General features: G+C 65.1%; 104 protein-coding genes, 1 tRNA gene, 1 other RNA gene and 1 CRISPR repeat array (2 of these 107 cut by a window edge). Of the genes, 60 read left to right on the top strand and 46 right to left on the bottom strand.

What is annotated here, in order from left to right; translation table 11 throughout:
- From folP to OQF70_RS03515, 4 genes are all read left to right on the top strand, one after another.
- Positions 1-772, top strand: the 3' portion of a protein-coding gene (gene folP / locus OQF70_RS03530) for a dihydropteroate synthase (protein ID WP_280535880.1). Its footprint begins 1,796 nt before the window's first position; only the last 772 of its 2,568 coding nucleotides appear in the window; its start codon lies off the left edge, out of view; the stop codon is at positions 770-772.
- Between the two features lie 359 nt (positions 773-1,131).
- Positions 1,132-3,744 (top strand): FAD-dependent oxidoreductase, encoded by a 2,613-nt coding sequence (locus OQF70_RS03525; RefSeq protein WP_280535878.1) that lies wholly within the window; start codon positions 1,132-1,134, stop codon positions 3,742-3,744.
- Between the two features lie 178 nt (positions 3,745-3,922).
- A complete protein-coding gene (locus OQF70_RS03520) occupies positions 3,923-4,684 on the top strand; it encodes an electron transfer flavoprotein subunit beta/FixA family protein (protein WP_280535876.1) in 762 nt (253 codons plus the stop codon).
- The gene (locus OQF70_RS03515) at positions 4,685-5,737 is read left to right on the top strand and encodes an electron transfer flavoprotein subunit alpha/FixB family protein (RefSeq protein WP_280535875.1); all 1,053 of its coding nucleotides are present in this window, start codon (positions 4,685-4,687) and stop codon (positions 5,735-5,737) included.
- Between the two features lie 30 nt (positions 5,738-5,767).
- Here OQF70_RS03515 and OQF70_RS03510 read toward each other — a convergent pair whose 3' ends face one another.
- Complete coding sequence (locus OQF70_RS03510; RefSeq protein WP_280535874.1) at positions 5,768-7,783, bottom strand: BCCT family transporter; 2,016 nt, start codon at positions 7,781-7,783, stop codon at positions 5,768-5,770.
- A 231-nt stretch (positions 7,784-8,014) separates the two neighbouring features.
- On the opposite strand from OQF70_RS03510, the gene OQF70_RS03505 reads away from it, so the two are divergent.
- Positions 8,015-9,274 (top strand): NAD-binding protein, encoded by a 1,260-nt coding sequence (locus OQF70_RS03505; RefSeq protein WP_280535873.1) that lies wholly within the window; start codon positions 8,015-8,017, stop codon positions 9,272-9,274.
- Positions 9,275-9,533: 259 nt separating this feature from the next.
- Positions 9,534-9,974 (top strand): universal stress protein, encoded by a 441-nt coding sequence (locus OQF70_RS03500; RefSeq protein ID WP_280535871.1) that lies wholly within the window; start codon positions 9,534-9,536, stop codon positions 9,972-9,974.
- A 7-nt stretch (positions 9,975-9,981) separates the two neighbouring features.
- On the opposite strand, the gene OQF70_RS03495 is transcribed toward OQF70_RS03500, so the two are convergent.
- Both OQF70_RS03495 and OQF70_RS03490 read right to left on the bottom strand, forming a co-directional pair.
- Entirely contained in the window at positions 9,982-10,170 is a 189-nt protein-coding gene (locus OQF70_RS03495; protein WP_280535868.1) for a hypothetical protein, read from the bottom strand.
- 60 nt (positions 10,171-10,230) lie between these two features.
- Positions 10,231-10,668, bottom strand: a complete 438-nt coding sequence (locus OQF70_RS03490; RefSeq protein WP_280535866.1) for a hypothetical protein — start codon at positions 10,666-10,668, stop codon at positions 10,231-10,233.
- Positions 10,669-10,726: 58 nt separating this feature from the next.
- Here OQF70_RS03490 and OQF70_RS03485 point away from each other — a divergent pair, with 58 nt between their 5' ends.
- Positions 10,727-11,422 (top strand): hypothetical protein, encoded by a 696-nt coding sequence (locus OQF70_RS03485; protein WP_280535864.1) that lies wholly within the window; start codon positions 10,727-10,729, stop codon positions 11,420-11,422.
- A 7-nt stretch (positions 11,423-11,429) separates the two neighbouring features.
- Positions 11,430-11,732 (top strand): hypothetical protein, encoded by a 303-nt coding sequence (locus OQF70_RS03480; RefSeq protein ID WP_280535863.1) that lies wholly within the window; start codon positions 11,430-11,432, stop codon positions 11,730-11,732.
- 91 nt (positions 11,733-11,823) lie between these two features.
- On the opposite strand, the gene OQF70_RS03475 is transcribed toward OQF70_RS03480, so the two are convergent.
- Both OQF70_RS03475 and ilvA read right to left on the bottom strand, forming a co-directional pair.
- Positions 11,824-13,581: a BCCT family transporter gene (locus OQF70_RS03475; protein WP_280535862.1), complete on the bottom strand. Its 1,758-nt coding sequence runs from the start codon at positions 13,579-13,581 to the stop codon at positions 11,824-11,826.
- 244 nt (positions 13,582-13,825) lie between these two features.
- The gene (gene ilvA / locus OQF70_RS03470) at positions 13,826-15,106 is read right to left on the bottom strand and encodes a threonine ammonia-lyase (RefSeq protein WP_280535861.1); all 1,281 of its coding nucleotides are present in this window, start codon (positions 15,104-15,106) and stop codon (positions 13,826-13,828) included.
- A gap of 307 nt (positions 15,107-15,413) precedes the next feature.
- On the opposite strand from ilvA, the gene OQF70_RS03465 reads away from it, so the two are divergent.
- Complete coding sequence (locus OQF70_RS03465) at positions 15,414-16,271, top strand: methylenetetrahydrofolate reductase (RefSeq protein ID WP_280535859.1); 858 nt, start codon at positions 15,414-15,416, stop codon at positions 16,269-16,271.
- 33 nt (positions 16,272-16,304) lie between these two features.
- On the opposite strand, the gene OQF70_RS03460 is transcribed toward OQF70_RS03465, so the two are convergent.
- Positions 16,305-16,499: a hypothetical protein gene (locus OQF70_RS03460; RefSeq protein ID WP_280535858.1), complete on the bottom strand. Its 195-nt coding sequence runs from the start codon at positions 16,497-16,499 to the stop codon at positions 16,305-16,307.
- Positions 16,500-16,868: 369 nt separating this feature from the next.
- On the opposite strand from OQF70_RS03460, the gene OQF70_RS03455 reads away from it, so the two are divergent.
- A complete protein-coding gene (locus OQF70_RS03455) occupies positions 16,869-18,224 on the top strand; it encodes a glycine cleavage T C-terminal barrel domain-containing protein (protein WP_280535857.1) in 1,356 nt (451 codons plus the stop codon).
- 36 nt (positions 18,225-18,260) lie between these two features.
- On the opposite strand, the gene OQF70_RS03450 is transcribed toward OQF70_RS03455, so the two are convergent.
- Complete coding sequence (locus OQF70_RS03450; RefSeq protein WP_280535856.1) at positions 18,261-18,530, bottom strand: hypothetical protein; 270 nt, start codon at positions 18,528-18,530, stop codon at positions 18,261-18,263.
- 261 nt (positions 18,531-18,791) lie between these two features.
- On the opposite strand from OQF70_RS03450, the gene OQF70_RS03445 reads away from it, so the two are divergent.
- From OQF70_RS03445 to OQF70_RS03430, 4 genes are all read left to right on the top strand, one after another.
- A complete protein-coding gene (locus tag OQF70_RS03445; protein WP_280535855.1) occupies positions 18,792-20,006 on the top strand; it encodes a hypothetical protein in 1,215 nt (404 codons plus the stop codon).
- Positions 20,007-20,115: 109 nt separating this feature from the next.
- A complete protein-coding gene (locus tag OQF70_RS03440; protein ID WP_280535854.1) occupies positions 20,116-20,811 on the top strand; it encodes a helix-turn-helix domain-containing protein in 696 nt (231 codons plus the stop codon).
- Between the two features lie 335 nt (positions 20,812-21,146).
- Complete coding sequence (locus OQF70_RS03435) at positions 21,147-21,812, top strand: helix-turn-helix domain-containing protein (protein ID WP_280535852.1); 666 nt, start codon at positions 21,147-21,149, stop codon at positions 21,810-21,812.
- A gap of 46 nt (positions 21,813-21,858) precedes the next feature.
- Entirely contained in the window at positions 21,859-22,998 is a 1,140-nt protein-coding gene (locus OQF70_RS03430) for a CBS domain-containing protein (protein WP_280535851.1), read from the top strand.
- Between the two features lie 31 nt (positions 22,999-23,029).
- Here the strand turns inward: OQF70_RS03430 and radB are convergent, their stop codons facing one another.
- Entirely contained in the window at positions 23,030-23,740 is a 711-nt protein-coding gene (gene radB / locus OQF70_RS03425; RefSeq protein ID WP_280535849.1) for a DNA repair and recombination protein RadB, read from the bottom strand.
- Between the two features lie 94 nt (positions 23,741-23,834).
- On the opposite strand from radB, the gene OQF70_RS03420 reads away from it, so the two are divergent.
- From OQF70_RS03420 to OQF70_RS03405, 4 genes are all read left to right on the top strand, one after another.
- On the top strand, positions 23,835-24,176 hold the full coding sequence (locus OQF70_RS03420) for a nuclear transport factor 2 family protein (RefSeq protein WP_092817352.1): 342 nt from the start codon (positions 23,835-23,837) through the stop codon (positions 24,174-24,176).
- Between the two features lie 89 nt (positions 24,177-24,265).
- The gene (locus OQF70_RS03415) at positions 24,266-25,543 is read left to right on the top strand and encodes a TIGR00341 family protein (RefSeq protein WP_280535892.1); all 1,278 of its coding nucleotides are present in this window, start codon (positions 24,266-24,268) and stop codon (positions 25,541-25,543) included.
- A 162-nt stretch (positions 25,544-25,705) separates the two neighbouring features.
- Positions 25,706-26,461, top strand: coding sequence for an SIMPL domain-containing protein (locus OQF70_RS03410; protein WP_280535847.1), 756 nt, complete (start codon positions 25,706-25,708; stop codon positions 26,459-26,461).
- An 83-nt stretch (positions 26,462-26,544) separates the two neighbouring features.
- On the top strand, positions 26,545-26,973 hold the full coding sequence (locus OQF70_RS03405; protein ID WP_280535846.1) for a MoaD/ThiS family protein: 429 nt from the start codon (positions 26,545-26,547) through the stop codon (positions 26,971-26,973).
- A gap of 52 nt (positions 26,974-27,025) precedes the next feature.
- Here OQF70_RS03405 and OQF70_RS03400 read toward each other — a convergent pair whose 3' ends face one another.
- From OQF70_RS03400 to OQF70_RS03390, 3 genes are all read right to left on the bottom strand, one after another.
- The gene (locus OQF70_RS03400; RefSeq protein ID WP_280535845.1) at positions 27,026-27,994 is read right to left on the bottom strand and encodes an NOG1 family protein; all 969 of its coding nucleotides are present in this window, start codon (positions 27,992-27,994) and stop codon (positions 27,026-27,028) included.
- A gap of 116 nt (positions 27,995-28,110) precedes the next feature.
- Positions 28,111-28,509, bottom strand: an RNA gene (rnpB, locus tag OQF70_RS03395) — RNase P RNA component.
- Positions 28,510-28,623: 114 nt separating this feature from the next.
- Entirely contained in the window at positions 28,624-29,034 is a 411-nt protein-coding gene (locus OQF70_RS03390; protein ID WP_280535844.1) for a hypothetical protein, read from the bottom strand.
- A 152-nt stretch (positions 29,035-29,186) separates the two neighbouring features.
- On the opposite strand from OQF70_RS03390, the gene secF reads away from it, so the two are divergent.
- Positions 29,187-30,107 carry a protein translocase subunit SecF gene (secF, locus tag OQF70_RS03385; RefSeq protein WP_280535843.1) on the top strand — a complete coding sequence of 307 codons (921 nt, stop codon included), beginning with the start codon at positions 29,187-29,189 and terminating at the stop codon, positions 30,105-30,107.
- Positions 30,108-31,754: a preprotein translocase subunit SecD gene (locus OQF70_RS03380; protein WP_280535842.1), complete on the top strand. Its 1,647-nt coding sequence runs from the start codon at positions 30,108-30,110 to the stop codon at positions 31,752-31,754.
- A gap of 32 nt (positions 31,755-31,786) precedes the next feature.
- Here the strand turns inward: OQF70_RS03380 and OQF70_RS03375 are convergent, their stop codons facing one another.
- Together OQF70_RS03375 and OQF70_RS03370 are read right to left on the bottom strand one after the other, a co-directional pair.
- Positions 31,787-32,605 (bottom strand): ribonuclease HII, encoded by an 819-nt coding sequence (locus tag OQF70_RS03375; protein ID WP_280535841.1) that lies wholly within the window; start codon positions 32,603-32,605, stop codon positions 31,787-31,789.
- Positions 32,606-32,611: 6 nt separating this feature from the next.
- Positions 32,612-33,439: an NAD(+)/NADH kinase gene (locus tag OQF70_RS03370; protein WP_280535840.1), complete on the bottom strand. Its 828-nt coding sequence runs from the start codon at positions 33,437-33,439 to the stop codon at positions 32,612-32,614.
- A gap of 182 nt (positions 33,440-33,621) precedes the next feature.
- On the opposite strand from OQF70_RS03370, the gene OQF70_RS03365 reads away from it, so the two are divergent.
- Positions 33,622-34,965 carry a KaiC domain-containing protein gene (locus tag OQF70_RS03365; protein WP_280535839.1) on the top strand — a complete coding sequence of 448 codons (1,344 nt, stop codon included), beginning with the start codon at positions 33,622-33,624 and terminating at the stop codon, positions 34,963-34,965.
- 40 nt (positions 34,966-35,005) lie between these two features.
- Here the strand turns inward: OQF70_RS03365 and OQF70_RS03360 are convergent, their stop codons facing one another.
- Both OQF70_RS03360 and OQF70_RS03355 read right to left on the bottom strand, forming a co-directional pair.
- Positions 35,006-35,425, bottom strand: coding sequence for a universal stress protein (locus OQF70_RS03360; protein WP_280535837.1), 420 nt, complete (start codon positions 35,423-35,425; stop codon positions 35,006-35,008).
- A gap of 81 nt (positions 35,426-35,506) precedes the next feature.
- Positions 35,507-37,423, bottom strand: coding sequence for an ATP-binding protein (locus tag OQF70_RS03355; protein WP_280535836.1), 1,917 nt, complete (start codon positions 37,421-37,423; stop codon positions 35,507-35,509).
- 182 nt (positions 37,424-37,605) lie between these two features.
- Here OQF70_RS03355 and OQF70_RS03350 point away from each other — a divergent pair, with 182 nt between their 5' ends.
- A complete protein-coding gene (locus OQF70_RS03350) occupies positions 37,606-37,971 on the top strand; it encodes a hypothetical protein (protein WP_280535835.1) in 366 nt (121 codons plus the stop codon).
- Positions 37,972-38,010: 39 nt separating this feature from the next.
- Here OQF70_RS03350 and OQF70_RS03345 read toward each other — a convergent pair whose 3' ends face one another.
- Positions 38,011-38,337: a hypothetical protein gene (locus OQF70_RS03345; RefSeq protein WP_280535834.1), complete on the bottom strand. Its 327-nt coding sequence runs from the start codon at positions 38,335-38,337 to the stop codon at positions 38,011-38,013.
- A gap of 126 nt (positions 38,338-38,463) precedes the next feature.
- On the opposite strand from OQF70_RS03345, the gene OQF70_RS03340 reads away from it, so the two are divergent.
- Entirely contained in the window at positions 38,464-39,495 is a 1,032-nt protein-coding gene (locus tag OQF70_RS03340) for a hypothetical protein (protein ID WP_280535833.1), read from the top strand.
- Positions 39,496-39,594: 99 nt separating this feature from the next.
- Positions 39,595-40,443 (top strand): ribose-phosphate diphosphokinase, encoded by an 849-nt coding sequence (gene prs, locus OQF70_RS03335; protein WP_280535832.1) that lies wholly within the window; start codon positions 39,595-39,597, stop codon positions 40,441-40,443.
- 4 nt (positions 40,444-40,447) lie between these two features.
- Here the strand turns inward: prs and OQF70_RS03330 are convergent, their stop codons facing one another.
- The gene (locus OQF70_RS03330; protein ID WP_280535830.1) at positions 40,448-40,708 is read right to left on the bottom strand and encodes a hypothetical protein; all 261 of its coding nucleotides are present in this window, start codon (positions 40,706-40,708) and stop codon (positions 40,448-40,450) included.
- A gap of 167 nt (positions 40,709-40,875) precedes the next feature.
- On the opposite strand from OQF70_RS03330, the gene OQF70_RS03325 reads away from it, so the two are divergent.
- Both OQF70_RS03325 and OQF70_RS03320 read left to right on the top strand, forming a co-directional pair.
- Entirely contained in the window at positions 40,876-41,103 is a 228-nt protein-coding gene (locus OQF70_RS03325) for a hypothetical protein (protein ID WP_280535828.1), read from the top strand.
- A gap of 41 nt (positions 41,104-41,144) precedes the next feature.
- Positions 41,145-41,843 carry a uracil-DNA glycosylase family protein gene (locus tag OQF70_RS03320; protein WP_280535827.1) on the top strand — a complete coding sequence of 233 codons (699 nt, stop codon included), beginning with the start codon at positions 41,145-41,147 and terminating at the stop codon, positions 41,841-41,843.
- 29 nt (positions 41,844-41,872) lie between these two features.
- Here OQF70_RS03320 and mutS read toward each other — a convergent pair whose 3' ends face one another.
- From mutS to OQF70_RS03305, 3 genes are all read right to left on the bottom strand, one after another.
- Positions 41,873-44,704 carry a DNA mismatch repair protein MutS gene (mutS, locus tag OQF70_RS03315; protein WP_280535826.1) on the bottom strand — a complete coding sequence of 944 codons (2,832 nt, stop codon included), beginning with the start codon at positions 44,702-44,704 and terminating at the stop codon, positions 41,873-41,875.
- A 170-nt stretch (positions 44,705-44,874) separates the two neighbouring features.
- Positions 44,875-45,510: a DsbA family protein gene (locus tag OQF70_RS03310; RefSeq protein WP_280535824.1), complete on the bottom strand. Its 636-nt coding sequence runs from the start codon at positions 45,508-45,510 to the stop codon at positions 44,875-44,877.
- Between the two features lie 116 nt (positions 45,511-45,626).
- On the bottom strand, positions 45,627-46,739 hold the full coding sequence (locus tag OQF70_RS03305) for an alanine--glyoxylate aminotransferase family protein (protein WP_280535822.1): 1,113 nt from the start codon (positions 46,737-46,739) through the stop codon (positions 45,627-45,629).
- 131 nt (positions 46,740-46,870) lie between these two features.
- On the opposite strand from OQF70_RS03305, the gene OQF70_RS03300 reads away from it, so the two are divergent.
- From OQF70_RS03300 to OQF70_RS03290, 3 genes are all read left to right on the top strand, one after another.
- Complete coding sequence (locus OQF70_RS03300; RefSeq protein WP_280535821.1) at positions 46,871-48,154, top strand: hypothetical protein; 1,284 nt, start codon at positions 46,871-46,873, stop codon at positions 48,152-48,154.
- Between the two features lie 109 nt (positions 48,155-48,263).
- Positions 48,264-50,099, top strand: a complete 1,836-nt coding sequence (locus OQF70_RS03295) for an ABC transporter substrate-binding protein (RefSeq protein ID WP_280535819.1) — start codon at positions 48,264-48,266, stop codon at positions 50,097-50,099.
- Between the two features lie 2 nt (positions 50,100-50,101).
- Positions 50,102-50,944, top strand: a complete 843-nt coding sequence (locus OQF70_RS03290) for a phosphatase PAP2 family protein (protein WP_280535818.1) — start codon at positions 50,102-50,104, stop codon at positions 50,942-50,944.
- A 39-nt stretch (positions 50,945-50,983) separates the two neighbouring features.
- On the opposite strand, the gene OQF70_RS03285 is transcribed toward OQF70_RS03290, so the two are convergent.
- Positions 50,984-52,561 carry a heme-binding protein gene (locus OQF70_RS03285; protein ID WP_280535817.1) on the bottom strand — a complete coding sequence of 526 codons (1,578 nt, stop codon included), beginning with the start codon at positions 52,559-52,561 and terminating at the stop codon, positions 50,984-50,986.
- A gap of 128 nt (positions 52,562-52,689) precedes the next feature.
- Here OQF70_RS03285 and cmk point away from each other — a divergent pair, with 128 nt between their 5' ends.
- The 3 genes from cmk to OQF70_RS03270 all read left to right on the top strand — a co-directional run bounded on the left by cmk (position 52,690) and on the right by OQF70_RS03270 (position 54,538).
- Positions 52,690-53,268: a (d)CMP kinase gene (gene cmk / locus OQF70_RS03280; protein WP_280535816.1), complete on the top strand. Its 579-nt coding sequence runs from the start codon at positions 52,690-52,692 to the stop codon at positions 53,266-53,268.
- A 34-nt stretch (positions 53,269-53,302) separates the two neighbouring features.
- A complete protein-coding gene (locus OQF70_RS03275) occupies positions 53,303-54,394 on the top strand; it encodes an RNA-guided pseudouridylation complex pseudouridine synthase subunit Cbf5 (protein WP_280535815.1) in 1,092 nt (363 codons plus the stop codon).
- 73 nt (positions 54,395-54,467) lie between these two features.
- Positions 54,468-54,538, top strand: a tRNA-Pro gene (locus tag OQF70_RS03270).
- Positions 54,539-54,923: 385 nt separating this feature from the next.
- On the opposite strand, the gene OQF70_RS03265 is transcribed toward OQF70_RS03270, so the two are convergent.
- Positions 54,924-55,220, bottom strand: a complete 297-nt coding sequence (locus tag OQF70_RS03265) for a hypothetical protein (protein ID WP_280535814.1) — start codon at positions 55,218-55,220, stop codon at positions 54,924-54,926.
- Positions 55,221-55,341: 121 nt separating this feature from the next.
- On the opposite strand from OQF70_RS03265, the gene OQF70_RS03260 reads away from it, so the two are divergent.
- Positions 55,342-59,640 carry an N-6 DNA methylase gene (locus OQF70_RS03260; RefSeq protein ID WP_280535813.1) on the top strand — a complete coding sequence of 1,433 codons (4,299 nt, stop codon included), beginning with the start codon at positions 55,342-55,344 and terminating at the stop codon, positions 59,638-59,640.
- 552 nt (positions 59,641-60,192) lie between these two features.
- Entirely contained in the window at positions 60,193-60,720 is a 528-nt protein-coding gene (locus tag OQF70_RS03255; RefSeq protein WP_280535812.1) for a hypothetical protein, read from the top strand.
- Positions 60,721-60,878: 158 nt separating this feature from the next.
- Here the strand turns inward: OQF70_RS03255 and OQF70_RS03250 are convergent, their stop codons facing one another.
- The 8 genes from OQF70_RS03250 to OQF70_RS03215 all read right to left on the bottom strand — a co-directional run bounded on the left by OQF70_RS03250 (position 60,879) and on the right by OQF70_RS03215 (position 65,109).
- Entirely contained in the window at positions 60,879-61,337 is a 459-nt protein-coding gene (locus OQF70_RS03250) for a hypothetical protein (protein ID WP_280535810.1), read from the bottom strand.
- A gap of 106 nt (positions 61,338-61,443) precedes the next feature.
- Positions 61,444-62,289: a hypothetical protein gene (locus tag OQF70_RS03245; protein WP_280535808.1), complete on the bottom strand. Its 846-nt coding sequence runs from the start codon at positions 62,287-62,289 to the stop codon at positions 61,444-61,446.
- A gap of 261 nt (positions 62,290-62,550) precedes the next feature.
- Entirely contained in the window at positions 62,551-63,267 is a 717-nt protein-coding gene (locus OQF70_RS03240) for a hypothetical protein (protein WP_280535806.1), read from the bottom strand.
- Between the two features lie 30 nt (positions 63,268-63,297).
- Positions 63,298-63,642 (bottom strand): repressor phrH2, encoded by a 345-nt coding sequence (locus tag OQF70_RS03235; protein ID WP_280535805.1) that lies wholly within the window; start codon positions 63,640-63,642, stop codon positions 63,298-63,300.
- 19 nt (positions 63,643-63,661) lie between these two features.
- Positions 63,662-63,865, bottom strand: a complete 204-nt coding sequence (locus tag OQF70_RS03230; protein ID WP_280535804.1) for a hypothetical protein — start codon at positions 63,863-63,865, stop codon at positions 63,662-63,664.
- Between the two features lie 16 nt (positions 63,866-63,881).
- Positions 63,882-64,283 carry a PIN domain-containing protein gene (locus OQF70_RS03225; protein ID WP_280535803.1) on the bottom strand — a complete coding sequence of 134 codons (402 nt, stop codon included), beginning with the start codon at positions 64,281-64,283 and terminating at the stop codon, positions 63,882-63,884.
- Positions 64,284-64,286: 3 nt separating this feature from the next.
- Positions 64,287-64,553 carry an AbrB/MazE/SpoVT family DNA-binding domain-containing protein gene (locus tag OQF70_RS03220; protein ID WP_280535802.1) on the bottom strand — a complete coding sequence of 89 codons (267 nt, stop codon included), beginning with the start codon at positions 64,551-64,553 and terminating at the stop codon, positions 64,287-64,289.
- 349 nt (positions 64,554-64,902) lie between these two features.
- Positions 64,903-65,109, bottom strand: coding sequence for a cold shock domain-containing protein (locus OQF70_RS03215; RefSeq protein WP_280535801.1), 207 nt, complete (start codon positions 65,107-65,109; stop codon positions 64,903-64,905).
- 255 nt (positions 65,110-65,364) lie between these two features.
- Here OQF70_RS03215 and OQF70_RS03210 point away from each other — a divergent pair, with 255 nt between their 5' ends.
- The 3 genes from OQF70_RS03210 (at position 65,365) to ppk1 (ending at position 69,540) form a co-directional block, all read left to right on the top strand.
- Positions 65,365-65,634 (top strand): hypothetical protein, encoded by a 270-nt coding sequence (locus OQF70_RS03210; RefSeq protein WP_092817894.1) that lies wholly within the window; start codon positions 65,365-65,367, stop codon positions 65,632-65,634.
- Positions 65,635-65,911: 277 nt separating this feature from the next.
- Complete coding sequence (locus tag OQF70_RS03205) at positions 65,912-66,526, top strand: GNAT family N-acetyltransferase (RefSeq protein WP_280535800.1); 615 nt, start codon at positions 65,912-65,914, stop codon at positions 66,524-66,526.
- Between the two features lie 458 nt (positions 66,527-66,984).
- Complete coding sequence (gene ppk1 / locus OQF70_RS03200; protein WP_280535799.1) at positions 66,985-69,540, top strand: polyphosphate kinase 1; 2,556 nt, start codon at positions 66,985-66,987, stop codon at positions 69,538-69,540.
- 4 nt (positions 69,541-69,544) lie between these two features.
- Here the strand turns inward: ppk1 and OQF70_RS03195 are convergent, their stop codons facing one another.
- Entirely contained in the window at positions 69,545-70,225 is a 681-nt protein-coding gene (locus OQF70_RS03195; RefSeq protein ID WP_280535798.1) for a metallophosphoesterase family protein, read from the bottom strand.
- Between the two features lie 561 nt (positions 70,226-70,786).
- Between OQF70_RS03195 and OQF70_RS03190 the strand changes: the two genes are divergently transcribed.
- Both OQF70_RS03190 and OQF70_RS03185 read left to right on the top strand, forming a co-directional pair.
- Entirely contained in the window at positions 70,787-73,198 is a 2,412-nt protein-coding gene (locus OQF70_RS03190) for a PAS domain S-box protein (protein ID WP_280535797.1), read from the top strand.
- Positions 73,199-73,258: 60 nt separating this feature from the next.
- Positions 73,259-74,047 (top strand): DUF2391 domain-containing protein, encoded by a 789-nt coding sequence (locus OQF70_RS03185; protein ID WP_280535796.1) that lies wholly within the window; start codon positions 73,259-73,261, stop codon positions 74,045-74,047.
- Positions 74,048-74,056: 9 nt separating this feature from the next.
- Here the strand turns inward: OQF70_RS03185 and ilvD are convergent, their stop codons facing one another.
- The 4 genes from ilvD to OQF70_RS03165 all read right to left on the bottom strand — a co-directional run bounded on the left by ilvD (position 74,057) and on the right by OQF70_RS03165 (position 77,499).
- A complete protein-coding gene (gene ilvD, locus OQF70_RS03180; RefSeq protein WP_280535795.1) occupies positions 74,057-75,859 on the bottom strand; it encodes a dihydroxy-acid dehydratase in 1,803 nt (600 codons plus the stop codon).
- Positions 75,860-75,970: 111 nt separating this feature from the next.
- A complete protein-coding gene (gene purQ / locus OQF70_RS03175; protein WP_280535793.1) occupies positions 75,971-76,648 on the bottom strand; it encodes a phosphoribosylformylglycinamidine synthase I in 678 nt (225 codons plus the stop codon).
- On the bottom strand, positions 76,645-76,896 hold the full coding sequence (purS, locus tag OQF70_RS03170) for a phosphoribosylformylglycinamidine synthase subunit PurS (RefSeq protein WP_092817895.1): 252 nt from the start codon (positions 76,894-76,896) through the stop codon (positions 76,645-76,647). The genes purQ and purS overlap by 4 nt, the downstream gene beginning before the upstream one ends.
- A 228-nt stretch (positions 76,897-77,124) precedes the next feature.
- A complete protein-coding gene (locus OQF70_RS03165; protein WP_092817889.1) occupies positions 77,125-77,499 on the bottom strand; it encodes a 30S ribosomal protein S8e in 375 nt (124 codons plus the stop codon).
- A gap of 204 nt (positions 77,500-77,703) precedes the next feature.
- Between OQF70_RS03165 and OQF70_RS03160 the strand changes: the two genes are divergently transcribed.
- Positions 77,704-78,288 (top strand): DUF2240 family protein, encoded by a 585-nt coding sequence (locus tag OQF70_RS03160; RefSeq protein ID WP_280535792.1) that lies wholly within the window; start codon positions 77,704-77,706, stop codon positions 78,286-78,288.
- Complete coding sequence (locus OQF70_RS03155; RefSeq protein ID WP_280535791.1) at positions 78,288-78,761, top strand: hypothetical protein; 474 nt, start codon at positions 78,288-78,290, stop codon at positions 78,759-78,761. Before OQF70_RS03160 ends, OQF70_RS03155 begins: the two co-directional genes overlap by 1 nt.
- A 70-nt stretch (positions 78,762-78,831) precedes the next feature.
- Here OQF70_RS03155 and OQF70_RS03150 read toward each other — a convergent pair whose 3' ends face one another.
- Complete coding sequence (locus tag OQF70_RS03150; protein ID WP_280535790.1) at positions 78,832-79,542, bottom strand: MogA/MoaB family molybdenum cofactor biosynthesis protein; 711 nt, start codon at positions 79,540-79,542, stop codon at positions 78,832-78,834.
- A 158-nt stretch (positions 79,543-79,700) separates the two neighbouring features.
- Here OQF70_RS03150 and OQF70_RS03145 point away from each other — a divergent pair, with 158 nt between their 5' ends.
- The 9 genes from OQF70_RS03145 to cas2 all read left to right on the top strand — a co-directional run bounded on the left by OQF70_RS03145 (position 79,701) and on the right by cas2 (position 92,114).
- On the top strand, positions 79,701-81,899 hold the full coding sequence (locus OQF70_RS03145) for a PAS domain S-box protein (protein ID WP_280535789.1): 2,199 nt from the start codon (positions 79,701-79,703) through the stop codon (positions 81,897-81,899).
- Between the two features lie 720 nt (positions 81,900-82,619).
- Positions 82,620-83,357 carry a CRISPR-associated endoribonuclease Cas6 gene (gene cas6, locus OQF70_RS03140; protein ID WP_321169487.1) on the top strand — a complete coding sequence of 246 codons (738 nt, stop codon included), beginning with the start codon at positions 82,620-82,622 and terminating at the stop codon, positions 83,355-83,357.
- Between the two features lie 28 nt (positions 83,358-83,385).
- On the top strand, positions 83,386-85,503 hold the full coding sequence (gene cas8b / locus OQF70_RS03135) for a type I-B CRISPR-associated protein Cas8b/Csh1 (protein WP_280535787.1): 2,118 nt from the start codon (positions 83,386-83,388) through the stop codon (positions 85,501-85,503).
- Between the two features lie 18 nt (positions 85,504-85,521).
- Complete coding sequence (gene cas7b / locus OQF70_RS03130) at positions 85,522-86,547, top strand: type I-B CRISPR-associated protein Cas7/Csh2 (protein ID WP_280535786.1); 1,026 nt, start codon at positions 85,522-85,524, stop codon at positions 86,545-86,547.
- A gap of 22 nt (positions 86,548-86,569) precedes the next feature.
- Positions 86,570-87,361, top strand: coding sequence for a type I-B CRISPR-associated protein Cas5b (gene cas5b, locus OQF70_RS03125; protein WP_280535784.1), 792 nt, complete (start codon positions 86,570-86,572; stop codon positions 87,359-87,361).
- Positions 87,362-87,390: 29 nt separating this feature from the next.
- A complete protein-coding gene (locus OQF70_RS03120; RefSeq protein ID WP_280535782.1) occupies positions 87,391-90,213 on the top strand; it encodes a CRISPR-associated endonuclease Cas3'' in 2,823 nt (940 codons plus the stop codon).
- A 97-nt stretch (positions 90,214-90,310) separates the two neighbouring features.
- Positions 90,311-90,856 (top strand): CRISPR-associated protein Cas4, encoded by a 546-nt coding sequence (cas4, locus tag OQF70_RS03115; RefSeq protein ID WP_280535781.1) that lies wholly within the window; start codon positions 90,311-90,313, stop codon positions 90,854-90,856.
- Positions 90,857-90,859: 3 nt separating this feature from the next.
- Positions 90,860-91,852: a type I-B CRISPR-associated endonuclease Cas1b gene (gene cas1b, locus OQF70_RS03110; protein ID WP_280535780.1), complete on the top strand. Its 993-nt coding sequence runs from the start codon at positions 90,860-90,862 to the stop codon at positions 91,850-91,852.
- Position 91,853: 1 nt separating this feature from the next.
- Positions 91,854-92,114 carry a CRISPR-associated endonuclease Cas2 gene (cas2, locus tag OQF70_RS03105; protein WP_280535778.1) on the top strand — a complete coding sequence of 87 codons (261 nt, stop codon included), beginning with the start codon at positions 91,854-91,856 and terminating at the stop codon, positions 92,112-92,114.
- 146 nt (positions 92,115-92,260) lie between these two features.
- A CRISPR array of direct repeats spans positions 92,261-97,399; the repeat unit is 30 nt; unit sequence GTTTCAGACGAACCTTTGTGGGTTTGAAGC.
- A 185-nt stretch (positions 97,400-97,584) separates the two neighbouring features.
- Here cas2 and OQF70_RS03100 read toward each other — a convergent pair.
- Both OQF70_RS03100 and OQF70_RS03095 read right to left on the bottom strand, forming a co-directional pair.
- The gene (locus OQF70_RS03100) at positions 97,585-98,349 is read right to left on the bottom strand and encodes a glucose 1-dehydrogenase (RefSeq protein WP_280535776.1); all 765 of its coding nucleotides are present in this window, start codon (positions 98,347-98,349) and stop codon (positions 97,585-97,587) included.
- A gap of 72 nt (positions 98,350-98,421) precedes the next feature.
- Positions 98,422-99,279 (bottom strand): hypothetical protein, encoded by an 858-nt coding sequence (locus tag OQF70_RS03095; RefSeq protein ID WP_280535774.1) that lies wholly within the window; start codon positions 99,277-99,279, stop codon positions 98,422-98,424.
- Between the two features lie 155 nt (positions 99,280-99,434).
- Between OQF70_RS03095 and OQF70_RS03090 the strand changes: the two genes are divergently transcribed.
- The 5 genes from OQF70_RS03090 (at position 99,435) to OQF70_RS03070 (ending at position 102,606) form a co-directional block, all read left to right on the top strand.
- Positions 99,435-100,475 (top strand): zinc-binding dehydrogenase, encoded by a 1,041-nt coding sequence (locus OQF70_RS03090; RefSeq protein WP_280535772.1) that lies wholly within the window; start codon positions 99,435-99,437, stop codon positions 100,473-100,475.
- Entirely contained in the window at positions 100,465-100,902 is a 438-nt protein-coding gene (locus OQF70_RS03085; RefSeq protein WP_280535771.1) for a hypothetical protein, read from the top strand. The genes OQF70_RS03090 and OQF70_RS03085 overlap by 11 nt, the downstream gene beginning before the upstream one ends.
- An 82-nt stretch (positions 100,903-100,984) precedes the next feature.
- A complete protein-coding gene (locus tag OQF70_RS03080) occupies positions 100,985-101,434 on the top strand; it encodes a CopG family ribbon-helix-helix protein (protein WP_280535770.1) in 450 nt (149 codons plus the stop codon).
- Positions 101,435-101,510: 76 nt separating this feature from the next.
- Positions 101,511-102,002: a TRAM domain-containing protein gene (locus OQF70_RS03075; RefSeq protein WP_280535769.1), complete on the top strand. Its 492-nt coding sequence runs from the start codon at positions 101,511-101,513 to the stop codon at positions 102,000-102,002.
- A gap of 79 nt (positions 102,003-102,081) precedes the next feature.
- The gene (locus OQF70_RS03070; protein WP_280535768.1) at positions 102,082-102,606 is read left to right on the top strand and encodes a Tfx family DNA-binding protein; all 525 of its coding nucleotides are present in this window, start codon (positions 102,082-102,084) and stop codon (positions 102,604-102,606) included.
- Between the two features lie 23 nt (positions 102,607-102,629).
- On the opposite strand, the gene OQF70_RS03065 is transcribed toward OQF70_RS03070, so the two are convergent.
- Complete coding sequence (locus OQF70_RS03065; protein WP_280535767.1) at positions 102,630-103,934, bottom strand: 5'-deoxyadenosine deaminase; 1,305 nt, start codon at positions 103,932-103,934, stop codon at positions 102,630-102,632.
- A 94-nt stretch (positions 103,935-104,028) separates the two neighbouring features.
- Here OQF70_RS03065 and OQF70_RS03060 point away from each other — a divergent pair, with 94 nt between their 5' ends.
- Entirely contained in the window at positions 104,029-104,589 is a 561-nt protein-coding gene (locus tag OQF70_RS03060) for a peptidylprolyl isomerase (RefSeq protein WP_280535766.1), read from the top strand.
- Positions 104,590-104,640: 51 nt separating this feature from the next.
- On the opposite strand, the gene OQF70_RS03055 is transcribed toward OQF70_RS03060, so the two are convergent.
- The gene (locus OQF70_RS03055; protein ID WP_280535764.1) at positions 104,641-105,090 is read right to left on the bottom strand and encodes a universal stress protein; all 450 of its coding nucleotides are present in this window, start codon (positions 105,088-105,090) and stop codon (positions 104,641-104,643) included.
- 164 nt (positions 105,091-105,254) lie between these two features.
- Here OQF70_RS03055 and OQF70_RS03050 point away from each other — a divergent pair, with 164 nt between their 5' ends.
- Complete coding sequence (locus OQF70_RS03050) at positions 105,255-105,599, top strand: DUF5802 family protein (protein ID WP_280535763.1); 345 nt, start codon at positions 105,255-105,257, stop codon at positions 105,597-105,599.
- A 1-nt stretch (position 105,600) separates the two neighbouring features.
- Here OQF70_RS03050 and OQF70_RS03045 read toward each other — a convergent pair whose 3' ends face one another.
- Positions 105,601-106,413, bottom strand: coding sequence for a DICT sensory domain-containing protein (locus tag OQF70_RS03045; RefSeq protein ID WP_280535762.1), 813 nt, complete (start codon positions 106,411-106,413; stop codon positions 105,601-105,603).
- A gap of 440 nt (positions 106,414-106,853) precedes the next feature.
- Between OQF70_RS03045 and OQF70_RS03040 the strand changes: the two genes are divergently transcribed.
- Together OQF70_RS03040 and OQF70_RS03035 are read left to right on the top strand one after the other, a co-directional pair.
- A complete protein-coding gene (locus tag OQF70_RS03040; RefSeq protein WP_280535761.1) occupies positions 106,854-108,785 on the top strand; it encodes an aldehyde ferredoxin oxidoreductase family protein in 1,932 nt (643 codons plus the stop codon).
- Positions 108,786-108,991: 206 nt separating this feature from the next.
- Positions 108,992-109,354, top strand: a complete 363-nt coding sequence (locus OQF70_RS03035) for a hypothetical protein (RefSeq protein ID WP_280535760.1) — start codon at positions 108,992-108,994, stop codon at positions 109,352-109,354.
- 82 nt (positions 109,355-109,436) lie between these two features.
- Here OQF70_RS03035 and OQF70_RS03030 read toward each other — a convergent pair whose 3' ends face one another.
- From OQF70_RS03030 to OQF70_RS03010, 5 genes are all read right to left on the bottom strand, one after another.
- Entirely contained in the window at positions 109,437-110,297 is an 861-nt protein-coding gene (locus OQF70_RS03030) for a mechanosensitive ion channel family protein (protein ID WP_280535759.1), read from the bottom strand.
- Between the two features lie 108 nt (positions 110,298-110,405).
- The gene (cofG, locus tag OQF70_RS03025; RefSeq protein ID WP_280535891.1) at positions 110,406-111,650 is read right to left on the bottom strand and encodes a 7,8-didemethyl-8-hydroxy-5-deazariboflavin synthase subunit CofG; all 1,245 of its coding nucleotides are present in this window, start codon (positions 111,648-111,650) and stop codon (positions 110,406-110,408) included.
- 102 nt (positions 111,651-111,752) lie between these two features.
- Entirely contained in the window at positions 111,753-112,421 is a 669-nt protein-coding gene (gene cofC / locus OQF70_RS03020; RefSeq protein ID WP_280535757.1) for a 2-phospho-L-lactate guanylyltransferase, read from the bottom strand.
- A gap of 23 nt (positions 112,422-112,444) precedes the next feature.
- Entirely contained in the window at positions 112,445-113,623 is a 1,179-nt protein-coding gene (locus OQF70_RS03015) for a tubulin/FtsZ family protein (protein WP_280535756.1), read from the bottom strand.
- Positions 113,624-113,952: 329 nt separating this feature from the next.
- Positions 113,953-114,858 (bottom strand): complex I NDUFA9 subunit family protein, encoded by a 906-nt coding sequence (locus OQF70_RS03010; protein ID WP_280535755.1) that lies wholly within the window; start codon positions 114,856-114,858, stop codon positions 113,953-113,955.
- A gap of 146 nt (positions 114,859-115,004) precedes the next feature.
- Between OQF70_RS03010 and tmk the strand changes: the two genes are divergently transcribed.
- Positions 115,005-115,343 carry the 5' portion of a dTMP kinase gene (gene tmk / locus OQF70_RS03005; RefSeq protein ID WP_280535754.1) on the top strand. Its footprint extends 279 nt past the window's final position, so only the first 339 of its 618 coding nucleotides appear in the window; the start codon lies at positions 115,005-115,007; its stop codon lies beyond the right edge, outside the window.

Raw genomic sequence — 115,343 nt, 5'->3', positions numbered from 1 at the left:
CGGCGAGTATCGGCGCGTTCCCGCGGCGGTCGAACGCGGCCGCGAACTGGTCGCGGCCGGGGCGGACGTCCTCGACGTCGGCGGTGAGTCCACGCGTCCCGGCGCAGACCCCGTTTCCGCGGCGATCGAGCGCGACCGCGTCGTCCCGGTGATCGAGCGCCTCGCCGATCTCGACGTCGCGGTGTCGGTCGACACCCGGAAACCGTCGGTCGCCCGCGCGGCCCTCGAAGCGGGCGCGGACGTGGTGAACGACGTCACCGGGTTGGCCGACGCCCGGATGCGGGCGGTCGTCGCCGAGGCCGGCTGTCCGGTCGTCGTGATGCACAGCCTCTCGGCGCCGGTCGATCCCGCGGAGCGATATCCCTACGACGACGTCGTCGACGAGGTGTTCGACGACCTCCGCGAACGCCTCCTGCTCGCCGAACGGGCGGGAATCGACCGCGGGAACGTGATCGTCGATCCCGGCCTCGGGTTCGGGAAGCGCCCGAGCGAGAGCTTCCAACTGCTCGACCGGATCGGGGAGTTCCGGGCGCTGAATACCTCCGTGCTCGTCGGCCACTCCCACAAGTCGATGTTCGACGGAGTGGGGTCGAGAGCCGGCTCGGAGACGGCCGGTGACGGGGATGCTCCCGACCGTCTCGCGGCGACGGTGTCGGCGACGGCCCTGGCCGCCGAACGGGGTGCCGACCTGGTGCGGGTCCACGACGTCGCCGAGAACGTCGCGGCGGTCGGGGCTGCCGTGGCCACCGCGGCATCGATCGACGGCTCGTGATCGGCGATCGGATCGCCGACACGCGGCACGTCCGACGTGACGCGTCCGAAGTGATGCGACACGTCCGACGTGACGGGATACATCCGACATGGAAAGACGAGACGGATGAACCGGAAACACGAAATATACGAAAAGTGATGGATTGTGTGGTCGATGCCGGCGATCGCGGGACCGATCCCGAAGGAGGCGGTCTTTTAATGTCGTCCGGGGATCGATCCTCGAACGAGTATGACATCGACAGCCAATGACATAGACCTCGACGCGGGATCGATCCGTCGATCGACGACCCATCGATACCGGTCGACCCATCGATATCGGTCGACGACCCACCGATCGACGATCCGGACGGGTGAGCGTCGATGAGCGAGAGCGACCTGCCCGGGAGCGCGGAGACGGTCATCCTCGGCGCCGGGATCGTCGGGAACAGCCTGTCGTATCATCTCGCCAGGTACGGTCGGGAGGACATCGTCCTCATCGACAAGGGGCCGCTGCCGGACCCCGGCGGATCGACGGGCCACGCGTCGAACTTCCTGATGCCCGTCGAGCACTCCAAGGAGATGACCCACCTCACTCGACGAAGCATCGAGCAGTACAAGGACTTCGACACGTTCACCAACAGCGGCGGGATCGAGGTCGCTCGCACCGACGAGCGCGTCGAGGAGCTGAAACGCCGCGTCCAGTCGGCGAAGTCCTGGGGCGAGCCGGGGGAGCTGCTCACGCCCGAGGAGATCGAGGATATGGTGCCGTACGTCAACACCGATCTCATCAAGGCCGGCTTCTACAGCCCCGGTGCGGGGACGTGTGATCCGCTTCGGGCCGGCGAGGTGATGCGGGCACGGGCCGACGCGATCGCGGCCGGCGAAGTCGACCCGGCCGACGCCGGCGACCTCGATCCTGACGAGGACGTGGTCCCCGCCGCGGAACGCAGCGGCGACGGCGGGCTCCATCTCTCGCCGAACACCGAGGTCCTCGACCTCCACGTCGAGGGCGGGGAGATCACGGCGGTCGAGACCGACCGCGGGACGATCGAGGCCGACGAGGTCGTCATCGCCGCCGGGCTCTGGAGCCCGAAGCTCGCGAAGATGGCCGGCGTCGAGATCCCGCTGACGCCCGCGGTCCACCAGATGGTGAGCGTCGGACCGATCTCCTTCTTCGAGGATTATGAGGGGGAGATCTCCTTCCCGGTCGTCCGCGACATGGACACCCAGATGTACGAGCGCCAGCACGGCAACGACCTCGAGGTCGGCTCCTACCAGCACCGGCCGATCCTCTGGGACGTCGAGGACGTGCCGTCGATCGAGGAGTCGCCGCTGTCGCCGACCCAGCCCCCGCTCACCGACGACGCCTTCGAGCAGTCGATGGCGGACGCGCTCGAGATCGTTCCCGAGCTGCTCGACGACCCCGAGGCCGGTGTGCGCCACGAGATCGACGGCCTGCTCTCACAGACCCCCGACGGGGCGCCGCTGCTCGGGGAGTTACAGGACGTCGACGGGCTCTGGTCCGCGGCGGCGATCTGGATCAAGGAGGCACCGGCGATCGGCGAGGCGATGGCCCAGCGGATGACCCGCGGCTGGACCGACATCGACATCCACGGGTCCGACGTCAACCGGTTCTACGAGTACGGCACCTCTCGCGAGTTCGTGAAGAACCGGGCACACGAGGGGTTCCAGAAGATCTACGGGATCGTCCACCCGTCCGAGCAGTGGCAGTCCTCTCGCCCGCTCCGGACGAGCCCCTTCCACGACCGCCAGGAGGACCTCGACGCCAACTTCTTCGAGGCGGCCGGCTGGGAGCGCCCCCAGTGGTTCGAGTCGAACCGGGACCTGCTGACCCGATACAACGAGGAACTCTCGGGACTCACCCGTCCCAACGAGTGGGACTCGCGGTGGTGGTCGCCGATCATCCTCGCCGAGCACCTGCACATGCGCGACAAGGTGGCGATGGTCGGGGACATGGGCTTCACCATCTTCGACCTCGTGGGCCCCGGCGCGACCGAGTTCGCCGAGCGGATGGCGGTCGGCCGGATGGACGTCGACGTCGGGCAGTCGGTGTACACGCCGGTCCTCGCGGAGAACGGCGGCTTCGTCTCCGACCTGTCGATCGTCCGGGTCGGGGAGAACCGCTACCGCGTCATCACCGGCGGCGGAATGGGTGGAGCCGACAAGGCCTGGTTCCGGGACCACCTGCCCGAGGACGGATCGGTCCAGCTCGTCGATCAAACCTCCTCGCTGTGTACCCTCGGCGTCTGGGGACCGGACGCCCGGAACCTGGTCGATTCGGTGGCCGAGGAGGACATGTCCCACGAGGCGTTCCCGCCCTACACCGCCCGGGAGATCACGATCGGCGAGGTCGACGCGTGGGCGCTGCGCATCTCCTACGTCGGCGAGCGCGGCTGGGAGATCTACGCCCCCAGCGAGCAGGGCGGCCGGCTCTGGGACACCCTCTGGGAGGCCGGCCAGGAGTACGACGTCCGCCCGGTCGGGATGGGCGTCTACGGGACCACCGGCCGGATGGAGAAGGGCTACCGCCTCTACGGCCACGAGCTGGAACTCGAGTACACCCCCGCCGAGGCCGGGCTGACCTTCCACGGCGTCAAGGACGCCGACTTCATCGGCAAGGAGGCGTACGCGAAGGCGATCGAGGAGGAGAACGCGGCGACGCTGTGTACCCTCTCGGTCGACGATCACCTCTCCGAGGAGGGCGAGCGCCGGTTCATGCTCGGCAACGAGCCCGTGCTCGACCCCGACGGCGAGGTGATCGTCGACGAGGAGGGGCGCGAATCGTACGTCACGAGCGCCGGGACCGCTCCGAGCCTCGGGAAGCACCTACTGATGGCGTACCTCCCGCCGGAGTACGCCGAGGAGGGACAGCAGCTGTCCGTCGAGTACTTCGGGGAGCAGTATCCGGTCACCGTCGAGGTCGCCGGCAGCCGGCCGCTGTTCGACCCCGACAACGAGCGTATCCGGAGCTAGCGAAGCTGCGGGATCGGGTCAGTCCGGCCGGACGCAGTCATCCCGGCCGGACACAGTCATCCCGGCCGGACACAGTACCCTGGCCGGACGCGGTCACCCCGGCCGAACCCCGCCTCGATCGACCGCTCCGCCGACCATCCACGGCTACCACACACGACCACCATCACACCCACCACGCATGAACACACTCGCCTGCGTCAAGCGCGTGCCGGACACCGGCGCGAAGATCGTACTGACCGACGACCAGCGGGGGATCGACACGAGCACCCTCGGGTTCACGATGAGCCCGCACGAGGAGTGCGCCCTCGAGGAGGCAGTCCGGATCGCGGAGGACCGCGACGGGACCGCGACCGCCCTGACCCTCGGCCCCGAGGCGGCCGATGAACAGCTCCGGACGGCCCTCGCGATGGGGGCCGACGAGGCCACCCTGCTCGAGACCGGCGACGGGGAGTGGGGTCCCGTCGACACCGCGACCGCGATCGCGGACTACGTCGCCGACGCGGAGACCGACTTCGACCTCCTGCTGGTCGGCAACGAGTCGGCCGACGCCGCGAACTACCAGGTCGGCACCCACCTGGCCAGCCGGCTCGACCGCCCGTTCGTGGCCGGGATCAAGTCGCTGGACGTCGAGGACGGCACCGCGATCGCCAAGCGCGAGGTGGCGGGCGGCGAGGAGGTTTACGAGGTCGACCTCCCGGCGGTGATCGCCGTCAAGGAGGGGCTCAACGAGCCGCGGTACCCCTCGATGCGCTCGAAGATGCGGGCCCGCAAGCAGGAGGTCGCGTCGGCGACTCCCGAGCCCGCCGGCGCCGACTGCCTCGAGATGGTCCGGCTGGAATCGCCCGACGACGACGAGGGCGCCGCGGAGATACTCGGCGAGAGTGCGGACGCGGCCGACGACGTGCTCGAGGTGCTGCGGGACGACGTGGAGGTGCTGTAGATGGTCCTCGCGATCGTCGAGGCCGACGGCGGCGCCCCCGCCGAGTCCTCGCTGGAGGCGGTCACGCTCGCGCGGGACGTTGCGGAGCGGACCGACGAACCGCTCGAGGCGGTCGTCTTCGACGTGGCCGGCCCGGGCGAAGACGACGCCGGCGGAGGAGTCGGCGACGCCCTCGCCGACGATCTCGGCGAATACGGCGTGACCGACGTCCACGTCGTCTCCCACGACCGGCTCGACGCCTACGCGCCCGAAGCGTACGCCGCGGGGGTTGAGGCGGTCGTCGCGGACCGCGATCCGGACGCGGTCGTGGCGCCCGGCAGCGACCGCGGCCAGGAGGTTCTCTCCCGGGTCGCCGCAGGCGGCGGGCAGTCGATGGCGGCCAACTGTCTGGCCGTCGAGTCCGTCGACGCGGACGCCGACGTCGGCAGCGACGCGGTCGAACTCCCGGACGCGGACGGCAGCTACGCGCTCACCCGCCAGCGATGGGGTGGCACGCTCATCGAGGAGGCGCTCCTCGGCGGCGATCCGAAGCTGCTCACCGCGGCCGAACACGAGGTCGGCTTCGAGCCGGCTGCCGACCCCGCCGACCCGTCCGTCCACGCGGTCACGCCCGACCTCGCGGACGCGCACTTCCGCGTGCAGGTGGACCGCTACGAGGAGTCCGACGAGGAGGGCGTCCCGCTGGGCGAGGCCCGGGTCGTCGTGAGCGGCGGCCGCGGCGTCGGGGGGCCCGACGGCTACGACGAACTCGAGGAGCTCGCCGACCTCCTCGGCGGGGCGGTCGGCGCCTCGCGCGCCGCCGTCAACGAGGGGTGGCGCCCGCACGACGACCAGGTCGGCCAGACCGGCGCGAAGATCTCGCCCACCCTCTACATCGCCTGCGGGATCAGCGGCGCGGTGCAGCACATGGTCGGCTGCAAGGGGGCCGACACCATCCTCGCGATCAACACCGACCCCGAGGCCGCGATCATCCAGAAGGCCGAATACGCCGTTATCGCCGACCTCCACGAGGTCGTGCCGGCGCTCAACGAGGCGATCCGCGACGCGCAGTGACCGGCGTGGTCGAGTTCCCCGTCCCGATCGTCATCCGCGGTCGGACCGATCGCGTTCCGCGTCCACACCCTCGTCCTCCACGCCGTCGGTTTCACCATCGGTTCCATCAGTTCCATCAGCGCTTGCGGGCTCCGATCGATCGCGTCCGGAGGGGCCGGGCGGATCCATATCGTGTAGGTCCGGACGTTCGGGGACGAGCTCGATCTCCCGGCGCTCGAGCGCGTGGCGAAGCTCGCCGATCGCCGACCGGTGGCCGCGCTCGTCGCGGCGGAAGGTCGCCGCCAGACCGCCCATCGCGGCGATCGCGAGGACCGCGACGGGAGCGCCCGCCAGCACCGCAACGTCCTGCAGCGCCTGGGCGTTGCCGAGCAGGAGGACCGCGGCGGCGACGACGCCCTGGATGACCCCCCACAGGACGATGCTCCCGGTCGTGGGCGCGTGCCCCCGCTTCGTCGCAAGCACCGAGACGACGAGCGTGGAGACGGCCGCCGAGGTCGCGATGAAGACGACGATCAGCGCCAGGAACGCCAACAGCAGCAGCCGACTCATCGGGAGCGCGGCGAGGACCGGGAACCCGGCGACCGCCTCGGAGCCGCCGTAGGCGTCGACGGCGTTGAGGACGTTCGCGCGCCCGGCGTGCTGGAGCGCGAGGGTGGTGCCGCCCATCACGAGGAACCAGGTCATCGAGGCGAGCGCGGTCGCGCCGACCGCGGTGACGGTGACCGTTCGGACCGTCCGTCCCCGCGAGACGGCCGCGAGGAAGAGGCCGGCGAAGGGGGCCCACGAGAACCACCACGCCCAGTTCCAGACCGTCCAGTCGACGACCCAGCCGCCGTCCCGGAACAGGCTCAGTGGGACGAACTCGACGACGTAGATCCCGAGCGCCCGGCCGCCCCGTTCGAGCACGAACGACCGGGGCCCCACCGCCAGGAGCACGAGAACGAACGCGGCAAAGAGGGCGATCGTTACTCCCGAGAGCCGACGGATCCCGCGGTGCACGCCGGTCGCGGCCGCGATCACGGCGGTCGCGGTCAGCCCGACGACCAGCGCGATCGGCCCGAACGCGCCCGTGATGACGTCCCACTGGTACTCGATCCCGACCAGGAACTGTCGGCCGACGAACGCGATCGACGTGCCGACGCCGCCGACGGTGGCGAAGACGGCGAGGACGTCGACGGCGCGGGCCCACCACGAGTCGAGCCGGTCGATCCCCACGAACGGCGCGAGAACCGTCGAGACGCGCAGCGGCGCGCCCCGGTCGTGGACGAAGTACGCGATCGGGAGCCCGACCACGAGGTAGGTGCTCCAGGCCGAAACGCCCCAGTGGAACAGCGCGTACGCGAGCGCGCCGTCGATGGCCGCGGCCGACAGCGGCGCCGCGTCGAAGTACGGCGGCGGCGTCCGGTAGTGGAACAGCGACTCGGCGGGGCCCCAGAAGACGATCCCGGCCGCGATCCCCGCGGCGAAAAACAGCGCGAAGTACGTCGGATAGGTGTAGGAGGGCTCGGCGTCGGCGCCCCCGAGCCGAACGCTCCCCCAGGGTCCGACGACGAGAGCCGCACAGAACAGGACGGACAGAAGGACCGTCGCGAGAAAGAGCCACGCCAGGTCCGTGAACACGAACCCGGTCACGGCCTCGACCGCCGCGCCGGTCGCGTTCGGGGCCCCGATCCAGGCCAGAAAGAAGGCGAGCGTCCCGATGATCGGGACCCAAAAGACGATCCGGTCCTGTCGCTCGACGAACGGGAGGAAGACCGGGCGGAACCGGCCGTGGCGGATGTACAGAAGCCGACGCACGGTGGGGTCCTGCGCGCCGGCGGCGTCCGCTTCCGGACCGTCGGCCGCCCGTGCCGGCAGCAGCGCGAGCCAGGAGAGACCGGTTCCGAAGAAGACCAACGCGACGACGACCCAGCCCCGCCCGGACACCACCGATCCGACGACCCACGGAAAGAAGAACCCGGAGACGACGACGATCCCCGAGAGCACGAAGACGGGGACCAGCATCGCGCGAAGGGCACGCTCGACGGGTGTGTCCCTCGTTGACATAGTACGATGTACGCGCCCCGCGGTAAAGGCGTATCGTCGATCCCGGGCGTATCGGTGGCTGGAAGCGTATCGCCGATTCCGAGCACATCGTCGGACCCGGTCAGCGGGGGCGGCGTCCGTGACGGGACCGGCGCCGACGTCGGGAACGGCGACGATCTGGACGCCGAACGAGCGGACGCGATTGTCAAATAGTGGCATACCCTTTTATTCCGAACGCCCGTATCGGCGTTCGTGTCGGGTGACCAACGCGATCGGCGGCCCGAGCCCGCGGTCGACGAGCTGTTCGAGCATCCCGAGCGAGTCCGGCTGGTCGAGTGGGCGGCCGCCTCGGGCCCGAAGACGTCGGTCGTGCTGTCGGCAGCGGTCGCGGTCCTCGCCTTCATCACCGGGCTGTCGGACCTGAGCGCGACGACGGTCACGCTGGCGGGGCCGCTCGGCGGCCTTTTCCCCGGTGCGACCGGGCTCGTCCGGCTCTACGGCGTCTTCTTCGCCTTCCTGATCGGGGCCGTGACCGTGGGGCTCCGGCGGCGCCTCCGGCTCGCGTGGTACGGTGCGGTCCTCGCGCTCCCGCTCGCGGCGCTGTTGCCGCTGTTGACGGCCGACCCGACCGACGTCCCGCTGTTCGCGGCGGCCACGATCGCGGTCAGTCACGTGCTCGTGAACCGCGAGGAGTTCGACCGTGCGCTCGACCTCACCGCGTTCCAGACCGCGGCGCTGGTGGCGTTCCTGGCCGTCCAGGTCTACGGCACCGTCGGGACCTACGCGCTGCGCGAGGAGTTCATGGGCGTCGAGTCGACCACCGACGCCGTCTACTACATCGTCGTCACCGGAACCACCGTCGGCTACGGCGACGCGACGCCGACGACCCAGCTCACCAAGCTGTTCACGCTGTCGGTCATCGTGCTCGGGACCGGCTCGTTCACCGTCGCGACGGGATCGCTGCTCATCCCGGCGATCGAATCGCGGATATCGAGCGCATTCGGAAACATGAACGCATCCGAACTCTCGTTGCTCGAGGACCACGTGTTGGTCCTCGGCCACGGCGACGTCACTGAACCGCTCCTGGAGGAACTTCACGGCACGACCGACCTCGTGGTGGTGACGGCCGACACGGAGACGGCCGCCGGGCTCCGCGAGGACGGGATCAACGTGGTGACCGCGGACCCGACCGACGCCGAGGCGCTTCGCGGCGCCCGGATCGCCGATGCCGCCGGCGTCGTCGTCGCCACGGAGGACGACGCCAGCGACGTGTTGGCCGTCCTCGCGGCCCGACAGGCGAATCCCGACGTCCGGATCGTCGCGGCGGCGACCGACCGCCGACACGTCGACAAGCTCGAAAGCGTGGGGGCCGACCGCGTCATCACGCCGACCGTCATCGGCGGTCGACTGCTCGGACGGACCGTGATCGACGGGGACGTCGACCCGGTTTCGGACCTCCTCGCCGACGCAACCGGGGCGGAGGCCACAAGGGACCCCGCCGACGAGACGTGATGTCGCCGACGAAGCCTGGCGCCGCCGGATATCCGCTGCCTCCATCCACAACGTATCGAGAATGTGTTATTTTTTGCTTCGAAACGGCTCGTCCGTGCCGCCCCCGGGTGATGGGATGACCCTGCAGTCCCCCCATTCCGATCGATTCGGCGGCGTATTGGCTTTCGCCGGCGTTCGACACCGGTCGAGGATCCGACCATCGCCGCGTCCCCCCAAAGTTATTTTTACGTGATATGTGTATCGGTAACGAGGGACGCTTATGTACGACACCATCCTGATCCCCTACGACGGGAGCGACGAAGCACGGCGCGGCGCCGAGCATGGACTCGACCTCGCGGCCGCCCTCGGGGCGTCGGTCCACGCGCTGTACGTGATCGATCTACCGGGCGCGCCGCGGACGATCTACATCCGCGACGACGAGGAGCAGATCCGCGAGGAACACCACGACTACGGCGAGAAGGTGACCGAGGAGCTGTGTGAGATGGCCGGAGAGCGGGGCGTCGAGTGCACCACCGCCATCCGGTCGGGGGCGCCGGCGGAGGAGATCATCGAGTACGCCGAGGAGAGCGGGATGGACGTCATCGTTCTCGGGAGCGCGTATCAGGGCAAGTTCCGTGCGATACTCGGCGGCATCTCGGACAAGGTCGTCCGCACCTCCCCGGTTCCGGTGATAACCGATCGGATGTCCGTCGACGACTGACCGGGAGTCAGTCCGCTGCCCGTCGATCGGCGACTCGGCTCTCCCGGAGATAGATGACGAGGCTCGCGGCCAGAAAGCTCATTCCCGCGGCAGTCAGGCGGTCGGTCGACATCGCGATCAGCGCGACCGCGAACAGGCCGACCGCCGCCGCCGCCAGCGCGGTCGCGACCGGGTCGCGTGTCGTGAGGGGATCCATTGTCGCTCGTTCCACCAACGGGGCGTGGCCCCGAATACGTTTCCCCGCGGATCACCAGTGTTAGTAGGAGTGTCTGAACTCCCAGTGGTACCGACAGGCGTCGCAGGTCGCCCACTCGGGGAACCCGAACCGCTCCGGATGTCGCGTGCCGTGTCGCATCTCGGTGCGACAGACCGGACACTCGAAGGCGATCAGCTCGAGGTCGTCGAACTCGTCGCCGTCGAACGTCGCGCGACACCGCGGACAGTCGATGGCCTCGTGGGCGCGTCGCTGGTAGATCTCGCTGTCGCACTGCGGACACACGAGCGTCGCCGGCGGTCGGTTGCGCCATCCCACGGACCCGTCGATGGTCGTGGTCGCCGTATCGACGCTCGAGAGCCGGAACTTGTTCGGTCCCTCGCCGCGGCGCAGCGGCGCGACCAGTCGCTCCCCGACCCACTTTAGACCGGCGAGGAGGGCGTGTAACGCGCCCGTCACGTGGTACCGTTTGTCATACATAGACATAAATCGCTCGTCCAGCCGACAGCTTTTCGGCCCCGACTCCCCACCACGAGGTATGTGTTCACCCCACGCAGCAGTATCCCACGCGGCGCGAGCGGTCGGCGTCCTGATCGCGCTCGCGGCTGTGCCGGGCGTCGCCGCCGCACGGCCGGTCACGCCGGCGGGGATCGATCCCTCGGCGGTCGCTCTGGCGGGGATCGCTCCGACGGGGATCGCTCCGGCGACGATCGCTCCGGCGTTCGTCGACCCCTCGTCGCCGGTCGTCAGGGCTGCCGTGTCGTTCCTCCTGGTTGTGGCGTTCGGTGGGGGGATCATCGTTCGTCGCCGCGGCCTCCTCGATCGGGCGATCGCGGACACGATGGCCCGACCGGCAGCCGCGGTTCCGTACGGGCTGGCGGCGTACGGGCTCGCCGCGTTCGCGGGACTGTACGCCAACGACCTGTTGACGCGGCTCGGACTCGCCGGCCCACCGATGGGGTACCTCGCCGCCGCCGTCCTCGTCGTCGGACTCTCGTTTTTGGGCGGTCTCGGCTTCCTGGTCGTCGGGACGATCGTGACCGACCTGTTCGGCGGTCGGCGCGCCCGCAGCGGACTGCTGGTCGGCGCGACGCTCAGCGCGGTCGGCTGGCTGGTCCTCCCGACCGTGGGCGCCGTGCTCGTCTGGGTCGCGGTCGCGGCCGTCGGCGTCGGCGGTCGAACCCGAACCTGGGTCCACAGCTCGCGGACGGTCCCCGCCGACGTCGAGGGGTGAAGTCGGCGTGATCCTCGAGTGGGCCGGACAGGCGGCCGCGATCGCCGGCACGCTGCTTTTGGTCCTGTTCCTCGTGGCGCTCGGCGGGATCGCGTACAAACACCTGCGCGGCGACGGGATCGAGTGGCCCGACGACCGTGTCGGCAAGCGGGATGTCGGCGAGGGGGATGTCGGCGAGGGGGATGTTGGCGTCGACGACGAGCCTGATGGGAAGGACGGCGCCGACGACGAGCCTGATGGGAAGGACGGCGCCGACGACGAGCCGACGCTGCGACGGGGAAGCGAGGACGACGAGTGGACATACTACTGACGCATCGGGAGCGGGGAACGGCGGGAAAAAACGAATCGGTTCGTGAGCGGGACCACACCGGCTTTCCGGACTGCTCGTGGCGGGAACCGCCTCAGTCACCCCCCACGGCCTCGTCGTCGTCGGCCGAGACGTCGGTCACCATCTGGTCGCCGGTCGTGACGACGTCCACGTCCTCGTCGTCGGTGAGTTCCTCGATCGTCTCGGCGAACTCCTCGGACTCGAGGATCTCGTACTCGTTGCTGAGTCCGAGATAGACGGTGTAACACATCAGACAGAGGATGAACGCGAACGGCAGGCCGGTCGTGATCGCCGCCGTCTGCAGCGCGCTCAGGCCGCCGCCCCACAACAGGATCGCGGCGACGACACCCTCGGTGACCGCCCAGAAGACGCGCTGAACTCGCGGCACGTCGTGTTTGCCGCCGGAGGTCAGGTGGTCGATGACGAGCGACCCGGAGTCCGAGGACGTCACGAAGAACGTCACCACGAGCAGCGTCGCGAGGATTCCGGTCACGGCGCCAAGCGGGAACTGCTCCAGCATCGCGAACATCGCGACCGTCTGGCCGAGCTCGTTGTACGTCGCCATCGCCGCACCGCTCCCCTCGAGGGTGTTGAACAGCGCGCTTCCGCCGAAGGTCGACAGCCAGAGGGTCGAGAACAACGCCGGCAGGAACAGCACGCCGAGGACGAACTCCCGGACGGTCCGACCCCGCGAAATGCGCGCGATGAACATCCCGACGAACGGCGACCACGCGATCCACCAGCCCCAGTAGAAGACGGTCCAGGCGGTGACCGTCGAGCCGCCCTCGCCGAGCGTCCCTGTAAAGAAGCTGAGCGCCAGGATGTTGCCGAAGTAGGCGCCGAGCCCCTCGACCCACGTTCCGAAGATGTAGACCGTGGGACCGACGATCAGCAGGAACCCGAGCAGGACGAGCATCAGGTAGAGGTTGATCGTGCTCAGCCGCTTGACGCCGCCCTCGAGCCCGGCAGCGACCGACAGCGTCGCGATCCCGGTGATGACCGCGATGAGCGCGATCTGAGGGAACGTTCCCGTCGGGATGGCGAACAGGCCGAGCATGTCGCCGCCGACGTAGGACATCCCCGTGTTGACCTGTGCCACGCCGAGCCCGAGCGACGTCGCCAGGCCGAACAGCGTCGCGAACACCGTCACGAGGTCGATGACGTGGCCGGGCCAGCCGTAGATCCGCTCGCCGAGCAGCGGCCAGAAGATCGACCGGAACGTCAGCGGGAGCCCGCGGTTGAACGAGAAGAACGCCAACCCGAGGCCGACGAGGCCGTAGATCGCCCAGGGATGGAAGCCCCAGTGGAAGAACGTCTGGGCCATCGCGGCCGAGGCGGCGGCCCCGGTTTCGGCCTCGGCGCCGAAGAAGCCGGGCACCGTCTGGAGGTAATACAGCGGCTCGGAGACGCTGAAGAACATCAGTCCGATCCCCATCCCGGCGCTGAACAGCATCGCCATCCAGGCGAAGTCGCTGAACTCCTTTTCGGCCTCGACGCCGCCGATCTTGATGTTTCCGTACTTACTGAACGCGAAGAACAGCAGCACGACGATGAAGATGTTCACCGCGAGCAGATAGAACCAACCGAAGTTCTCCCCGATGAAGTTGAACAGCCACGTGTATGCGGCCGAAGCCTGATCGCCGAGCCCGATCGTCAATACGATGAACGCGGCGATGATCAACAGCGCGACCGGGAACACGACCGGGTGGATGTCGAACCCGAACTTCTGGATGTTGGTGTCGCCCGGTTCCCGGTCGGAGTCGGGATGGAACAGCTCGACCTGCAGCCCGTCGGACATCTCGCCGACGGCCTCCTCCTCGCCGTCGCTCATACGGTCACCCCCTGACGAGCGGGTCGACGGGCGGTCGATGCACGATACCTCGCTCCGCTCGGTGGCGCCTCCGCCGGAGCCTCCGTGTTGATAGGTACCATATGACAGCGCCTCGATGAATATACGGACAGTATCCTTAATAAACGTTCATCCGCAATTATGGCGGTCTTTAAATGCACACCGCCGAACGGCTCGGCTGCTGCCGTCGTTTCACTCGCGCCGGGACCGAAAAACGACGGCGGGCTCACTCGCGTTCGGCGTCCGTGGCGAGCACGGTGACATCGGGATGGTTGATGACGTCGACCGGGTAGCCGCTGTCGGCGATCGCGTCGACGATCCGGCGGGCGTGTTGGGCGCCGCTCGTTTCCACCTGGAAGATGAGGTAGGCCTCGCCGACGTCGAGGTCCTCGAGGGCACGGTCGTGTCGCACCGTCTGGATGTTCGCGTCGTGGTCGGCGATCAGGCTGGATATCTCGGCCATCTTGCCGGGTCGATCCTCGATGTGGACCCGCACCCGGAGGATCTGCCGGCGTCGCGTCAGCGCGTGGACCAGGACGGTCCGCAGCATCGTCATGTCGAGGTTCCCGCCGCAAAGCAGCGGCATCACCGTCTCGCCGGCGACGTCGAGGTCGTCGCTCCGGATCGCCGCGACCGAGGCCGCGCCGGCGCCCTCGACCACCTGCTTGGCTCGCTCCATCAACAGCAGGATCGCGTCCGCGATCTCGCCGTTCGTCACCGTGACGATCTCGTCGACGTGGCGCTCGATGATCGACAGCGTCAGCTCCGAGATGCCACCCGTCGCGATCCCGTCGGCGATCGTGTCGACGGACTCGAGGGTCTGGGGGATCCCCTTCTCGAGGCTGTCGGGGACCGTGGCGGCGCCCGTGGCCTGCACGCCGACGACGCGCGTCTCGGGGCTCAACGCCGCGACGGCGGTGGCGATCCCCGAGATCAGCCCGCCGCCGCCGATCGGGACGACGATCGTGTCGGCGTCGGGGACGTTCTCGCACATCTCGACGCCGAGGGTCCCCTGGCCGGCAACGATCTCCGGGTCGTCGAACGCGTGGACGAACTCGGCGTCGGTCTCGGCCACGAGCTCCTGGGCGTACCGCATCGCTTCCTGGAAGTCCTGTCCGACCAGTTCGACGCTCGCGCCGTACCCACGGGTTGCGTCCACCTTCGTCTGCGGTGCCGTCGTCGGCATCACGATCGTGGCATCCACGCCGAGGGTCGTGGCCGCGAGCGCAACGCCCTGCGCGTGGTTGCCCGCGCTCGCGGCCACGACGTGGTCCGGATCCCCCGTCTCGAGGCTCGCGCGGATCTTGTTGTACGCGCCGCGCGTCTTGAACGATCCCGTCCACTGGAGATGCTCGAGCTTCAGCATCACCCGATCCGCACCGGTCATCCCCTCCAACGCGGTGCTGCGCTCCACGGGCGTGGGCTTGACGACCGTCGGGTCGTCGATCCGCTCGGCTGCCGCCTCGACGTCCGCGAACGTGACCGTCTCGGTCCCGCCGTCGGTCACGAACGATCACCGACCGAGCTCCATCGTGGGACGTTCGACCGACCGGTACATTGAGTCGTGTGAACAGTGAACATTGTCCGTCCGAAAAACGGGGTTCCGACCGTCATCAAGATGGCGCCGATCGTCGCAATCGGTGTCGTGGCGAGCGAATCGGGGGCGTCCCGTCCACATCACGTCAGATACCCGTGAGGTGTTGCCGCCGAGTCGGCCGACTCCACGGCCGGGAAAGACCTAATGACGGTGTCGACCCTTGTCGTACCCAGTCGGTTCGATGCGCCGTGCCGGGAACCGGCCCCGAGGATCCACAATGTCACTCGAGACACCTTCGACGACGAACGACGGGGCGGCGACGCTGCTCACCGATCCCCGATTCGAGTTGATGCCGTTCGACAGCTTCGGCGAACAGATGGCCCACCTCCCCGACGGGGCAGCGATCGCGGTCACGACGTCGCCGACGCTCGGGATCGACGCCACCGTCGAGTGGACCGAAACCGCAAGCGAGGCGGGCTATGAGGTCATCCCGCACGTCGCAGCCCGGTACGTCCGGGACCGGGACCACCTGGATGCGATCGCCGGGCGGCTCCGGGAGGCCGGCGTCACCGACGTTTTCGTCCCCGGCGGCGACCGGGAGGAGCCCGCGGGCGAGTTCGAGTCCGCCCACGACCTGCTCGTGGCGCTCGAGAACCTCGAGTACGAGTTCGAGGAGGTCGGCATCACCGGCTATCCGGAGGGCCACGACTTCCTGAGCGAGGAGACCCTCGCCGAGGCGATGGACCGGAAAGCGCCGTACGCCAGCTACCTCGTCACGCAGTTGTGTTACGACCCCGAGACGATCCTCGAGTGGATCGACACGATCCGGGACCGCGGCGTCGACCTCCCCGTCGAGGTCGGCATCCCCGGCGTGATGAACTACCAGCGACTGCTCGGCATCTCCAAGAAGGTCGGCGTCGGCGATTCGGTTCGGTTCCTCCGGAAGACCAGCGGCGTCCTCGGATTCATTAAGGAACTCGTCGGCTCGCGCGGCCAGTACGCCCCCGACGAGCTGATCGACGGGCTCGCGCCACACGCCGCCGATCCGCACTACGGCATCCGCGGCGTCCACATCTATACGTTCAATCAGGTACCGGACACCGAATCCTGGCGGCTCGGCCGGCTCGAGGAGTAAGATCTCGATCCGCGTGAGGCGTCTCCGAATTTCCTACCGACGGCGGTAGACCACGCGGAGGCCGCCGCGGCGGCGGAACAGCCGCGTCAGGAACCGCTCGACGCGACCCGGTTCGGTCGACAGTCGAGGGGTTGCGGGCAGGTACTGCTCGAACGGAACGGACTCGTCGGTTCGCGATGCATCGCCGTCGGACGCGGGATCGGCCCCGGTCGTGGACTCGTTCGACATACGTGCCGTTGGTACCCGACCCGTGAAAGTATTCCGAAATCGACCGTATTGGATGGTATACTGCCGCATAGCGTCGATAGGGAGGTGATCGGATCGCCCCCGGTGACGGTGCAGTCCGCGGCGATCACGGCGGCGGTTGAACCGCGTTGGATCCGAAACCACAAACAATATTGGATTTGATATATAGTGGTTCCCGAATCCACACCTGTGCGATCGATTCGAATCGTGTCGATAGGCCGATTCAGCCATATTCGTACGTGATAGCCCCTCTATACCGAGATCATCTAATCGAATCCGGTTCCGGACACGTTGGGATCTCGAAAGTGACGCCTTTCTTTTATAGTGGTTGGGTGAGGATACCAAGTACCGATGTCACAAGACGACCATCCGAACCATCCGAGCGTCGACCAGTCCGACCGTGTCCTTCCCAGGAACCTCCGACAGACGGGTGATCCGGGCATCGAGATGCTCGTGTCCACGCGCGTCCGCAAGTCGCCCTTCTTCCACAAGTCGTTCAACGAGGAGGGCGCCTGGCGATGTACGGTCTACAACCGGATCTATCACCCCCGCGGACTCGTCGATCCCGAGGACGGCGGCGCGATGGCCGAGTACGAGGCGCTGACGAACAGCGTCACCCTCTGGGACGTCGCCGTCGAGCGTCAGATCCGGGTCAAAGGGCCCGACGCCGAGGCACTGACCGACTACCTCATCACGCGCGACGCCACCGACATCGAATCGATGCACGGCCGGTACGTCATCCTCTGTAACGAGGACGGCGGGATCCTCAACGACCCCGTCCTGCTGCGGGTCGCCGAGGACGAGTTCTGGTTCTCCATCTCCGACTCCACGCTGATGCAGTGGATCCAGGGCGTCAACGTGGGGATGGACTTCGACGTCGAGGTCGACGAGATCGACGTCGCGCCGATGCAGATTCAGGGACCGCTCTCGGAGGACGTGCTGGTCGAGGTGGTCGGCGAGGAGGTCTCGGAGATCCCCTACTACGGCCTGATGGAGGCGGAGATCAACGGCGCGGACGTGCTGGTGAGCCAGACCGGCTTCTCCGGCGAGAAGGGCTTCGAGATCTACGTCAAGGACGCGACCAAACACGCCGAGCGCGTCTGGGACCCGGTTCTCGACACCGTCAAGGACCACGGCGGGATGCAGATCGCGCCGGGCCACCATCGACGGATCGCGGCCGGCATCCTCTCGTGGGGCCAGGACATGGACCACGAGACCTCGCCGTTCCAGGTCAACCTCGGCTACCACGTCCCCGACGACAAGGAGGGCGAGTACATCGGCAAGGAGGCGCTGGAGCGACAGAAGGCGCAGATCGAGGACGGCGACTATCCGTTCAACCACAAGCTCGTCGGGCTGAAGCTGGCCGGCGAGCCGATCCGCGATTACGCGTCCGACTTCTGGCTGATCTCCGATCCCGAGACGGGCGAGGAGTGCGGCTACGTCACCTCGCCGTGGTGGAGTCCGGACCTCGAGACCAACATCGCGCTCGGGTTCGTCCCGGCCGAGAAGCTCGAGGCGCCGCTCGACGACCGCGTCTACGACGCCGACCTCGACACCGAGTTCCGCGTCCACCTCCCCGACGAGTACGCCGAGGAGCCCGGCGAGCCGGTGTTTGCGACCGTCGCGAAGGTGCCCTTCAAGGAGTCCGTCAACCCGAGCGCCCGCGAGCAAGCCAAGCTGAGCGCCAAACAGGAGGCCGAGGAGTAGGACCCCCCTCAGTGCGGGCTCAGTCCCAGTGCGGGCTCAGCCCCGTCGGCGGCCACGCTCGCGGTGGACCGGCCGGAGATCGGTGACGTCCTTGTCGTACCCGAGCCAGACGCTCAACGCGGACGCCACGAACACGAGATACACCGGGAAGCAGGCAACCAAGAGGAAGCCGACGAGGAGCAGCGAGGCCTCGCCCGCCGCGTAGAGGCCGGCCATCGCGACCACGCCGAGGAGGGCGGCCGCGATGAGTCCCAACCGGAACGCGTGGGCGGCGTCCGGACCCGGCGTGGTCTTCACCCGTTCCATTGCGTTACGGTCCGTAACGCGGGAATAAAACGGTATCACTTCGCCGGCTCCGCTGCTGCGTGTCACCGAGTGACGGTCTCTCTCGGGCCGCCACGCCCCACCCCCCGCGACGTCGTCAGTTCACACTCCCACGGAACCGCCAATCCACGCTCTCGCGACGTCGCCGTCCCACCACACACGCCGCCGCGGCGGATCCGCCCGACGGCGACCGTCTTAAAAACCTTCATAATTCATCGTGTGTCTTCATGCGGTCGTGGATCGATGGATCGATGTACCATGGGCATCGGTAACCGACTCCAGGATCTGGGCCGGTTCCTCGACGAGTGTGAGCGTCGCGGCGAGGCCGTCGACGACGTCGACGTGGCGGCGATCACCGGCGTCGAGGCGGACCGGCTCACGGCGGACCTCGAAGTGACGCTGTCGATCGATCCGACCGCGGACCGGACCGCCCTTCGGGACCCGCGGGTCGGCCCCGACGGAACCGTGCGGTTCGCGCTCGCGTCGACGACCGGTCTGATGCCCGCGGCCGACCACGACGTCGCGGCGCGTCCGACCGGCGCCGACCTCGACGTGGACGGGACGGTCACGGTGACGTTCGCGGCGACGGTCCCGGCGGACGAGGCGAGGGCCGACGGAACCGGCCCGGACGTGGAAGCGGACGCTGACGCCGAGATCGACGGCGACGCTGACGCGGAACCGTCGGCGTCGACGTCGACCGACGGCGATCATCCGACGCCAAGCGATGCCCGAACGGAACCGGATAGTCGCGAGACGACGACCGCGTTCACCTCCGACCGCGACGTGCCGCCGTTTAAGGATCCCGACCTGCTGGCGGAGGTTTACGAGGCCTGTGAGACGTTCGCCGAGATGGCCGCTGCCCTGGAGATGGACGTCACCGGCGAGACGGTTCGTCGGTACATGATCGACTACGACATCCACGAGCCGAACACCTACCGGACCGGCAATACGACGGACGACGCCGACGACCGACAGGAGGACCCGGAATCGTCGACCGATCCGTCGACGGCGACCGACCGCCCCGCGTCGAAACCTGACGGACCCGCATCGACACCTGACGGACCCGTATCGACACCTGACGGACCCGCATCGAAACCCGAGAGCGAGGGACCCGCGTCAAAGCCTGACCGGCCCGCGTCGGAGACCGAGTCCCGCGACACCGGTCACCCGGCTCCATCTCCCGACGGTGCCGACGTCGACCAGCCCGTCGTCCTCTCGGACGGGATCGGTCTCCCGGAGGACGTGGCCGTCGACGCGCTCATCGAGACGGTGATGCGGTCGAACACGATCTACGAGGTCAAACGTGACGTCGACGTCGACCGGGAGGACGCCCTCGAGCTGCTCAAGGAGCTGAACCTCCTGGAGTTCGTCGTCGGCCAGCTCGCGACCGAGGGGGAACGCGAGACGACCCGCGAGGACATCATCGCGTGCCTGCGTGAATCCCCGGCCGCACGGTGACTCGCCGTTGGCTGGTCTCTGCTCCTCCGGTCGCAGGACCCGATCGGCATCGGTACTGCCGGTGGTATTTTGCCGGACGAGTGCGTCCCTCCGATCGGACACTCCGTCGATGACCACCTTTGCCGAGGTACGGTTCGCCCACGAGGACGGCGCGCTCGCGGACACCTTCGCGTCAACCCCGGAGTTGGACGTTCGCATCCTTCCGGAAACGAGCACGGACCCCGAACGCGAGATCTACGTGCTCAAGTGTGACGCCGTGGCTCCCGACGTGGTCGCCGAGGCCCTCGAGCGTGACCGCACGGTCGAGACGGTGCACCCGATGCCGGAGTTCGACCGACGAAACCTCTGGGGAGTCACCTTCGCGGAGACCGCGGTCCTGCTCGGGCCACAGGTCACGCGCCACGGCGGGTTCGTGATCGACGCCCGAAGCGCAGCGTCGGGACTCGAGGCCGCGCCTCGGGGATGGCACGAGCAGTGGCTGCTCCCCGACCGGGAGGCCCTTCACGACGTCTGGGAGCACGCCCGCGAGGCGGGCTTCACCTTCGAGGTCGTCGACGTCCGGCAGCTTCCGAGCGCCGACGCGGAGTATCCGGTCCGTGATGCGCTCACGGAGAAGCAGCGGGAGGCGCTCGTCGTCGCGTACGAACTCGGCTACTTCGCGGACCCTCGCGAGGCCTCCCTGGCGGAGGTCGCCGCGGAACTCGGCTACTCCGCCTCGGCGGTCGGCGGCCGCCTCAAACGTGGGATCCGCGCACTGATCGAGCGGACGCTCCTCGTCGATCGTTCGGATCGACCGCACCGGTGACTCGAAAGTTCCGAACCGGATCGTCCCTCGAGTTCTCCCCGTGCGGTTCCGGCTCGTGTTCGGGCCGTTCCGGGCAAACGTTTTATGTCGGATCGACGAAGGGGACGCATCCGACGATCCGTGATCACTGATACCACCGCGGTGAGTGGCCGACGCAGATGCGACCGACGTCCCGCAATCGTCCGACGTCCCGCAGCCGTCCGACGTCCCGCAACCGTCCGGCAACCGCCCGCCGCTCGACGCCCAGCGATCGCCCGACGACCCCCCGGTGACTGCCACGCAACGGTCGCCCGTGGTCGGCTGACGGGCCCGACACAGTCACACCGACACACACGATGATCGTCTCGACCAGCGTCTACGTGGCCCATTCCGATCTCGCGCTCGCGCCCACGATCCGAGCGCTCCCGGGCGCGGAGATCGGCGTCGTCTCCGACACCGGAACGGACCCGGTCAACGACGGGCACTTCTTTTGGGTCGAAGCCGCCGACTTCGAGGCGTTCGAGGAGGCGTTGGCGGCGGATCACACCGTCGCGTCCTTCACGCCGGTCACCGAGGCTGACCCGCGTCGCACCTATCGGATCGAGTACACCGACGCCGCGACGCTGATCACGCCGCCGGTCTCGGCGGCCGGCGGGCTCGTCCTCGAGTCGCGGAGCCACCGCGACGGCTGGAAGCTGCGCCTGGAGCTGCAGGATCACGAGACGATGGAGGAGCTGAGCGCCTTCGCCGAACGGAACGGGATCCGTTTCACCGTTCTCGAGCTCCGGCAGACCGAGGACGCGGCCGAGGAATCCGGGTTCGGGCTGACCGAACCACAGATCGAGGCGCTGGTCAACGCCTACCGCAACGGCTACTACGACGACCCCCGTGAGATCACCCTCGAGGGGCTCTCGGAGCTGCTCGAGATCTCCCGAACGGCCGTCAGCGGTCGGATCCGTCGCGGGTCGGCCCGGCTGATCGAGGACGTCCTCATCGACGAGGAGTCGATCGACGAAGAGTGACTCCCGTACTTTCAATACCCGTCCGGCTCTAGGTTCGGCTTGGACCATGAATATTGCTGATATCGCGGTGCCGGAATACGTCGAGGTCGACGTCGACGAGCGTCTCGCCAAGGTCCGATCCCTGTTCGATCGGGAGAATCCGAAAGGAATCATCGTTACCGAGGACGGCGATTACGCCGGCGTCGTCGGTGAAAAACAGCTGATCCGCTCGCGGATGGGGGACGACACGAAGGTCTCGGCGGTGATGAAACCCGCTCCCGAGATCGCGCTCCGCGAGGACATCCGGGAGGCCGCCCGGCTGCTCATCGAGGGGAACGTCAAGATCGCACCCGTCTACGACGGTGAGAAGCTGGACGGGATCATCACCGAGGACGCGATCCTCGAGGCCGTCATCGACAGCTTCGACGCCAACACCGTCGAGCAGGTGTACACCGCCGACGTCGTCACGATCGGCGAGAAGGAACACGTCGGGCAGGCGATCAACCGGCTCCGTAAACACGGCATCTCGCGGCTGCCGGTGCTCAACGAGAACGGGAGCCTCACCGGCGTCGTGACCACCAACGACATCGTCGACTTCGTCGTCCGCGACCAGGACCGACAAGGGAGCGGCGACCGGGCGGGTGACATCGACCGGATGCTCGATCTCCCCGTCTACGACCTGATGTCGAGCCCGGCGCTCACCGCCCGCACCGACGAGACCACCAAGGCCGCCCTGGAGCGAATGTTCGACAACAATGTCGCCGGACTCGTCGTCACGCCGGACGACGAGGATACCGTCACCGGGATCATCACCAAAACCGACATCCTTCGGTCGCTCACCTTCACCGAGGAGGAGTCGATGGACGTCCAGATCACCAACATCGAGCTCCTCGATACGATCTCCCGTGACCACGTCATCGAGTCGATCCAGGACGTGACGAACAAATACGGGAAGATGCAGGTGTTCCACGCGCACGTCCGCCTGCAGGAACACAAGGAGAAGCTCCGCGGCACGCCGCTCATCCAGTGTCAGATCCGGCTCCGGACGAGCAAGGGACAGGTCATCGGGACCGGTGAGGGCTACGGCGCCGAACACGGCTTCCACGTCGCCCTCGACAAGCTCGAACGGAACGTCCTCGAACTCAAGGGCGTCAACGCCGACGAGAAGTACCGCGGGCAGCTGCTCCGCAAGATCGGGGAACTGTAAGCGGACCATCCCCGGACGAGGATCGCCCGGCTCAGAACGGGTCGACCCCGTCCGAGGAACCAGCGGGTTCGATCCCGCCCCCGGTGAGTTGGAACGTCGCGTGGCTGCCGGTTTCCGTCGATCGATGCTTCTCCAGGGTCGCCCGCCGATTGCCGCCGCGGAAGCGGTCGACGCGAACGACCGCGCCGGTCCAGTGTTCGAGGGTGTGACCGCCCAGCGGCCGAGCACGGTCGCTCTCGGGATCGGTGAACACCTGGTTGGTGACGACGACCGCCAGGTCGTGGCGCCGGGCCAGCGAGAGGAGGTGGGTGACCTGATCGGCGACCTTCCGGAGCGACTCCCCGCCCTCGGTGTCGGTGGTTCGCTCCAGCCGGTAGAAGCCGGTCGCGGAGTCGAGAACGATGAGGTCGACCTCCGGGGCGAACTCGGCGGCGTCCCGAACCGCCTCCTGCTGGTCGTCGAAGTCGTACGCTTCGGTGATGATCAGTCGGGAGGCAACCGACTCGACGTCGTCGTCGGTTCTCGCCTCGGCAATCTGTCGAAACCGGTCGATAGAGAGCCCCTCGGTGTCGATATAGAGAACGCTTCCACCCTCGGCGGCCACCTCGACGGCGGCCGACAGCGCGAGGTTCGTCTTGCCCGCCGCGGGCGGCCCGTAGACCTGGGTGACCACGCCGCGTTCGAACCCGCCGCCGAGCAGATCGTCGAGCGGGTCACAGCCGAGTGAAACGGGATCGCTCACCCATAACCGTAGATGGGGCGTCGAGAAAAGCGACGTGGATCGAATCCCCGCATCGACCCGTGACGTTTTGGCTCGTGAACCCGACCACGTCCGTATGGACGGCCGCGACGCACGGCGACGGGCACGGCGGTACTACGAGGCGATCGACGAGGCTCGCTATGAGGACCTTCGGACGCTTCTGGACGCCGAGTTCGTTCACGACCGACCCGACCGAACGCTCCGGGGACGCGACCGGTTCGTCGAGTTCATGCGCGAGGACCGTCCCAGAACCGATACCTCACACGCGATCGACGACGTCTACGCTAACGGCGACGACGTCGCCGTCCACGGCCGGCTACTGGCGGCGTCGGGCGAGCCGCTTTTCGCCTTCGTGGACGTCTTCGAGACCGCCGAGAACGGACGCGGTTTCGCGTCGCTGCGGACGTACACGCGGTGACGACCGCCCCGCGGCGCCCGTGACGGTTGCGACCCCCGAGTTTTTAACCGATCACGACACCATCGGGGAGTGTGCGACTCGTACAGGTCATGATCCCGGCCGGTAAGCGCGCGGCGATCCTCGACGCGCTCGACGAGGAGGGGATCGACTACGTGGTGACCGACGAGACGAGCGGGCGAAAGTACACGGGCGTCGTCTCGTTCCCGCTTCCAACCGCGGCCGTCGAACCGGTACTCGACCGGCTCCGGGAGGCCGGGATCGACGAGGAGACCTACACCGTCATCGTCGACGCCGAGACGGTCATCTCCCGGCGCTTCGAGCAGCTCGAGGAGCGGTACGCCGAGGAATCGGACCACAGCGAGGACCGGATCGCCAAGGAGGAGCTGCAGACGAAGGCGACGGGTCTCGTCTCGGGCATCCGGACGTACGTCCTGATGACGGTCATCTCGGCGGTCATCGCCACCGCGGGACTGCTGCTCGACTCGCCGGCGACGGTCGTGGGATCGATGGTGATCGCGCCCCTCATCGGCCCGGCGATGTCGGCCGCCGTCGGAACCGTCGTCGACGACGACGAGCTGTTCGGACGCGGCGTCCGGCTCCAGATACTCGGCGTCCTCCTCGCGGTCGGGTCCGCCGCGGTCTTCGCCGCGGGGCTCCGCACGCTCAACCTGGTTCCGCCCGGCCTCGACCCGCTCGCGCTCGCGGAGGTCTCCGAGCGGCTCGCTCCGAACGTGCTCGTCCTCGCGGTGGCACTCGGAGCCGGGATCGCCGGGGTTCTCTCGCTGATGACCGGCGTCTCATCCGCGCTCGTGGGCGTGATGATCGCCGTTGCGTTGATCCCGCCGGCCGCAGCGGTCGGGATCGGGATCGCCTTCGGGATTCCCCGGCTCGCGCTGGGGGCGGGCGTGCTCGTACTCGTCAACGTGCTCTCGATCAATCTCGCGGCACTCGTCGTCCTGTGGTATGAAGGCTATCGACCGGACTCGTGGTTCCGCGAGGCGGAGGCGAAATCGGCGCTTCTCAAGCGGGCGACGGCGCTTCTGGCGGCCATCGCGATCCTGTCGATCTTCCTCGGCGGCGTTACCTACGACACCTACGTCGCGACCACGACCGAACAGGACGTTCGGGAGGCGGTCGAGTCGGAGCTGGAGCTGGCGGAGGCGCAGCTGGACCTGATCGACCTCGAGATGCATCGAACCGGCAGCATACCACCGTTACGGACCGAACGCGTGGTGATCACGGTCGGGTCCGAGCCGGGAACCACCGTCTCCGGGCTCGCCGCACGTCTCGATGACCGCATCGAACCGGTCGTCGACGGACAGATCGCCGTCGAGGTACGCGTACTGACGGTCGATCGCTCCGGGTGACCGCCGATCGCTCCGGGTGACCGCCGATCCGACCGGTCGACCACCGGCCGTCGATCGCTTCGACCGAGGCCATCGCCGCCGACTCCGGTCGAGCGCCGTGCTGGGACAAAGCGTTCTTTGTGTCATCGCTGGCTTAAGGCCCGTTCCCGACACAGTGACGGTATGGACAGACGACTGATCGGTGCGCTGGCGCTGGCCGCGACCCTCCTCCTGGCGGGCTGTGCGGGCGTCGCCGGCGACGCCACGCCGACGGATGACGGCGAACCGGATCGAACGATCGAGGTGACTGCGGACGGCGAGGCGACCGCCGAGCCCGACCGGGCGACGATCACCGTGGCCGTTGAGGCGCGGGGTAACTCCTCGTCGGCCGTCCGCGAGGAGATCGCCGCCGACGAGGAATCACTTCGGTCGGCCCTCCAAGACTGGGGGATCGAGGACGACCAGATCCGGACGACACGCTACGACATTCGGGAGCGTCGTCCGCGCTCCGAGCCGGAGCGTGAGGACGTGGAACCGGAGTACGTCGGCGTTCACCGGTACGAGATCGAGGTCCACGACGTGGAGGCGGTCGGCGAGGTCATCGACGTCGCGGTCGATTCCGGCGCCGACAGCGTCAACCGCGTGCAGTTCGGGCTGAGCGACGAGCGCGAGGAGGACCTGCGAACCACGGCCTTCGAGAACGCCGTCGAGAACGCGGACGGGCGTGCCCGGATGCTCGCGAACAACACCGGACTCGAGGTCGTCGACGTCTACACCATCTCGACGATGGACGACCGCGTCTCGCCGTACCGCGCCGAGCCGACGGCGGTCGCCGAGGACGCCGCGGGCAACGGCGGGTCCGCGACGTCCATCGAGACGGGCGAGGTGAGCGTCGACGTACAGGTCCACGTCGTCTTCGAGGCCGAGACGACCGAGTGAGCCGTGCTCGTTCCGCCCCATCCGACCGAATGGCGAACGTATTCGGCATAACGGGAAGGGGCGTCGAGCGCGAACGGAACGATATGCAGACGACGACCGAGGCCACCGAGGCTGACGCCGCGGCGGCGACGCCGTCGAACCGGGAGGGTGAGACGACCGTTACGGTCCGGTGTACCGGCCACGTTCGAACTGCGCTCGGCCGGTCGGAGTTCGAATACCGGTTCGAGGGTGACACCCTCCGGGAGTTCCTCGACGCCCTGTTCGAGGAGTATCCGGAGCTCCAGGAGCTGCTCATCGCCGAATCGGAGTCGGAGTCGACCGCGCACGGCTGGGCACCCACACCCGAGGAACTGCCCGGCACGTGGCGGAAGAATCCCGTCGGCGAACAGACGGTCGCGTACGCCCGCGTGCTCGTGAACGGACGGTTCAACGAGAACCAGCAGGGGTTCGACACGACGCTTACGGACGGCGACCGCGTCGCGCTCGTTTACCCGTTCATCTTCTGCTGTTGAGTGCCGAACACACGATCGGGGTACGCTGATCCCGGATGATCCGGGCCGATCATCACTCCCGCGACGGGAGGTCCGGTTCGTACCCGACGGCTTCGACCGCCATATCGAGGACGCCCTCGACGTTCTCGTCCTCGGTGACGCTCATATAGGCGTCCGCATCCACGTCGGTCGACCGGTCCTGCTTGTTGCAGACGGTGAGCAGGGGGACGTCCGCGCCGAACAGCGAGTCGACTTCCTCCAGGAGCGCCAGCTGGACCTCGAGCGGGTAGCCGCAGTCGCCGGAGGCATCGACGACGAAGAGGACACAGTCGGCGAGGTGCTCGAGGGCGGAGACGGCCTGGCGCTCGATGTCGTTGCGTTCCTCGAGGGGGCGATCGAGTAGCCCCGGCGTGTCGATTATCTGATACCTAATGTGGTCGCGGTCGAAGTGACCGATCTGCACGCCGCGGGTCGTGAAGGGGTATTCCGCGATCTCGTTGGAGGCACGGGTAACCCGGTTGACGAACGAGGACTTGCCGACGTTCGGGTAGCCCGCGACGACGATCGCGGGTTCGTCGGTCCGGATGTCGGGGAGCGTCTTCAGATCGTCGCGGGCGTCGCCGATCAGACGGAGGTCGTCGGCGACCTCCTCGGTGATGTCGGCCATCCGGGCGAACGCCTGCTTGCGGTGTTTCCGAGCGGTATCGACGTCGCTACGGCGCAGCTTCGTCGTGTACTCGTCGCGGATCGACTCGATCTGCCGGCTCGCCCACATCACCTCAGAGAGCGACTGCCGGAGTTCGTCGACGTCGACGATCGCGTCCGCGAGCTCGTGGTAGAACGGATCGACGTCGTACTCGAAATCGGGCCAGGAGGTGACCACGTTCGAGAGGTTATCGGAGAGCACGTTGCCGGCGGTTCGAAGCATCGACTCCTGGGCCTCGTGGCCGGATTTGGCCCGCCCTGCGCGTGCGGCCCGCGAGAACGCCTTGTCGATGAGTTCCTCCGCGCGCGGCGTCGTCTGGAGGTCCTCGAATATCATACGTGCGATTGCGCGTGAACGCGTATAAGGGCGTTCGTTCGGGCGGAACGGGCGTACGGTCCGGAGATCGACCGCGAGACGGACCGGAGCGACGCCGTCGCTCGGCGGGGATGACGGACTGAGGGGAGTAAGCCCCCTTCTGTTCGGCTCGACATTCGGCTGAGCGTCCACGCCGTGGCCGGACTACCTATCGGCGTGGACTTGCACCGGCGAGGATTCGCCGTTCCATCCGTTCCTGCCCGTCGACGACGCAACGCGCCGCAGCTCTCGCGGCGAGGCCGTTCGAGCGTTCCGCGGCGCGGGGCGTCGCGTGCCCCTCGGCGGGTTGGCTCCCTTCCCTTGCGGGTCGGTTCGCACGCCTCATCGGTCGGGGCAGGGGGTCTCGTTTCTGTTCCAGCGCCAGCCGTCTCCGACTCCGGGCTTGCGCCCGGTCGCCCGTCCGGCCGGTGGGGGGACTTTCCTCATGCGTTGGGCGGTGGAACCGCCCGCGGCACGGGGGTCGAGCTCCCTCTGTCCAAACGGCGATAGACGATCGCTGGGGATAAGGATTCCGTCGCTGCAGCCGAATCGGCCGCGTCGCGCCCTGGTCGTCGCATCCAACTCGTCACGACCGTGTCGCCGCGACCGCGTCACCGCGTCGGTCCGGCCTCGCTTTGAACCGCCCAGCCCCCCTCGACATCGCCCTCGCGGTCGACGTATTCGATCGTCGTGTCGTCGTCGACGATGGCCGACTCGACGGTCTTCGGTTCTCCATCCGTGGGTCCGTCGTCAGCTCCGCCGTCGCCGACCTCGATACGTTCCACGCGAAACGGGACGTCGAGATTGCTCCCGCAGCAACCGACGTCGACGAACTCCTCGGTCACCTCGCCGACGGCGACGTCGCCGAGCGTCCGTCGGAAGTAGCCCCGATACCGGTCGGTATCGATCTGCGAGCGGACCCAATCACTCACGCCCGCCGGCATCGAGAGGACGACCCGCGTCGCGGTCGGCCGCGTCGATGTGGTGGTTGAGGTCCGGTCGGTCGGATCGGGCTGTGACATACCTACCCATACGCGACGGCGGGAGTAACGCCTTTCGGCGCCCGCGATGGCGCCGATCGAATCGATCGACGACGCGTCTGCTCCCGGGTCGACCGACGCCGTGGCTGGCGATAAGAAAGCTTATTCGGCGCGCAGCCGGACCCCGGAGACATATGGTAGCGATCGAGGTACCGGAGGTCGAGTATACGGACTACACCAACCGCCAGCTGATCGCGATTCCGCTTGCGATCCTGGCGGTGGCGCTTGTGATCCTCGGCGGGTGGTACCTCGCGACGGGTGCCCCGGCGGATCTGGGCGTCGAGTTCACGGGCGGCGCTGAGCTGCGGTTGTCGGCGTCAGAAACGTCGGATCTCGAGATGGGAACCCCCGAGGCACGCGCGGCGCTCGAGGATCCGAACACCTTCTCGATCGAGCCCTCCTCGATCCAGTACGCGCCGGGCGATGAGACCTACATCGTGACGTTCCGGCCGGAAGACCTTCCTGAGGGTGCCGGAAGCGGTGACTTCGGCGACATCGCGGGCGAGGCCGAGGCGGCCGGCTTCGCGGTCACCGGCGAGGACATCGTCTCCGCGAGCTTCGGCAGCGGCGTACAGACGCAGGCGCTCGGCGGGGTCGTGATCGCGTTCCTCGGAATGAGCGTGCTCGTCTTCGCGATGTTCCGCACGTTCGTGCCGTCGATCGCGGTCGTCATCTCGGCGTTCTCGGATATCGTCATCCCCGTCGCCGTGATGAACCTCCTCGGAATCGAGATGACGCTCGGGACGGTCGCGGCGCTGCTGATGATCATCGGGTACTCGGTCGACTCGGACATCCTGTTGAACAACTCCGTGTTGCGCCGGACCGGCGGCTTCTACGAGTCCGTCCAGCGCGCGATGCGCACCGGCGTGACGATGACGATCACGTCCATCGCCGCGATGATCGTGATGACGATCGTCGCGTGGGTCTTCGGGATCGACCTGCTTCGAGACATCGGCGTCATCCTCGCGGTCGGACTGTGTGCCGACCTGATGAACACGTACCTGCTCAACGTCTCGCTGCTTCGCTGGTACTCCTTCGAGGGGGTGAGCCGGTAGATGATCGACGCGATCAAACGCAACTGGCGCGTCGGGCTCCTCGTGGTCGCCGTGCTGGGCGCCACGATCGTCCTCTTCACCCCGATGTTCGCACCCGACCCCGGGGCGGAGGGGATCGGAAACGGGACGGATACCGGCAGTGCAGACGGGATCACGAACCTCCAGTTCGGCCTCGATCTCGACGGCGGAACCCGCATCCGTGCGCCGTTGGTCGGGTATACGGCCACCGATGTCGGCTTCCAGGGGGATGATCCAGCGACCGTCGCGAGCAACGTGGCCGGCGAGCTACCGAACACGACGAGCACGAGCGTCAACGCCGAGTTGCGCGATCCGGCCGAGGGCGGCACCGGCGCCGTCGAGGTGACCGATGCCAACGTCTCCGAGACGGAGTTCACGGCGGCGATCGAGGCCGCCGGCTACGCCTATGACGGCGTCCGGCCGGGCGTCACCGAGGAGACCCTCGAGGCGACCATCGAGGTCATCGAGGGGAAGATCAACGAGGCCGGGCTCTCGGGCGGGAGCGTCCGCGAGATCGTCGACGCGAACGGGCGCTCGTTCGTCCTGATCGAGGTCCCGGGCGAGGACCGCAATGACGTCGAGGAGCTGATCGCCGAACGCGGCACCGTCCGGATCGACATCTTCATCCCGAACGACGGGAACGGAACCCGCAACCGCGCCGTAGTCACTCAGGATGACTTCGAGAACGTCGGGACCGCGAGCCGGTCCGATGGCGGCGGCTCGTACGTTCCGGTCTCGATCGTCGATACCGCACCGGCGGGGGAACCCACGCCGGCCCAGCAGCTTCAGCAAGCGATCAGTCAGGCGAACCAACAGGCGGGGAACCCGGGAACTGACGGCTGGAAGTGCGCCGCGAATCCGGCCGATCGAGGAAAGTGCATCGACGACTACACGCAGTCGGAGGAACCGCGGCTGCTACTCGTCGTCAACGACCGGGTCGTCAACGACTTCGGGATGGACGGCGGCCTCCTCCAGTCGATGGTCCAGGGAACGTGGGCGAACGACCCCGGGTTCCGGCTGACGACCGGTGCCGGCGAGGATTCCTTCCAGCGCGCCCAGCAGATCTCGATCAATCTGCGTGCCGGCGCGCTCCCGGCCGAACTGGGCGACGGCTCCTCCTCGTACATCTCCCCGACCCAGGGTGAGCAGTTCAAGACCTACTCGCTCATCACCGGGATCCTCTCCGTGTTCGCGGTGGCCGGAATGGTCTTCCTCCGATATCGCGAACCGAAGGTCGCGTTGCCGATGGTCGTCACCGCGCTGACGGAGGTCTACACCCTCCTCGGGTTCGCCGCGCTCCTCGGATACCCGCTCGATCTCGCGGTCATCGCCGGATTCATCGCGGTGGTCGGGACCGGCGTCGACGACCTCGTGATCATCGCCGACGAGGTGATGAGCGAGGGCGACGTCAGCTCGAAGACGGTCTTCGACTCCCGGTTCCGCCGGGCGTTCTGGGTGATCGGCGCCGCGGCGGCGACGACGATCATCGCGATGTCGCCGCTGATGGTGTTGAGTCTCGGTGACCTCTCCGGGTTCGCCATCTTCACGATCCTCGGGGTCCTCATCGGCGTCCTCGTCACGCGACCGGCCTACGGGGACATCCTCCGGATGCTGCTGACCGACCGCTGACGGACGAGCGTCGGCAGTCCCGGCTTCGAGTTTTAAAACTCCCCAAGCCCCGACTGCTCGTGGCGCGCGAGCAGCCGTTCACACGTCCGCCAGGATCGGCGCGCACAGTCGGGAACGTCGCCGGTGTCGTCCACGTACGCCTCGAGAAACGCCGTCGTCGTGGGGTCGCTCGGGTAGCCGCTGCCGACGCCGTCGTAGTCGGGATGTCGCTTGTCGATCGCCGCCATCCGGCGATCGCGTTCGACCTTGGCCACGATCGATGCCGCACCCACGAGCGGCGAGTCGGCATCAGCTCCGTGTCTGGCGGTGATGGAGACGTTCGGTGAGGTGTCACAGCCGGTTTCCCGGGGCAGCGCCGCCTCCACGGCCTCCCGAACCCGCCGGCCGAACCGCTCTTCGGAGACGTCTCCCGCGTCGACGAGCAGGCTGATCGACCGATCGGACGTCGTCGAGGAGGCGCCGGGGGTAGTCGATGGGTCGTCGGGAGCGGTCCCGGTGGCTTCAGAATCGGTCGCGGGGGGTTCAGAATCCGTCACGGGAGCTTCGGAATCGGCCGGTGATCCACTCGCCGCGAGCAGGTCCACCACCGCACGGGCCTGTGCCGCGACGGTGAGGGCGTTCATATCGGTCTCGGGATCGTCGATCTCCGTGGGCTCGACGGCGGCGACGCCGACGTCGATGGCCGGATGCGCCCGCAGCCGTTCATCGAGGGCGTCGCGACGCGCCGGGGCGATGCGCTTCGAGTCGTCGATGCCGTCGGGGAGGGCCGCCGGGGCCGCCCGGACGGCGGCGGCGATCATCGGCCCCAGAACCGGCCCCTTGCCCGCCTCGTCGACGCCGATCCGTGTCATCCGAACTCACTCCAGTTTGCCGAGCGCCTCGAAGAAGTCCGAGCGCGGGCCGGCGATCCGCATCGGAACCGAGGCTTTGGAGACGGTTACCGTGACCGGCGGGTCGAACGTGGTCGGCCGTCGGCCGTCGCTGATGACGGCCACGGAGCCGGTCCGGGAGTCCGTCACCGTGACAGCCAGATCGACGTCGGGATCGAGCGCGAGCGGCGCCATCCCCGCCTCCGCGCACATCTCGGTGAGAACGATCGCGTTCACGCCGGGGTGGACGATCGGCCCGCCCTCGGAGAGGTTGTACGCGGTCGATCCGGTCTGGGTCGCCACGATCACGCCGTCGGCGTGGGTCTCCGAATACGGCGATCCATCGATACTGACCGTGTAGTCGAGACCACCCCCGTGGCCACGGCGGTCTCCCTGTATCGTCACCTCGTTTGCCGCCGGGGTCGACCGCCAGTCGTCGACGGCTGCCACGAGCCGCGGGACCTCGCGGACGTTCATGGTCCCCTCACGGAACGCGGCGACCTCCGAAAGGACCGCATCCTCCGCGTTCGCGGGTGCGACCGCGTTGAGAAACCCGACCTCTCCGAGATTGACGCCGAGGATCGGCGTTCCGTCGGCGTTGCGCGCGGCGAACAGGAACGTCCCGTCGCCGCCGATCGCCACGACGATATCACAGGTGTCGAACGTCGAAACGGGCGTTCCCGACGCCGAAAGCGCGTCAGCGGTCAGTTCGTCGATCCGGACGGTCACCCCGCGGTCGGCGAGCGCGTCCGCAAGCGAATCGACGAGCGCTGCCGCGCGAGGGTTCTCCTTTTGTGCGACGATCCCGACGTCCATACCGCCGAGTTCGGCGCCGCAATCAAAAACCACACGTAAAGTTTCAAGCCGTGACCCGCCCATCGATCGGATATGGGACGTCGTCGGGGGAAAACACGGGCACACGAGCACCGAAACGATCGGTTTCGGCGATCGCACCGACGATCGGACATCGTCGATGCCGATCGGTCCGGGGGTGCCCGATGACCGAAGACGACGGGAGCGGTGAACGCGATCGGTCGGACGAGGAGGGGACACCCGACGACGAGACGGTCGACGACGAGGCGGAGGAGGAAGACTGGTTCGAACGGGCACGCCGGGAACTCTCGGAGGCGAACGCGGCCGGAGGCGGAGCCGATACCACCGGTTCGGGTCGTGCCGGCGGGGAGGAACCAACCGACGGAGCCGACCCAGCAGGAGGAGCCGACCCAGCAGGAGGAGCCGACCCAGCAGGAGGAGCCGACCCAGCAGGAGGGACCGACCCCGAGCCGGCATCAGCCAGCGGCTCGTCGTCCGAGGCGGATCCGGACTCGCCGCGACCCCGTGATACGTCCACCGTCGGCGACCGTGATGACAACGGCGGATTCGGAGATGGTGACGACGGCGAGTTCGGAGATGGTGACGACGGCGAGTTCGGAGATGTCGACGACGGCGATGAGTCGGGCGACGTCGGTTTCCCCACGGAAACCGAACCGGAAACGACTCCCGACTTCGACGCCGGTCCCGGAGGCGGACCCGGCGGCGGGTCCGACGGCGAGTTCGGCTTCGCGTCGTTCGGCGACGACGGCGACGCGGGACCCCCTCCGACGTCGGGCGGTACTGACTTCGAGGACGCCGAACTCGAATCCGATATCGAACGGATGGACCTGGGGATCGAGGGACTCGACAAGATGATCCTCGGCGGGGTCCCGCGACGGTCGCTCATCACGACGATCGGGTCAGCCGGAACCGGAAAGACGACCTTCGGGCTGCAATTCATCCACAAAGCGCTCACGAACGGCAATCGCGGAGTCTATATCACCCTCGAGGAGAGCCGGGAGGCGATCCTCTCGACGGCCGAGGAGAAGGGATACGGCTTCCGTGAGTACGAATCCGATGGAATGCTCTCGGTCGTCTCCATCGACCCGATCGAGATGGCCAACTCACTGGCCTCGATCGGCAACGAACTCGGCCGGCTCATCCGCGAGTTCGACGCCGAGCGGCTGGTGTTGGACTCGGTGTCGCTGCTCGAGATGATGTACGACCACCCGGCCAAGCGCCGGTCGGAGATCTTCGATTTTACCAGGTCACTCAAACAGGCCGGCGTGACGACGATGCTCATCTCGGAGGCCAGCGAGTCGAACTCCTACGCCTCCAGGCACGGGATCGTCGAGTACCTCACCGACGCCGTCTTCATCCTTCAGTACGTCCGTCCGTCCGATTTCCGCGAAACCCGGCTGGCGATCGAGATCCAGAAGATCCGCAACGCGAACCACTCGCGGGAGACGAAACCCTACGAGATCACGAGCGAGGGGATCTCGGTCTACCAGCAGGCGAACATCTTCTGAACGCGGACCGTCATCTGAACGCGGACCGCCGCCCCGTGAATCACCGAACCACGGTGACCGGCACGGACGCCTTCCGGACCACTCCCTCGGCGACGCTGCCGAGAAGGACGCGGGAGACGCCGGTGCGACCGTGGCTGCCGATGACGATCGCGTCGACGTCCTCGGCCTCGGCGACGTCCCGGATCGTGTTCCCCGGACGGCCCACCTCGGTGAGCATCTCGACGTCGCGGTCGACGGTCGCGGCGGCGTTCGAAAGCACCGTCTCCGAGCGCGTCGTCGCGTTCTCGTACCACTGCTCGACCGCGCCGGGAACGCCCAGCTCCGAGCCGGCCGACGACCGGGCGGGATTGATCACGTGAAGCAGCACCAATTCCGCCTCGGGCCACTCCTCGGCGGCGAACTGGAGCGCGTCGTTCGAGCAGTCGGAACCGTCGACGGGGACGAGTATCCGTTTCACCATAGGATAGGTTCACGCCCCCCTAGCAAAAGCGTCGTGGCCGTCACGGGATCGACGGGCCGACCAAAAGTCACCGAACCGTGCTCAGGATCCGTGACGGGTGAGACATCGCGGGAGCCCGCTGAGCTCGACCGGCTCGGAGTTATCGGGCGAGTAGACGACCATCTGTCCGGTCTCCATATACGGCACCTTTCCGGCGAGTTCGGTCGGGATGTTGACGCTCGCGATGGCGTCCTCGTCGCCGAGGTTCAACACGATCTTGGTGTTGATCTGCTTGAAGACGGACTCGGCGATGTCCTGCGGATCCTGGGTGATGAGGAACAGCCCGAGCCGCTCCTTGCGGCCCTGTTTGGCCGCCTCGGTGAACTTCCCGATGACCTTCCGCGCCTGGACGGTGTCGGCATCCGCGAGGAAGTTGTGCGCCTCGTCCATCCCGATCGTCAGCGGCGTCTCCTTGATCCGGTCGCTCGTCGGGTCGTTCGAGAGCTTGTCGTCGATCAGATACGACGAGACGGCGAGGACGAACATCTCCTTTTGCCGCGAGGTCGGCAGGTGATACGTCGGGATCACGGTGAGCCCGCCCGGGCGAACGAGGGTGTGATCGAGTTCGGTGATCGGGCGGGCGTCGCCGTCGAAGACGCCGCCCGGAACGCCACGAACGCGCCGTTTGACCGCGTCGAAGGTCGCCTCGTGAACGCGGCCAGACTCGTGGAGCTCCTCCTTGAGCGCCGGGTCGTCGAGGGAGGTGACGAACTGGTCGTAGGTCCCATCGTCGCCGTAATCCCGGAAGAACCGCTTGAGGAGCGTTACCAGCCCCGCGTACTGGTTGTCGTTGAGACTCGATCCCGCCACGAGCCACGGGCGATCGCGGACCAGCGAGAAGGGGATCGTGAACGCGACGCGCTCGGCGCGATGTCCCTCGCCCGGGTACGTCGCGGTCGGCGTGGTCGGCACCAGCGCGACGGTGTCATCGTGGCCGCCGTGGGCGATCCCCTCCCGTTCGAGCCGGCGCGCGTACGCGTCGTCGATCTCCGGGTTGTCGTCGTGCATCTGGGCGTACTCGTCCTGCGGGTCGAACTGGACCACCGCCATCCGGGCAGCCCGTCCGTCGTCCATCTCGTAGGTTCGGTCGGCATCGAGGTACTGCCGGAGGACGTTCTTCGAGGCGTGGGTCTTGCCGGATCCGGTCCCGCCGGCCACGAGGGTGTGCCGGAAGACGAGCGGGTCGCCGTTCTCGTCGTCGTCGTTCAGCCGGTAGTCGACGGTCGGTGGGCTGGCCGCGGTCGTGACGGTCTCGCCGCCGACCGAGAGGTGGCCGAGGAAGACGCCGTCCGCGGGGATCTTCAACCCGGTCTTGATCTCCGCGGCGTCGGCCGCTTCCTCGACGACCGCTCCCGGCTTCGGAACGCGGTCGGTCATCCGCCGCTTGCTGCCGTCACCGCCGTCTCCGTCGCCGTCTCCGTCGCCGTCGTCGTAGACGACCGACATCGGCTCCAGTTCGGCCACGAACTTGTAGTCGCGCTCGGAGAACTCGTCGCGGCGCATCTGCCGACGGGCGTGGATCTCGGTGGCGTCGTCGGATCGGAACTCCTGGGCGTATTCGAGGCCGGTGATACGACAGAAGAGACGCTCACCGTCCGGGTACGGGACGATCAGGTACTTCCCGAGCCGGACCGACTCGCGGTTGCCGGTCGTCACGAACGCGCGCAGCGTCGTCTCCTCGGCGTCCTCGGCGACGCGAAGCCCCTGTGAGACCGAGATCACGCCGAGGCCGTCGTCCTCGCCGGCCGCCTCGACGGCGTATCGTTCGAAGGCGCCGGAGCTGGACGGCGACTCCGTCTCGACCGAGTCCGCCTGCTCCGCGACACCGTCGGACGCGACACCATCGGTCGTGGCGTCGCTGGCCGCGGGATCGCCGGCCGTGGTACCGTCGGCCGTGGGATCATCGGCCGCGGCGTCGTCGTCATCGGCGGAGAACTCGGTGAAGTCCTCGAGGGTCATACCTACCACACGCCGGGGCAGGGGCAAATCGCTTTCCCCCGAGACGTCGTGGATCGTCAGTCGGATGGGGTCAGTCGGATTGATTCGATCGGGGCCGATTCGGGAAGACCCGGTCGGTTCCGATTCGGTGCCGATGGGATCGGATCCAGACGGCTAACCGTGTCGGGACCGTAGCCGATCGTATGTTGCTCGTGACCGGACGCGGCGGCGGGACGGCGTTGACCGGAACCGTCTTCGAGCGGGGCGAGAAGCCACCGAGCTACGCGGGCGCGCCAGAGGAGGACGCGCCGTACGTCTGGATCTGTGACGCCTTCTACGAGGTCGACAGCGGCGGGGCCGCCCTAACCGTCGACGGCGAGGAGATCCGGGTCGCCTTCGAGGAGCCGGCCCCGCGCGGGTTCGAGTCCCGCGATCGGGCGATCGCGGCGGCCGAGGAGCACGTCCGAACGCAGTTCGCTCGGATCGGGATCGATCCCGACGACGTCGAGGTCGAGATCGAGGAGACGGATCCGGGTGCGGACGCGGGTGTCGGGCGGAACGCGGTCTGAGTCGGGTTCGGTGGGTGTCTCGGTAGGGACTGAGCCGCCTCAGTCCGCTCGGTCCGTGCTCGAGGCGATGGGACGATCAGCCGACGCCCGAAGCAGGAGGTAGATCACGATCACCAACAGGAACACGTCGATCCCCAGGAACACGGTCAACGGGGTCCCGAACCCCCACTGCCAGGACCACTCGCTGCCGCGATCCCGGGCGTCGACGTAGAGCCATCGCCCGACCGTGACGTACAGGATCGCGAGGCCAAGGAGGGCGAAAACGCCGGCGGGCGTGGTGAACTCGACCGGGACGAGGTCGGACATCGCTTGGGCAGGCATCGACCGGGAAGGAACCGCTCGAAGCGGATCCGAAGGGAGGACCATCGACGGGAGTTCCCGCCGAAAGCCCATAAACGCGGGGGAGAGGATGTCGACCCGGCGGTCCGTGACCGGGTCGCGACCGCCGGCGTTCGCGAACCTTTTCCCCGATGCGGGCCGCAGTGGCACCCAATGCCCGCCGAGGACGACATCTCGATCGAGGAGAAACGGGTGTACGCCGGGTCAGCCGGTCGGACCGACGTGTACCTCGCCAGCGCCGACGGACTCGTCCGGGTCGCCGTCTCGGGAGACAAGATCGGGGAGTTCGGAATGGTCGCGGACGTCGCGGCTCGGGACGTCGCGATCCACGAGCGACCGGACGCTCCGGCCCTCCTCGCCGTTGCGACCCCAGAGGACCTCCTGGTGGGCGTGGTTGGAGAGCTGGATGACGGCCGCGACGGCCTCGAGGCGGCCGACATCGGTCCGACCGCCGCGGTCGGGCTCGCGAACGCGACGCGAGGTCGAGGAGTCGGTGACGGATCCGATGACGGCACCGGTGGCGTCCCCCGTGACGACGCCGACGGAACCTCCGGGTCCGGCGGGAGCGACCGGTTCCTCGCGGCGACGGCCGACGGGGCCGTCGTCGACGTCCGGTTCGGTCGACCGGACGGAGAGGCGACGCGAAAGACGATCGAGACGACCACCATCGGGTCCGTCGAGGAGCCGCACGCGGTCGATTCCGGGCTGGTCGCGGCCGACGACGGCGTCCACCGGGCGGCGAGCAGCGGCGGGGCGATGGGGGGATCCGGCGGCTCGGACGGACGATCCGGTCTCGAACACGTCGGACTGCGTCACGTCCGTGACGTGGCCGGCACCGGAGTGCCGCTTGCGGCGGCCGATGATGGACTCTACTGGCTCGCGAACGGCTGGATGTCGGCGATCGAGGCGGCAACGGGACACGTGGCCGCCGACGGGGACGGCCACGCCCTCGCTGCCACCGGTGAGGGACTCTTCGCGCACGCGGGCACCGACTGGAGCCGGGAGGCCTGGGAGCACCGATCGCTTCCGGCAGCGGGGAACGTGACGGCGCTCGCGTACGGGCCGGGGATCGCGCTCGCGGCGACGGACGCCGGCGCGCTGTGCGTCGACGCCGGGGACGGCTGGCGCCACCAGATCCTCGGCGTTCGCGAGGTCGGCGGGATCGCGACGCACGCGGTGGCGTGAGGGATCACCGGGACCGGTGGCGGCCCGAGCCGGTACCGGCTGGAATCGGCAGCGACCCGAACGAAAACGGGTTTAACCCGCTTCGAGAAACGGGCGGATATGATCGTCCCGACTTCCGGCACGCAGACGCTGGCCGCCGCCCTCGCCGAGGAGACCGGATCACCGCTTGCGACGCCGACGTTCGAGCGCTTTGCGGACGGCGAACGGCTCGCGGCCATCCCCGAGTTCACGGGTGAAACCGCGACGGTCGTCGCCTCGACGGTCGCCGACGGCGACTGGATCGAACTCCTCCAACTGCAGGACGCCGTCCGGGAGGCCGGCGCGAGCGAGGTGACGACGGTGATCCCGTATCTGGGCTACGCGCGACAGGACCAGTCGTTCAAGCCGGGGCAGCCGGTCTCGGCGCGGGCGATGGCGCGGGCGGTCTCGACCGGAACCGACCGGGTCGTCCTCGTCAACCCCCACGAGACGGCGGTTCGGGAGTTCTTCTCTGTCCCCGTCGCGATCGTCGACGCCGCCGCCACGTTGGCGGAGCCGCTCCCGGACCTGCGTGACCCGCTCTTCCTCTCGCCGGACGCTGGCGCGATCGGGATCGCCGAGACGGTTCGGGACGCCTACGGCTCGGGAGCGACCGACTACTTCGAGAAACACCGCGACCGCGAGGACGGCTCCGTCGAGATCACCCCGTCCGACGCGTCGGTCGCCGACCGGGACGTGGTCGTCGTCGACGACATCATCGCGACGGGGTCGACAATGAGCAAATCGGTCGCAGTCCTCCAGGAGCGCGGCGCCGACCGCGTGGTCGCCGCCTGCGTGCACCCGGTGTTGGCGAGCAACGCCGTGAGCAAACTCCGCGCGGCCGGCGTCGAGCGGATCCTCGGGACCGACACGGTCGAGCGCGCCTGCAGCGACGTCTCGGTCGCGCCGGCGATCGCGGCGCGTTTATAACTGGTTAGGCGGCGTCGCCGTTCGACGATCCGTCGCCAAACAGGCGTGGGCGAAGGGTTTCATAGCCGAGCAGGTAGACGCCGATGTACAGCGCGACGAGCCCCATCCCAAGGAACCAGGCGCCAAGTTTGAGCTCGCCGCCGGTGACGGCCGTGAGGCCGAGGTCCTCCAGGTAGATGCCGGTCGAGGAGACCAGGCCGGTGCCAAGCGTCAGCCCGAGGAGTTCGACGGCTTCGATGAGCTCGGGCGCGGCGAGTTTCGACATACCGTCGCGTCGGCGCCCGAGCGACGTGAACCTTTTGAGTCGAACGTGACGTTGTGTCGGCCGCGATCCGAACCGTCTTCCCCAGGGACGGACCCGCCACAAGTCCGGACCCACCGTCGAGTCCGGAACCAAAACGCGTATAGCACCGTCGATCGGATATGGTCGGTATGGCCGGGCGATACGGCGAGATGGATTACGGATCGTTGACGAAAGGCGGCGTCGCCGTCGGCGCGATGCTGTTCGCGATCGGCGCGGTCGCGGAGCTGACCGTCGGTGCCGGCGGCGGGATCTCCCCGACGCTCGATGCCGCGTTCCTCACGATGGAGTTCTTCGGCCCCCTCGTTGCCCTCCTGTCGGTGCTCGTGTTCGGGATCGCGATGCCGCTGACCGAGTGAGGTGACGGGCGAACCGAATGGACGAGACTGCGACGGACTGAATGGACGAGACTGTGACCGACGAGTCGAACGAGGATCCGGACTTCCCCACGCGGAGACACGTCCTCGAACCGGATTGCTCCCGCTGTGACCGCCTTCCCGCGGACCGAACGTGCATCAGCTGGGGAACCGGACCCCTCGACGCCGCCGTGATGGTGATCGGCGAGGCGCCTGCCGCCGGGGATCCGGACGCGGAGCGGTGGCGCGGCGGGAACCTGACCGGGAAGGCTTACACGGCGAGTCACTCCGGGCGACGCATCCGGCGGCTGTTCGAATCGATCGGCTACGGCGGTCGGACCTACTACACGAACGCGGTGAAATGCTTCCCGCGGGACCGGGAGGCCGACGAGCCGACACACCGGGAGCCGACCGCGGCGGAGCTGTCGACCTGTCGACGCCATCTCCGAGCCGAACTCGAGCGCGTCGAACCGGACGTCGTCTGTCCGACCGGCAAACACGCGACGACGTCCGTCCTCGCGATCGGGACCGACGGCGCCGGCGGCTCTGAGGATGACGACGGCGCCGGGACGGAGCTTGACGGCTTCCTCGACGCGGTCCTGGAACCGATCGACGCGGGGATCGGGTCGCCGGTCGTGCCGCTGCTCCACCCCGCCTACCAGGACGTCTGGCGGGCGCGTCTCGGCTACGAGGCCGCCGAGTATCGGACGGCGATCGCCGAGACGCTCGCGACGGTGAGGTAGACGATCGGCTCCACCTCATCGTCGACCGACTACTTCTCGTCGTCGACCCGCTGCTGCCACTCCTGAACCCGCGTCGCGAGCTCCAGCGGCGGCGTCTCGGTGACGTCGACGTCGGTGAGCTCCGCGATCACGGCTTCGATATCGGGATCGAGAGCGTGGTCGGAACCACGATCGGCCGTGCGATCGTGGTCACCACGGCCGTCGCTTGCGACCGGGCGGTCAGCGTCGCTGGACGCATCGGTGTCCGGGGCACCACTCCCGGCGTCGGGCTCGTCCGCGAACGATCCGGCCGAGAGGTCGAAGACCGCCTGGGTCGTGCCGCCCCCCGATCCGCCGCTCGCCCCGCCCTCGCCGCCACGCGCCTCGATCGCCTTCTCCTCGCGGAGGCGGTCGAGGACCTCTCCGGCCCGGTCAACGACCGGATCCGGAACGCCGGCGATATCGGCGACGTGGACGCCGTAGGACCGGTCGGTCGGTCCCTCGCGAACGGTCCACAGGAAGGTGACGTCGCCGGCGTCCGCGTCGGCGTCGGTTCCGCCGTCGTCGACCGCGACGTGGACGTTCTCGACGCGCGGAAGGTGGTCGGCCAGCGTGGTGAGCTCGTGGTAATGGGTCGCAAACAGCGTCCGGGCGCGCACCCGGTTGTGGAGGTACTCGGTGGCCGCCCAGGCGATCGAGATCCCGTCGTAGGTCGCCGTTCCGCGGCCGACCTCATCGAGGATGACCAGCGACTCCTCGGTGGCCGAATGGAGGATGTTCGACAGCTCCTGCATCTCGACCATAAACGTCGACCGGCCCTGGGCCAGCTCGTCGAGCGCGCCGACGCGCGTGTAGATCCCGTCCACGAGGCCGATCCGGGCGGACCGGGCCGGGACGAAGCTTCCGATCTGCGCGAGCAGCGTGATGAGCGCGGCCTGGCGCATATACGTCGACTTGCCGCTCATGTTGGGCCCGGTGACGATCAGGAAGCCGCGGTCCTCGTCGAGCCGGAGATCGTTGGGGACGAAGTCGGTCGTTCGCTCGACGACGGGGTGACGGCCCGCCTCGATGTCGAGCGTGCCGGGCTCGGCGATCGTCGGCCGCGTCCAGTCGTTCGCCGCGGCGTGCTCCGCCAGCGAGCAGAGGACGTCGATCTCGGCCAGCGTTCGGCCGACCGACTGCAACAGCCCGGACCGGGCGGCAACACGCTCGCGCAGCTCGCCGAACAGCTCGGCCTCGCGCTCCTCGCGCGCCTCCTCGATCCGGAGTATCTCCCGCTCGCGCTCGCGCAGCTCCTCGGTGACGAACCGCTTGGAGTTCTTGAGCGTCTTGATCTCCCGGTAGGCGTCGGGGACGCCGTCGGCTGCGGACTTGCCGACCTGGATGTAGTAGCCGTCAGTCTTGTTGCGGTCCACGGTGACGTGCGAGAGGTCGTGCCGACGCTTCTCGCGGTCGGCCAGGCCGTCGAGCCACTCGTTCGCCGCCTCGTGGCGCTCGATCAGCTCGTCGACCTCGGCGTCGTACCCCCGCGCGATGACGCCCTGGCCCGCCGAACTCGGGGGGTCGTCCGCGAGCGCGTCGGCGAGCTCCGATCGAAGCTCGCTCGCGGCCTCGCGGTCGAGGGTTTCGAGTACGGTCGCGAACGGCGAGTCCGCGAGCGGCGTTCCGTCGACCGCCTCCGCGAGGCGCGGCAGGACCGCGAGCGTATCGCGGACCGACAGCAGCTGTCGCGGACCCGCGCTGCCCGAGGTGGCCCGGGCGGCCAGCCGTTCGAGGTCGTAAGCCCCCTCGAGGACGTCCCGAAGTTCGTCGCGGGCGAGCGCGGCGCCGGCAAGCGCCTCGACGGCGTCGTGGCGGCGCCGGAGCTCGGCTGCGTCCCGGTGCGGGCGCGTGATCCACTCGCGGAGCAGCCGACCGCCGGCGCTCGTGACGGTGTGGTCGACCGTCTCGAACAGCGAGCCGTCCGACGTGCCGCGGATCGTCTCGGTCAGCTCGAGGTTGCGCTGGGTCGTCGCGTCGAGCGCGACCCGGTCGGCGTCGCCGTCGGTCCGCAGTCGAGTGATCGACGCCAGGACGCCGGCGCCCGTGTCCGCGACGTATGCGAGCGCGGCGCCGGCGGCGCGGATCGGGAGGTCGGACTCCAGGCCGACGCCCTCGAGGGCGCCCTCGCCGAACTGGTCGCGGACCGTCCGTCGCGCCCGACCCGGGGCGAACGCCTCGCTCGTGTGGAGCGAGAGCGTGGTCTCGACCGCCTCGCGGATCCCCTCGAGCAGCGCGTCGTCCTCACGCACCGCGGGTCCGGGAACGATCTCCGCCGGGTCGTGTCGGTACAGCTCCGCCCGAAGCTCGGCGGCGTCGGCCGCGGTCGTCACCCGGAACCGCCCGGTCGTCACGTCGACGAACGCGAGCCCGAAGGGGCCGTCCGGGTCGTCCCGGTCGCCTCGCCCGTCGCCTGCGTCTGCTGCTTTCCCGTCGCCTCGTCCGCCGGTCCGCCCATCCGTCGACGGACCGTCCCCACGAACGATCGTCGCGAGGTACTGTGCCTCGGCGTCGGTCGTCTCGAGGAAGGTCCCCGGCGTAACGATCCGGGTGATCTCGCGGGCGTGGCCGTCGTCCGTCTCGTACTGGTCGGCGACGGCGACGCGGTAGCCCCGATCGACGAGCGCGCGGACGTAGGGCGTCAGGTCGTCGATCGGGACGCCCGCCATCGGGTAGGAGGACCCGTGGGAGGACTTCTGGGAGACCTTGAGGTCGAGCTCCTCGCCGACGGTTTCGGCGTCCTCGGCGAAGAACTCGTAGAAGTCGCCACACTGCATCGTCAGGAGGTCGGCATCCGTCTCGGCTTTCAACGCGAGGAACTCCTCGACGATCCCGGTAGCCATATACCCTCCCTCCGGCGGTCGAAAGGTAAAACGCTGCGGTCGTCGCGGTCGGTGCGGTCAGTGCAGTCAGTCGGTCATCCGCGACGACGCCGGCGACGCCGGCGACGATGGCCGCCGACGCGGAGAGCCGACGGCCGACGACGACGCTCCGAGGGCCGACGACCGGCGGCCTACGCGGACGCGTCGGCGCCCTCGATGAGGCGTTCGAGGTGCTCCGGCGGGACCGCGCCGCGGGCGGCGTGATCGCCGTAGATCCAGGTCGGCACGCCGGAGACACCGAACTCGCGGGCGTCGTCGAAGGCGGCACGGAGCCGGTCGTCCCACTCCCCGTCATCGGTCGCAGCTGATCGGACGGCGTCGGCATCGAGCCCAACGTCGTCGGCGACGTCGGCGATCACGTCGAGATCGCCGATGTCCCGGCCGTCGCGCCAGAGCGCGTCGAAGAGCGCCTCGTCGAACTCCCGCCACGTCTCGGGCGCGGTCTCGCGGACGTACAGGGAGGCCTGTTGGGTCGGCCAGGAGTCGACGTCCCGACGGAGCGTCTGGGCCATCTCGGCGCCGTACCGCTCCTGCAGCTTGCGGACGTTCGCCTCGGCCTGCTCGTAGTAGTCGTCGTCCTTGCCGTCCTCGACGTCGGTCCGGATCTCCCCGTCAGGGGTGCGTTTGTGGCCCCGGAGGTCGAACGGGCGCCATTCGAGCTCGACGGACGACCCGCGGTCGTCCTCGTAGCGCTCGAGGGCGACGCGGCCGAGGTAGCAGAACGGGCAGACGTAGTCGGAGTACACGACGAGCGGTCGGTCAGTCATACTCACGATTGGGTGCCGGCGGGCAAAAGGGCGGCGTCACGGGGGTCGAGGAACGTCGGCAACGTGTCGCGGGGGCGGGAGACCGCACCGACGTGTCGAAAGGAACGTGCCCGTCGCTACAGTCCGGCGACGTCCTCGATCGCGTCGGTGAGTGTCTCGATGCTCTCGACGGTGTGTTCGCCCATATGGCCGATCCGGAACGTCCGCTCGCCCAGCGTCGAGCCGTAGCCGTTCGAGAAGACCATGTCGTACTCCGCGGAGACGGTCTCTATCGTCTCGGCGACGTCGATGTCACGGGTGTTCTCGATGCAGCTCACGGTCTGGGACTCGTAGCCCTCCTCGGGGAACATATCGAAGTGGTCCCGGGCCCACTCACGGGTGTACTCCGCCATCTCGCGGTGTCGCTGATCACGCTCGTGATGGCCCTCATCGAGCATGTGCTTCATCTGTGTGCGGTACGCGAGTATGACCGGAATCGCGGGCGTGGAGTGGGTCTGCCCCTTGCGGTCGTAGTAGTCGAGCGAGCGCTGGAAGCCGCCGTACCACGAGGCCGACTCGGCGGCGATCTCCCGCTCGTAGGCGTCGTCGCTGACGACACAGACCGCCAGCCCGGGCGGCATCGCGAACGCCTTCTGGACCGAGGTGAAGAGCACGTCGATGCCGTGGTCGTCGATGTCGACGAAGTCGCCGCCGAGCGCCGAGACGGCGTCGACGACGAACAGCGTGTCCGGATAGTCGGCGAGGACGTCGCCGATCTCCTCGATGGGGTTGCGAACGCCGGTCGAGCTCTCGTTCATCACGCAGGTGACGGCGTCGTAGTCGGTGTCCGACTTCTCGAGGGTCGCGCGCACGTCCTCGGGCTTGACGGCCTGCCCCCACTCGTACTCGAGGGTGTCGACGTCCTTGCCGAGTCGCTCGGCGACGTTGGCCTGGCGCTCGCTGAAGCTGCCACAGGTCGTCACGAGGACGTCCTCGTCGACGAGGTTGAGGATCGCGCTCTCCATAAACTCGGTCCCCGAGGCTGTGAGCACGATGACGTCGTTGTCGGTCCCGAGGAACGTCTTCGTGTCCTCGACGATCGTCGTATACAGGTCGGTCATCCGGTCCATCCGGTGGCCGAACATCGGCTCGGCCATCGCCTCGATGACGTCCTCGCGCACCTCGGTGGGGCCCGGGATGTACAGCGTCTTGTCCGCGTAGTCGCCGGTGTACTCGCGTTTCTCGGTCATTGGCAGGGCTGGTACCGGTCCGTTGCCGGCAAGGTGGGATGGGTGTTTCGATACCGTCACCAGCAACCCATCGACGGCAGGCACCGGATGAGCGGCCGACCGCTTTTGGTCCCCGGCGACGAGACGGGAGTATGCAGCGGTCGACAGTCGGGATCGCCGTCCTGCTCGTCGCGGTCGCGATCGGGCTCGCCGTCTCCGGTGTGGTCCCCGAGCCGGGCGTCGAACCCGACCAGGGGGCCGAGCCGGAGCCCCCATCGGTGCCGGAGGGCTCGCTCATCCCCGTCGACGGGGACTACGCGATGTGGCCCTACACGAGCCGTGAGCGATCGGCCGAGGGGCGGACGCTGGCGATCAACGTGGTCTTCCGGGACGATCCGGCGACGGTGACCGAGGCGCTCCGGGACGGGCCCGGAACCGATTGGGAGGAGCCGCCGGACGCCGACGTCGAGGACGCCGACGTCGGCGAGGCACTCGAGAACGCAAGCGACGCGAACGCGACCACGGACGCCGTCGCGGACGCCGGCCAGGAGGTCATCGAGGACGCCGTCACCACGGACTGGCAGCGGGCACACGGCTCGACGCGCTACACCTACTTCGAACACGAAGGGGGGCACGGAACGTGGGTCACGGAAACCGCCCAACTACATACGGGGACGTACCTCGGGACGCGAACCCACATCCGCGTCTACGGGTCCCCCGATGGCGCCTATACCACCCTCCAGGCCCACGGCGAGTACTACGACTGGTTCCGACTCCGTCACACGGTGACCCACGTCTCCGAGTCGCCACGGACGATCGAGGACGACTTCATCGAGTCGGGAGCCGAGGTCACCCGCGAATACCGGGGGATCGAGGGCGGACGGAGCGACGGTTGGGTGACGGTGATCGACCTCGGAGCGGTCCTCCCGTTCATCGCGGTGCTCCTCCGGCGGCAGACGCGACGATCGCTCCGGCGAGCCGGAACGCAACTCCGCGCTGCGGTCGTTCGGCACCGACACGTGGGTACCCTGATCGTCGGACTCACAGCGATCGTGCTCGGGGTTCGGGCGGCAGGGATCGCCTTTGAGGCGGCGTATCCGGGCGTTTCGCCGAAGATCGCCGCTGCCCCGTTGTATCTAACGCTCGTGGTCGGGCTCCCGGCGATCGTCTGGATGCTCGCCGATCGGTGTGATGCCGATGCGGCGGTCGCCGGGACCGCGATCGGTCTGGGTGGCGGGTTCCTTCTGGACGTCGCGTTCCTGGGCGTGGCCGTTCCACCGTCCCTGATCGCACACCGAACCGCCGTCGTCGCGGCGGCGGGACTGATCGCGTTCGGACGGGCAGATACGGTGGCGGGCCGACGACGTTCGATCGTCGTGCTGGGCCTGATCTCGTGGGTGCTCGTGCTCGCGTTACCCCTGGCGGACGTCATCTAGCGGCGGACGTCATCGAGCGTACGGGGGATCCATCCGGCGACGAACCCGAACGATGCACGACGCTGACCGCAGGACTGTTATACGATCCGCGTCGAACTGCGATGAACGAATGGGATCCACCCCCACGATGACGCGCCGACGGGCACTGGCCAGCGTTGCCGCCAGCGTCAGCGCCGGCGCTAGCGTCGGCGTTTCGGGGTGTCTCGGCCGGGCCAAAAACGTCGCGGGGCGGACACAGCCGAGTCGGGTACAGCTTCGGATAACGACCCGACCGACGGACAGCGATCCCCACGCGATCCGGATCGCGCGCCATCTCGCCGACCACCTCGAGGCGGTTGGGATAGCGCCGCGGATACGGACGGTCGACGACGCCGGCCTCTATCGGGAGGTGCTGATCAACCACGACTTCGACGTCTACGTCGGACAGTTCCCCCACGTCGAGCCGATCGATCCCGACGCCCTCCATCCCCTGTTGCACTCCTCGTTCACGGCGGAGCCGGGGTGGCAGAACCCCTTCGGACTCACCGATCCGAACCTGGACACGCTCCTCGAGCGACAGCGGGAGACGGACGGCGAGGATCGCCGAGACGCGGTCGACGACCTCCAGCGTGAACTCGCCCGCCAACATCCGTTCACCGTCGTCGCGTTTCCCGACGCGCTGACGGCCGTCGGCGGGGATCGGTTCGTCGGCTGGGACCGTGCGCGGACGGTCACGCCGGGCGGGATCCTGCTGCTTTCGGCCGCCGAGGGCGGCGAGAACGGTGAAATCGAGAGGAACGGAGACGGGACCGACGACCCCGATGAGACGGTGCTCCGACTCGTGAGCACGGACGCGCGGATCACGACCAACCTGAACCCGATCGCCCCGGAATACCGTCGCCACGGAACGTTCACCGGGCTCGTGTATGACCCGCTGATCCGGCGGATCGACGGAACCGACCACCGCTGGATGGCTCGATCGGTCGACCGAACCGGCGACCGGACGATCCGCGTCACGCTCCGGGAGGGCCGCTGGCACGACGGCCAGGATCTCACGGCCGCCGACGTCGCGTTCACCTACGAGTTCCTCGATGATACGTCGCTTGGGACGGCCGAGACGCCGATCCCGTCGTCCCGGTTTCGCGGCCGATCGACGCTGGTCGAGTCCGTCTCCGTGGTCGATTCGGAGACGGCCGATATCCGGTTCTCGACCGGCGTCGACTCGCTTCAGCGGCGGGCGCTGACGGTCCCGATCCTGCCCGAACACGTCTGGGAGTCCCGAACCGACGTGGTCGAGATCCCCGGCGGGATCGAGATCGACGGGATGACCACCGCGGCACAGGTGTGGGAGACCTCCGAGCCGATCGGCAGCGGACCGCTTCGGGTCCGGAGCGCCGAGGCGGACGAACGGATCGTCTTCGAACGGAACCCGGACCACCCGATCGGAACCACCCCGGAGGCGTTCCCGGAGCGGCTCCGCGGAAAGCCGGCCTTCGACGCGTTGGAGCTCCGGGTCGTTCCTTCGGACGTCGCCGCCGTCACCCAGGTCGGCGACGGGCTCGCCGACGCGACCACGTCGACCCTCGGACCGGACGCGGTTCCCCGGATCGGACGCAACGCGAACGCGCGACTCGTCGGACAACGCTCGGGGGCGTTCTACCACGTCGGATACAACACCCGAAGCGAGCCGCTGTCCAACCCGTATTTCCGTCGAACGGTCGGTCGGCTCATCGACGCCGCCGCGCTCGTCGAGTCGGCGTTCAACGGCTATGCGCGTCCCGCCGCCTCCCCGCTGGCGCTCTCGCCGTCCTGGTTGCTGGCGGAGCATCGCTGGGCGGACGGCGACCCGGTGACGCCGTTCGTCGGGTCCGACGGCGATCTCGACGTCGAGGCCGCGATGGAGGCGTTCTCGGAGATCGGCTACCACTACGACGATGACGGTGCCCTCCTCGTCCGTGACCCATGACGATGAGCGTTCTCCTCTCCGTCCTGACGTATCTGGCGGCGATCGTCGCGTCGACGTGTCTGATCGTGGGGATGGCGATCCTGGACCGGCGGCGGATATACCGGATCGGCACGAACGCCGGCCCGTATCTGTGGTCCGCACGACGACAGTTGGCCGGGCTGGTGGCCGTGCTACTCGTGAGTTCGGTCGGCCGGAGCGGGCTCCAGGCAGTCTCCGAGGTCTACGGATGGCGCGCGACAGGGACGATATTCGCCCTCGAAGACGGGTTCGTCGCGTGGGTGCAGGGAACGCTTATGTCGCCGTACGCGACCCTCTACTTCTCGTGGATCTACATCTACGCGTACGCCTTCCTGCTGGTGTTTCCCGTCCTCATCTACCTCGGCCGCTCAACGTCGACGACGTTCAAACGGCTGATCGTGGCCTACACGCTCAACTACGGGATCGGCCTGATCGTCTACACGATCGTGTTCGCACACGGGCCGCGAAACGTCGACCTCGTTTCCGGATTGTTGTTCACGTTCAACCCGGATTTCCAGGAGCTCGCCGCTCGAGTCAACGAGAACGCGAACGTCTTCCCGTCGTTGCACACCTCCCTGTCGATGACCGTCGCCGCGTTCGCCTATCGGACCCGCGAGGCGTTCCCCGCCTGGACGGTCCTTTCGGGCTGGCTCGCAGTCTCGGTGTGGATCGCGACGATGTATCTGGGCATCCACTGGTTGATCGACGTTCTCGGCGGGATCGTGCTGGCGCTGGGGTGTGTGGCGGCGTCGGTTCGGATCGTGGATCCGGACGATCGGGACGGCGCGGACGATGCCGAGGGGTCGGCGGAGCGGACCGATCCGTGACCGCCACGATGACGACGATCGCTCGGTCGACGACCCGTCTCAGGCGAGGAAGACGTGTCGCGGCCGGTCCGCGAGAACTTCCCGACCCCACTTGACGGTCTCCGAGAACTCCTCGGAGCGGAAGAACGCCATCGCGTCCTCCTTCGCGCGCCACTGGCTGGCGATGAACATGTCGTTCTCGTCCTCGACGTTGGCCAGCAGGTCGGTCTCGAGGTGGCCGTCCATCCCGTCGAGCAGGTCGGCGACGTCGTCGAAGGTGTCGACGAAGTCCGCCCGATGGTCGGGGACGACGGTGTAGAACATCCCCATCGTCCCGAAGCCGGACTCCTCGCCCGCACGGGCGACGATTCCCGGCAGCTCCGAGAGGAATCCGGCCGCGGTTTCGGCGGCCGAGGCGGTGTCCCAGATGGAGACGACCGCGGCGCGGTCGGTCGCGCGTCCCTCGTAGACCGCCGTCTTCACGTGCGTGTCGTAGTGGTCGAAGTTGCCGCGGAGCCCGTCGACCTCCTCGAAGAGGCCGTCGAGGTCGGCCTCACTGTAGAGGACCGTGGCGTAGACGTCCTCACCGTGGGGCTGGCCGGCATAGATGTCGAGGTCCTCGAGTTCACCACGGATCGAGTCCGCATCGGGCTCGTCTCCGCCGGCGTCCGCGTCCGCGTCCTCGGTGCCGGCGTCGCCGTCGTGGTGATGGCCATTCCCACCGTCACCGCCGTGATGGTGGCCGTCGGCGTCGCCGTGGTGATGGCCGTCTCCGCCGTCTCCGCCGTCTCCGTCGCCGTGGTGATGGCCCTCATCGCCGCCGTGGGGGTGTCCACCCGCTCCGCCGCCGTACTCGCTCGTCGGGACCTTCGCGCCGTCGAGGTACGCGCCGAGGTCGGCCGGCGGGAACCGGCGGCCGACGAGGAAGTCGCCGAACTCGCCGTACCGCGAGGAGGCGGGGTCAAAGCGCATCTCGTAGACGATGTCCTTGAGGTCCGTTGGGTCGGCCCCGAAGAGGGTAACGCCCCACTCGTGGTCGTCGAAGCCGACCGAGGAGGCGATCACCTGCTTGATGCGGCCGGCGTACTCCCGGCCCACCTCGCCGTGGCCCGCCATCAGATCGGCGCGCTCCTCGAAGGAGAGGTCGTACCAGTTGTACTCCTCGCCGCGGCGCTTGCTCATCGGGTAGAAGGAGACGTACTCGTCGTCGGGGATGTCGGGTTTGAGCTTCCCCTCGATGTAGCGGCGCAGCCCCTCGTCGATCTCCTCCTCGTTCCCCTCGAAGTAGTCGTCGGAGACGTATCCCGAGACCTCGGTGACCGTGACGTAGGAGGTCTCCCGCTCGGTGAACGCGGCGAAGGCGGTGTCCTCGAACCGGCGCTCGATCGCCGAGAGGTCGTCGAGTTCGGGGCGGAAATGGAGGAACAGCAGGTCGCCCTTGTGCCCGAGGATCGAGAAGACCGCGGAATCGCCCGCCTCGGCGTCGGCGAGCGACTCGCGGGCCGACAGGAAGCGCCGGCCCTCCTCGATCGCCCGCTCGCGTTCGTGTTCGGGTGCCGCCCGCCAGGCGTCCCAGTCGATCGACCGGACGTCGTGGAGGGCGAACCATCCTTCGTCGGTTTGTGGCGCCTCGACCATACCCGAGATTCGTGCGCCGGGACTTAGGGGTTTGCGAGTCGTCGCCGTCGCTGGACACACCGCGATCGATCCGACACGTCCGCCGCGGAAACGACAACCGTTTGTAAGCCGCTCGAGTGAGTGTGGATATGTTACTGACCGTCTCCGGCCCGCCGGGAAGCGGGAAGAGTACCACGGCCGTCGGACTCGCGGAGGCGCTCGACCTCGAGCACGTCAGCGGCGGCGACATCTTCCGCGAAATGGCCGCCGAGAACGACATGACGCCGGTCGAGTTCAACGAACACGCCGAGACCGACGACCGGATCGACCGCGACCTCGACCGCCGCCTCCGGGAGATCGCGACGACGCAGGACGACGTGGTTCTCGAGTCCCGGCTGGCCGGGTGGCTGGCCGGCGACCACGCCGACGTTCGGATCTGGCTCGACGCCCCCCTCGACGTCCGCGCGGCCCGGATCGCCGACCGCGAGGGCAAGGCCGTCGATCGGGCCCGCGAGGAGACGCGCCGGCGCGAGGAGAGCGAGGCGAAACGCTACCGGGAGTACTACGACATCGACATCGACGATCTCTCCATCTACGACATCGTCTACAACACGTCCCGCTGGGGGCCCGACGCCGTCCTCGAGTCGATCGTCACGACCGTGGAGGCCCACGAGCCCGCGCTCGACGAGGGCAAACACCCCGTCGAGGGCGTCCGGTACGACTTTTAAGCGACGGGACGGAACGAACACGGGAACGCATCGAATGGTCGACGACACCGACGCCGACGAACGCAGCACACACGACGCCCACGGTCACGAGCACGACGACGCACGCGACCCTGACGAGCACGACGCACACGGGACTGGGTCGGATCCTGGATCCCCGGCCGACCGCCTCCGGCCGGCTCCCGAGGACCGGTCGCCGGCCGAGCTGTTGCGGTTCGGCGTGGTCAACCTGGACAAGCCGGCCGGCCCCTCCTCCCACCAGGTGTCCGCCTGGGTACGGGACGGGATCAACGACGCCCTCGCCGACCTCGACCCGGACGGCCCCGAGATCGACGGGGTCGCCCACTCGGGGACGCTCGACCCGAAGGTGACGGGCTGTCTCCCGACGCTCACCGGGACGGCGACGCGTGCGGCCCAGGTGTTCCTCGAGGGGCACAAGGAGTACGTCGCCGAGCTGGAGCTGCACGCGTCCGCGCCGTCGGATCTGGAAGCCGTCGTCGCCGAGTTCGAGGGCGAGATCTACCAGAAACCCCCGCGAAAGAGCGCCGTGACCCGGCGACTCCGGACGCGAACGATCCACGAGGTGGACGTCCTCGAGGTCGCGGACCGGCGCGCGCTGCTCCGGATCCGGTGTGAGTCGGGAACCTACGTGCGCAAGCTGTGTCACGACCTCGGGCTCGCGCTGGGCACGGGCGCCCATATGGGCGCGCTGCGTCGGTCCGCGACCGACCCCTTCGACGACGCCGACCTCCACACGCTGCAGGACCTGTGGGACGCGCTGGCGTGGGCTCGGGAGGGCGACGCAGCGTTCCTCCGGGAGGTCGTCCGCCCCGCCGAGGACGCCCTCGATCACCTGCCGACGGTCACGATCGCCCCCTCGGCGGCCGCAACCGTCGCCACCGGCGCGACCATCTACGCGCCCGGCGTGATCGACGTCGACGTCGGCTCCGGTCCGGCCGCGGACATCGCCGCCGAGATCGTCACCACGGGCACCGTCCCCGACGACGCCGACGCGCCGCTGGTCGCCTGCTCCCTGCCGAACGGGAGCGTGGTCTGTCTGGGCCGGCTCGTCGGCGATCCCGACGCCGAGACGGGGACCGTCGTCGCCCTCGAGCGCGTGTTGGTCTGACGGTCGGCGCAGGTGGTCGGGCGATGAAACGAAGCCCTTAATTAACGGACACCCCTCGATTCGAATACGCCCTGGGACCGTGGGGTAGTGGTATCCTATGCCGATGGGGTCGGTATGACCCGAGTTCGATTCTCGGCGGTCCCATAAAATTTGTTACAGGTCCTCCACAACGGACAGGAGAACCCTCTCAAACCGCCGAAAACGCCGATCAGCGATCCAAAAATACGGCGGCAAACCATCAGAAGGAAATAACGACAGGTACCCCGCCGAATCGAGTGTCAAAGCGCGGATACAACGCCCCGGATCGAGGGGGTGTCGCAGCGTGAGACACCGTCCGCGTTGCGGTGCTCGGCTCAAGACGGGGACGCGGACCCACGGTGCGATCGCACATCGGATCTGCCCCCAGTGGTCACAGATCGACGGGTGGGTCACAGGGCGTCGAGTGGCTCCACGGGGACGGACCGGTACGTTTCGGCCGGTCCTCATCCGATCGGCTGGCGGCGGCTCGGACGTTCGGGGTCGGGGCGTCTCACCGACGCTGGTTCCCGGAGCCGTGACCGACGCCCTCGAGGGTGACCTTGACGCCGCCGCCGGCCAGCGTCGCGATGACGTTGTAGGCCACGCCCGTGATCGCCACCGAAACCGCGACGGAGAGGGCGCTGATGACGACGATCAGGACCGCCCCGAGCAGCCCGAAGCCGCTGTCAAGCAGGACGCTGAGCAGCCCGAGCGGGACGCCGAACAGCGCGCCGTAGAGCGCGCCGAGAACGGCGCCGATCCTGAGCAACGATCCGATATCGATCGACGTGAGTTCGTGTGTCGCCATACGTCCCCTGCCCGCCCGACCCGGGCTATACCTTCGGGCCGCACCGCGATCGCCGAACCGCCACCGGCGATCGCGGCTCCGTCATCTATTTAGTCGTACTGACGTGTGACTGTTACATCAGATGAGCCAAACGACGCTCGGAAGCGGTCCCTACCGGAACTCCAACCTCTTCTCGGGCTACTATCTCGACGAGCGCGTCGCCGATCTCGACGCGTGGGACTGCGACGCGGACGCCGAGGCGGCCTTCGAGCAGATACGTAACCTCTGGGAGAAGGAGGGATCGCTGCTGCCATCGTACAACGAGGACGAGCTGATCGACACGTGGATCGCCGAGATCGTGGACGTTCTCGGCTACGGCACGAGTTCGGAGGTGACCCTCCCGGACGGCGGCGGATACGTCGATCGCCTGCTCTTCGAGAACGACGACGTGCGCCGCGAGGGCGCGAAGCGAGCGCTCGACGGTGATATGGAGGGCCTGTTCTCACGGGCGTCGGCGATCCTCGAAGCCAAGCAGTGGGACGCCGACTTCGAGGCACGGTTCGCCGAGCAGCGCTCGTACCGCGACGCCTCTCACCAGATCAAGTACTACCTCGAGCGGACGCCGAGCGATCTCACGTGGGGCGTGCTCACCGACGGGAAGAAGTGGCGGCTCTACGGGACCAAAGACTACGAGACGCAGACCTACTACGAGGTCGACCTGCCGGAGATCCTCGAAAGCGGGAATCTGGAGGCGTTCAAGTACTTCTACGTCTTCTTCCGGCCGGAGGCGTTCGTCGAGACGGCCGGCAGTTCGTTCCTCGATGACGTGTGGACCGAATCGGAGACGGCTGCACAGGAGCTCGGAGAGGACCTTCAGGACAACGTGTTCCGGGCGCTTCGCGTGCTCGGGAAGGGCTTCGTCGAGTCGAACGACCTCGACATCGATCCGGACGACGAGGACGCACGCGGCGAGTTGAAGGAGCAGTCGTTGGTTCTCCTCTACCGGCTGATGTTCGTGCTCTACGCCGAATCACGCGGGTTGATCGATCCCGACGATCCGGCTGCCAGCGACGAGTATCAGGAGTACTTCAGTCTCGAAGCGAAGCGGGAGGATATTCTCGACGCGGTCGAGGGGATGGACGTCGAATCGGGCGCGGCGTTCGAGGAGGAGTTCAGCAGCTACTCGTCGTCGATCTGGGGGCGGCTCTCGGAACTCTTCGAGCTGATCGACGAGGGTGAGGAGGACCTGGACATCCCGCCGTACAACGGGGGACTGTTCGACCACGGGGACCACGCGTTCCTCGCCGACCACGAGGTGACGGACCCGTACATCGCGGAGGTGATCTTCTGGCTGTCGACCACCGAGAACGACGACGGCGAGCACGTCCCGGCGGACTACGCCGATCTCGACACGCGGCACCTCGGGTCGATCTACGAGGGCCTGCTCGAGCATGAGTTCCGGATCGCGGGTCCCGAGGGCGTCGCCGCGGTCGCTGAGGACGGCGGACAGGTGTGGAAGCCCGGCGACGAAGTCTCGGTCGCTGACGCGGTCGAGACGGTCGAGGAGGGCGGGCTCTACGTGGTCAACGACGAGGGCGAGCGCAAGGCCACGGGCGCGTACTACACGCCCGACTACGTGGTGACGTACATCGTCGAGGAGACGATCGATCCCCTGATCGAGGAGATCGACGAGGACCTCCGGGCGGACGGGCTCGAGCCGAGCGACCGGGAGTACTTCCGGGAGTTCTACCAGGCGGTCACGGACCTCACCGTGCTGGACCCGGCGATGGGCTCGGGGCACTTCCTGACGAAGGCGACCGGCTACCTCACCGAGCAGGTGATGGCGGTCGTTCGCGAACAGGAGATCCAGTCGTACGACGAGCAGGCGATCCGCCGGGAGATCTCCAAGGAGGTGATCTACGGCGTCGACCTGAACGGGATGGCGGTCGAACTCGCGAAGCTGTCGATGTGGCTGGAGACGCTGGCGGCCGACCAGCCGCTCGCGTTCCTCGATCACCACCTCAAGACCGGCAACTCCCTCGTCGGCAGCGACATCACGGAGGTCCTCTCCGACGACGCCGGCGACGACGGCGGGCAGATCACGCTCACGCAGGCGTTCGCCCGGGTGCGCCAGGACACGCTCGAGCACGTGATGGAGCTGATGGCGGACCTGCTCGCGTTCGACAACGACTCCCTGGAGAGCGTGAAGTCGATGGAGGAGCTGTACGCCGAGATCCGCGACGATCCGCTGTATCAGCGCCTGTTCGAACTAGCGAACGTCCACACCGCCGCGGAGTTCGGCGTCGACGTCCCCGACGACGCCTACGAGCGAATGGCGGGCGCGATCGAGGACGCCGACGACTGGAGCGAGATCGAGGGGAAGGACTGGTTCAAGGCGGCGCAGGCGACTGCCGAGGAACAGGACTTCTTCCACTGGGAACTCGAGTTCCCGGCGGTGTTCTTCGACTCAGACGGCGAGAAACTGGCGGGGGCCGGGTTCGATGCGGTCGTGGGGAATCCGCCGTACATTCGTATACAGTCACTACGGAATCATACTCCACAGCAAGCTTCGTACTTTACCACGGTATACGAATCTGCGACCGGGAATTTTGACATCTACGCAAACTTCACCGAAAAAGGACAGCAACTTCTCTCAAAACGTGGGATCTTAGGATATATTGAGCCACACAAGTTCTTCCAGAGTGACTTCGGGACCGGTCTGAGAAGATATCTATCAGAAAAGAAGTCCATCTACAAAATACTCTCATTCAGGCACGAGCAGGTTTTCGAAGGAGCCTCGGTCTACACCTGTTTGCTCTTCCTCAGTCAGGAAAGTCGAAACGAGTTCGACTATGGGGAGATCTCTCCCGAGAAACTCACGAACGAGTCTGATCCATCGTATCGATCGATCGAGGCAGATTATGACTCGGAGCCGTGGATCTTCCGTGATGCCAAGACAGAACAGATTTTAGAGAAGATCAATGATGCTGGACCGACTCTAGAGACAGTTACCGATCGAATATATCAAGGATTAGTTACTAGCGGAGATTCAATCTATCTCTTGGAGAAGATTGAAGACATAGAAGGAGAGTATGTCACAGTTCGCAGTCAAGAAGACGGAAGAGAGTGGAAGTTGGAATCGGAGTTGCTGAAGCCGCTTCTAAAGGGCCAAGACGTTCATCGATACGATCCCCTCGTACCAGAGTACCTCGTTATATTCCCGTATCTACTTCACGAGGATGGAAATGAGGTACACGCCGAATTCGTTGAAGAAGAGCAACTCGAAAGTTCCTATCCGAACCTCTACGAATATCTCACGGAACACGAAGAGAAGATTAGGGCTAGAGAAGGTGGTAAAATGGATCGAGAGGGTTGGTACGACTATGTCTATCCGAAGAATCTAACCGAATTTGAAGAGGACAAGATCGTCACCCCCGAGATCAGTTATGGAACCAACTTCACGTACGACTCAGAAGGGCTGTATCACAAAACGAAGGTGTACGGGGTCAAGACGGACGAAGATCAGGTCGGAGAAAAATATCTCCTCTCCATTATCAATACAGAAGTCCTCTGGTACTTCCTCAAGAACACTGGATATGCGCTTCGAGGTGGATATTTCACGTTTAAAACGGACTATCTCAATCCATTCTCGATCCCACTCCCGCCAGATTCTTCCACCCAAGAATTCGATCAAAATAAATTCGAACAGAAGTACACGACTTACCTTTCAGCAGGATCAATATCTGACACCTTTAACCTCGCTAACCTCCGAGATTACGCCGGAGAAATCCTACCACGGTTAGCAGATCAGATGATTGAGCTACACGGAGAGCATCAATCGCTGAATCTCTTTCTTGAGGATCATCTTGGAGTGTATGAGAGTGATCTCCCACTCGCAGAGATCGGTTTTAGCCAACCCCCAGAAAGTGCCGCAGAATCTGTGCTCCGCAGAACTACTGAGCAACACCCTAACCTCCGCGTCGGCACCGTCACCGTCGATCGCGAATCCCCGAACACGGTCCTCATCAAGGCCACCGCCCGCTACAAGCCCGACGACGAGGACGCCCACGAGACCGATCGCTGGGGCTACACCGAGACGGATCTCCTCCCCGCCTTCCGGATCACGGACCTCACGGAGACCGAGGCCGACCTGATCGAGCACTTCGTCCCGGTCGCCGTCGAGGAGGCGGGCGGCTTCGCCAACTTCCGTGAGACCGCCACGAAGACGAACTCGCTCGTCGATCGGCTGAAGGCGATCGAGTTGCCCGACGTCGCCGACGTCGCCGACGACCTCGAGAACTACCTCCGGACCGTCAAGCGCGCCGAGGAGTTGGACGAGAAGATCGAAAAGACCGACGCGCTGATCGACGAGATCGTCTACGAGTTGTACGGACTGACCGACGAGGAGATCGCGATCGTCGAGGAGGCTGTGGGAGAGTAATCAAGTTCGTGACCGCGCTTGTCGGCATATTCATACGATTCGAGATCGTGATGAAGCGCATCTCCGTGTTGTCGATCCCGGCGCTGCCGTCGATTCCGCTGCCGTTCGGTTTCGCGGTCGCGTGGTGAGTCGACTCGAGAAGAACGAATAGTCGGCGCGTCCCGCGAGGTCTCCACAGGTTGAATTGCTCAGTACAGGCGGCCTATGGATCGACCAGTACAGTAGTCTAGTTCGTTATTTGTGTAAATATAATGTTCCGTCGTCTCCAAAGCAGATATGGCTTAAATCATCGGCGGGGTACGTTTTTCCAGCGTAATCGTCGTCTTTCTCTTCATACTGATCGTTACATTTCGGGCATATAGCCATAGCGTATCTTGCCAACAAGGAGGCATAAAGTTACTCCAGATTCAGAAGTACCCATACGCACGCTCGTTCTAGCGGGGGGTTCGACGACAGAGGTATGAAAACACCACCCTGCGAACTGTTGTAGGACTCCCTCAACACGCTCCGAACCAACCGATCTATTATACCGCCACCGGGAGACGGGGGCGTATGTCCGACATTCGGTACTACTGCTATCCCCGAACACAGGCTCCTCCGGAATTCGCCGACGACATCGCGAGCACGTTTCGGGACAACGAGGACGAGATCGCCACGCGCCAGCTCGATGACGGGCTGAAAAGTGACGACGTGCTCGACGTGCTCCGCAGCGATCTGGAGGCGATCGGGTTCAACGTCGAGGAGGGAAAGAAGAAGGACGAGAAGATCCACCGGCCGGTACTGTACGGCGAGAACGGCAAGCCACAACTCAAGTATGAGGTCGACGGCTATCATCCGGAGCAGCGGTACGGGTTGGAGGTCGAAGCCGGACGGGCGTGGATGGGGAACTCGATCTATCGAGACCTGATCCAGGCGTCGGTGATGGTTCAGGTCGATACGTTGGTCCTCGCCGTGCCGAACGTGTACAAGTACTCAGGCGGCGAAAATGCAGCCTTCGACAACACGCGGGACGTCGTCGAAACGATCTACACGACCGACCGATTCGAACTGCCGTTCGATATGATTCTGATCGGGTATTAATAGATATGGATTGATTGGGACGATGTGCAGGCATCATCCTCCTTACCAGAACTAACGTATTCAATTCCAAGCCATCCTAACTGACTGAGAATCTTCAAATCCAATAAATAAATTGCTGTGGGTTAGATCTTGTGGAATCTCTATACTCGGATGAAATATCACTTCTCACCTTCTTCTATCGGTTCTCCATCGATGCTCTCCCTTTTCTTCCCGTCTGGACCAATGATTTCAACATCATCTCCAATATCATCATCAATCTCACCTACTGCCGTTTGTTGTGCCTTTTTGTGCCCAAGAGTTATTATTTTTGACACAATTGATAATGATGCAAAAACAGTATAGAACAGTAAGAAGCTAAATATTGCATAAGCAAAATTTCCAAAACTGTATGACTGTATAATTGAACCAATTACGGAGGTTGTAATTGAAAGTGCTACAGTATATTCGAACGAGAATAGAATTGATTCATAATTTCTATCTTCAATTAGTTCTACTAGAAGATCATCATCAGAAATAGAGACTAGTATAATTACTGCAGTAAGAATCACTGTAGTTAAGGTCTGAGCTGTCCCTGTTCCAGATTCGATAAACGTAGCTTTTCCCCGTTGTGTGAACAAACAGATGCTAATTAAAACAAATATAATAGAAACTACTAGAGAAGCAATAAAGTCCCAAGATGTAATTAAGCGGTAGAGACCATACCGCTGAAGTCGTGTTCGTGTACTACTCTCCATCTCGTGTTAGATGTGGTCTTACGTAATTAATGAGTTCCGCTGACATTGCTCTTATCCCCCCAATAGACTCTGGCCGCTCCTGACGGCTTCTCACTGGCTCTCCGTCTGAGGTTCGAATACGTACAGTCCCATCCTCATCATATTTGAGTCGGTATTCACCATAGTCTGTTTGGCTCATAGCCAATGCTTGAGCGATAAATTCCTCATCGAAATTAAGACCCTGTGCACTTTCAGCATCTATATTGAATTTATCTGCAAGCATTTGTTGAATACTTTCATCGAGATCCTCCCATTCATCTTCATTCTCTGGATTGGATGGTTCAAGTTCAAAATTTGCTTCACGAACTGTTGTTTCATCAAGAATATATTCAATCGATTGAGTATTATATACGTATCTGGAATTAAACTGCGCAGAATTATCTGTTGAGCCAGCAAATCCTTCCGCAAAGCGTTTTCGGAATTGTTGATGCCCAACACGATTCTTTGTATTATATACTAGAAGGTTTAGATCAAAATGAAGCATAAATACAGAGTAATCTGCATCAATATTCGGCTCGTCACTTTCTACAAAATCGCCTTCGTCTGCATCATATGTTACTGGATCATCTGTGTATACTTTTCCAAACTTTCCATAAACACGGTCCACTTCCTCTTCGTAGTCTCCAAAGTGCCACCTACTGTCATCAGTCTCAGTTACTGGTTCAGTCGTGTCTATATAATCAATAATTGCTTCTCGAATGAGATCTTCGTGGGAAGCAGTACGATCTAAATCCGTTATGTCGGTGAGTACTCCAGTAATATCCCACTCAGCAAAGTGGAAGGTTGTATCTGACATACATATTTGAATAAACCATTTGCTTTTATATTTATGGAATTGTACTTATTCAGAGTGTTGAGGTTCCTGTCAGGATACATTAAACGAGTTCGATGATTCGCCCAAGAAACGCAAACACCATCAAGGCGACCACGATGGCAATGAGGCCATTAATGAGTATTTGCATAAAGAAATCCACATCAAATCCGAACAAGGCGAGACCTATCGCCAATACAAGAAAGAAGCCAACAATAGTCTCAAGAATTTCATCAAACTCCCAATTCATTCTATCCCCTTATAATCTCGAGTAGTCGTATCTGTCCTCGCGGTGCGTATGTCCTTTGCTAGGAGAACTAAGTACACATAAGTTATGGTGAGGAACCACCCAACGTAGAGAAAAATGGCGTCCCTTCCTGGTCTGAGTTGAAGACCCGTCTCTCCCGAAGTGAATACAAATAAAAAGAATACGACATTCTCATACATATACCAGGAAAATGAGGTACTATCTCGATAGTTAGCAGCTATTAAGTCATATTCACTAACCTCAAATATCGGAAGGAGAACTAATCCAAGTGCGAATAGAATTGGACCGGATGCAATTCCAAAATCAGAAACCGTGAAGCGCGTGATGTAGATTCCAGATAACAAAATCAGGACGTTAGCCGTATGAATAACTGAAAAACTTCCTAAACGAGGATAGAACAATTTGACAGGAACACCCAGATCCGGTTTTGAGGGGGTAGTGATCTTCTCTCTATTCCAAGGTGAGATACGGTCGAACAGAGTTAGCAAAACTCCTAGAATAAATCGGAGAATCCCAGCAATAGGCAAAGCAAACGCATCGAGAATTAGTGGATGATGTTTCCGTTCGACGGCCTGCTCAAGATCAACCGTCCGTGCTAACTGACTCAACTCCACGACGACCAACAGTACTATCGGAGCAAGAAGACCATAATTTTCGGAAATACCGGACTGCGACAGAACGGATCCCTCAAGCATCGAGATCTTGGTTCGGGTTTCTTAGCGTGTTCATTTTCGGGGCTGAACGCTCGACATAGATGAAGTTGATGTCCACCTCCGGGGCCTCATCGCGTAGGGCGGTCGTGGTCCAGGTAGCGGTCGATCGAGACTCGGGTCGACGTCGCCGGAGAGGTACTGCTCGCCCCACGTCGTGATGCGCCAGTAGGACTCAACACGCTCGGGGACGATCGTCCGGGAGTACCGGTCGACGAGGTCGGCATTCGCGAGGACGCCGAGCCGCGATCGCACTCGATCGCGACTCACGGAGCCAGTGACGTCGAAGGCGATCTCCCACGCGGTGGCGTCACCGTCGGCGGCGAGCCGCTCAAGGATGTGCTCGTCGAGCTGGGCCATCCAGGGACCGTGGACCGCATTACGTCTGGCTCCCGTTCGTCCCGTTCGCGGTCGCGGTCGCGTTCTCACCCGCCTCGATCGCGTCGTCGACGTCGTCGAGATAGCGCCACTCCTGCGTGTCGACGACCTCGAGAGCAAGCTCCGGGCCGTCGAGCGCGCCGAGGAGTTGGACGTGGAGATCGCGATCGTCGAGGAAGCTGTCGGAGAGAAGCGATCGGAACACCTTGCGTCTCTACGGGTCATTCTGAAAATGCGGATTCCAAGGGCGTGCGGTCGAGACCGACGGTGTCGTAGTCCTGCTCGGTCGAAAGAACGCGCTCCTCGCCGGTCGTAACGAGCCCGGCGTGAAGCGCGTCGAACGGAGTGAGCTCGTACTCATCGAGGAACGCTGCGGCGGCCAGCACCGCGTCCTCGTGTTCCGTCGGCACGATCGGAACCAGTTCGAGCAAGTTCGTGATCGCCCGCGGCGCATCGATCTCGTACTCGGCAGTCTCACGGTCGTAGAACAACACCAGAACCTCGGCATACGCGAGTATCGACGTATGAACGTCATCGCGCTCGTCAAGGGCGCGGATCGCAGCCTCCTGAAGCCAGTCGTCATCCTTCACCAGCGCCGTGAGAAAGTCGGTTTCGACGTACACGGGTCACTCCTCGTCGTCCTGCGACCGGGCGTCCGCCTCCGCTCGAACCTCCCGAGAGATCGCCTCACGCGCGTCCGTTTTCAGATCGTCGGCGTCCGTTCCTCCAAAGGCATCACCAACGGCGGCTCGGAGTCCCTCGAGCGGGTCGTCGTCGACGGGGAAGAGCGCGACGTGACTCGGGAGTTCGACGATGCGATACCGCTCACCGAACCGCTCCCGGACGTCCTTCGGGAGGTAAATCCGCCCCCGGTCATCCGCCGACTTCGACATAGTATACTACTCTCATACAGGAAAAACCAAAAATCTTCCCGTGAATATGGTATACGTCCCGCCCATTTTCCCGTCACTATCCGTACCGACGTCTTTTCGTCGACTACATCGCCGACACACCTACTTCGTCGCGTCGTGGATCGGTCTAACGCCGTATCAAACACCGACAAACACAGGACGGACCGACGACGATGGCTCCGAGGAGGTCGGGTTTCGGACCGCGATCGCCTGGACTAGAGAGTGACGGGAACGATACGGATATCGAACGAGGCGCAGTCGCTAGGAGCGTAAATAGCCTGCAAAAACGAAAAGCCGTCCATCGTGAGACACGACGGCCGGAAGCAGATCGTTAGTTGCGGACGAGGTTCGTCGCGCGGGGTCCCTTGGGGGATGATTCGATGTCGAACTCGACTTCCTGACCCTCTTCGAGGTCGGGACCGCCAACGTCCTCCATGTGGAAGAAAACGTCCTCGTCGTCGTCGACGTCGTCTGCGTCAGTCGAAATGAAACCGTAGCCGCCAGTGTCGTTGAAGAAGTCAACCTTACCGTTTGCCATTGCAACCAAACGTACACCCCGTTGCCGGATAAGGGTTGCGAGGGTCGCGGTACCACGGCCCGCCATTTATAAACTGCCCGCCGATCGACGGCACGGTCGGCGGGTCACATCCGGGATCGGGCGTTCACGGTCGGGGAGCGGGAGTCGATCGCGGGCAAGCAATCGAGAGTGAGCAGCGGTCGATCGGCGATCGACCAGGACCGATCGCGGAGGCAGATATTTATGAGGGGGCCACCAGGTCTACCGTGCATCGCCATGAAACCGTGCCACAACTGCCAGACGGTCATCGACGAGTATCTCCTGGACAAACAGCTCGAACCCCTGCGCGATCTCACGGTGGACGAGTTCAACGTCTGTGCGGACTGTGTGACCATCGTCGACGCGGCCTGCGTGAAGTGTGGCGGCGCGGTCTACGTTCCCCGAAGCGAATCCGACACCCCCGACTACTGCCCCGCGTGCCGATCCGACCTCATCGCTCGCACCGGACACGACCCCGGCTGGATGCGCGGCCCCGTCTCCACGTAACGGGGACTGCGACCGGATCCGTATTTCTCGACGTCCCACCGGACATCGTCCAACGACACCGACGGGATTCCCGGTTGTGGATCGCGAAATCGATCGTCGATCCTGCCGGATCGCTCCCGCGACGATCGTGATCACGGCTGCCGAACCGTCGATCACGGGGCGTGCCCCACGCTCGTCGATCACATCCCCTGATCCACGATTAAACTCCCTTTATTGTATATATACGTACGAATAAATCCTTTTACGTGGCGAGTTCGTCGATCGAATCGGACTAACAATGTCGAGATCTGAACCATATACCGCGTTCGACACGCCGATCGGTCACATCAGTACCGAGTCACCCGTACGATTCACCGATCGACGCGACCGGCTGATACGGCTCCGGACCATCGAGGGTACTCCGCCCGACGTCGACGCGCTCGTCGGGATGTACGCCGACTTTGGGGCCACGGACCGCGCCCAGGGCATCCCGCCGATCGGCACCGACCGGATCCGCGAGTGGCTCACCGGCCTGACGGGCATCCACGTCGTCGCCGAACACGGGGGCGATCCGGTCGGGCACGCCGTTCTCGTGCCGATCGACGGCGGGACGGGCGAGGATGAAGACGGTGAGACGAATGACGCCGACGCTGACGCGGGCACGGGCGCGGACGCGGTCGAGCTCGCGATCTTCGTCCATCCGGACTACCAGGGCGCGCGGATCGGGACCGAGACGCTCGGCGTCCTGCTCGATCACGGTGCCGACTCGGACGCCGACGAGGTCCAACTACACGTCGAACGCTCGAACGACGCGGCGGTGGCGCTCTACCGAAAATACGGCTTCACCGCCGTGGATACCCGAGCGATCGAGTTCCGGATGCGACGTTCGCTCAAGACGGCGCCGACCGGCTGACGGGCCACGACTCGGAGCGGCTCATTCCATCGATCAGGTGTCCAGGCCGATATCGCCGATATGGTGGCTCGATATCGACCGGGTCAGGAGGGTCCGGTGTGTGACTCACGGTCCCCCGACGGTGCCTCCGGATCGCGTACTGAGCAGTATATATCTAACAATATATCTATTAAGCGGGTTATTTGTGCTGGTCGACATATCTCACCCATATGCCACGGAAAATCGGCCACAGGTATCCGATCCGTGGCTCCGAACGACCGATCGGCAGCCGGACCACTATCGGTTCGGTCCGGGATAATTGTCCGATCGAGTATCTGTATTTCACCACGACCGGCCGTGGAACGGCCGACGGTCGGGACGACTCGGCGACTGGCTCCGGGACGGGCTCGACGCGTACGGTCACTCCACACCCACCGACCGGGCCCGGCACCGGTCACAGCAATGAGTTATTCACACATATGCAAAACAGTACGCAGCATTCGGACGGCGAGTCAACGGCGGAAATCGATCTCACGGATCCTGACTACTATCTCAATCGGGAGCTCTCCGAACTCGCGTTCCAGGAGCGCGTGCTTCGGGAGGGGATGGACGAGCGGAATCCACCACTGGAGCGGCTTCGGTTTCTCGCGTTCTTCACGAAGAACACCGACGAGTTCTTTATGAAACGGGTCGGTGGACTCAAACAACAGATCGACGCGAACGTCCGGACCACGACGCCGGACGGGCGAACGCCCACCCAACAGTGGGAGGAGGTCCTCGAGACCGCCCGCCCGCTGTTTCACGAACAGTCCGAGTACTGGTACACGACGTTGAAACCGACGCTCGCCGATGCGGGCATCGCGATCCGCGATCACGAGACGCTCCCGACGGACGACCGAGAGGCCCTTCGGGACTACTTCGAGGAGTCCATCCTGCCGACGCTGACGCCGCTCGTGTTCGATCCGGCGCATCCGTTTCCGTTCATCTCGAACCGCTCGCTGTCACTTGCCGTGCTGTCCGCGAGCGACGCCGACGAGCCGCGGTTCACCCGTATCAAGATCCCGTCGAACCAACCCCGACTGGTCGAGGTCCCGAGTGAAACACACCACTACGTCCTCATCGAGGACCTCATCGAGGCCAACCTCGACCTCCTCCTGCCGGGGCTCGACGTCCGTGACGTCTCGAAGTTCAAAGTCACGCGGAACGCCGAAGTGCGGCGCAACGAGGAGGTCGCCGAGGACCTCATCGAGATGGTCGAGGAGGTGATCGAACAGCGCCGCTTTGCGACGGTCGTCCGGCTAGAGGTCGACGCCGACATGCCCGAGGAATCGCTCGCGATCCTCACGGACCAGCTGGACGTCGACGATCGAGAGGTGTTCCATCGACAGGGGCCGATCGACTTCTCGGACTTCTTCGCGCTCACGGACCGCGATCGACCGGACCTCAAACTCCCGGACTGGACGCCACGACCCCACCCGCGATTGGAACCGACGACCACGGACCCAGAACCCACGGACACACAGGCCACGGACCCACAACCCACGGCCTCGGACATCTTCCGCGAGATCCGCAAGGGTGACGTTCTCGTCCACCATCCCTACCACTCCTTCGAGGGAACGGTACAACGGTTCCTCGATGCAGCGGCAAACGATCCGGACGTGCTTGCGGTGAAGGCGGCGATCTATCGAACCGCGAGCGATTCGAAGGTCATCCAGAGCCTGATCGACGCGGCGGAGAACGGCAAACAGGTGGCCGTGATGGTCGAGCTCAAGGCCCGGTTCGACGAAAAGAACAACCTCGAGTGGGTCCGACAGCTCGAGGAGGAAGGCATCCACGTCGCCTACGGGACCGTCGGGTTGAAAACGCACACCAAGACCGCGCTCGTGGTGCGGCGGGAGGACGACGGCGTCAAGCTCTACTCCCACGTGGGGACGGGCAATTACCACTCCGGAACCGCGAAGGGCTATTCCGATCTTGGCCTGTTGACCGCCGATCGCGACGTCGGCCTCGATCTCACGAAGGTGTTCAACTTCTTCACCGGTCCGACGCTGGACGACCGGTTCCGGAAGCTCCTCATCGCGCCCGTGACGATGCGCGAACGGTTCACCGAGATGGTGAGACGCGAGGCGGAACACGCACGATCCGGTCGTCGGGCGCGTATCGTGGTGAAGGTGAACGGACTCGAGGACCCGTCGATGGTCGAGGAACTTTACCGGGCCTCGAGGGCCGGCGTCGAGATCGACCTGCTGGTCAGGGACATCTGTCGACTCCGACCCGGCATCGAGGGGGTAAGCGAGAACGTCACCGTCCACTCCATCGTGGGTCGGTTCCTCGAACACGCCCGGATCTTCTACTTCGAGAACGGAGGGACGCCGGAGTGGTATCTCGGGTCGGCCGACTGGATGACGCGAAACCTCGACCATCGGGTCGAAGCCGTCACGCCGGTCGAGAACGAACGGCTTCGGCGGCAGCTCCGGTTCATACTGGAGGCGTCACTGCGTGATAACCGCCGTCGGTGGGTGATGCAAAGCGACGGGAGCTACGAACAGAACACCCCCGAGGAGGGGGAGCCGGTCCGAGACATCCAGGAGCTGTTGATGGAGGCGACCGACGCGGCCCTCGATCGTGACTCCGGGATGGGACTCCGGATCGAGACGGATGCGATCCACGAGGAACTCCTCGTGACCGAAGTTTCGGAGGCCGCCCGCCCCACAAGGGGTGTAGATCACGAGGCGGACGTGGATCCCGTAACCAACGCAGCACCCGAGGCGGACGCGATGGCGACGGAGACCGACGGGGCGGGCCCCGGTGACGTCGAGATCGATCGGACGGCGTCCAACGGCTCCGGAGGCGATGGGACGGAGCCAGCGGAGATCTCCGTGTTCGAGGCGTATTCGGACCGATGGTATCATCCGGATAGCGAGACGTACGAGTGGGCGGTCAGAACGATCGACGGAAACCGTCGATATTTTAAGACGCGTTCGGGCGCACGCGAACGCCTCCAGTCAGAGTACGAGACGATCCGGCAGGAGTAGCGGATCAGATCGGGGAAACGACCTTCGAATCCGCCCGGGACTGGTGTGTCACTGCCGGATCGGTCGTGAGGAAGTCGTCCTGACGGTATCGGTATGCGGTGAGCGCTCCTCCATAGACACATCCGGTGTCGAGGCCGATGGCGAACTCCCGATCGACCGGGGATTCGTGAACGGTGTGGCCGAAGAATACGCGGTGGGGTCCGTCGTAGTCGTCGTACCAGAACGGCCCATCGTACCCGTCACCGTTCGGCGCCCGCATCGTTAGGAGTTCGTCGACGGTGTGGCTTTCGAGCGGGCGGGTCGGGTCGACGCCGCCGTGAACCACGAGCGCATCGTCGAACGAAATCACGACAGGAAGCGATTCGAGGTACGCGAGATCCCCCTCTCGGAGCCACTGTGGGTCCGTGTCGCCGCGCACGATCTTCTGTTCGTTGTTTCCCCGGACGCTGATGAAACGCGGATCGTCGCGAACGACGTCGATGACGCCCGGACTGTCCGGTCCCTTTCGAACGAGGTCGCCGACGAATATCCCGAGGTCGTCCTCGTCCATCGCACACGCCGCGATGAGTCGTTCGAGGGTGTCCCGGCTGCCGTGGACGTCCCCGATGATGTAGACCTCGTCGTGCGCCGATACGTCGATCCTGTCGTGGTGGGCTTCGACCGCCTCGCTGAACTGAGGTGTCATATGTGGTGGCTTCGATCGGGCCGGTCGCAGGCCGATCGTCGCGTCGATCGACGTCGAATGCGGCTTAAGCAGTTTATAATAGCCGACAACACCACTATATATGATTTCCGAGATGGTGTATCCATCCAGATCATTAAACAATTATAACGTACTTGTACAGAAGTATTTAGTATATCAATACGTTCAAACACTCTATGCGGAAAAACCGTGAACACGTATCGATCGAATCGCACACCGAGTACACGATCGCGCGGTCGACCTGCTGGCGCTGCGGCGCCTCGATCCCGGCCCAGAGCGAACGCGGAACGCTCTGTCCGGACTGTACTCGACGGCACGTCGGGTGAGGGGTGTTGGAGACCGTCCACAGGCAGACCGGCTCCTCGCTGACCAGTTTCCCGCAACCGGCTCCCCACAGACCGGCACCACGGATCCACGGCCGCCTCACGTCCCCGACCGGAGGACCGATCGACGCCTCTGACGCCGATCAAGCGATCGCCGTCTCGGTTCCGAGACGGTCGGACGCCAACTTATACGTGGATCGCCGCCGTACGTCGAGAAGTTATGTCGGAGCACACGGACGGATACCCGACGGCCGATCCGCCTGCGGAGATCCGGGTCCTCCACGTCGATGACGACGCCGACGTCGCCGAGTTGACGGCGCTCGCGGTGGAACGCGAGGACGACGCGTTCACGGTCATCACCGAGACGGACACGACCGCGGGGCTCGAACACGTCCGTGAGGGGACGATCGACTGTGTCGTCTCCGATTACGATATGCCGGGGGAGACAGGACTGCGATTCCTCGAACGCGTCCGGGCGATCGACTCGGACGTTCCCTTCATCCTCTTTACCGGCAAGGGATCCGAGGAGATCGCGAGCGAGGCGATCTCGGCGGGCGTGACCGACTACATCCAGAAGGAAACCGGGATCGACCAGTACACCGTGCTCGCGAACCGCATCGAGAACGTCGTCGATCAGCATCGCTCCCGGCAGGCGCTTGCGGAGAGCCAACGTCGCCTCTCGCGGTTCATCGATCAGTCGCCGCTCGGGACGATCGTCTACGACGAGACGTTCACGATCCGTCGGGTCAACGAGACTGCCGAGTCGATAACCGGCTACGACGAGCCAGACCTGGTCGGCGGCACGTGGATGCCGATCGTTCCTCCGGAACTTCAGCGACACGTCGCCGAGGTCGAACGCCAGTTGCTCGCGGACAAGGGCGGCTACCACAGCGTGAACGAGATCGTCACCGCCGACGGCGAGCGCCGGCTCTGCTCGTGGCACAACCGCGTGGTCACCGGCGCCGACGGGAGCGTGATCACGATCGTCTCACAGTTCGAGGACGTCACCGACCAACGGCACCAGCGGCGCGAACTCGAGGAGACCAACGCCGTCCTCTCGACGCTGTTCGACACGCTGCCGGTCGGCGTCCTGGCCGAGACGACCGATCGCGAAGTCCTGGCGGCCAACGAACGGATCTTCGACCTGTTCGGGATGCCCGGATCGCCGTCGTCCGCGACCGGCGCCGACTGCGTAGAGCTTGCGGAGTCGGTCAGCGACCGCTTCGCCGATCCGGCCGAATTCCTCGCGGGGATCGACCGGCGGATCGCCGACGGCGAGCCGGTCACCGAGGAGCCGATCGAGCTGGCCGACGGGCGAACCGTCGCCCGGAGTTACCGCCCGATCGACCTGCCGGACGGGAGCGGCCACCTCTGGACGTACCGCGACGTGACCGAGCGCGAGCGCCACGAACGCCGCCTCGCCGCGCTCAACGAGACGACCCAGCGACTGATGGGCGCCCGCACCCGTGAGGCGGTCGCCGAGATCGGCGTCGCCGCCGCCAGGGACGTGATCGGGCTCGAGGGATGTGCGATCCACCTCGTCGACGCCGACGGAAGCGAGCTGCCCCCGGTCGCCGCCACCGACGCGATCCGCGATCTCGTCGGCGAACCGCCGACGTTCACCGCGGGCGAGGCCATCGCCTGGCGAGCCTACGAGTCGGGGGAGCCGCTGTCGATCCCGGACGTCCGCGATGACCCGGACGTCTACGACCCGGACACCGACCTGCGCAGCGAGGTGTACCTCCCGCTCGCCGAGCACGGCGTCCTCGTGGCCGGCTCCGAGACGGTCGACGACTTCACGGAACAGGACGTCGTGCTCGGGGAGATCCTCGCCGGGAACGTCGCGACAGCCCTCGAGCAGGTCGATCGGACCGAGACGCTTCGGGCGCGCGAACGGGAGCTCGTCGAGAAGAACGAGCGCCTGGAGGAGTTCACGAGCATCGCCTCCCACGACCTCCGGAACCCGCTCAACGTCGCGCAGGGGCGCGTGGAGCTCGCCGCCGACGAGTGCGACAGCGACCACCTCGAGGACGTCCAGCGAGCGCTCGACCGGATGGAGGCGCTGATCGCTGACCTCCTGACGCTCGCCCGGGAGGACGCCGCCGACGTCGACATCAAGACGGTCGACGTGGCAACCGTCGCCCGGGCGTGCTGGCGGACGGTGACGACTGCCGACGCCACGCTCGTCGTCGACGTCGACCGACCGATCCGGGCCGACGAGGGACTCCTCCGTCAGGTGTTCGAGAACCTCCTCACCAACGCGGTCGAACACGGTTCGACCAGCCCCGGCTCGAACGCTCGCGAGGACGCCGACGAGCACAGCTCGACCAGCCCTCGCTCGAACGCTCGCGAGGACGCCGACGAACACGGCGGCACCGACGTGACGATCACCGTCGGGGAGCTCCCGGACGAGACGGGGCTGTACGTGGCCGACGACGGCCCGGGGATCCCCCCGGAGGAGCGCGACCGCGTCTTCGAGTACGGCTACTCGGGGGCTGACGACGGGACCGGATTCGGACTCGCCATCGTCGAGAAGTACGCCGCTGCCCACGGCTGGGACGTCGACGTGACCGAAAGCGACGCCGGCGGTGCCCGGTTCGAGATCACGGGCGTCGAGTTCGGCGAGAAGTGACGACGTCCACGAGGGCTGACGGCGGGTGGGTTTTTGCGGATGCCCGTCGAGAGGACGGATATGGCCGCCGATGGCGAGGACGTCGATCCGGATCCGGATTCGGATTCGGATTTGGGAGCGACCGAGGACGAGCAACCGATCCGATCGAACGGGGACGGATCTGACGGGTCGACCACCGAGTCGGTCGACGCCGCCGACCGACGCGACGAGCGGGGCGGAGACCCCAGAAACGGCGGCGACTCCGAGGAGAACCCCGACATCGAGGACCTGCTCGACCGGCTCGACGAACTCTCGGAGACGGTCGACGAGCCCCACGAGCGCCACCGGGTCCAGGAGACGATCTCGCTGGTCCAGCGGATGCCGGGCAGCACCGCTTTCACCGAACACATTTATAAATACACCTCGCGAGACATGGCCGAGGCGCTCGTCGGAAGCGTCATCTTCGCGCTCCCGTTCCTCGTCGAGGACGGGATCTTCCTGATCGCGGAGTGGTTCACGACGGTTCGAATCGGGCCGATCCCGGTCGTCTTCCTCGCGCACGTCCTGTTCGTCCTGGGACTGACCGGCGGGCTGCTGTATTACGCCGACATCCGCGAGGTGCGCGTCACGCGACCGCTGTTCGGGATCATTCCCCGGCGCTATCTCGGCGTCCTGCTCGTCTCCTTTGTGGGCGCGTTCGGAATGCTGGCCCTGTGGGGCCGGCTCGCGATCGACGACCCGACCCGCTTCGAGGCGCTCGCCCGAGTGTGCGTGGTCTGGGCGCCCGCCGCGCTGGGGGCAGCGCTCGGCGACATCCTGCCGGGCGAGAGCAAGGGCGAGGACATCAACGATCTGTTCGACGACGATTGACGCCCGGATTCACTCCCGCCGGTCGGGCGTGAGGCTGGGGTTCGTCACCGCGCCGAGGGACGCGGAGGCGAAATCGCGGTGGTACTTCGCGAGGACGCCGCCGGTGTAGGGCGGCTCCGGCGGTTCCCACTCCCCGCGGCGGCTGGCCAGTTCGTCGTCCGAGAGGTCGACGGAGAGCTCGCGTTCGGGAATGTCGACGGTGATCTCGTCGCCGTCCTCGATCAGGCCGATCGGGCCGCCCTCGGCAGCCTCCGGGGCGACGTGGCCGATCATCGGGCCGCGGGTGCCACCGGAGAACCGGCCGTCGGTGAGCAGCGCGACGTCGTCCTCGTGACCCGCGCCGACGACGGCGGCGGTGACGCCGAGCATCTCGCGCATTCCGGGCCCGCCGCGGGGCCCCTCGTTGCGGATGATGATGACGTCGCCGGAGTCGATCGCGCCGGATTGGACGTACTCCATGGCGTCCTCCTCGTTCTCGAAGACCCGCGCGGGACCCTGGTGGTAGAACTCGTCCTGGCCGGTGGCCTTCAGAACCGCGCCCTCCGGCGCGAGGTTCCCCGTCAGGATCTTGATGGCGCCCTCGGGCTGTTTGGGCTCGTCGACCGTGTAGAGGAAGTCGGCGTCGATCGCCTCCTCGTCGGGGAGGTCGAGCCGCTCGAGTTCCTCGGCGATCGTTCGCCCCGTGACGGTGAGCTGGTCGCCGTGGAACAGTCCGGCCTCGAGCAGCCGGCGGATCACGACCGGGACGCCGCCGATCTCGTGAAGGTCGTTCATCACGCTCTGGCCGCCGGGCTGCATGTCCGCGATCTTCGGGGTGCGGCGGGAGATCTCGTCGAAGTCCTCGATGTCGAGGTCGACGCCGGCCTCGGCGGCCAGCGCGAGCAGGTGAAGCACGCCGTTCGTCGAGCCCCCGATCGCCGTCTGGAGCGCGATCGCGTTCTCGAAGGACTTCCGGGTCAGGATGTCGGAGGGCCGGCGGTCGTTCTCGATGCAGTCGAGCGCCAGATCGCCGGCGCGCTCGGCAACCTCGTAGCGTTCGTCGACCTCGGCGGGCGCCGAGGCCGACCCCAGCGGCGCCATCCCGAGCGCCTCGGAGATCGAGGCCATCGTGTTGGCCGTGTACATCCCGCCACAGGAGCCGGCGCCCGGACAGGCGTTGCGCTCGAGGTCGTTGAGCTCGTCGGCGTCCATATCGCCCTGCGCGTACGCGCCGACGCCCTCGAACACCTGGACGATCGTGACGTCACGGCCATCGTGCTGACCGGGCATGATCGAGCCGCCGTACAGGAACACGGAGGGGAGATCGGTCCGGATGGCCGCCATCATCATCCCGGGGAGGTTCTTGTCACAGCCTGCGACGGTCACGAGGCCGTCCATCCGCTCGCCGAAGGAGACGAGCTCGACGGAGTCGGCGATGACCTCCCGAGAGATGAGCGAGGCCTTCATCCCCTCGGTCCCCATCGAAATGGCGTCGGAGATGGTGATCGTGCCGAACTCGATGGGCATCCCGTCGGCCGCGTCGATCCCGTCGACCGCCGCGTCCGCGACGTCGTCGAGGTGAACGTTACACGGGGTGATGTCCGCCGCGGGGTTGGCGACTCCCACGAGCGGCGAGGAGAGGTCCTCGTCGTCGAAGCCCATCGCGCGAAACATCGACCGGTGCGGGGCCTTGTCGGCCCCCTCGGTCACGTCCCGGCTGCGGAGGTCCTCGTCCTTCCGGCCCGCGAACCGGTCGGCGTCCTCACGGCGGTGCTGATCCTCGGCAGCGGCGTCATCGGCGGCGGGCGTGGCGCCCCCCTGCTGGTCGCTCATACAGTGAGGTAGCGGTCGGGTCGTTTAAACAGTTAACGTCGAACGGGTTCCCGTCCGGTGTGGCGGGTGGCGGTCGCGATGGCCACCGACGCCCCTCGAGGAACGCCCGATCTAGGCGAAGGCCCGCAGAATGCCCTGTCCGTCCGTGCTCGCGGCGACGTCGGGCAGCGTGGCGCGTTCGGGGTGGGGCATCAACACGGCGGTCGTCTCGCGCTCGCCGAGGATGCCGGCGACGTTTCCGGTCGAGCCGTTGGGGTTGGCCGCGTCGGTGACGTCGCCGTCGGCGTCACAGTACCGGAAGAGGATCCGGCCGTCCGCCTCGAGGGTCTCGTAGGCGTCCGCGTCGATCTCGAAGCGGCCCTCGCCGTGAGCGATCGGCACCCGGATCACGTCGCCCACGTCGTAGGCGGCAGTCCAGGGCGTGTCCGCGCGCTCGACACGGAGGTGAACGGGCTCACACTGGAAGCGCGCGCTCTCGTTGGTGGTGAACGCGCCGGCGACGAGCGACGCCTCGGCGCCGATCTGGGCGCCGTTGCAGACGCCGAGGACGGGCGTTCCGTCGGCTGCGGCCGCGCGAACCTCCGCCATCACGGGCGCGCGGGCGGCCATCGCGCCGGCGCGGAGATAGTCGCCGTAGGAGAACCCGCCCGGAATGACGATCCCGTCGGTCTCGGCGGGGAGGCCGTCCGCGTGCCAGCGGCGCTCGGCGTCGATCCCGAGATGTTCGAGCGCCCGGACGGCGTCCCGGTCGCAGTTCGAGCCGCCGAACTGCAGGACGGTGACGGTCATCGCTGGTCGACCGTGACCTCGTAGTCGTGAATGGTCGGGTTCGCCAGCAGACGCTCGGCCATCTCGCCGGCCCGCTCGGCGGCGTCGTCGGCGTCATCGGCCTCGAGGTCGATCTCGAACCGGTCCGCCGACCGGAGGTCCTCGAGGTCGAAGCCGAGCCGTTCGAGCGCCCGCTTCGTCGTCTCGGCCTCGGGGTCGAGCACGCCCCGCTTGAGCCGGACGGTGACGGTCGCAGTGTAGGCGGTCATCACCGGATACTGCGAAGTCGTGTGCAAAAACGGTTTTGGAACGACAACCATATCCACGTTCGTGGATAGACCGGACCGGCGGATCGCGACGGAGCCGGCGCGTCGGCCCGCCCGGGTCGATCGCCTCGTCGGGTCGGTCGCCTCGTCGGATCGATTGCCCAGTCGGATCGGCGGCGCAACGGCTCGTGGGGCGATCGTCGGGAACGTGGCAGCGCGAGAACGGTCGCGTTACTCGTCGACGGCGACCGCGTTGACGAGGCCGGTCTGGCCCGGTCGGGAGGTGACGCGGGCGCGGCCCTCGCTCGTCTCGATGATGGCACCCTTGGTGAGGATGTTTCGGCGCACGTAGTTCACGTTCGAGGGGTTCTCGACGACGTTCTCGATCTCGGCCGACACCGTCTCGCCGTCGACGGAGACCTGCGCGACGTTCGTCGAGAGGGCGCGAACCTTCTCCTCGGTGCCGCGCGCGTCGATGTACTGGAAGCGGGGCTCGCCGACGGTCGTCTCGGCGGCCTCGCGGCCGAGCTGGTGGCGCTTCTTGTCGTGTGAGGGTCGCAGTCGACCGCCCGTTCGCTTCCGCGTGGAGCGTCCCTGGTCCTTCATACGCCCAGGAACGCCGAGCGAATACTTGAACCGTTCGACTCGGGGGCGTCGTCGCTGACGGCCGTTTGAAGCGCCGGTCAGCGAACGCGGCGGCCATCAAGCCCGGCCGTCGTCGAACGCGGCGGTCGGCAACTCCGGCGCCCACAGGCGCCGGGAGCGTCCCGGTTCGGTAGCTTTACCGGCGTGGCTCGCCCCCGGCCGTGTATGAGTCTTCGGACCGCCGTCGCGGCGCCGTTCCGCCAGCAGGGACGGGACCGACTCGGCGAGGGCGAGTTCGTCGTCGCCCTCTCGCTGGATCGCGACTGGTTCTCGCCCGACCAGGCGAAACGCCTCGTCGACGTCGCCACCGGGCGTGGGCTGCTCGACCGGGAGGACGACGATCTGGTCCCCGCTTTCGATCCGGACGCCGTGAACGTGCCGGAGGGATTCACTCCCGACGAGTCGATCCTCCGGGAACAGTCGACCTTCGAGCGCGCCCTCGAGGCGGTCGTCGACGCCGGCGTTGACAAGCGGACTGCCGTCGCCGCGATCAACGAGCGCCAACGCGGCCTCGAGATCACGATCGAGGCCGCGGCGGTGCTGTACGCCAACGAACAGGGGGTCGACGTCGGTCCGCTCGCGGGCGCGGTCCGGGAGGACCTGCTGGCCGGTGAGGGCGTCGACGCCGATGCGGACGTCAGCGAGGCGGACGATGCCGATGCCACCGAGGCCGACGGCGCCGATGCGAACGACGAGGAGGCCGACGAGAGCCCCCACGACGAGGACACGACCGCGGAGGAGGTCGCCTGATGGTCGACGACCGCCTACAGGACAGCGTCCGGATCGCCCAGCTGCTGGCCTCCGAGATCAGCGGCGACGCGGGGCGACTGCGCGACCTCCAGGTCACCGACGCCGACCCCGACGTCGAGCCGACCCTCGACGGCGCGCTCGCCTACCGGATCGTCCGCGTGCGCGAGGCGGACGCGGCGGACGCGGCGGACGGTCCGGAGAGGCGCGAGCCCGCCCTGGACGCCGACGAAGAGTCGGTGACGGCGGACGCGATCGACGACGCCACGACGATCGCCGAGGCGTTCGTCCAGCCCGATCGCGTCCGCCTCGAGTTCCGTGTCGGCGTCGATGCGGTCGCCGAGGCCGCCGAGGCCGCCGACCTGCGCGCCCGCCCGAAGGCGGTCCGGCCGCCCCGGACGATCGTCTTCCTCGAGGACGGCGCGGCGGTCAAGCGGGTGCTGCCCGCCCTCGACGCCGCCAGCGAGTCGGACTGACGGCGCTGACGCGGGCGCAGGGAGCGGCGATCGCGGAATCGGCGTCCCGTCACGATCGGTGTTCCTCGAGTCAGTTCCCGTTCGCCTCAGCGTCCTCCTCGGTGTCTCCGTCCTCGGCGTCCCCTTTCCCCTCGTTCACCTCTCCCTCGTCGGCGTCCCGCCGCGCGAGCCCCGCCAGATGGCCGACCTCCGGGAGGATCACGTCCTCGAGGCCGAGGACGACGGCGTCGGTCGATCCCGGCAGGCAGAACACCGGGACGCCGTCGGCGATCCCGGCGGTCGCCCGCGAACCGATCGTCTTCGTGCCGACCTCGGCGAACGAGAGCCGCCGGAACGTCTCCCCGAAGCCCGGCAGCGCCTTCTCGAAGAGCGGGCGGACCGCCTCGGGCGTGACGTCGTCCGGGGTGACGCCGGTCCCGCCGGTCGTGATGACGGCGTCGACGTCGCCGCGTCCGACGAGCCGGTTGACCGTCCCCTGTACCCGGTCGAAGTCGTCCGGGATCAGCTCCCGAACCGACACCTCGTGGCCCGCCTCCTCGAGCATCGCCACGAGGCGATCGCCGGTCGCGTCCTCGTCCATCGACCGCGAGCTCGTGACCGTGACGACGGCGACGTCCAGTTCGGCCAGATCGTGTTGATGATGGTCGTGGGAGTGGTCGTGATCGTGGGAATGGTCGTGATCGTGGGAATGGTCGTGATCGTGGGAGTGGTCGCGATCGTGAGAGTGGTCGTCGGAGTGGTCAGCGGCGTCGGCGTGATCGGCGTGTGAGTGGTCGGTCATGGACGCCGATTGGATGGGCAGACGGAAAACGTGCCGTGTCGAGGCGCTGCACGGTGGCTCGGTGACGGGAAGGAACCTGGGAGACGCCGCCCGGATCGACTCCCCACGCCCCGAATAATGCAAGACTTCTTAAATGATTGATATCAATGTCCTGCAAAATGGAATTGACGCAGAAGCAATATCAGGAGCTCGTTCGGAACCTCGCCGACGGCGTCCTGATCGTGACGGAGCCGGGAGATATCCTGTACGAAAGCCCGTCCATACGGCGTCTCACCGGGTATGAACCTGGAGACGACGTCGGTGAACGGCTCTTCGAACACGTCCATCCCGACGATCACGAGGACGTCCGTGCGGCGTTCACCGACCTGTTCGAGTCAGCGGACGACGGGATCGTCACCGCCGACTTTCGCTTCCGCCACGCGGACGGGTCGTGGATATGGCTCGAGGCGCGGGGACGCACCCAGCGGGCGACGACGATCGGCGGATACATCGTCCGCGTGAGCGACGTCACCGAGGCCAAGGCGCGCGAGGACCGCCTCGAACGGACCACGGCTCGCTTCGAGACGCTCTTCGAGAACTCCCCCGACATGATCGACATCCACACCACCGACGGGACCATCGTCGACGTGAACCGACAGTTCTGCGAGGCGTTCGACCAGCCGAAGGACGAACTCGTCGGGCAGAAGGTCTGGGAGATCGACCGGGAGATCAATCCGGAGGAGCTGCGGGAGATTTGGAGCCGAATGGACGTCGGCGACCGGACCGAGATCGAAACGACGTTCGAGACCGCGGACGGCACGCGGTTCCCCGTCGAGGTGCATCTGACTCGCCTGCCCGTGAACGACGGCGACCGGTTCATGGTCATCTCGCGGGACATCACCGAGCGGAAGCAGCGATTGCGGGAGATCCGGACGCTCAAGAACCGGCTCGAGCTCGCGGTCGAAGGGGCGACCCTCGGCGTCTGGGACTGGGACATGCGGACCGACGCGGTCGAGTTCAACGACCAGTGGGCCGAGATGCTCGGCTACGATCTCGACGACCTCGAACCGCACGTCGAGACGTGGGAGTCGCGCGTGCACCCCGACGACATCGACGACGTCAGGGACGCGCTCGCGGCACATCTGCGGGGGAACACGGACCACTACGAAACCACGCATCGAATGCGGACCGCCGACGGCGAGTGGAAGTGGATCCGGGACCTCGGCCGGGTCGTCGACCGGGACGCGGACGGGGAGCCGGTCCGTGCGGTCGGGATCCACCTCGACATCGACGACTCCAAGCGCTACCAACGGGAGCTGGAGCGGAAGACCGAGGAACTCAAGCGAAAGACCGAGGAGCTGGAGGATCTGACGACCCGGCTCGAGGAGCAGTATCGGACGCTGTTCGAGGAGGCGCCGGTGATGGCGGTCGTCACGCGAGCAGAGAACGGCCGGCCGATCATCGAGGACTGTAACAACCAGTTCGCGGACACGCTCGGGGTCGAGCCGGACGCGCTCGTCGGCACCGACCTCGCGGAGTGCTACACGACCGACTCCGAGCGGGCGCTGATCGACGACGGCGGCTACGAGGACGCCCTGAACGGTGCGTTCACCAACGAATCCCGCGATCTGGTGGCCGCCGACGGGGACGTGATCGAGACCCGGTTGCGGGCGGTCCCGCGAAAAGACGCCGACGGCGAGGTCACCGGCACGCTGGCGATGTACATCGACGTGACCGAGCGCGAAACCGTCAAGCGGGCCAACGAGCGCCTCGAGGAGTTCGCGAGCATCGTCTCACACGACCTGCGAAATCCGCTGAACGTCGCGACCGGGCACCTCGAGCTGGCACGCGAGGAGTGCGAGAGCCCGCACCTGGACGCGGTCGAGCGAGCCCACGGCCGGATGGAGACACTCATCGAGGACCTGCTCACGCTGGCCCGGCAGGGTGAGGCCGTCGCGGAGACCGACGCGGTCGATCTCGCGGCCGTGGTCGAGGCGTGTTGGCAGACCGTCGCGACGAGCGACGCCGAGCTGGTCATCGCCGACGACCGAACCGTGATGGCCGACGAGAAGCGACTCAAACAGCTGTTCGAGAACCTCATCCGAAACGCCGTCGAGCACGGCGGCGAGACCGTGACCGTGACGATCGGCGGCCTCGAGGACGGGTTCTCCGTCGAGGACGACGGTCCGGGGATTCCCGACGACGACGCCGCGGCCGTGTTCGAAGCCGGGTATTCGACGAACGCCGAGGGAACCGGCTTCGGCTTGAGCATCGTGCAGCGGATCGCCGAGGCCCACGGGTGGGACGTCACCGTGACCAACGGAGCCGACGGCGGCGCGCGGTTCGAGTTCACCGGCGTCGAGTTCGCGGCCGAATAGCATATGACTGCGATAGAGGACCGTGCGTCGTGTGCGTGGTCGTTGCGCGCAAACAATCATCCTACCACTGCTTCCTTGAGGAAATTCTTTCAGTTCTTCTGTACTGTAGATAGATATTTAAATATAGATTCCTAACGAATAGGATGCATTATGAGAAGCAGACGGAAACGAACCCGGAAAGATGCTAAGCAAGTTTCAGAGACGCTTCAGAATACTGAGGTCGAGTGGGTAACGCTGGAACAAGTACGAACTTTAGTTAACGCAGAGGGCCGTCCTATTTCAACAGATATCCGGGATGCTCTCGGAGTCTTGGCTGATGAAAATCGAATTAAGATACTGTGTGAGGCTGAACTAATTGAGAGTATTCCGGAGAAAAACATCCGATTCCGCTACGAGGATTAGTTTCGATGCAACTAACCACGTCTGTATCTCATAATGGTGTGCATTCCATCATACTTTCGTTCCAGTCGTCCCCTGATAGAGGGTTTGAAGCAGAAGGACTGAGATGGGGTGCATCGACAGTTCTCAGACGAACCCCATTGGGGGTTTCTTTCGTTTACCGTTGCACAAACACTTATACAATGAGAGACAATGATCACTAACTGATATGCTCTCCCAAGTAACACCTCAATGGGCCAGTATATGCGACTGCTGATCCGGCTCGAAGCCCAAGCAAGCACAGTCTATAATCACGCGGCACATCACCAGCTCCGAGGCCGAATTTGGCGCACCCTCGAGGGGACGAAGTTCACCGATCTCCACGATGCGAACCGCCCGATCGGGCTATGTTTCTCGAACATATTTCCGTGGGGAGATATCTCCGAAGGAGAACAGCGGAACGTGCTCGTCTCAGCGACGGATCCAGATCTGCTACGGGCTGTTTCCGCAGGACTCGCACAGGATCCGGAATTCAACGTCGGGGAGATGTCGTTCGAAGTGACCGACGTCACGCCGGTCTCCCCCGACGTTGGCGAGCCGGGGACACGGGGGACGATCGAGAGTGGGACAGGCCTCCTCGTCCGTATCCCACCCTGGAGGCTCGATGACTACGGTATCGAACCTGACGGTGACGGCGCCGTGTTCTGGCGGCCGGAGCACTCGATGGATCCACTTCAGACACAGATCCAACAAAATCTCGATAAGAAACACGACCTCTTCTGTCCGGATGAACTTCCAGGTCCGACTGACCGGGAAGGAAACCTGTTCAGCGAATACGAGCTAATAAAGACCTTCGCACTGCCGCTGGAAGTGACGCAAGGCGAGGAACGAACGGTCGTACTTTCGAAATGGCGATTCGAGTACGAGGTTCGCGATGACGATCATCGACGTCACCTAAATCTGGCGCTGGATGCCGGGCTCGGAGAGAGAAACGCTCTGGGACTGGGCTTCATCAATATTGAACAGGACTCGAAAGTCGGCCCCCGGGAAGCGCTGCAAGCCCAGGAAGGGGTACAATAATGTCGCAGCAGCAGGTGGTGACCCGACCGTGAGCAGCCCCACAAGGTCCGACTTCCAGGAGGCCATCGACCAATACTGGCACGATCGTCCACCGGCGAGCTTCGAGGATGTAATGGCACTGTATGGGGTGCTAGCCGTCGCCGAAAGCGGCGGAGAACTCTATACAACCTCGAGCAAGCTTGATCCGTTCGTCGACGAGGGGCGTCTCATCACCGTTGACGTCGACTTAACCGGCGATGCGCCAGCGATTGAGGGGTTTGAGCGCCAGCCTCTCCGTGAATCGGATATTCCGAACCTGGCGTACTCACACAAATCCTCCGGACGTGGGGCAAAATATAGTCTCACACAGATCGGGTCGAAAAACGGTAACGATGCCAACGGTGTCGCGAGTACGATCCTCGGCCGTGTCCGCTCCTGGACGGGACAGGATCGAGTGCAAAGCGTAACTGGTGACGATGGCCATCCGGATGGCTGGATCATCGACGCGCTCGCGGATCTCTTCGAGAAGGATTCGGATAGCCTCGAGTCCCTCGAGGAGGATATCGTTTCGCGGCTTCCAGCCGACGAGTCCATCCCGACGGTCCTGACGATCCGGTTCCGCGTCGATACCACCGAAATCGAGGGGCCGGATGACCGCGGTGCGGACTGGATCTATCCTGCAGATATCGACGTTCTCAATGCAGCGATGCGCCGGTATGCGACCGGCAACGCTGCCGATAAGAACATCGACTCCGGTGCATCGGAGGGTGATGCTGTCGGTGTTGTCACCGGCGAGGAAGCACACGTCGTCGGGACACCGGAGAGTCCCCTCGGGATCTTTTCGGTCAAGCACCCGGACGCCCAACCGGCCCTCCGTAAACAGGAGTCCTGGCGCAACTACCCGGTTAGCGAGGACGTTGCGATGCTGTTCTCGAAGGGTCAAGATCTGATCGATGCCTGCGTCCATCGCAACGGCGGCATAGAGACGTACGCACTGCCCTATTTCGCTGGGGAACTCACCGCCGAGAAAGCGCAGTTGCTCTACCGAGCGATCGATGCCCTTCGTAATTCCGATGACGACGAGACGGGGACACCACCGATGGCTCGCGTCACATATCGGTTCCAAGATAGCGACGACGAGACGATACGTGAACTTGCAGAGACCGAGCTCCGGTTCTATATGGTCACGATGCCGATCAGCGACGATAAGAACGTCATCGCTGAGGAACCGGCCGCCGATACGTATTGGTTGACCACGCTGGCCGATGCACTGGTCGACACCAGACAGGGTCCGACCCTCGATCCGGAGCGTGGCGGCTTTACTCCGCATCAGGGATGGCCGCTACTGGATCTCCCAACGAAGCGAGACCCCGGACGGAAGGTTGCGTATGGGTTGATCGCCGGCCACGAATTCACGAATAGTACCTTCGCGTACCGCGACGAGGAGGGCGATGATTTCCGGCGGATCGTCGATCATCGAATCATCGCTGGCACCCCGATCGAGGCGTCGGTACTCTTCGGAGAGTACCTCGATCGATATGATGATGCCAGCGAAGACGGCGATCCCCCGCCTGCGCCACTGATCGCACAGCAGCTTGTCCAGCTGGAGGCCCTTTCACGGGCTGGCCTCCTGAACGGCCTTGACGTTCCCATCGAACCAGACCAACAGATGACTTCACTAACGGAGAGAAACATCGATATGACGGAGGTATCGGAGATTCGAACACAACGGCTCGATTCTTTTCTGGAACGGCCGCTCTTCGACGCAACGACTCGACGCGCAGCGGCCGTTGCAGGCGTGCTTGTCGGCCAAGTGAGCTGGCATCAAGAAAACGAGCGGGGAGTCGGCCGTCCGCTGGATTCAAAGACGGCGGGTGATGAACTCACGAAAAACGGGCTCGAAAATGCCCTCACGTCCGCTCTGGAAAAGGCCAAAGTTTATGCACACGATTCGGAGTACGAGCGCGACCTCCTCTTCCCGGAGACGGTTGACGAACTCATTGAGACGACCGAAGAGATGCCGTCGAAATGGGACATCGATAAGCGCGAACTCCGGTTCTGTTACGTACTTGGTCACGCCCACGGACGGCGATCTATGCCAGTCGCGTTCGACCTGAGAGAAGACAGTAGTCAGGCCGAGATGGCCGAAGAACAGTCTGCTGACTAACATCCATATCCAAAAACAATGACGACACCCAACCGCTCGGAAATCCTCTTCGTGTACGACGCACAGGACTGCAATCCCAACGGCAACCCCATCGGCGACAACCGTCCTCGTCGTGACCCGGATACGGGACAAGGAATCGTCACTGATGTTCGTCTCAAGCGGTATATCCGGGATCAACTCCTCGATGACGGCTTCGACATCTACGTGAAGAAGCTCAACGGAGAATCCCGAACCAGAACGACGCTCGTTAAAGACGTGTTAGACGATGTCAATGACGCCGACGATATCGAAGACGTCTCCGACCTCGGGAAGAGGTTCCTCGATGCTGCGACCGACGTCCGCTATTTCGGAGCAACCCTCAGCTTCGAATCAAGCGACGATGAAGAAGACGAGGCGTTCCGACAGGCCCTCAGCGACTCGTTCCCGAACAACTTCCAAGGACCGGTTCAGTTCCTCCCCTCGAAGTCGCTGAATGAAGTCGAGGAAAACGAGGAATACGACTCACTGACGAGCGTCATCTCGACTGGTGAGGAGAACCGCCAAGGCGGCTTTGACCTCGATGATAAGCGCATCAAATACGGCATCTTCCCGTTCTGGGGACTTGTGGACAACAACAACGCTGCGGCGACGAATCTCTCGAAAGACGACGTTCAGCGACTGGATACGTTGTGCTGGCGGGCCCTGAAGAATCAGACGACATCGCGGTCGAAGCTCGGCCAGGAACCGCGACTCTACGTGCGTGTGGAATACTCGGAGAAGGATTTCCATATCGGCGGCCTGCAGAACCTGCTCGATCTCGCCGAAGAAAGCGAACAGCCGCTCCGCTCCGTGTCCGACGTCACCGTCGACGCGTCCGAGCTCCTTGAGACGCTTTCGGACGTCTCCGATCGTATTGAAACCGTTCACGTTCTTGGCGACAGACGTCTCACGGTCGATACTGGGTCCGATCTCGTCTCCGCCGATGACTTCGGCGACGTGCTCTCGGAAGCCGGCTATGACGTCCACGAGATCGACGTCATCGAAGAGCGTGACCTCGCAAACTAGTGTCTCCGAACATCACAGCAAAATGACCCCACACATCGACGACGATGGCGTCCCGGACCGCTGTCTGTCCTTTACCATTCGGTCCACGTGGGGACATTTCAAGCGGGTTGGACGCAGCGTTACGAAGCAGACATACCGGATCCCGCCACGAACAACGGTTTCGGGGCTGCTTGCAGCGATCGTCGGCTCGAACCGAGATTCCTACTACGACGTCTTTCAGAGCGATAACTCCGCGATCTCTATCACGCCACTCGCGGACCTCAGAACGGTTAACGTTCCGACAACAGGGCTCGGAACTGATCCAGGGCAAGACGTCACACAAACGCGTGGTCATTGGCGGTCGTATCAGATCACCTACCAGGATACAACGAAAGACCGACAACTCCACGCCTACGAGGTGCTCGCGGACCCGGTATACAGGATCGACGTTGCCGTTGAGGACGCATCCTTCTACGAATCCTTACGGGACCATCTCGACAACGGGACGGCGGTTTACCCACCGAGCCTCGGGAAATCCGAATATCTCGCGACTATCGAGGACGTCACGACCGATGCCAGCCCGACTCATACGTCGAACGCCGACGGCATCGATTCGATCGTCCCGGTATCGCTATCGGAGACGGTCCCACAACCTGGCGTGTCCTACGGTGTGGAACGGTCACCAGCCGTTATGGAGGCCGAACGCGGTGGTCGGCGGACGACACGGTTCGATGATTATGTGTTCACCAAACGAAGCGGCGAACGGGTAAAAATCGCTGACAAAGCTGATGTAACTCCCGTTCAGGTGGAAGATCGAACCGTCGTGTTCCGATAGTCGCCGCTCGACCACATCCGCTTTGAACAATGAAACAGCCACTCATTTCCCATCCGATCGATGACCCAGATGTTCGGGACGGATACGATGCTGAGAGTCTGACGCCCGCTGGCGATCTCCGACTGACGGCGCATAACGCGGTCGTTGGTGATCGGGCCGCTCGCCTGTTTGGGCCGAGCGACGAACGAGCGGACTATCTCAGAGCCACCGCGACGCTTCACGATATCGGCAAAGCAACTCCACAGTTTCAAGCGTACGTCCGAGGAGAATACGACGGTCCATCCGAGGAGAAGGCCCACGCCAGATTTGGGGCACTCGCAACCTGGTACGTACTGGGGGAGCTGGACGCACCACCCCGTGACCGACTCGCGGGAACACTAGCGATAGCACGTCATCACCAAGCACTACCGAAAGCAGCGAGTTATACTGCAGAAACGCTTGCAGGTGCTTTCGAATCGGGGTCGAACGTACTGTCTTCACAACTCGAAGCGATCGATTCCGCCTGGCCAGCAGCAGTCACAGGCCTGTTCGAGGAGGCTGGTTCCGAGTGCTCGTGGGGAGAGTTCTACGAGTGGGCTCGATCCGGTTCTGCAGCGGATGAACTACGATCGCACAGTGCCGAAGAACTATTCGGTGGCATCGAGCCCGAGTCGAAGAAGCTCCCCGCGAAGCTCTACGACCGACTCCTCCACTACTGGGCCGCCACTACGCTTGCCGATAAGAGCCACGCGATCCCGATTGATGGGTCGGCCGTCTTTGACCTTGATACGCTCAAAAAGGACGTTATCGAGGAATACATTGCCGACCTCCGAGATGAACCACCGACGAACGAACTCACGGCTCGACTCAACGATGATCGCGAACGAGCCCGCCGACAATCGATACGTGGGGTACACCACTGGCTGAACGGTGATGACTCCGCCGTCGCGACCCTTTCGCTACCGACCGGCCTCGGCAAAACGTTCACCGGCCTGTCGGCGGCATTCGAAGCGCGTGACATACTCGATGAGACGGACCAACGATCGGAACCACGACCGATCGTCTACGCGTTGCCGTATACGAGCATCATCGAACAGACTCGGGCGATCTTCGAGGACGAAGATCTCTGGGGCGCCGACCCTACGAAGTCGGCGCTTACTGTCCATCATTACTTGAGTGAGACGGTCGTTCACTATGGTTCCGGAACCGATGACGTCGACGACACGGATGCGAACGAGCACGCCGCGCTTCTCGGGGAGGCCTGGCGTGATGGCACGGTTCTCACGACCTTCGTGCAACTCTTCGAAAGCCTCGCCGGACCCACCAATCGCCAAGGTCTGAAGCTCTCCGCGCTGGATGGCGGGATAGTAATTCTTGATGAGCCCCAGGCGCTGCCGAAAGGCTGGTGGGACGGCGTCCAGCGTCTGCTGGACCTGCTCACGGACGAATATAACGCCCGGGTCATCGCGATGACGGCGACGCAGCCGACGCTGCTTCGGGATCGAGAGACGGTATCGCTGCTTAGCGCCGGTGCAGACCATACGTCCGACTCCTGTGTTCGCTGTGAGGCTAATCCGACGTATCCGATCCAGCTTCCTCCAGCCCCGGAAGAGCAGTACTTCGAGGAAGCGGAACGTGTTCGCTACACGATAGACACGACGGCGCGGTCGCTTGATCCGTCGCCGGAAGCCCCTGAAAAGCACTATGTGAGCCACAAGACTGCCGCGGATCGTATTTACAATAGCCTCGGTCAACAGGGTTCCTGTCTGGCTATCTGTAACACCATCCAGAGCTCCCGGACACTGACGGAGGCGATCCAGGACCGGGAGAAAGTAGTTCACCTGGGGGACTCGATCAGAACGGTTCTGGAACGACGGGATATTGATGCGACGACCTGCCGATCGGTTCGCTCAGTCGCGGCCGCCGTACTGGAAGATGTCGGGTTTGAGAACCCGATCGACCGCCAGGAATTCGATCCAACGGCGTCCCCAATGGATGACGGAGGAAAACAGATCTACCTCCTGACGCTTAACTCGCGATATCGGCCGTTTGATCGACAGGTTCTGATCCAACTGGTGACGTGGCTCGCGACGAGTGAGGTACCCGTGATCCTCGTTTCAACACAGGCGATCGAGGCGGGCGTTGACCTCAGTTTTGAAAACGTGTTTCGAGACGTTGCCCCGCCGGATAGTATCGTGCAGGCGGCGGGCCGTTGCAACCGCTCATACGAGTGGGGAAAGAACGGTGGACGGGTTACCGTCTGGACGCTTGCTCGCACTGACGAGGATACTCCTCAGAACCCAACGAGCCCACCGCTGGCTCACTATGTGTATGAACGCCACGGTGAGGAACTTCGGCTTCCGGCCCATCTGGAACTCATTGGAGACGTCCTCAATAACGTCCCGAATCCCTCGGATGCACGCGATGTCGACGTCTCGAAAGAAGCGGTGGATGAGTACTTCAACCGTCTGAGCGAGGAACAACTCTCGAGCGGACGAATCCGGGAATATATTGAGACGGCGGACGCGCCGAATCTCGCGAAACGGTCACTTATTGACGGACGGGAAACCTTCGACGTCCTGGTCGGACTGACCGCTTCCGAGCGCCGGCGGCTGAACGAGATCCGAGACCTGTTTTCGGAGCGTCCCCGCCGAGCATACGAACTGCTTGAGAACTGTTCCGACATCCGGATCTCCGTCCCGGCGACCGTCATTGACGATGCCGCAGGTATCACGCGTATTGACGGAAAAGAGGAGTCCGCGGATGGCGTACAGGTGTTCTGGTATACCGGAAGCGGCGGTCTCTCATATGACTTTGCTGACGGTGGCCTTCGGGAATCGGAGGGCGTCTCAGGGCGCTTCACGAGTTTCTGACAAACCACCGTTCTACCCCAGTTTTATATAGCTCTTCTTGATTCAGGTATACAGATGTCATCTAAATGTCTTGATACCGGGCAGGGAGGCTAATACGATGTCCATCAGTGTAGACGAATACGTTGCGGCGGAACGTGACCCTGCGCGTAATCCCCAGACGCGTATTACGGGACTTATGGTCCAATACTATCACGTCTGCCGGCGTGAACTCTGGTTTATGTCGCGGGATATCGACATCGATAGGGAAACAACCAATATTCAACGCGGAACTCACGTCGACGAAACCAGCTATCAAGGTTCGCGAAAGTCCTTCCAGATAGACGGTCGGATCCAGCTTGACGTGCTTGATTCCGGAGACATAATGGAGGTGAAGGTCTCCTCAGCGTTGGAGAAACCGGCTCGTATGCAGCTTCTGTTTTACCTCTGGTATCTGCGCGAGATCCATAATATCGAAAAGGACGGCGTACTCGCCTACCCGACCGAACGAAGTCGCGAACAAGTCGAGCTGAACGCAGAGACGACGGCTCAAATCGAGGCGACGATCGAAGGGATCTTGGACACGGTCGCCGCGGAAACACCGCCGGCATTAGAAAAGAAACCGTACTGCGATAGTTGTCTGTACCAAGATATCTGCTGGATGTAACCAATGCCAAAACCAAATCATCACGTTTTCGCTGACGGGACACTCTCGCGTAATGAAGGAACGCTACGCATCGACACGTTGGATGGTGAAACGGAGTATTTACCGGTCGAATCCATCGACTCATTATACCTCCACGGGCAGATCGATTTCAACACTCGCGCGCTGGGGCTGCTGAACGACCACGGTGTGCCCGCGCACGTATTCGGGTGGAAAGACTATTACAAGGGTTCGTACCTACCAAAACGGGGGCAAGTGTCCGGGAACACCGTCGTCGAGCAGGTCCGTGCTTATGATGACGATCGCCGACTCGCTATCGCGCAACGGATTATACGGGCGAGCATCCACAATATGCGGAGCAACCTCCGGTACTATGATGGGCGACGGGGAGAGTTTGGTGACGCCATCTCGGATCTCGCTGCTGCGAAAGAGCAAGTGACGTCGATAGAGACCATAAACGAATTACGAGCGGTTGAAGGGAACGCACGAAAGGCGTATTATCGTTGTTTTGACCGGATTCTACGCGATCCATTCGAACTCACGAAACGGCAGTATAACCCACCGACAAACGAAGCCAATGCCATCGTCTCGTTCTTAAATGGGATGACGTACACGACCTGCGTCTCCGCGATCCGAAAAACTGCACTCGATCCGACAGTCGGGTTCGTACACGAACCGGGCGAGCGCAGGTTTACGCTTTCCCTAGATATCGCTGACATCTTCAAACCGGTTCTGGCCGATCGCCTCGTCTTTCGACTAGTTAACCGTCAACAAATCACAGCTGATGATTTCGAATCGGAGCTCGACGGCTGTCTGTTAACCGAAAGTGGTCGGATGACCGTGCTTGAAGAGTTTGAAAAACTCCTGGACGAGACGGTAGCTCACCCGCGGCTTGAGCGGAACGTGAGTTACAAGACGCTCGTCCGCACGGACGTCCTCAGCCTGAAGAAGCATATTTTAACCGGAGAGGAATACCACGCAACCGAACGGTGGTGGTGAGATGCACGTGATCGTTGTCTATGACGTCCCTGCGGAGAGGACGTCCGTGTACCGGAAGCTGCTCCGGCGCCGGCTGGAACATCTCCAGTACTCCGTTTTTTACGGTGAACTCACCGAAGGACAGGTCACCGCAATGAAGAACGATATTCAAAAGAAACTGGAGCCGGACGATTCAATCGTCGTATTCGAATCCTCAAATCCTGCTGCGTTCGAATTTTCGACCTTCGGTGACGTTGATGAGCCTGGAAGCCGATTCACATAGCATCGTCATCCCCTTCGATCTGGATTGGCCAGCCTTGACGATGGCAATCCATCAACCCCCCAGGGGTTTGGGAGGTATTGGAGGTCGATGAAAATGTTAATGTGATTTCGGCCAGTAATGGCCTCTACTCGCCCGAATCAGGGCGGGTTTCAGACGAACCTTTGTGGGTTTGAAGCGCCCGGTAGGCGGCACGCACGACGGATTTCTCGACGGTTTCAGACGAACCTTTGTGGGTTTGAAGCAAAGAGTACGTCGGCGAGAAGGCGGCCATCCTGATCGTTTCAGACGAACCTTTGTGGGTTTGAAGCTCGTCTAATCCTTCCTTGGGAATCGTTAACCCAACAGTTTCAGACGAACCTTTGTGGGTTTGAAGCTCGAGGACGTCGCGGCAGATCGACGGCCACTCGGTTTCAGACGAACCTTTGTGGGTTTGAAGCGTAGCCCCTCCCTGCCGCACCCACGACCACGATCACCGTTTCAGACGAACCTTTGTGGGTTTGAAGCGTCGATCGTCTCGCCGTCTGCAAGCATCCCGGAGTGGTTTCAGACGAACCTTTGTGGGTTTGAAGCCACTACCAGCCGACGTTTGAGACGCTCTCGCCGCAGTTTCAGACGAACCTTTGTGGGTTTGAAGCTTGTTGTCCTCCTCCTCGTGTTTGGCCTTCATCAGTTTCAGACGAACCTTTGTGGGTTTGAAGCACCCACCGAGACGAGGACATCCGCACGCAGCAGATGTTTCAGACGAACCTTTGTGGGTTTGAAGCCTCGTGATGCTGCTCCTCGAGGGGCAGCGCTACGACGGTTTCAGACGAACCTTTGTGGGTTTGAAGCGGACTCGACCTCCTCATGCAACAGGATCTCTCGCGTTTCAGACGAACCTTTGTGGGTTTGAAGCGGAGACCCGATAGAGGACGGCGAGAGACCCGTTGTTTCAGACGAACCTTTGTGGGTTTGAAGCCTGAGCAACGGGATCGAGCGTCGAGTCGAGGGCTCGGTTTCAGACGAACCTTTGTGGGTTTGAAGCGAACGCCTGGCGGACTCCGAGTTGCCGATCGCGGAGTTTCAGACGAACCTTTGTGGGTTTGAAGCGAGCGCTCCAGGACGAACTCGGCGTCGACGTCCTCGAGTTTCAGACGAACCTTTGTGGGTTTGAAGCCGACGACGTCCTTGCCGAATCTGGACGTATCCGTGGTTTCAGACGAACCTTTGTGGGTTTGAAGCACTGATGCGCAGATCGCCGCCTGGGAGGAACTACGAGTTTCAGACGAACCTTTGTGGGTTTGAAGCATCCCACACGCGCGGGTCGGTCCGGCCGACATCACTGTTTCAGACGAACCTTTGTGGGTTTGAAGCGGTGCCTCGACGGTCCCCTCGGCGATCAGAAGGTTCGTTTCAGACGAACCTTTGTGGGTTTGAAGCAACAAAGCGGCGCTCGCGAAAGCGACCGTTCTCTCGGTTTCAGACGAACCTTTGTGGGTTTGAAGCGCTTCGTCCCCCTTCTCGGTGGGCAACGACTCGGTGTTTCAGACGAACCTTTGTGGGTTTGAAGCGTCGTCATCCCGCCCTGCTCGTAGGAGAGGTCATACGGTTTCAGACGAACCTTTGTGGGTTTGAAGCGTCATTCCGGGCGGATGGTCGCCCCAGATATCGGTGTTTCAGACGAACCTTTGTGGGTTTGAAGCTTCCCGATAGCCATCGCGACGGCGGCGATCGCGTCGTTTCAGACGAACCTTTGTGGGTTTGAAGCGGGATCTCGACCGAGGGGGTCGAGGAGATCGACGTGTTTCAGACGAACCTTTGTGGGTTTGAAGCTCGCTGATCGACGCGATCGACGGAGGTTTCGCGCTGTTTCAGACGAACCTTTGTGGGTTTGAAGCTTTGTCCTCCGAGTCCTCCCGAAAACCCGTAAGGAGGTTTCAGACGAACCTTTGTGGGTTTGAAGCGGCCACTGGGCCAGTAAGAAGGGGAAGGAATCGATGGTTTCAGACGAACCTTTGTGGGTTTGAAGCACCCTCGACGAACTTCGTGGCGGGGGCACGACCCAGTTTCAGACGAACCTTTGTGGGTTTGAAGCCCACGAAAAACGGCGTGGGGTTAGCCAGATCAGCCGTTTCAGACGAACCTTTGTGGGTTTGAAGCATCTTTTGATATTACCAGCAGCCCACTGGTGGAACGTTTCAGACGAACCTTTGTGGGTTTGAAGCCGATCCCGTTCTTCGAACTGGTTCCCATATTTCAGTTTCAGACGAACCTTTGTGGGTTTGAAGCGACGCCCACAGCGAGTTCCGCTTCAGGTCGTAGAGTTTCAGACGAACCTTTGTGGGTTTGAAGCTTGCGACGCGACTCCCGGCGGGGATGGCGCTCGTGTGTTTCAGACGAACCTTTGTGGGTTTGAAGCGAACTCACCTCGTTTCGAGATCGCGCTGAGTTGTCGTTTCAGACGAACCTTTGTGGGTTTGAAGCAGGAATCCGTGGATTCACCCACGTTTCGCCAGGGTTTCAGACGAACCTTTGTGGGTTTGAAGCGTGGATCCGCTGAACGCCCATCTGGAACGGTTTCAGAGTTTCAGACGAACCTTTGTGGGTTTGAAGCACTGTTCACGAACCCATCGTTCGGCCTGGTTCCCGTTGTTTCAGACGAACCTTTGTGGGTTTGAAGCGATGTGTATGCTGCCACATCCAGGCACATCGAGGAGTTTCAGACGAACCTTTGTGGGTTTGAAGCACTGCTGGGCCATCGTGAACATCGCTGAAGCCGGTGGTTTCAGACGAACCTTTGTGGGTTTGAAGCTGCCCAGTCTCGATCCAGGTTCAGCCAGCGTTCACCAGTTTCAGACGAACCTTTGTGGGTTTGAAGCCCAGTCTCGGAACTTCGATTCAGCACGCCGTTCCAGTTTCAGACGAACCTTTGTGGGTTTGAAGCCTGATTACGTTCCCTCGATGGCAGCGTTCTGGGGGTGTTTCAGACGAACCTTTGTGGGTTTGAAGCAAGTGCAGCCGAGGAGAAGACCGACAGCACGACCGTTTCAGACGAACCTTTGTGGGTTTGAAGCTGGATCGACGGCGGCGACGGCGAATGGGAAAACCAAGTTTCAGACGAACCTTTGTGGGTTTGAAGCAGTCGCCAGGTCAGGCACCGAAGGCGGATTGGCAATGTTTCAGACGAACCTTTGTGGGTTTGAAGCTCAGACAAGCGGTTTTGGAGTATCTCGACCACGGTTTCAGACGAACCTTTGTGGGTTTGAAGCATCCCACCGGCAGACCGTCTCGACGATCCACGCGGGGTTTCAGACGAACCTTTGTGGGTTTGAAGCCATTTACTGACAAAGGTCCAAGGCCGTTTGAGAAGTGTTTCAGACGAACCTTTGTGGGTTTGAAGCGGCGTGCGGATGGGGTACATCACCGCGGATACCGAGTTTCAGACGAACCTTTGTGGGTTTGAAGCGACGGGATCGGTCAGGACGCCCAGGACGTCTTTTCGCGTTTCAGACGAACCTTTGTGGGTTTGAAGCATCACCTCACAGGGCGAGGCGGACGCGTACGCGCAGTTTCAGACGAACCTTTGTGGGTTTGAAGCAAGTCCTGTTCGTCGGGTATCGCATCCCCTCCTCCGTTTCAGACGAACCTTTGTGGGTTTGAAGCTCCTTCTGGATGGCGGCCGGCAACGCGATCACGCCGGTTTCAGACGAACCTTTGTGGGTTTGAAGCTCGGAGGTGTGGGTCGTGATTGGAAAACACGACGGGGTTTCAGACGAACCTTTGTGGGTTTGAAGCGCGCGTGAGTAGTGGGTATGCCAGACAAAAAGGTCAGTTTCAGACGAACCTTTGTGGGTTTGAAGCTAAGATGAGCGACCGACTCGGCGAGCTTCTTCAGTCGTTTCAGACGAACCTTTGTGGGTTTGAAGCGACGGCGATCGTGTCATCGCCGAGTTCGAACTGTTTCAGACGAACCTTTGTGGGTTTGAAGCGTGGTTTTATCGGGCGTTAATCGTCCACACCGGCCGAGTTTCAGACGAACCTTTGTGGGTTTGAAGCACGACCGGATCGGTCAATTACGTGTTCGTCGACGTCGTTTCAGACGAACCTTTGTGGGTTTGAAGCGCGGTGCCATCGGTGCCGGTGGCTTACCTACTGGGGGTTTCAGACGAACCTTTGTGGGTTTGAAGCGACGTCCGGACGTTACTGGCTGGCCTCTCCACGGAGGTTTCAGACGAACCTTTGTGGGTTTGAAGCGACACCGAGGAGATCGCGGCGCAGGAAGCGCTCGGCGTTTCAGACGAACCTTTGTGGGTTTGAAGCTCACCGCGAGCTGGCCGATCGGTGCACGCGCCACAGGTTTCAGACGAACCTTTGTGGGTTTGAAGCGGCGAGCCGAAAGGCGAGGCGGACGTGTACCGGGTTTCAGACGAACCTTTGTGGGTTTGAAGCGCCTGGATCGCGGAGGCGTAGTCGGCGATCTCGATCGTTTCAGACGAACCTTTGTGGGTTTGAAGCTCGCGTCGCTCACTCGATCGCGATTCTGGTACCAGCGTTTCAGACGAACCTTTGTGGGTTTGAAGCGAGGGGTTGTCCGGCGAGGCCATCTACGCCGGTACGGTTTCAGACGAACCTTTGTGGGTTTGAAGCTGTTCGGGGCGATCGCCGCCGTCGAACAGCGCAACGTTTCAGACGAACCTTTGTGGGTTTGAAGCTGGCACCTCCGATCGAGGGGTGGCATCTGTCTCCGTCGTTTCAGACGAACCTTTGTGGGTTTGAAGCGAGCGGCAGGCAGTGGTGCTGCTCGAGCGCGCTGGGTGTTTCAGACGAACCTTTGTGGGTTTGAAGCATATTTGAGTTCTCGCTCACGCTCACACCAAATGGTTTCAGACGAACCTTTGTGGGTTTGAAGCAGCAATGGTTCTATGATGAGAGTGGCAACACACAAGGTTTCAGACGAACCTTTGTGGGTTTGAAGCTCCATTTTTGCAAGTCAGGCAAATAATTATCAATAGTTTCAGACGAACCTTTGTGGGTTTGAAGCAACCTTGACGAACTCGCCGCAACTCGCGCGGCGTGTGTTTCAGACGAACCTTTGTGGGTTTGAAGCTCGGTATATGTCCGACGTGACTGTACTCGACGCGACGGTTTCAGACGAACCTTTGTGGGTTTGAAGCACCATCTCCCACACCGGCGGGACGCTCGGCGGTGCGGTTTCAGACGAACCCTCGTGGGGTTGAAGATCCCGGCTGATGGAGGCCCGGATGCGTCGGGGTCGAGCTTCAGACGACTCCTCGTGGGGATGAGGCAGAGACCCCGAGAAAACGTCGATCGAGGTCCTCACGATCGCTACGATCGTGATGGTCGGCGGGTTCCAATCCGACTCGGTTTCCTGACCGTCTCGATCACGCTCTCGGGTCGCCTGCGCCTCACGATGACGGAACCGTGATCACCGTACAACTCTCCCGTCAAACCCGCTGATCGTCCACCGTCGCTACTGGCTGAGGTAGCCGCCGTCGACGTCGAGGGCCTCGCCGGTGACGAAGGACGCCTCGTCGCTGCAGAGCCAGGCCACGGCGGTTGCGACCTCCTCGGGCCTGCCGAGTCGATTCATCGCGTGTCGACCCTCGATCTGCTCGCGGACCTCGGGATCGCTCGTGATGCCGCCTTCCTCGAGCAGCGGCGTCTCGATGAAGCCGGGACAGACGGCGTTCACGCGCACGTCGCTGTCGGCGGTCTCGAGCGCGGCGGTCTTCGTCAGCCCGAGGACGCCGTGTTTCGCGGCGGCATATCCCGAGGACGTCTCGAAGCCGACCTTCCCGAGGACCGAGGCGTTGTTCACGATCACGCCGCCGGCATCCTGTTCCTGTAGTCGAGCGATCTGGGCTTTGACGCAGTTGAACACGCCGACGAGGTTGACGTCGATGACGGCCTCCCACTGGTCGGTGGGGTAGTCGGCGACCGGCGCCTGCTCGCCGCCGATCCCCGCGTTGTTGAACGCGTAGTCGAGCCGGCCGTACGTCTCGACGGCGGCATCCACCATCGCCTGCGTCTGCTCGGGGTCCGTCACGTCGGTCTTCACGAAGGTGGCGTCCCCGCCCGCGTTCGTGATCCGCGAGACGGTTTCCTCGCCGCCGTCGACGTCGACGTCCGCGACCACGACGCTCGCACCGCGGTCCGCGAACTCGAGGGCGGTCGTGCGTCCGATACCCGATCCCGCGCCGGTGACGACTGCGACGGCATCATCGAAGGAAGACATCACCTATTGGTTCGTTCACATATGTGAAAAGTCATATGGCCGATCCGAGACGACCGGAACGACCGACGCCCGCTAGAGACGACTCCCCGGAGTCCCGGCCCCGGCGGTACCGCCGACACCGCCGGCGACGCCCCCGGAGATCGACCGGTAGAACGCCACCGAGTAGACGGCGTAGAAGGCGCCGCCGATCGCGATGGTGACCACGTAGACGACGCCGGCCACGACCAGCAGCGGCAGGGAGGCCTCCGGCAGGGGGAGCGCGCTCGGCCCGGGCGACAGGAGGAGCGAGGCGACGCTGCTCACGCCGCCGATGACGACGCTGCCGGCGATCAGGACCGCCGTGTAGCCGAAAACGCTCAGGAGGTTCCGGCGGACGAGGCCGACGCTCCGCTTGAAGCCCGCGATGATGTCGGCGTCGTCGAGGACGATCGCGTGGGCGTAAAACTGGATCGCGAAGTTGACGATCAAGTACGCGAGCACGAACAGGAGCCCGACGATCGCGACGATCGCCAGCGTCGCAAGCCCCAGTTCGGGGCTTCCCGACGCGATGCCGGCGCCGCCGAAGAGGACCAGGACGAATCCGGCGACGAACGCGACGAACCCGAAGACGAGGTTGATCGCGAAGACGGCGAGGTAGGCCACCAGCAGGCTGACGTAGTTCGCCTTGCCGGCCGCGATGAAGGCGTCGAGGCCGGTCCGGCCCGCGAGCGCCTCGTCGGCCATCGAGATGATCCCGGCCTGGAAGAAGGGCACGAAGAGGATCAGCAGCCCGGTGAGCCCGAGTGAGACGGCCGCCGCGACGAGCGGCCGCGACTGTTGGAGGGCGAACTGGGGGATCTGGACGAGTCCGTAGAGCCCGACCAGAACGATCAGGAGCGGATTGCGTGTGAGGGCACCGACGGCTGGACGGAGGGAGCGGAGGGCAGCCATACTCGGGGCGTCACCACGACACACCGTAAACCTTAGCATTTCGACAGGACGTCCGCGATCGAGGAGTGGCATGGGGATCGACTGGCGGCGTGGGGAGACGAGGTCGACCGTACTCCACACGAACCGTTTAGTCCCTGGTCGACGACCCGACGGATATGCACGCGGTTCAGTTCGCCGAGCACGGCGATCGTGACGTGATCGAGTACGCCGAGGTCCCCGACCCGGAGCCGGCACGCGGGGAGGTCCTGGTCGACGTGAAGGCGGGCGCGCTCAACCACCTCGACGTTTGGACGCGCCGGGGGCTCCCGGGGGTCGACCTCGAACTGCCCCACACGCCCGGCAGCGACGCGGCCGGCGTCGTCGAGGCGGTCGGCGCGGACGTCGATCGCTTCGGGCCGGGCGACCGCGTGGCGGTCGCAGCCGGCGTCTCCTGCGGAAGCTGCGAGTTCTGTCGCGACGGCGACCCGACGCTGTGTCCGCGGTTCGCGATCATCGGCGAACACCGGCCGGGCGTCCACGCCGAGCTGGCGGCGGTCCCCGCCGAGAATCTCGTGCCGGTGCCCGGGGGCGTCGACTGGCCGACCGCGGCGGCGGCCCCGCTCGTGTTCGGGACCGCCTGGCGCATGCTGCACACGCGCGCCGACGTCACGGCGGGTGAACGCGTGCTCGTCCTCGGCGCCTCCGGCGGCGTCGGGCACGCGGCGGTCCAGATCGCCGCCCACGCCGGCTGCGAGGTGTTCGCCACCGCCTCGACCGAGGCGAAGCGCCGCCACGCGGCCGACTGCGGCGCGGACCACACGATCGACTACGAGGCGACCGACTTCGCCGACCGCGTCCGGGATCTCACCGACGGACGGGGCGTCGACGTCGTCATCGACCACGTCGGCGCGGCCACCTATCCCGACTCCCTCGCCTCGCTCGCGAAGGGTGGCCGGCTCGTCACCTGCGGCGCGACCACTGGGCCGAACCCCGACGCCGGGCTCAACCGGATCTTCTGGAACCAGCTGTCCGTGATCGGATCGACGATGGCGACGCCCGGGGAGCTCGACGACGTCCTCGAACTCGTCTGGGACGGCACCCTCGAGCCGCGGATCCGCGAGACCCTCCCGATGAGCGAGACCGCCGCGGCCCACCGGTTGCTCGAGGACCGTGAGGGCTTTGGCAAGGTAGCCGTAATTCCCGACAGTGAACGATGACCGCGCTGCCGGGGACGACCGCGGGATGACCGCCGATGACACCAGCCGTGACGATGCGAGCGCCGGCAGCCGGAGCCCCGACGCCGACGATCGAACCGTCCGCATCGACGGGACGGGGACGGTCACCGACGCCAACACGTCGACGCCGTCCGGCAGCGCCGGAGACGCACACGACGAGCCGGAACCGGAGCCGGACGGATTCGGCCGCGCGGGCTGGGCGCTCACGATCGCGTTGATCACCTGTACCCTCCTCATTCCGGGCGTCATCTACCTCTATCCCTACGTCCTCGGTCGCTTCGAGCTCACCTTCTTCGGAACCTACCTCGCGCTCCCGATGATCCCGGCGGTGCTGCTCGGCGCCATCGCCGTGTGGTCGATGACGGCGGCGACGCCCGACGACGCCGACGGCGTCGACGACGGCGAGTGAGTGAGCGAGTTCGTCAGCCGGACACACGACACCCACCGCGGATCCACTAATCCTTAACAACTCGCGGTGCCGTCGTTAACATATGACCGTCGTCAGCGTGTCGATGCCCGAGGAGCTGCTCGATCGGATCGATTCCTTCTCCGAGGACCACGGCTACACCGGACGCAGCGAGGTGATACGGGAGGCTTCACGGAACCTACTGGGGGAGTTCGAGGATGTCCGCCTCGAGGATCGGGACCTGATGGCCGTCGTTACGGTGCTTTTCAACTACGAAACGACGAGCGTCGAAGAGCGGATGATGCGGCTGCGCCACGAACACGAACACCTCGTGGCCTCCAACTTCCACAGCCACGTCGGCGCTCACTACTGCATGGAGCTGTTCGTGCTCGAGGGCGATCTCGAGTCGATCTCGACGTTCGTCGGCAAGATCCGCGCCACGACGGACACGCTCTCGGTGGACTACAGCGTGATGCCGGTCGACGAGTTTGGACCGGCCACGGCCGACGCCGGCGCCGACGACGCCGACGCCTGATCCGGGAGGCGATGGCGATTCGCTGCCGGGGGACCCAGTCGGAACCATAAAGAGCGAACGCCGGCTACAGGCGGCTATGGCGGACTGTCCACTCGCCGACGACTGCCCCAGTTTCGAAGAACGGATCCAGGGAATGGGGTGTCAACACTACGGCAACCGCGGGGGAGCCGAGTGGTGTCAACACTACGATATGCCCATTCACGAGCTGAAGCGTCAGCCCGTTCAGCCCGGCGAGGAGGTCGTCGTCGAGGTCGACGACATCCACGAGAGCGGCGCCGGCGTCGGGCGGACCGACGACGGCTTCATCATCCTCGTCGACGGCGTGCTCCCACCGGCCCGCGCGAAGGTGCGTATCCACCGCGTCCAGTCGAACCACGCCACCGCCAAGGAGGTCGTCGAGCGGCTGCCGGACGATCCCGACGAGGCTGACGGCGAGATCGACGCGGGCGACAGCGATCACGACGAGGGTGACGGCGGGTCGGTGGACGATGAGGAGGACGACCGATCGCGCAACCAGGATCCCGCCCGCGAACGGCTCGGCAGTCGTGAGAACTTCTGGGGCCGATAAGGCCGCTGCAGTCCCCCATATGGGGGCGCCGGACAGTCCGTACTGTACCTTTTTCCGGGTCGCCCGCCTTCGGTGAGTCATGACTCGAGACGACGCCGGCGAGACGGCCGGCGAGGCGCCCGCGGACGCCGGCGGGGACGAGGACCCCACAGCCGTCGACATCGATGCGTTGCTCGACCGCGTCGGGTTCGACGCCGATGACGGCGTGCTCACCCGCCGGCAGGCGGAGGTACTCGTGTTGCGCGAACGCGGCCTGAAGCAGTCGGCGATCGCGAACCTGCTCGGAACCTCCCGCGCGAACGTCTCGAGCGTCGAGGCAAGCGCCCGCGAGAACGTCGACAAGGCCCGCGAGACGATCGCCTTCATCGAGGCGCTGTCGGCGCCGGTCCGCGTGGAGATTCCCGCGGGTACCGACCTCTATGACGTCCCAGGACGGGTCTATGACGCCTGCGACGAGGCGGGCGTGAAGGTCAATCGTACCGCGCCGGAGCTGATGAAGGTCGTCAGCGACGCGGCCGGTGATGCGGTCCACGGACGCGAAGTCCGGCGCCGGCTCTTCGTCACGGTGAGCGGCGACGGAACGGTTCGCGTTCGGCATCCCTGAGCCCCGGGGATCGCGATCCCGTCTCACGCGGACGGGACGACGCGTTCGGCGTGGCGACGTGCGCGCTCCCGGATCGCGGCGGCGTCGACGTCCACGTGCTCGCCGTCGGCGTAGCGAACCTCGCCGTCGATCACCGTCAGCGTCACGTCGTCGCCGTGGGCCGCGTAGACCAGGTGTGAGACCGGATCGTGAACGGGCGTCGCCCGCGTGGGTTCGGTCGTGAGCCCGATCACGTCGGCGCGGTATCCCTCCCGGAGCGCGCCGATCCGGTCGAAGCCGGCCGCTCGAGCGCCGGCCTCGGTGGCCATCCGGAGGACGGTCGCGGCGGGCAGCCGCGTCGGGTCGTGTGCGTCCACCTTTCCGAGGAGGCTCGCCTGCCGCATCTCGGTGAACGGGTCGAGGGTGTTGTTACACGGCGGGCCGTCGTTGCCGAGTGCCACCGTGATCCCCCGGTCGAGGTAGTCGGCGATCGGCGCCACCCCGCTTGCCAGCTTCATATTCGAGGAGGGACAGTGCGTGACCACGGTGTCCGTCTCCGCGAGGACCTCGCGCTCGGTCTCGTCGGTGTGGACGCAGTGGGCGAGCGTGACGTCCGGCCCGGTCAGCCCCACCTCATCGAGCCAGTGGACGTTCCGCATTCCGGTCGCGCGCTCGACCGCGGCGATCTCGTCGCGGTTCTCGCTTGCGTGCGTGTGGATCCGGACGTCGTCATATCGGTCCGCGAGCTCCCGGCAGCCCCGCAGGCACGCCTCGGTACACGAGAGCGCGAATCGTGGCGTGATCGCGTACCGAAGCCGGCCATCGGTGGTGCCGTGGTACTCGCGGATCAACGACTCCGTCTCCGCGAGCGCCGTCTCCGTGTCCTGTTCGAGCCCGTCCGGCGAGTCGGCGTCCATCAGGACCTTCCCGAGCCGACCCCGGATCCCCAGCTCGCGGGCCGCCTCGAAGGCGGCCGCCGAGTGGTCGACGGTCAGGTGGTCGAGGACCGTCGTCGTGCCGGACTCGATGCACTCGAGATACCCCAGCTCGGCGGCGATCCGGGTGGCGTCCGCGTCCATCGTCGCCTCCATCGGCAGCACGTGGTCGAAGAGCCACTCGAGCAGCGCCGCGTCGTCGGCGATCCCCCGGCCGAGCGACTGGACCGAGTGGACGTGCGCCCCGACGAGCCCCGGGGCGACGACGTCGACCGTTCGCCGTTCGTCGTCGGGGTAGTGGTCGACGAGCGATGCGCGCGTTCCGACGGCATCGATCCGCGATCCCGAGACCCGGACCGCGCCGTCCTCGATGACCGTCTCGGCGTCCGCGACGACCGTTCCCGTGATCAACATCCCTCAATGGGCAGGGGGTCGCAGCTTAAGAAGGTGGGCGATCGCCACGTCCCGAATGGGCAGCGTTTTCCGGCCGCCGCGCCGATCGAAACGTATGACGACCGCTGATGACAACCCGACGGCGACGCTGCACACCACGCACGGCGACATCGAGGTCGAGCTCTTCGCGGAGCGGGCACCCCGAACGGTCGAGAACTTCATCGGCCTCGCCGAGGGTGCAAACGACTACGAAAACACCGAGATCGCCCCCGGAACCGGCGCGTGGGAGGACCCCGACTCCGGCGAGAAGCGCATCGATCCCCTCTACAGCGACGTCGAGTTCCACCGGATCATCGGCGACTTCATGATCCAGGGCGGGGACCCGACCGGCACCGGCCGCGGCGGCCCCGGCTACCAGTTCGACGACGAGTTCCACGACGAGCTCACCCACGACGGCGCGGGGATCCTCTCGATGGCCAACTCCGGCCCGAACACGAACGGCTCGCAGTTCTTCATCACCCTGGACGCCCAGCCGCACCTCGACGGCAAACACGCGGTCTTCGGCGAGGTCGTCGACGGGATGGACGTCGTCGAGGAAGTCGGCTCGCTCCCGACCGACCGCCAGGACGCGCCGATGACCGACGCCGCGATCGAGTCGGTCACGATCGAGCAGTAGGTCTCACGCGCGGGGCGACTGGCCCCCGGTCGAGACGTCCGACGACTCGCGTTACTCGACGGTCGTTTTTACGATGCTCACCGGCGTGCTCGACCGCCGGGCAACCCGTTCGGTCACCGACCCGAGCAGCCGTCGGTACTCGCCGGGGCGGTCCGTCGTCCCCATCACGGTGAGATCGACGTCCTCCTCGTCGATGTACCGGAGGATCTCTTCGTGGGGTTCGCCGTGGGTGACCGACGTAACGACGTCCTCGAGGCCCGCGTCCGCGGCGGCCTCGCGCACCCGCTCACCAGCCTTCTCGCCGACGTCCTCGAGCGTCTGCTCGACGCCCTCGAACTCGTGGACGAACTCGTCTCCCGGGTAGGCGTTGATGACGCTTTCGTCGACGACGAAGAGGACGTGTAGCTCGGCGTCGTACCGGTTGGCCGCGTCGATCGCGTGGGTGGTCGCGCGGTCGACGCCCTCGCTTCCGTCGGTCGGCAGCAGGATCCGATCGTACATCAGTTTGCCGTTCGGCCGGAGACCGCTTAAAATGTCACCCCGGATCCATCGGCTGGGAACCGGCCGGCGAACGTATCCCACCGATCCGGGCCGCCGTATTGCGGTCCGCAAAAACGTTTCCGACAAAGCTTATTAGCGATCGCGTGTGAGAATAACACGCACAGATGTTCGAACGCTTCTCAAGCGGCTACTACCTCGGAACGCTGTACGTCGAGCCCCACGACGGCGACCGCGCGCTCATCCAGCGCGCCGACCACGAGCGCGTCAACGAACAGCTGTATGCGACCGGTGAGGGGCTTGAACGCCTCGATGCCCCGCTCGTGATGAAACTCGACACCGGTCACATCCCGGTCGACGGCGACGAGTCGGTCCCCAGCGGCACCCTCGTCGTTCCCGACGAGATCGCGGACGAAACGCTGCCCTCCGAACGGAACGTGCTGCTTGCCGACGCCGACCGGGCCGCCGACCTGCTCCAGTTGGAGGGGTGGCAGCCGGACGCCGGGGTGTGAGTCACAGCGCGCGCTGGAGGTAGTCGTCGATCTCCGCGACCACGGTCGGCCGATAGGTCCAGAACCCGTCCCACACGTTCCGTTCGTCCTCGAGCGCGACGAGCGCCGCGTGGCCGGAGCCAGTCGTACCGGTCTCGTCCATCGTCCCCGGGCGTTCGGCGGCGTCGGCGTCGTCCGGGCGGAAGACGACGAACCAGGACCGCCGGTACTCCTCGGACGTTCCGCCGTGAACGGTGACGGGCAGTTGTGTGGAGGGATCCCAGTCGTCGACGCCGTAGACGTGCACGTCGGTGCCGGTTCGCCCGACCGTCTCGTAGACCGTCCGCGTCCCGGCCTCGTCGTCGAGCCGCGAGAGATACTGAAACGACGACCGAAGGGTTCCCGAGCCGGCCTCGGCCGCGCGCCGTTCGATGACCCGGGAGACCGTGATCAACAGCAGCTTCTCCTTGTTCGATTCCGGAAATCCACGGAGCCGAAACGGCACATCGGTCAGTCCGGCCAGTACTGCCGGGAGTTCGACGTCCTCGAGTCCACGACTACCGGTTGTATACAGATCCGAGTTGACGAGGAGGATCGTCGAGAGCAGCTCGTCCACGGTCGAGCGCTCGATGATCGCCCCGTCCTCGACGAGCGCCACGACGTCCGACTCGGTCTCCTCGTCGAGCCGATCGTGCTCGTCGATCGCGACGGGCTGAGTGTCGAAGAGGTCATCGAGAAGCCGCCGCGCAGCGTCGGGTGCCGACCGGTTCACGATCACGAGCGAGCGTTCGGGCGGATCGAGCCGATCGATGAACGCACGCATCGAGCCGGTCATCACCGTATCACCGGGTGCCGCGTACATAAATGCTGTCTCGAGTCGCCTGCACTGATGGGCGGATCTCGAAAGACTGTGAGGGGATGGACGTGGACCCACGATTCGCGTTCCCGGCGCGTACGAAGCCGTTTACGTCGAAGCAGAGGTGATTTCGGCCGGATGGTCGGGTTCCGTGTCCGTCTCGATCTCACACCACGACGGAGGATCGACCGTCCGCATCGATCCCGTTCCACCGATCGGTCCGGGTCGCTTCCTGCGACGATCCCCCATACCGGGGGACCCGACCCGCCGCGTTCACGTTCACGATCGACGCGACCGAAATCGCGACCTCCCGAGTCTTCGATCGCGGAGCGGTCCCGACACCAATGTAACGTATATTGATTACAACACTATGTGAACAGCTAACAGGTTAGCGACCGTATATAACGAACGAGACTTACATGACTGAATTCGGCGGCTACCGTGACCGCGTGGCACAGATCGACCTCTCGGAGGGGTCCGTCTCCTATGAGGGGATCGACGACGACGACGCGAAGAAATATATCGGCGCGCGCGGCCTGGGGGTAAAGTACGTCTTCGAGAAGGGCGCCGACGTCGACCCGGACTCCCCGGAGAACCGGCTGGCGTTTATGACCGGGCCGCTCACCGGCACCCAGGCCGTGATGAGCGGCCGGATCGCGCTCGTGACGAAGTCCCCGTTGACGGGGACCGTCACCGACTCCCACCACGGCGGCTGGTCGGGCGCGCGGCTGAAGTGGGCCGGAATGGACGGCCTGCTGCTCGACGGGGCCAGCGAGGACCCCGTCTACCTCTACGTGGAGGACGGCGACGTCGAGGTCCGTGACGCCGCCCATCTGTGGGGGAAGGGCGTCCACGAGACGATCGACACGATCGGCGAGGAGGTCGAGGGAACCGTCGGCCGGAACGTCTCCGTGATGGCGATCGGCCCCGGTGGCGAGAACGGCGTCCGATACGCCTGCGTCGTCAACGAGGACGACCGCGCCTCCGGGCGCGGCGGCACCGGCTGCGTGATGGGATCGAAGAACGTCAAGGCCGTCGTGATCAAATCCGGCACGAACATGCCGGCCCCGGCCGACCCAGATACCTTCAAGGAGGGCCACCAGCAGTCGATGCAGGTCATCCAGGAGTCCGACGTCACCGCACCCAACGAGGGTGGCCTCTCGATGTACGGGACGAACGTCCTGATGAACATCACCGAGGAGATGGACGGGCTCCCGACGAAGAACGGGAAATACACCTCGACGCGCAGCTACGAGGACGCCGAGGGCGTCGACATCGACGCCGAGCGCGTCTCCGGGGAGAACGTCCGGGAGAACATCCTCGTCGACGAACCGACCTGTCACTCCTGTCCGGTCGCCTGCAAGAAGGAGGTCGAGGTGCAGACGATGCACAAAGGCGAGGACATGAACGTCCGGATGGAGTCCTACGAGTACGAGTCGGCGTTCGCGCTCGGCCCGAACTCGGGCCACTCCGAGCGCGACGACATCGCCCTGATGATCGACCGGTGTAACGACGTCGGCATCGACACCATCGAGGTCGGCAACATGATGGCGATGGCCATGGAGATGTCCGAGCAGGGCAAACTCGAGGAGTACGGCGACCTCGAGTGGGGCGACTCCGAGGCGATGGTCGACCTCATCACCGACGTCGCCCACCGCGACAGCGACCTCGGCGACCTCCTCGCGGAGGGTGCAGAGCGTATCGCCGACGAGGTCGGCGCCCACGACAACAAGCTCTCGGTCAAGGGCCAGACGATCCCGGCCTACGACCCGCGCTGTATGAAGGGGATGGGCATCGCGTACGCGACCTCCAACCGCGGTGCGTGCCACCTCCGCGGTTACACGCCGGCCGCCGAGATCCTCGGCGTCCCGGAGAAGGTCGATCCCTACGAGTGGGAGGGCAAGGGCGAACTCACCGCCACCTTCCAGGACCTGCACGCGATCTCCGACTCCTTCGACATCTGCAAGTTCAACGCCTTCGCCGAGGGGATCGAGGAGTACGTGCTCCAGTACAACGGCATCACGGGTCGCGACGTCAGCGAGGACGACCTGTTCGCCGCCGGCGAGCGGGTCTACAACCTCGAACGCTACTACAACAACCTCGCCGGCTTCGACGGCGACGACGACACGCTCCCCAACCGCTTCCTCGACGGCCATCCGGACGCGATCCCCGGACAGGGCGCAAGCGAGGGCGAGCTGTGTGAGCTCGACGAGATGAAGGACGAGTACTACGAGGTCCGCGGCTGGGTCGACGGCGTCGTCCCCGAGGAGAAACTCGAGGATCTCGACATCGAGGTCGGCCCCGGAACCGGCGTCACGAGCGGCGAGGGCGCCGCGCCCGCCGACGACTGAGTCATCCGGCGGCCGCCTCGACCACGAACGGCTCGGCGGGACACACCCGATACCGAGTGAAGAACGCGCTCGTGGGCACGGACCGACCGGTTCCGGGTCCCGGACGGGTCGGACCGAACGTTCCCATCGGGATCCGACCACACGCCAACGGTCGCGGGCGGGATCCGGCCACACATCTTTTTGGCGACATCACCCGAAGAACCCGTATGGAGCCCCGGATCCCGGTTGCCGTCGGCGCCGCGACCACGACGGTCCTCGTCGTCGCGGGTGCCGTGACGGGACTGCTCGAGGCACGGATCGCCTTCTCGGTGCTGATCGGGCTCCCGACCGGCATCCTCGCGGGCGCGATCGTCGCGACGGCGACGGCCCGGATCTACGGAACCCGTTCGCAGTCAGTCAGGGCGGCCCTCGAGGGAATCGCGGCGGTCGGCCCCACGTTCCTCGCGCTTGCCGGGATCCGATACACGATCGCGGCGACCCGCGGCGTCCTCTCGACGACGACGGCGATCGCGGTCGCGCTGCTGGTCGGGGTGGTGGTCGCGGTGCTCCGCGGACGGTCGAGCGAGTGAGTGAGAGAACGAGTCGAGCCGGACTGAACAACCGACGACGGACCGACGCCTGACGACCGACGATCGAAACGATCCGCGAGCCTCAGTTCTCGGCGACGGTCTCGAGCACCTCGACGCTGCCGGTGAGCTCGCGGTGGACGTAGGGCATATCGATCCCGTCCTGGTCGAACCGTTCCTTGACGGCCTGGACGTACTCCGAGCGGACGCGCACGAAGTCGCCCCGGTCAGGGTCCTCGATCCACCATCGCGACTGGAGGCCGACCGCGGAGTCGCCCAGCTCGACGAGCCGGACGGAGACGCCGGGGTCGTCGAGGATCTCCTCGTGGGCCCGCGCCTCCTCGAGGATGACGTCGGTCGCGTGGTCGATGTCGTCGTCGTAGCCGATGCCGAAGACGAACCGCTGGCGGAGCGTCTCGTAGGCGACGGGATTCGTCACCGCCGTGTTGGCCAGATCGCCGTTCGGGACGGTGACGCGCTCGTTGTCGAAGGTCCGGATTCGCGAGACGCGGAGGTCGATGCTCTCGACGCGCCCGCTGTTACCGTCCCACTCGATCCAGTCGCCGACCTCGAAGGGCTTGTCCTTCAGGATGAAGATCCCGGCGACGAAGTTGCCGAGGAGGTCCTGTGCGGCGAAGCCGACCGCCAGCGCGATCGCGCTGCCGAAGACGGCGAACGCCGAGAGAAACGCCCCGTAGCCCGCGACCGTCAACCCGATCGCCAGCCCGCCGACCCAGACGGCCGCGTTGGCGACGCTCGTCGCGAGGCTCACGACCGCCCGATCGAACGACCGCGCCTCGAGCACCCGCCGAACGCCCGGGACGATGACGAATCGTCCCACGAGCAGGGCCACCAGGAACCCGACGACGAACGACGCGATCGAAACCCCGATCCCGGCGAGGTCGATCGACTCCACCACCGCATCGACTTGTAGCGTGACGGCCATTACGGCTCGGTTCGGGTGCCGACGTCAAGAAAGTACGGCAGACGGGTCTCGAACCGGGGACGTAGGTCGGTTCCGCAGGACTGGGCCTTCGGTTTTCGCGCCGTCCGATCACGCCTCGAGTGGCGCGTCGCGGTCGGCAACCCGTCGAAATCGACGTCCGTGAACGTCGGCGGCTCGGATCCGATCGCGGATCCGGGGCGGGATCCATTCGGCGTCGGTTCCGGTTCCCGACCCGGTTGCGCCGTCCATCCTGGTCACGGTTCCGGCAGCTGCGCCGCTCGACGCCGTCACATCGTGGGCTCCCGCGGCGGACGGGTCGGGCGCCGGATCGACCTCGGGCCGGCGGATCCCCTCCGGCAGGTACCGGTCGTGTGTCGGCAGCCGTTCGTGAAGCGTCATCCCGCCGGCGTCGGCGACCGCACGCAGCTCCTCGAGGCCCGGCCAGGCGTACTCCGGGTTGATGTAGTCGTCCGTGATCGGCGAGACGCCGCCCAGATCGTCGATCCCGCAGTCAACGAGTTCGGCGGCGGGCGTCAGGTTCGGCGGTACCTGCACGGAGACCGACTCCGGGAGCGCCGCCCGGGCCATCGCGACCATCCGACGCATCGTCTCGACGCTCGGGCGCTCGAAGTCCGACCGCTCGTTCGGGACGACGTTCTGGACGATCACCTCCTGGACGTGCCCGTACCGCTCGTGGAGCTCGCGGATCGCCAGCAGGCTCTCGGCGCGGTCCCGCCAGTCCTCGCCGATCCCGACGAGGATTCCGGTGGTGAAGGGGACGCCCAACCGACCGGCCGCCCGGATCGTGTTGAGCCGCTGGCCGGGGGTCTTTCGCCGTCCGCCGGCGTGGGCGTCGACGTCGGCGGTCGTCTCGAGCATCACGCCCATCGAGGCGTTCACGTCCCGAACGGTCTCGAAGCCCGCCTCGGTGAGGTCGCCGGGGTTCGAGTGGGGGAGCAGTCCCTCATCCAGGGCGATCGTACACGCCTCCCGGAGGTATTCGAGGATCGAGTCGTGGCCCCAGTCGTCGAGCTGGTCGTGGACGGCCGTGTATCGCTCGTCCGGAGCGTCGCCGAACGTAAAGAGAGCCTCCGTACAGCCGGCATCGGCGCCGATCCGGCACTGCTCGCGCACCTCCTCGGGGGTCATCAGACTCGCCTCGCCGGGAACGTCATAGTAGGTACAGTACGTACAGGTGTACCGACACGCGGTCGTCAGCGGGAGGAAGACGTTTCGGGAGAACGTGAGTTCGGCAGCGGGATCGACGTCCGCGGGCGTGACCGTGAGCAGACGGTCGACCGCCTCGGGGTCGACGGCGATCTCGACGTCGTACTCGTCGGCCGCGGGGAACACGAGTCCCACTCGACGGCCGATCCACAAAACCCGATCGGTGTGTGCGGATCGGTCGTCAGCGCTCAGTCCTGGTCATCGACCGCCGAGTCTCGGTGGTCGACCTCAGTCGTCAGTTCGTCGGCGGACGCCGGCGCGGGCCTCGGCCGCGCTTGACGGTTCGAATCCGGCATCCACGAGCCAGCGTCGTGCTGCCCCGCTGCCGTGGAGGAGCACCTCGGTGAGGTCGCCCCGCTCGTCGACGTCCGAGGCGAGCCGGTGGGAGTCCAGCTCGGTCACCGTCGCACCGACGTCGGCCGCGATCCGGCGGTGGTCCCGGAGCGAGACGCCGTGATAATCGACCCGAAAGGCCGGGTCACGGACGACGAGCGCGTTCGTTCCGCCGCCCCGTCCGGGGGCGATCACGACGTCGCCGTCGGCCGCGAAGAGTCGACGGAGGGAGTCGGGCGTGGCGATCCCCAGATCGCTCATCACGACCGCGACCGCGTCATCGGGGGTGTTGGAGACCGCATCGGCGAGCGCCGCGTTGACCGCCGGGCTCAGATCGCGGTCGTCGACGCGGACCGCGACGTCCGTCGCGACCTCGGCTCCGACCCTCGTCGTGAGATCGATCGGACGGTCGGCGAGGACGGTCGGGGATCCACCCGCAGCCTGGACCGCCGTGAGCACGTCGCCAAGCATCGCGTCCGCAAACGCGCGCCGCTCCTCGATCGTGAACGTGCCCGATAGCCGGGTCTTCGGGCGGTGGGCGGCGAACGGAACGAAAACGTCCATCGGAAACCCGGCTGGCCCCCGACTCAGAACAGCGACTCGAGTTCGTCCTCGTCGTCGTCGACGAGTTCTTCGAGGTTCTCCTCGCTCTCCTCGCGGATCTCCTCGAGGTTGTCCTGGGCCTCGATGGCGACCTGCTGGAGCTCCTTGATCCGGGGAACGTTCGTGACGCCGGCCAGGAGGATCACGGAGGCCACGAATCCGGATCCGCGGTAGGGGTAGTCCCCGCCACGGACCTCCATCGATCCGGTCTGCTCCTCGAGCCACTTGCGGCCGCGCTCGATCCCCTTCCGGTTGAGGTACTCCGGAGGCCCCGCGAGCACGAGCAGGGCGCGTTCGGACCCCTCGATCTCACACGGGAGCGTCAGACGACCCAGCGCCGCCTTGCGGACCAGGCTGGTGATGCGGTTGGTGGTGTGGGCGGTGTCGAGCTCGTCGGTCTCCTCGCCGTTTCGGAGCCGCGACAACAGCCCGCCCGAGGACGTCTCCTCGACCTCCTCCTCGGCGTAGCCGACCGTCGAGACGCCGCCGCCGGAGAGGGTGTTGATGATCTCCGAGGAGTCGACGACGCTCTCGGCGACCTCCTGGCCCTCCTGGACCTCGCCCGCGCCAAAGAGGATCCCGAACCGGCGAACGATCTCGTCGTTGATCTGCTCGTAGCCGCCCTGCACCGATTCGCCCGTCTTCCGCCAGGCGTCGTTGTCGAACACGAGCAGGTTGTCGACCTCGCGGACGAACGTCTGGAACGACCGGGCCGCGTTCAGGGTGTATATGCCTCCCTCGTCGCTACCGGGCAGGATGCCGAGCCCGTAGACCGGCTCCGTGTAGATACGCTTGAGGTGTTTCGCGAGCACGGGCGCGCCGCCCGACCCGGTTCCGCCGCCGAGCCCGGCGACGACGAGGAACGCGTCGACCTCGTGAACCGGGATCGAGTCGATCGCGCCCTGGACCTCGTCGATGTCCTCCTCGGCGATCTCCGCGCCGAGTTCGTTGTCCGCGCCGACGCCGTGCCCTTTGACGCGCGACTGCCCGATCAGCACGCGCTGGCTCTCGGAGATGTGTTCGAGCCCCATCAGATCGGCTTTGGCCGTGTTCACCGCCGCGGCCGCCCGCACGATCTCCGATCCGGTCCGTTTGTCGTACTCAAGGAACTTGTCGACGACTTTTCCCCCCGCCTGTCCGAAGCCGATCATTGCCAGTTTCATGGAATCCCCAGTCCGTCTTTGCAAAAACCACAGACGGATAGCAAATATAAGCCTTGTGATGGGGTGGATCCAGAAGACGCCGGAAAACACCCGAAAAACGGCCTATTGCGGCGTGATACGCGGAATATCGGATCGGAGAACTGCAGGTCGTCGATCGACGTCTCTCCCGGGATCGCGGACACTGATCCGTGTTCTCAGAGAGAGTATCGTCGCCAAGCGTATGTGTGGCGGTCCATCACGGGACTCGATCAGCTGGAACGAGCGGTTTGGGGGAGGAGTCAGCGAACGTATGGAGTGGACTCCGGACGAACGGATATGGCCGAGTTTCCTCAGACCCCGAGGTACGCCTCAAAGGTCGTGAGGTCCTCGACGGACACGTCGAACGCGCCGATGTCGTTGTCGTCGGTCGTGTTGTCGAACGTCAGCGATCGGTATTGGTCGGGCCCCATCGGGAAGCCGGGGACGACGCTCAATCCCGTCAAGCCGATTCGCGCCAGCGCCATCGGCAGGGAGACGATCGTGATCGATCGACCCTCGGCGTCGTAGACCATCTCGGTGATCTCGCGCAGAGTGATCTTCTCCGGCCCGGCGAGCTCGTAGGTTTCGCCGGCGTGTCCGTCCGCCGTGACGGCGTCGGCCAGCATCGGGACCAGATCGGCGACGTGGATCGGCTGGAACCGCGTCTTTCGACCGCCGCCGGGCAGCGGATACACCGGCAGTCCGGGGGCGAACCAGGACTTCAACCGCTTCGTGAAGCCGACGAACTCGCCGCCGTCGCCGAAGACGACCGATGGACGGACGATCGTCGCCTCGATGTCCGCCGCCTCGACGAGCCGTTCGGCGGCACCCTTTGCGCGGATGTAGTGGGTCTCGCCGTCGGGGTCCGCACCCAGCGCGCTCAACTGGAGGAACCGGTCGACGTCGCCCGCAACCGCCGCTTCCACGAGGTTCTTCGTTCCGCCACGATGGATCTCGTCGTGGCGTTCGTTGCCGCCGGAGGGCTCAAACAGCGGCGAGAGCGCGACGAGGTTGACGACGGCGTCGTGCCCCTCAACCGTCCCGGCGATCGAATCGGCCGCCGTCACGTCGCCGACGGCGGTCTCGATCGAGTCCTCGCCGTCGAACTCGTCCGACGGCGACCGCGAGAGCGCGGTCACCGTGTGACCCCGATCCGCCAGTTCACGACACAGGTACGACCCGATGAACCCGGTTCCGCCGGCGACGAGGATCTCCATAGCCATCCCTTGGTGGAGAATCCACCTAAAACTACCGCGGGTCGGGCGACGGCGTTCCGGTCGAAGCGTGGACCGGAGTCCCGACCGGGTTGTGCTGCGGGAACGTCTCCGCCATCGTTAATTGGAACGGTCACCCCAGCGAAGGTATGCTCCTCACGCTCGAGGGCCTGGACGGGAGCGGGAAGACCACCGTCTGGGAGGCCCTCCGCGCGTCGTATCCCGACGCGGTGTTCACTCGGGAACCGACCGACAGCTGGTACGGCGACGCCGTCTATCGATCGATCGCCGACGACGACGCGGATCCACTGGCCGAGTTGTTCCTGTATACCGCCGACCACGCGAACCACCTCTCGAGCACGATCGAACCCGCGCTCGAGGCGGACGAACTGGTCGTCTCGGACCGGTACTGTGACTCGCGATACGCCTATCAAGCTGCGACGCTCGCCGACTCCCGCCTCGATCGGCCGCTCGAGTACGTCCGGGAC

This window comes from Halopenitus sp. POP-27 (assembly GCF_029889855.1).
Taxonomy (GTDB): Archaea; Halobacteriota; Halobacteria; order Halobacteriales; family Haloferacaceae; genus Halopenitus; species Halopenitus malekzadehii.
Note: the sequence above shows the minus strand (reverse complement) of the source record. Positions and strands in the feature narration are given on the sequence as shown.

Bases quoted from the DNA above. Each gene is read 5' to 3' on its own strand.
- OQF70_RS03525 (WP_280535878.1), top strand. From the start codon at position 1,132: ATGAGCGAGAGCGACCTGCCCGGGAGCGCGGAGACGGTCATCCTCGGC.
- OQF70_RS03520 (WP_280535876.1), top strand. From the start codon at position 3,923: ATGAACACACTCGCCTGCGTCAAGCGCGTGCCGGACACCGGCGCGAAG.
- OQF70_RS03515 (WP_280535875.1), top strand. From the start codon at position 4,685: ATGGTCCTCGCGATCGTCGAGGCCGACGGCGGCGCCCCCGCCGAGTCC.
- OQF70_RS03510 (WP_280535874.1), bottom strand. From the start codon at position 7,783: ATGTCAACGAGGGACACACCCGTCGAGCGTGCCCTTCGCGCGATGCTG.
- OQF70_RS03500 (WP_280535871.1), top strand. From the start codon at position 9,534: ATGTACGACACCATCCTGATCCCCTACGACGGGAGCGACGAAGCACGG.
- OQF70_RS03495 (WP_280535868.1), bottom strand. From the start codon at position 10,170: ATGGATCCCCTCACGACACGCGACCCGGTCGCGACCGCGCTGGCGGCG.
- OQF70_RS03490 (WP_280535866.1), bottom strand. From the start codon at position 10,668: ATGTATGACAAACGGTACCACGTGACGGGCGCGTTACACGCCCTCCTC.
- OQF70_RS03485 (WP_280535864.1), top strand. From the start codon at position 10,727: ATGTGTTCACCCCACGCAGCAGTATCCCACGCGGCGCGAGCGGTCGGC.
- OQF70_RS03475 (WP_280535862.1), bottom strand. From the start codon at position 13,581: ATGAGCGACGGCGAGGAGGAGGCCGTCGGCGAGATGTCCGACGGGCTG.
- OQF70_RS03465 (WP_280535859.1), top strand. From the start codon at position 15,414: ATGTCACTCGAGACACCTTCGACGACGAACGACGGGGCGGCGACGCTG.
- OQF70_RS03460 (WP_280535858.1), bottom strand. From the start codon at position 16,499: ATGTCGAACGAGTCCACGACCGGGGCCGATCCCGCGTCCGACGGCGAT.
- OQF70_RS03455 (WP_280535857.1), top strand. From the start codon at position 16,869: ATGTCACAAGACGACCATCCGAACCATCCGAGCGTCGACCAGTCCGAC.
- OQF70_RS03450 (WP_280535856.1), bottom strand. From the start codon at position 18,530: ATGGAACGGGTGAAGACCACGCCGGGTCCGGACGCCGCCCACGCGTTC.
- OQF70_RS03445 (WP_280535855.1), top strand. From the start codon at position 18,792: ATGGATCGATGTACCATGGGCATCGGTAACCGACTCCAGGATCTGGGC.
- OQF70_RS03440 (WP_280535854.1), top strand. From the start codon at position 20,116: ATGACCACCTTTGCCGAGGTACGGTTCGCCCACGAGGACGGCGCGCTC.
- OQF70_RS03435 (WP_280535852.1), top strand. From the start codon at position 21,147: ATGATCGTCTCGACCAGCGTCTACGTGGCCCATTCCGATCTCGCGCTC.
- OQF70_RS03430 (WP_280535851.1), top strand. From the start codon at position 21,859: ATGAATATTGCTGATATCGCGGTGCCGGAATACGTCGAGGTCGACGTC.
- OQF70_RS03420 (WP_092817352.1), top strand. From the start codon at position 23,835: ATGGACGGCCGCGACGCACGGCGACGGGCACGGCGGTACTACGAGGCG.
- OQF70_RS03415 (WP_280535892.1), top strand. From the start codon at position 24,266: ATGATCCCGGCCGGTAAGCGCGCGGCGATCCTCGACGCGCTCGACGAG.
- OQF70_RS03410 (WP_280535847.1), top strand. From the start codon at position 25,706: ATGGACAGACGACTGATCGGTGCGCTGGCGCTGGCCGCGACCCTCCTC.
- OQF70_RS03405 (WP_280535846.1), top strand. From the start codon at position 26,545: ATGCAGACGACGACCGAGGCCACCGAGGCTGACGCCGCGGCGGCGACG.
- OQF70_RS03400 (WP_280535845.1), bottom strand. From the start codon at position 27,994: ATGATATTCGAGGACCTCCAGACGACGCCGCGCGCGGAGGAACTCATC.
- OQF70_RS03390 (WP_280535844.1), bottom strand. From the start codon at position 29,034: ATGTCACAGCCCGATCCGACCGACCGGACCTCAACCACCACATCGACG.
- secF (WP_280535843.1), top strand. From the start codon at position 29,187: ATGGTAGCGATCGAGGTACCGGAGGTCGAGTATACGGACTACACCAAC.
- OQF70_RS03380 (WP_280535842.1), top strand. From the start codon at position 30,108: ATGATCGACGCGATCAAACGCAACTGGCGCGTCGGGCTCCTCGTGGTC.
- OQF70_RS03375 (WP_280535841.1), bottom strand. From the start codon at position 32,605: ATGACACGGATCGGCGTCGACGAGGCGGGCAAGGGGCCGGTTCTGGGG.
- OQF70_RS03370 (WP_280535840.1), bottom strand. From the start codon at position 33,439: ATGGACGTCGGGATCGTCGCACAAAAGGAGAACCCTCGCGCGGCAGCG.
- OQF70_RS03365 (WP_280535839.1), top strand. From the start codon at position 33,622: ATGACCGAAGACGACGGGAGCGGTGAACGCGATCGGTCGGACGAGGAG.
- OQF70_RS03360 (WP_280535837.1), bottom strand. From the start codon at position 35,425: ATGGTGAAACGGATACTCGTCCCCGTCGACGGTTCCGACTGCTCGAAC.
- OQF70_RS03355 (WP_280535836.1), bottom strand. From the start codon at position 37,423: ATGACCCTCGAGGACTTCACCGAGTTCTCCGCCGATGACGACGACGCC.
- OQF70_RS03350 (WP_280535835.1), top strand. From the start codon at position 37,606: ATGTTGCTCGTGACCGGACGCGGCGGCGGGACGGCGTTGACCGGAACC.
- OQF70_RS03345 (WP_280535834.1), bottom strand. From the start codon at position 38,337: ATGGTCCTCCCTTCGGATCCGCTTCGAGCGGTTCCTTCCCGGTCGATG.
- OQF70_RS03340 (WP_280535833.1), top strand. From the start codon at position 38,464: ATGCCCGCCGAGGACGACATCTCGATCGAGGAGAAACGGGTGTACGCC.
- prs (WP_280535832.1), top strand. From the start codon at position 39,595: ATGATCGTCCCGACTTCCGGCACGCAGACGCTGGCCGCCGCCCTCGCC.
- OQF70_RS03330 (WP_280535830.1), bottom strand. From the start codon at position 40,708: ATGTCGAAACTCGCCGCGCCCGAGCTCATCGAAGCCGTCGAACTCCTC.
- OQF70_RS03325 (WP_280535828.1), top strand. From the start codon at position 40,876: ATGGCCGGGCGATACGGCGAGATGGATTACGGATCGTTGACGAAAGGC.
- OQF70_RS03320 (WP_280535827.1), top strand. From the start codon at position 41,145: ATGGACGAGACTGTGACCGACGAGTCGAACGAGGATCCGGACTTCCCC.
- mutS (WP_280535826.1), bottom strand. From the start codon at position 44,704: ATGGCTACCGGGATCGTCGAGGAGTTCCTCGCGTTGAAAGCCGAGACG.
- OQF70_RS03310 (WP_280535824.1), bottom strand. From the start codon at position 45,510: ATGACTGACCGACCGCTCGTCGTGTACTCCGACTACGTCTGCCCGTTC.
- OQF70_RS03305 (WP_280535822.1), bottom strand. From the start codon at position 46,739: ATGACCGAGAAACGCGAGTACACCGGCGACTACGCGGACAAGACGCTG.
- OQF70_RS03300 (WP_280535821.1), top strand. From the start codon at position 46,871: ATGCAGCGGTCGACAGTCGGGATCGCCGTCCTGCTCGTCGCGGTCGCG.
- OQF70_RS03295 (WP_280535819.1), top strand. From the start codon at position 48,264: ATGGGATCCACCCCCACGATGACGCGCCGACGGGCACTGGCCAGCGTT.
- OQF70_RS03290 (WP_280535818.1), top strand. From the start codon at position 50,102: ATGAGCGTTCTCCTCTCCGTCCTGACGTATCTGGCGGCGATCGTCGCG.
- OQF70_RS03285 (WP_280535817.1), bottom strand. From the start codon at position 52,561: ATGGTCGAGGCGCCACAAACCGACGAAGGATGGTTCGCCCTCCACGAC.
- cmk (WP_280535816.1), top strand. From the start codon at position 52,690: ATGTTACTGACCGTCTCCGGCCCGCCGGGAAGCGGGAAGAGTACCACG.
- OQF70_RS03275 (WP_280535815.1), top strand. From the start codon at position 53,303: ATGGTCGACGACACCGACGCCGACGAACGCAGCACACACGACGCCCAC.
- OQF70_RS03265 (WP_280535814.1), bottom strand. From the start codon at position 55,220: ATGGCGACACACGAACTCACGTCGATCGATATCGGATCGTTGCTCAGG.
- OQF70_RS03260 (WP_280535813.1), top strand. From the start codon at position 55,342: ATGAGCCAAACGACGCTCGGAAGCGGTCCCTACCGGAACTCCAACCTC.
- OQF70_RS03255 (WP_280535812.1), top strand. From the start codon at position 60,193: ATGTCCGACATTCGGTACTACTGCTATCCCCGAACACAGGCTCCTCCG.
- OQF70_RS03245 (WP_280535808.1), bottom strand. From the start codon at position 62,289: ATGTCAGATACAACCTTCCACTTTGCTGAGTGGGATATTACTGGAGTA.
- OQF70_RS03240 (WP_280535806.1), bottom strand. From the start codon at position 63,267: ATGCTTGAGGGATCCGTTCTGTCGCAGTCCGGTATTTCCGAAAATTAT.
- OQF70_RS03235 (WP_280535805.1), bottom strand. From the start codon at position 63,642: ATGGCCCAGCTCGACGAGCACATCCTTGAGCGGCTCGCCGCCGACGGT.
- OQF70_RS03220 (WP_280535802.1), bottom strand. From the start codon at position 64,553: ATGTCGAAGTCGGCGGATGACCGGGGGCGGATTTACCTCCCGAAGGAC.
- OQF70_RS03215 (WP_280535801.1), bottom strand. From the start codon at position 65,109: ATGGCAAACGGTAAGGTTGACTTCTTCAACGACACTGGCGGCTACGGT.
- OQF70_RS03210 (WP_092817894.1), top strand. From the start codon at position 65,365: ATGAAACCGTGCCACAACTGCCAGACGGTCATCGACGAGTATCTCCTG.
- OQF70_RS03205 (WP_280535800.1), top strand. From the start codon at position 65,912: ATGTCGAGATCTGAACCATATACCGCGTTCGACACGCCGATCGGTCAC.
- ppk1 (WP_280535799.1), top strand. From the start codon at position 66,985: ATGCAAAACAGTACGCAGCATTCGGACGGCGAGTCAACGGCGGAAATC.
- OQF70_RS03195 (WP_280535798.1), bottom strand. From the start codon at position 70,225: ATGACACCTCAGTTCAGCGAGGCGGTCGAAGCCCACCACGACAGGATC.
- OQF70_RS03190 (WP_280535797.1), top strand. From the start codon at position 70,787: ATGTCGGAGCACACGGACGGATACCCGACGGCCGATCCGCCTGCGGAG.
- OQF70_RS03185 (WP_280535796.1), top strand. From the start codon at position 73,259: ATGGCCGCCGATGGCGAGGACGTCGATCCGGATCCGGATTCGGATTCG.
- ilvD (WP_280535795.1), bottom strand. From the start codon at position 75,859: ATGAGCGACCAGCAGGGGGGCGCCACGCCCGCCGCCGATGACGCCGCT.
- purQ (WP_280535793.1), bottom strand. From the start codon at position 76,648: ATGACCGTCACCGTCCTGCAGTTCGGCGGCTCGAACTGCGACCGGGAC.
- purS (WP_092817895.1), bottom strand. From the start codon at position 76,896: ATGACCGCCTACACTGCGACCGTCACCGTCCGGCTCAAGCGGGGCGTG.
- OQF70_RS03165 (WP_092817889.1), bottom strand. From the start codon at position 77,499: ATGAAGGACCAGGGACGCTCCACGCGGAAGCGAACGGGCGGTCGACTG.
- OQF70_RS03160 (WP_280535792.1), top strand. From the start codon at position 77,704: ATGAGTCTTCGGACCGCCGTCGCGGCGCCGTTCCGCCAGCAGGGACGG.
- OQF70_RS03155 (WP_280535791.1), top strand. From the start codon at position 78,288: ATGGTCGACGACCGCCTACAGGACAGCGTCCGGATCGCCCAGCTGCTG.
- OQF70_RS03150 (WP_280535790.1), bottom strand. From the start codon at position 79,542: ATGACCGACCACTCACACGCCGATCACGCCGACGCCGCTGACCACTCC.
- OQF70_RS03145 (WP_280535789.1), top strand. From the start codon at position 79,701: ATGGAATTGACGCAGAAGCAATATCAGGAGCTCGTTCGGAACCTCGCC.
- cas7b (WP_280535786.1), top strand. From the start codon at position 85,522: ATGACGACACCCAACCGCTCGGAAATCCTCTTCGTGTACGACGCACAG.
- cas5b (WP_280535784.1), top strand. From the start codon at position 86,570: ATGACCCCACACATCGACGACGATGGCGTCCCGGACCGCTGTCTGTCC.
- OQF70_RS03120 (WP_280535782.1), top strand. From the start codon at position 87,391: ATGAAACAGCCACTCATTTCCCATCCGATCGATGACCCAGATGTTCGG.
- cas4 (WP_280535781.1), top strand. From the start codon at position 90,311: ATGTCCATCAGTGTAGACGAATACGTTGCGGCGGAACGTGACCCTGCG.
- cas1b (WP_280535780.1), top strand. From the start codon at position 90,860: ATGCCAAAACCAAATCATCACGTTTTCGCTGACGGGACACTCTCGCGT.
- cas2 (WP_280535778.1), top strand. From the start codon at position 91,854: ATGCACGTGATCGTTGTCTATGACGTCCCTGCGGAGAGGACGTCCGTG.
- OQF70_RS03100 (WP_280535776.1), bottom strand. From the start codon at position 98,349: ATGTCTTCCTTCGATGATGCCGTCGCAGTCGTCACCGGCGCGGGATCG.
- OQF70_RS03095 (WP_280535774.1), bottom strand. From the start codon at position 99,279: ATGGCTGCCCTCCGCTCCCTCCGTCCAGCCGTCGGTGCCCTCACACGC.
- OQF70_RS03090 (WP_280535772.1), top strand. From the start codon at position 99,435: ATGCACGCGGTTCAGTTCGCCGAGCACGGCGATCGTGACGTGATCGAG.
- OQF70_RS03080 (WP_280535770.1), top strand. From the start codon at position 100,985: ATGACCGTCGTCAGCGTGTCGATGCCCGAGGAGCTGCTCGATCGGATC.
- OQF70_RS03075 (WP_280535769.1), top strand. From the start codon at position 101,511: ATGGCGGACTGTCCACTCGCCGACGACTGCCCCAGTTTCGAAGAACGG.
- OQF70_RS03070 (WP_280535768.1), top strand. From the start codon at position 102,082: ATGACTCGAGACGACGCCGGCGAGACGGCCGGCGAGGCGCCCGCGGAC.
- OQF70_RS03065 (WP_280535767.1), bottom strand. From the start codon at position 103,934: ATGTTGATCACGGGAACGGTCGTCGCGGACGCCGAGACGGTCATCGAG.
- OQF70_RS03060 (WP_280535766.1), top strand. From the start codon at position 104,029: ATGACGACCGCTGATGACAACCCGACGGCGACGCTGCACACCACGCAC.
- OQF70_RS03055 (WP_280535764.1), bottom strand. From the start codon at position 105,090: ATGTACGATCGGATCCTGCTGCCGACCGACGGAAGCGAGGGCGTCGAC.
- OQF70_RS03050 (WP_280535763.1), top strand. From the start codon at position 105,255: ATGTTCGAACGCTTCTCAAGCGGCTACTACCTCGGAACGCTGTACGTC.
- OQF70_RS03045 (WP_280535762.1), bottom strand. From the start codon at position 106,413: ATGACCGGCTCGATGCGTGCGTTCATCGATCGGCTCGATCCGCCCGAA.
- OQF70_RS03040 (WP_280535761.1), top strand. From the start codon at position 106,854: ATGACTGAATTCGGCGGCTACCGTGACCGCGTGGCACAGATCGACCTC.
- OQF70_RS03035 (WP_280535760.1), top strand. From the start codon at position 108,992: ATGGAGCCCCGGATCCCGGTTGCCGTCGGCGCCGCGACCACGACGGTC.
- OQF70_RS03030 (WP_280535759.1), bottom strand. From the start codon at position 110,297: ATGGCCGTCACGCTACAAGTCGATGCGGTGGTGGAGTCGATCGACCTC.
- cofC (WP_280535757.1), bottom strand. From the start codon at position 112,421: ATGGACGTTTTCGTTCCGTTCGCCGCCCACCGCCCGAAGACCCGGCTA.
- OQF70_RS03015 (WP_280535756.1), bottom strand. From the start codon at position 113,623: ATGAAACTGGCAATGATCGGCTTCGGACAGGCGGGGGGAAAAGTCGTC.
- OQF70_RS03010 (WP_280535755.1), bottom strand. From the start codon at position 114,858: ATGGAGATCCTCGTCGCCGGCGGAACCGGGTTCATCGGGTCGTACCTG.